We start from the raw sequence: 115,343 nt of genomic DNA, 5'->3' as shown, positions 1-115,343 counted from the left end.
GAGTATAGAAAACGCAAAACTGAATCTGCAAACTGAGATCGGGAACAGATCATTTAAAGAGATTTGCAACGAGGGAAACAACACCTGGGAAAAACTTCTTTCGACCGTCAAACTAAAAGGAGGAACAGCTAAAGAAAAACAACTGTTCTATACATCTATATACCGTTCTTTTCTTTGGCCCGCGTTGAGAAGCGATGTGAATGGCGACTACAGGGATGCAAAGGACCGGACAGGTCGGATCGACTATCGCTATTATACGGTTCCTTCGCTGTGGGATACATACCGTAACCGTGAAGTTCTTTCCATGATCATACTGCCGGACGTCACGAGAGACATCATTCGTTCCCTGAAAGACATGGGAGATAAAACAGGGTTCATTCCTACTTTTTTTCATGGGGATCATGCCGCTGCCCTGATCGCTGGCGCATATCTCCGCGGAATTGATGGCTTTGACATCAACGGCGCTTATCAGTTGCTCCTGCGAAACGCTACTATTGAGGGTGGAACCCGTCCCCATATTGCCGAATACATAGAGAAGGGATATATCAGCGACCCTGACGTTGAAAAACCCTGGGTTGAAACCAAAGGCAAAGCCGGTGTATCAAAAACACTCGAGTATGCCTATGACGATCATTCGCTCGCACTGCTTGCAAAAAAGCTGGGAGACACAGCTAACTATGCAATGCTGATGAAACGATCAAAAAACTATCAGCACGTATTTGACGCCTCTTCCAGGTTCATGCGTGGCAGATTACCTAACGGCGATTGGATAAAGAATTTTGATCCGCAATATCCGTACTATGAATACATGTTCCGGGAAGCCAATGCCTGGCAGGTATCATTCTATGTGCCCCATGATATGGATGGGCTGATAAAGCTATATGGAGGAAAAGACAGGTTTGAACAGAAACTTGACTCATTCTATACACTCCCCTGGAACCCCACGCATATCGCGCGTAACGTAGAAAGCATGATCGGACAGTATTGCCACGGTAATCAACCCGATCATGAAGCGCCATTTGCTTACCATTTTATCGGTAAGCCGGAGAAATCACAGAAGATCCTCGACACGATCATGCGCTCGCTCTACGGCATCGGGAAAGATGGGCTCGCACTCTGCGGTATGGATGACGCCGGTGAAATGTCTTCCTGGTATGTATTCTCCTCCCTGGGAATTTATCCTTTCTCTCCTGCAGACGACAAATATATCATCTCGGTACCGCTGTTCGACGAAGTGAACTGGAAAACTTCAACGGGAAAAATGCTGACGATCAGGAAGCTGGGAAATGGAAGAAATATGACCGGGATCTCCCTGAATGGGAAAAAACTGGAAGGGTATTTTGTCGGGCATGATGTATTCACGAATGGCGGTCTCATCGAGGTGTCTGTGAAATAATTGAAAGCTTCTTCAGTTGGAGACTGGCGCAGGAGCATCGCAGCTTACACGAAGATCACACGTCGGGTGATGCAACGAAAGGTTCCGCCTTTGAACGTCGACAATAACCTGATCCCATGCTAAACGCATACAGATGAAATCAGCTTCTCATGATTGCAAAGGCCTCAACAGATCTTATCGATCCGCTGAGGCCTTTGCAATCGCGGTGATCAGTCCTTTCGGGTCTATTTATTTAAACGCAATATACTTTGACTCCACCTTTATGATCTTGTTGAAAAACTCTTTGAAGCCGGCATAGTCCCCCACTCCGATATCCTGCCTGTTCATCCGTGCTTTCCGTTTTACCTGGAGCTTCGTATCTCCATCCGCAATAAACTCGATCGAGTAGGTGCTTGAGCCAAACTGGAATGATTCTGACCTGGGGATCTCGATCAGCTTTTTACCTGCCGGAGCATTGATCGTAATACTCGTTTCATACGTATCAGCATCTTCATAGCGCCAGTACTCAAGCGGGAACACCCGTTTTTCTTTAGAGAAGTTATCAAGCGTTGCAACCACATCTCCGAAAGGAATACGGACCATGCTCATATCCCCTACTTCGATCAGTTCATTCTTCACTACAAATGAGTAGGAATAGGAAACCGAGTCAACCGCAGATTCCAATCCGTTAAAATTGACCTTAGAAATGCTTAATGGGTTTTTAAAGCTGCCGCTGATCGCTCCCTGAAGTTTTTCCTTTTGCTTTTCTTCACTTAGGTTTTTATAATTAGCACGAAGATCACTGCTCAATGCTGCCGTTTTTACGATATCAACATCCATCTTAAGATCAGATCCGTCAAACCCGATCGTGCCTTTCCGGAGTACCCTGTCAGAAGTACGGCCAACTGCCGCAACAGGCTGTAATGCACCTTTGGCCGGTTCAACATTGTAGGTTGGAATGATCAGCGACATTGCCCCGGGGACATTATATGGCAGGCTTGCAAATGGCAGCTCATTGTCGGTCAGTTCAAGATACAGCTGCTGCCCGTCCACCTGCAGCAATACGATACAATGATTGAATTCCAGGCTCGGCAGGGTCATTTCTTTCAATCCATTATCCTTTGTATCTACCAGCACCATATTTGCTTTCAGGCCAGCCATCGTTGCAAGAGAGACAAACAGCGAGGAAAGATCCTTACAATCTCCCAGGCGCGTGTTTAACGTTACGGAAGGCCTTTGAGGGATATAAGCTCCCTGGCGGAATGAAATGTGACTGTACCGGATATTCTGCTGGATATAATTATAGATCTTCTCCGCTTTCTTCAATGGCGCCAGGTTCTTCGTATTTGCAAAAATAGAGTCGTACACTTCCCTGAGCTCATATTCATCCTCGATCCTGTAATGGCTGAGGTCACTATACCATTCCACGATCTTATCCCATGAGTTCACGGTGGATATATGCAGTGCAGGAGAGACATCGGTCAGGTTCGGCATATAAGGCTCTGACTCAACCGGGGAAAGATCATTCACCTGCCATGTATACATTTTAAACTCATCAACATCCCTGATCACCGGCTTAAGATCAGTATTCGTCATTTCATATTTCAGCGGCAGTGACTGGTCTATCAGCAGGCTGTAGCGGACGATGCCTGATGGTTGAAACGAGCTCAGTACAAACCTGTCCCAGAAATCAGCAGACAATCTTCCGGAAGAATAATTCTGCAGGCGGTATTTGATCACGATCGCATCTCCCGCTTCCAGCGAGGTAAATACAATATCGCTCCCGTCTTTCTCTGCCTGATGTTTGCCTCCGTTCTTTTTAACCACTTCTGCCTTTTCAATCAGCAATGTCTGGGAATACGAATTATAAGGAATGTAGCTTTCTTTCCACTTATCAATTCCCGCTTCGGTGTTTATTTTGATCACAAGCGTAACGTACTCTTCGACGCCCCCTTCACCATAAGCGATCACCTGCTTTTCATCCAGCAGGTAAGAGAACCCGTAGTCTTTCGACACTTCCCTGCCGGCAGATTTTTTGATCAGTTCATACACATCCGTCTCCGGAAATTGCTTGTACAGGTCCTTCTTCTTTCCCAGCTCCCGTAATTTCTTCCGCGTTTCATATTTGTTCGGATCGAAGACAAGCGTCTTTCTATAGGAGGTGAGCGCGGCATCCATTTGCGCATCCTGTTCTGAGATCACGGCGTGATTGTTCCAGTAGTTCGCTACAAACGGTGCGATAGTCAGAACAGTATCGCAATATTTCGAAGCTGTTTTATAGTCCTGCTGCTGATAATAGTAGCGGGCCATATCTGTCAGCAGTTCTGTATCATAGGGAAACATTGCCAACAGACGCTTCCAGCACTCCAGCCCTTTCTCCCTCTTCCCCTGCTCCATATATTCCTGCCCTAATTGCTTCAAAAGTGCATAAGAGAAATTTTCGTTCAGGTATTTCTCATACACTCCGAGCGCTTTATCAATGTCTTTATAGGAGTTCTTCTGAACGTTGAACATCATCTGCACAAATGAATAATTTTGCGGATATTTTTCATAGCCATCAAGAACAAGTTTCACTGCTTCGTCATATTTCTTTCTTGCATTCAGGATCTCGATCCTCGTTTTGACGGTTTCACCCGTTTCCCTGTAAAGCTGGATCATTTTCATATAAAGATCTTCTGCCTCTTCGTACTTTTCTTCCTCCAGCATTTGCTGAATGTTAAGCTTGTAGGTCAGCAGGCATTCCGGGTCTTTTTCTTTAAGCCTTTCTATTTCCTGTGAAAGCAATGTTTTATTCTGATCTTTTAACAGGCACTGAATAAATTCAAAACGCAGCAGGGAATTATCAGGGAACTTCTTAACTATCGTTTCGATCGTTTTGCGGGCTTCAAATGCTTTATCATTCCGCAGAAGCGCTTGAGTCAGCAAAATATAGTTGACAGGATTGGCAGGCTGTGCTTTTATTTTTTGCCTGAAATAGGTCTCCGCAAAATGGCTTATTTCTACAGGGTTGCTGTTAGCGGAAGCCTTTACATACGGCTGATAGGAGCTCACTTCTTTCAGCCCGTTGATAACATTACCATTTGCATCGGTTCCCCTGATGATAAAATTTGCTGTCGTGCTATTGGAATATCCCAGCTGCACAAGCACCCGGTTATAGCCTTTATTCAATTTGCAGCTTGCCCTGTAATAGTCGAGTTCCGTTACCTGTTCTTTTGACTCGGACAGGACGAGGGCATCGTTCAACCAGACTTTAAGCGATCCGCTTGCGCCGGCATTCAAAATGATCTCCTTATCATCCGGAGAGTAGATGAACGACTGGGCGAAAATGATCGCGGTATTGTTAGGCACATGATAGTTGACAAACTTCCAGGCATCCCTGTTGCTCGAAGCGGGATTGAACCAGTTGATCGGGGCTTTGTTAACCCCCGAGAAAACCGCCGTTTTTTCCGGATGGGCCAGCGGTCCATGATCTTTATAAAAACCGGTTCCGGACAGATTCTCAAATGGCCCTGCAAACTGCCAGTCGATAAAACTGCCAACCTGGCCCCATTCCGCCATCGCTTTTTCAAATTCATTGGAAGAAAGGTGATGAGATCCTTTCACATAGTGCGCCGCTGCTTTAACCGACCCATTAATACCGGGGTTCTGGAAAATAGTATTCAGCAGTTCGACCTGGCTGGCGGCCTCTTTTTTTCCATAGGCACCAAGAACCGGCTGACGGAACCACATTGCATAGAGATAAGGGTTTGCATCTTTGAGCGGCCGGATGATCTTTTCAGTAAAATCATTTCCCGTCTTCTCATTTCCCTCAAAAGTATGGAGATACACAAGCGTTACATAAGCATCCGTAGCGCAGGCCGGATCTTTCAGCGCTTTCTGGAGATATTCGGCAGCCTTCTTTCGGTCATTCCGGTGGAGCGCTTCCCAGGCTTTATCATAATCATTTGCAAAAACAGAATAGATACAAAGTACAAGAGTACAGACAAAGAATAAGGTTTTCTTCATGATTCAGTGGTGGTTTGGGGCATAAATATAATATACGCTCCCACTAAATCAAAACACCCAAAAAAACCTCGAACATATTAGAATAAAATTAAAATCCGGCGCTCAAGCTTTCCGGCAAACCTTCCTTTCCATTACTCCGGTCAAACTATCACCGGCCGATCAGCGGCCATTAGCGTTCATTCGTGTGATGATATGGGCGGCTACTTTCGCCGTCTTGCCCAATGTATTTTTCATCCAGTCTATATGATCTTTCTGATAAGTGGATAGTTCAGACAGAAGAGCCGTTATACTCTCCGTCGCCTGCAATCCTGTTGCGATCAGCCCTCCCGGTTGCCCCATCGCTTTTTTAAAACCTTCGCTGAATTCAGTGGCCCCCTGCTTCACCGAATTGAGGATAAATGAAGCATTCAGCGCTTTATAGGATGGATAGGTTCCTTCGAAAATGCCTGCGATGGTGTCTGCATACTTCGGATCCTGTTTTGCTCTTGCGATCATTACTTCCAGTATGGTCATCCATAATTTGCTTAAAGATCTATTCCGGGGAAACTGTACCAGCAGATTGGATAATGCGAAATCATAACCAAGCTCTGCATTCACCCGCCGCTGGTAGCTTTGAAGCCCATTTACAGAGAGGTCATTTGCCTGCAGACAATGGCTGATCGTTTCAGCAGCCCACCTTGCGCTTAGCAATGCATACTGGATCCCATCACCACTTAAAGGATTGATCAAACCAGCTGCATCACCCGCAAGCAACACACGATCTCCTATGATGCGGGTTTTACTGTTATAGAAAGTAATTGGCCAGCCCATGATCTTACCCTCCATCTGTCCATTGCCGATCCGCTCACGTATATCTTTATTCCTGGCAATATGATTGATCAGCAATTGCTTTACATCAGCGGTTTTAGTGGGCAGCGTCTTGGAGACCATTGCCATTCCGATGTTGGCACCTGCGGGGCCTTTGGGAAACATCCAGAAGATCCCGGGAAAACTTTCTTCACTGAAATAAATATCCACTCTGTCAGTTGGGCCATTCACCTTTTCATAATAAGCACGAAGACCCACCAGCTGGAACTCGCTGTCTGGTGGTTTGCCATTGAGTTGACGGGCCACTACAGACCGGCTTCCATCTGCACCAACGATCATCTTTGCATTGAGTGTAAAATTTTTTCTCCCTTGTTTCAATTGCGCGATCGCCACTCCCGATCTTATTTCAAAACCCGTCACCCTTGTATTCTCCAGGTATGTGGCACCAGCTTTTTGCGCGGCGGAAACGATCCATTGATCCAGCTCCACCCGCGGAATGATATGTGCGTGAAAGGGAAGATGATCAGGCTTCGAGAGATTGATGATCACTTTATCATTCTTAATGAATAATCCGACCTGCTTTATCTCATTCGTTGACGCAAACTTCTCTGTTTGTGTAATGCCCATGGCCTGCAGTTCTGCCAAAGCGATCGGGCTCACCCCATCACCACAGACCTTATCGCGGGGAAACGACTCAGCATCCACAACGATCACCTTATACCCCTGGCTGGCCAGATGAAATGCGAGACCGCTACCCGCCGGGCCACCTCCCGCGATCAGCACATCGCAGTCATATTTATTCAACGTTCGTACGATCAGCATATAGTATGGCAATTATTAATGAACGACCTGCCCGACCCTGGCAAAGAATGCTAGTAGTCTCGATTGATCATATAAAGAATTATACTTTCAATGAATGATTTATCTTTTGACGATGGAAATCTCGAGAAGATGCTGTAAAATTCTTTCAATGCTCCTCCTGCCATATACTTCGCATTGCGCTTCGCGTATTCAATGCTTTCATACCGGTGCATAAGCGACAGGATCTGCGTGGCCATTTGCTGGTCGCGCTCCCTGATAGGCCGTGATAAAAAATGCATGATCTCTTTGCGCTCGGCGGCTGAACATGCTCCAAGAAGATGGATCAGTATCAGGGTCCGTTTACCTTCTACAATATCCCCACCGATCTCTTTTCCGTATTTCTTTTCTTCCGCAACAAGGTTCAATACATCATCCTGGATCTGGAAGGCTACTCCCATAAAATAGCCGAGTCGATTGAACAGATCAGGATCAACCTTCCCATGCGAACCGATCATCGCACCGATGCGAATGGGATGGATACAGGTATACCAGCAGGTCTTCTTCAGGATCATCCTGTAGTAATCTTCATCAGCAAGATCCTCCCGGTTATCCTGCCGCCAGCCGAGCTCCATTGCCTGTCCTTCCGCCGACTCTATCACCATATGCTGTATCTCCATAAAGATAGCCAGCGTCAGTTTCGGACCAAGCAATTCCCGGTTCTTAAGCAGTGGATACATGGCCAGCGCATTCATCGCATCGCCAACATTAATAGCGATCGATCTGCTGCTGTACTCATGCATTGTAGGGCGATTCCGCCGTGAAAGGCTCTCATCCTCCACATCATCGTGGATCAGGAACGCATTGTGCAGCAACTCCAGTGTCACCGCACTGTTGAGCGTAAGCGCCGGCGATCCTCCATATACGTTACCGGTTGCAATCGCCAGGCCTGGTCTGAAATACTTTCCACCCCGCCCGGGATAATCCGGCACCAGATCATACAAATACTTTCTAGGCTCCTTGTCCGGAATATAGTGAGCCATAGCCTGCGAAGTAAGCCGGCCATACTCTTCGAGAACGGAGCGCATGAGGTGTTCAGACATGGGGGGAGGGGGGTGAAGGGGTGAAGAGTTAAGAGATTAAGAGTTTAAGAGTTTAAAAGTTTAATAGTTTAAGGGTTTAATAGTTTAAAAGTTTAACAGTTATGGTTAGGGCGTTTTGGACGGTGTTGCGATAATTGAGTTTTATGCGATTTAAGGATCTCGATCGTTACAATTATCCTTAGATAGAATTACGAATCCGCCTAAACCGTACGAACCTCACCAAATGCGCTCCTAAACTTTTAAACCCTTAAACCCTTAAACCCTTAAACTATTAAACTATTAAACTCTTAAACTATTAAACTCTTAAACTTTTAAACTCCTTCCCTCTTCCCCTCCCTCTTGTACTTCAAAACTGAGCACCACCTTCACGTCCGGCATCTGTTTTACCGTCAGGATCGAGTTGTATTGTCCCGGTGCACATATGCGTGGCAGTCTGACCTGGATGGTCACCTCTTTTTCTTCACCAGGATTCAATAGAAAGGAAGATGGATCAACGGTCAAATTTTTTACCGGAACCTTTTGGTTATCCGGTCCGGAGAAGTCTGTTTTTTGCAGATCGAGCTGAACAGGTACTTTTATGGTGTCGTCACTCAGCACAAATGACAAGGTGATGGTACTGCCGGCGCTCACAGGGCCATCATGATCAACCATCTGAACAGAACTATTTGCGCCCGGTCTGAAAGCGTCCGCCTTTGCACCCCCATTATTTTCCTTTGACACGGAATCCGTTAAAATCCCAACCTGTTTCGACAATGCAGCTAATGCATCCAGGAAGATATCCAGCGCCTCATGCGTGTCTTTACGGATCCTGTTCATGAGATTCTGACTGTCATCACGCACTTCTTCCACATTGATCATCTTCTTCTCGATGCGCTTCGCGGCAAGTATGCCTGCGGCGATCTCCTCTTCCAGTACATTCACCGCGGAATTGATCACTTTCTGCGCATTATTGAGCATGTTGTTGGGATGCAGACTGTCAAACAACTTGTCTGCTCCTGTTTTGCTCTCCTGCTGTTTACTTCCGCTTTGATTTTTTTTCTTTACCGCCATCAGTACCAGGTTGCGTTGGTGATTCAATAACAGTAAGCTGAACCGAAAAGTGCGCAGGTTCAAATCCTTTTACCTGTACACGCGTGGTATAAAGACCCGGAGCTGCATCAGCGGGAATATCTACAACGATATCGATCGAATGAGATTCACCGGCATTCAGTGTAAAAACGGGTGGAGTAAAATCCATCCTGAAACGCTGCAGAACTTCATCCCGTGCCGGGCCTGTAAAACCTGTGTGTACTAGTTGACACGCCACTGCTTCCTGCTTTATATTATCCAATAGGAACTGAAATCTGACCTGCTGACCGGCCGGCGTTTCTTTTTCCAAAACAAAACTTGGCTGATCAGCTGGAGTCTCTTCAGAAGGATGGTTGTCACTATCCGTTGCAGCGGAATTATTTACCGTCCGCATAAAGCTTACACCAAGATCAACCAGGTTATTGAAATGTTCCAGATTAAGTTTCATGTATTCACCGAACGTATTGGACAGCGTTTCACCCTTCAGGAAGTTGAACCGCTTTGTTCCATCCTGTTTACCTATTTGCTGAAAGAATTTCGAGCTTTCGTTCAGGAACACTTTGTTTGCCTCAACGGATTTATTCAGCGCTTCTTCCAGCGCCTTTGAAAAAGCTTGCTTTTCATTGCTCATTACACAGGAATTTTGTTTGCGGAATAGTTACTGGTTCGCACGCACATCCTTCTTCGGTTCGCAGTAAAAATGACTTTGCCAGCTTTGCCAGCGTAACTGGTATTGTTTTTCATCCTGTGGCTGAGCGGTAACGAGATGATGATCGTTATCGATCTTAAGTGTGAAGCAGATATTCTGATTGATCTCTTTTTCGCGCAGCACAATTTCGGTTGTATAAGTAGCGCCATTGGCAAATTGCCCAAGCTCGATCATCATGACAACTCTTTCAGACCTTCCCGGTTCAACAGTAACCGTTTGCTTGCTCAACTGCGGCTGAAATGGCGCCATATTCCCATCCTGGTCTTTCAGTTCACGCACACCGACCCGGTATGTTTTTATTTTGCTGCAGGAGTTCTTCACCATAAAGGGAATGAGGATCCGTTCATCCTGTGCGGCAATGCGTGTGATCTGTGCGATGCAATGCGGCGGGCATTTTGGTTCAGGCGGACAACAGTTGCAATTATCACTAGTAAGTTTCGGAAGCTTAATGGACGCAGGATTTATATTCTTCACAGACTGGCTGATAGAAGACATATTATTGAGCATTCCATCCATTACCGGCCTGAACGATTGAAGTGAACTATCTGCGATCTTCGACAGCGTATCACTGATCATTGCCTGCAAGCTGTCTGGCTTTGTGGTGTTTTGCATATCGGAAAGGTTTGAGTTTTACTGTGCTTTCACCATATAGGTCAGCTCCTGGTCCCAGAACCTGACATTGCCGCCATAGTCTTTCTTTCCATCACTATTCTTCGGCATGGTGATCTGAAGATGTATCATTTGTTTTGCACCAGGTTCAAGCACCTGGCCATTCTCTTCTATTTCTGCATTGGCCCAATCGGGCAGGTTGGCATGCATGTTTTTTGCCACCTCATCCAAAGCCGACATTGCGCCGCCGGCGCCACCAATGCGCATACCCATGCCAAACGCACGACAGATCAGATCCATATCAAGAGCGGCTATATGTTTGACATCGGGGACCTGAAAAGGAATATTGCCAAGATTGGAAAGCATGAAGACAGCAGTATGCCTGGTACCGGCATTGGTTCCGGTGAACACAAAATGACGCGGGTGAATATCGATCTCGATCACGCCCTGCACAATGATCTTTACCTTTCGTTGCTCGCCACCCACCATGATCGTGTTTTCATATTCACCTGGAGCAGTAAAGGAATCTACCTGGTGCCATACTTCTACCATCTTTGCTTCACCCGGATGGAGCCTGCATGACAAATTCAGTGAGGCATCCATGCCGGCAGTCCCGCGCAGTTGCTGATCCTGCGATAGCGGCAATGATTTTACTTTCAGCGTATCATTATTATGATTGCTGACAAGGATATGTCCTCTCAGGTCACCGGGAGGGCCGTTAAGGATTATCTCTTCGTTGCCGGCAGACAGTTTCTCATGGAAAGCGCCTGATGTTACTCTTACCATTTTGAAATGTTTAGATTTTACAAAGATCACTTTACCCGTTGTTGCCGGTGTTTTGACCGGCAGTATTACCTGTTACATTACCACGGTCCGGGAAAGGCCTTGTGTCCGGTTCGCAACAGTCTGTTGTTTCGCAACGCTCGGCTGCATTGGGAATGTATGGCTCTGTGATCACCTGACCTTCGCCACTTACACAAACGCTGAGCATTTCAACGCCGAAGAGCTTAACACATACATTGGAATAATTAGGAATGCGCATGCGCACTTTCATCATGTCTTTTATATCCTGGAGAGTAAAACGCGGAAGATTGAGTATCTCAACTTTGCTGTCAGTGGCCACCGGCTGATTTGCATCACCGGTAAGCTTCAACACATTGTCTGTCTTTAATTCGCCACTTACTTTTGTTTCAAGACTGCCTGAGTGAATGGCCCCAAATGACCCGGAGAGATTAGTATCGAGACCGCCATCCAGTGTAGTGTCCACATCAAAAGTTGTTTCAGGCCTCAACTTATGGGTAAAACTTGTAGGAATGCTTGGCATGCTCATAGTTGGAGGTTTAGGTTTAACGTATCGTAATTTACACAAATTGATAGTCTGACAACAATATATTTTGATCAAGAAAGCAATATGACATATATGGAGTATCAATAACAGTCATTAAGTAAACAATCGATCAATTGCCTCGCTCAAATGAGGGATGCAACTAACAGATCTGCCGGAGATCATGTGTATGACAATGAATAATTCAAAGAAGAAGTAGCGTGCAGGGATATTCAAAAACGCTTGTTTATAGTGTGAACGATCAACAACGGGTAATACTTTCCGGGAAAGCATCATGCAGGGTTGAGTGGCGTTACTTTTGCACGGATCATCATCTTAGGCATCAGCAGGGATGCTGATTTTCTGGCTCGTGAAGATCATGTTGGCTCATCGATCAAAGAATATGTCCACAACAAAAATATTTATTGCATTAACCTGTTAAACTACCAAGCCACTTCTTCCCCTTTATGCACAAATTTCCCGGTTGCCCCGTTTTCATCGAGCAAAGCCATTTCCAGTATTGATCTCACGCCGTCTTCTATCTCTAATGGCGCGTATGGCCCGCCCATATCCGTTTTCACCCATCCGGGATGAACGGAGTTCACTTTCACCAGCGTGCCCTGCAATAAAGAAGACAAATGAATAGTATAAGTATTGAGGGCTGCTTTGCTGGCATTATAAGCAAAAGTCTTTGGCAGTTCGGGGATCATCGCCTGCATTTGCTGCGAGCCCATATTGGTGGAAACATTTACGATCCGCGGAGCCTTACTTTTCAGCAGCAGTGGTAACAGCCTGTTCGTGAGTAATACAGGCCCAAAGAAATTCACCTCAAAGGTTGCTTTTAATTGCTGCGCGGTAATTGACGCTGCGGAATTCTTCATCAGATCTTCTTCCAGCATCACGCCTGCATTATTGATCAGAATATCCAGATGACCATCTGCACTCAGAATAGTGTCATGTACTTTATTGAACGAATCACTATCCTGCATATTTAAAATGATGATCGCGGCCTGCGAAGGATCAGCTAATGTAGCTTTCACTGTTTTCGCCGCTTCCTCATTACGTACACCCATCCATACAAAATAGCCCAGTTTATTCAATTGCCTTGAAAGTTCGAGGCCCAGGCCACGGTTGGCGCCGGTAATAAGTACATTCTTTCGCATCTGTTAGTTTTTCGTGATTGAAAATTTATACAGCGCGTGTGGAAGAGGATACAAATCTAATCATCCCGTGCCGTGATCCGGATCCGTTCATACAGAAAGATGAGCATTTCAGTAATACGAAACAACCCTTCAGGTTGTTGCAAGATCAAAGCACCTGCACTAACAGGAACAGGCACCTGTTTTAGTCTTTACCTATCATTAAAAGAAAACAGGGATGTTTGACACCCCTGTTTAACTTTATGGATTGGGAACCTGTGGCTCTCCTACTCCGGGGCAATACTTGTGATTGGCATAGCCGTTGTCATTGCAGGTGCACCGGACATTTGCAATACACTCGCAAGGCCCCGAACAAGCAAGACCAATGTTGCTACCGTCTGTGCAGATGGTAGAACATGAACCGTCGGTGAACCCACCAGTGATCTGCCGCTGAGCTGCTTTGCTCAACGGACTTCCCAGTTGTTTCAGTTTTTTCATTCATTTGAATTTAAGATGAAGAATTGCCTGTTTGTGTCAGGCCATACACCCGTTTTCATGCTGGAAACGGACAGCTTTGATCAAAGATCATTACAGACCTGATAGAGGTCCGGTATGTTAGATTGAGGCATCTTCAGGCAAGAGCCGGTCAGGGATATCAGCCGCTTGTGCAACTTCATTAGGCTTTATCAGCGCCAGCAGATCGGTAAATGCATATTCCTCCGGCATCTCACGTCCATTGATAAAGATGGTAGGTGTATGGACGATTGCTGCGTCCCTGTTCCAGTTTCCATGCATCGTCAGGATGCTTCCTACATCGACAGGATCTTCAAGTGGATATTGCTGCCTGAACTTATCAGCATCCATATGCTTATACCAGTCATGCAGCGCTTTTCTTTTGTACTCAATTGATCGGCCATTCAGTACCTGTAACAAGTAGGTTACGGCGACAGTACGCCTGTCTTCTTTCATCTCCGGGTTGATAGAAAAACGTACCGTCACGCCGATCCCTTTAGCTATTGCCAGTTCATGTAAAACATCATGTGCATTTGCGCAGGGGCCGCAATACAGACTACAGGCCACAACGATCTGAGTGGCTGCATGCGAATCTCCCAACTGAAGATCATGTTCCCAGGGCTGAGTGTCTACCCTTCGCTGAAGCCCCAGCATCGAGCGGAATATATTAGTGTTATTCCGGAACCGCTGCAATACATAATTATCTTCTTCCAGCTTTTTCTTATCCTGTATCAGCGGGCGTAAAAATGCCAGCCATAAAGAAGAAACCAGCAGCAATACAAAGGCTGCTTCCGCAAAGGCTGCTAAAGGAGGAATAGTATTAGACAACTCACCGATGGCAGGAATTTGTAAAACAAATTGCACCGACAGGACAAATAGTGTCAGAAGACACAGCCTGCACCATTTCCTGATCACTCTCCATTGATAATACAAAGAAAAAAAGACGAACGGTACTGCCGCGACAGAAAAAGCAGGCACTAAAACGTTCTGCCTCGTGATGAGCAGAAGAAAGACAGTAAAAAAAATAACACCTGCGTCCGTCCAGCTAAACCAATCCAGCAATTTACTACCATGGGACAGGAGCACATTATCACAGGAATATTCCTTGTTGCTTCCGCATAGCTTTTGGACCAATTTACCGGGAACACCCAATTCCTTCTGGAGTATCATCAAGGATAATCCAACGCCCAGGAATGTGGCAACAAGCAGCAATACCTGTTTCACCGGCGAGGTATTATCCACCGTTAAAAGAGACAGGACCAATAACATAACAAAAATAGAAATGGTGGTATTTTTCCTTACCCTTTGCCCCCTGTTGATCTTATCTATTTCCTTATTGGTCCAGCCTTCGGGACGCTCAGCAAAAAGACCAATACCCTCCCAATGTTCAAGCGCACCACCTTTTTGCATCAAAGCAGGATCATTCTTTTGAACAAGGATGAACTGGCCTCCATTTTTGGGAGTGTGAGCCAGAAACGGGAATGGCAGGTCATTCCATGCTGACCTGTCTACCACATACACTGCATTATCAATGGACAGATCATCCAGGATATCAGTAAATGCCAGCATAGACGGGTAATCAGGATGACTAAGTAATTTCTTATGAATATAACTGAATGATACCGGGATCTTCAATTGAGATAACCAGTGATAAAAAGTCTGACTCAACTCATTCTGCATACGTGAAGGTTTGTAAACTTAAAGAAGTGTGCGGCACATGATAACGTCCAGGCAAATACGGACTGCTACCAGCGTGATAAAATTCTTATTTGTTTTTTTACAAACCTGAAGATGCCGGTTGTACTATACAACCAAACGGTAAGTGTTTTTTCTTAATCCAAAACACTGATTTCACGACACGATAAAAAAATCTCGTTATATCATAAAATAATCAACACAAGAGCTACTGCTGGTATTGTTTCATTATCTTAATGCAACCAAGCCCTTTATCTTTTAAACCTTTTAAACTACTCTAACTATGTATGCCGGTGATATTCTAAAACGTCTCCGTTTATTAAAAGGATTCAGTCAAAAAGGAATGGCGAACATGCTGGGTATCTCCCAGCAGGCTTATTCGAAGATTGAAAAAATGGATGTAGTTCACCACCATCGCTTCTTACAGATCACAAAGTTATTATCCTGTTCAGAAAAGGAATTGCAGATCGCGAGAGCCTATTTTGAGTTTGGATCCTGTTGACGCAGCAAAAGATAGCAATCTGTCCGGGGTTGCTATCTTTTGCTTGCAACGAACAAATTTGCCTATAAGAAATAAACAGATCCCCTAAAATCAAAGAATTAAGCGAACATAATGATCAGCTGGCATAAAACCCTAAGCTGCTATTATAAAATGGGACAACTATTACATTGTTATCTTCTTATAACCGGATATTTTTGGAAAAAGAAACGAATGGTTTTCGAAAACGATTCTAAAGAAAGCCTGGGGATATATGATCTCGATAAAGGCAATAGCGATATCGTATTCAATGTGCGGCCGACTGATATGACGTTCATCTGGAATACAGGGGATCGTATGCTTATTACGATCGACAAGATCCCTTACGAGCTCAAAAGAAATCAGGTCATTTTCCTGACCGAATTCCATAAAATTGATCAGCTCGAAATAGAGACGGCCAGAATGGTCAGATTCAACCAGCCATTTTATTGCATCGTTAATCATGACAATGAAGTTGGAAGCAAGGGCTTTTTGTTTTTTGGAGCTTCGGGAATTCCGGTAATCACAATAGAAGAGAGCCTGATCAGGGAATACGAAATGTCCTGGGAGAATTTCATCTCAGAAATGAAAGAGTCGGACATACTCAAGAAGGAGATGCTTCAATCTGTGTTAAAAAGAATGCTGATCCTTTCTGCAAGGATCCTGCGCAAATCGACAAACTTTCACAAGCTGGAGAAAGGCCAGAGTGATATCGTCAGAGAATTCAATTATCTCGTCGAACGGCATTTTGCAGAGCATCATGATGTGGCATTTTATGCATCCAGGCTTAATAAGTCGCCAAAAACATTATCCAACCTGTTTTCGATCATATCAGACAGGGCTCCATTGAATATCATTCATGACCGCATACTGATCCATGCCCGGAGACAGATCAGCTATACGAACCGGTCGATCAAAGAGATCGCCTACGAATTAGGATATGAGGATCTGCAGGCATTCAGCCGCTTTTTCAAGAACAAAGAAGGTCTTTCACCCATTCAATACCGCGAAAGATCCGGCCAGGCTGAGGCCTGAAAAGGAATAATTGACAACAATCCGGGAATTATTCCCTACCCATCCCTGCGTTTTATGAGACAACTTCGCATAACAGATCATACAAACCGCTGAAAATAAACAGTTTTATCATGAACTATTCGAATCTTGCTTTCTCCGACGTAATAAAATCCATCCAGGATAAACTGGGTAGCAGGGACACATATGAACGCGTCGAGAAAATGAGCTATGTTGACGGACTCACTGCCATCGAATCATCATTCATCAGCCAGATGGATAGTTTCTATATGGCGTCGTTTGGAGAAAATGGATTTCCTTATATCCAGCATCGCGGCGGGCCACAGGGCTTTGTAAAAGTGATCGATAAAGAAACGGTCGGTATCGTGGATTTCCAGGGAAACCGGCAATACATTTCTGTCGGCAATATCCAGACAAACCCGAAGGTATCGCTAATCATGGTCTCCTATCCGCTACGGGCAAGGTTAAAGATCTATGCAGAGGCTGAGATCGTGGAACTCGCCGACAATCCCGCATTGTTCGACCTCCTCAAACCGCATGATTATAAATTCCGTCCGGAGCGAATGATGCTGTTTCATATCAAAGCGTACGACTGGAATTGCCCGCAGCATATAACGCCAAGGTATACGATGGAAGAGATCGGGTCTATGTTTGGTAAGGTTGAACCGGGCGTTTAAACATTTTAATCTTTCAACCACTCCCATCTTTTTGCCCAATCGTTGAGGTACGCAGCACGATGCTTCGAAACAGTTTTAGCTCCTTGCTGGGAGCCGATGAACAAAGAAGATTCTTTCCTGTCTGTATACCAGTTCCGGCCAACCTTGTAATCTTCCAAATTTTCTTTTCCTGGCCAGGGTATTACCGCCACATACTGTCCCTTCAGTCCGTTTAACGCTGGAATAGAGCTGATCGTTGAATAACTGGCGGTTTCTGCCTGCTTGGGACTATAGCGTACGGCATAGCGTCCTTGCCCAAGGTAATAGCCCGGCCATTTTTGTCCCGATATCTCCATCTCGAAACAAACTGAGTCAGCAGCTATCTGCAGTGATGGCCCGGTGAAGTGCCATTCAATGATCGCATAGGTAGCCACGGTATCGGTGATCAATGATCGATCTCTGAATATCTTTCTCGGGCTTCTTGCGATCCGGGTAAAGCTTCCACCCCAGCTATCGCCGCCTGGATTGTCGGGGTCTCCATGCTGTAGATACGCGAAAGAAGGAGTGTCGCCCATTTTCAGGTTGCCGCCATAATAGTTGATAAAATCTGTGCCCATGGCGCCACTTCCGTTGATATACTTATTGAAATACGTTTTTGCCTTTAGTTCTTCCGGCGCATCTGCATCCATGAACCAACCGCGGTATGTTGCATTTGCTTCGATCATCCAAAGATCAGGATGGTTGGCTGCGATGTAATGATAAGCATTCGGGCCCCACTTTTTATTCGGGCCTCCGATCCAGTATACCCGGATATTTTTCTTTATCGCGGGTGAATCGTGAAGAGCCTGCGCTACATCTTCCAATCCGCCCCAAACCAGCACCCATAGCGGAGAAGAAGATCTTTTACTTGCGCATTCAACCAGCCATTTCGAACCTTCTGTGGCTGTTGCATAGCCTTTGAACGGCGCGCCGGCGACAGCTCCCTGTTTTGTCAGCCCGCGTAATGACCCGGGTGCCGGATACCCTTTCGCATGCCTGCTAAGCGAGGGAAGATCTTTTTCATAAAGGTTGATCATGTCCACAATGTGCTGCTTCCGGCCCTGAACAAACGAGGTCGAAACGAGTCCTTCGATCGAAAAATCATTTGCATACATCAGCAGGTGGATCATGGATTGATTATCATCCGGATCGGTACCTCCGATATCTGTACTGATAAAGAGACGTGGCTTATGTTGAGCCATACTTTCACTGCTCATTTGCAGAAACACAAGCGCCGCTAATACAGAACCCCGTAAAGTCCTTTTTATAGCCTGAGTGCACAAAATGTATTTCATAAACGCGATACTCTTTTTCATTGATCATTTTTTCCGTTTGCAGAAACAGGCCTGACCCAGTTTGCCTCTTTCCATCCAGTCGGTTTTAAGGGAGAGCAATTTTTGAACTTAATAGCCGCTGACGCTGGCCCGGACACATCAACATAGAGCAATGCTCCTCCCGTATTGAATCTGACATTTTCAAAAAGCATGTTCCTGGCGTCAAGCAGGCTGATCAGGGAATCACTGGTTTCAATGGTGGCGTTCTTCAATACGAATCCATTTACATCCGCAGCTCTGATCAGTTTCGCAGAACGGATGGATATATTCTCAATAAGCACATTTTCAAGCGGCGTTTCTGGTATCGCTGTTGCTTTTATGAACTGACTTGCCTGCTCTGCAATAATATCCCGCGCTGTAATATTTTTGAATTGCGGTGTCAATGGAGTAACGGGCAGTACGGGCAGGCGTTTTGCGAGGTTGCCAACATAAGCAGGGCTACCAAGCATATCCCATTCGAACACCGGTCCAGATAAATTCATCCTGATCCTTTCATAGAAAAGATTTTCTCCTCCGCCACCGCGCGGGCGTCGCGTTTTAAACCTAAGACCTGTACGTGTATGTTCAAACACACAATCATGTACATACAGATTGCGGATCATTGCGGCAGTTTCACTGCCAACCGTCACTCCCCCATGGCCTTCTCACGCGAGGCAGTGCCTGATCACAATATTTTCGCTCGGAATATTTACCCGTTTACCATCTTCCGCCCTTCCTGCTTTAATAGTAAAACAATCGTCACCGCAATTAAGTGTACAATATTCTATCAGGACATTACGGGACGACTCAATGTCTATCCCATCTCCCCGGGGAATTCCGACAGAGTTCACCGTCACACCGCGAATGATCACGCCATCGCAATAGGCCGGCACAATGTTCCAGAATGCTGTTTTTTCCAGCGTAATACCCTCGATATACACATCTTTACAATTGATGGGAGAAATGAACATCGGGCGAAATACAAAATCGTTACCATATCCTTCGAACACTCTGTCTGCAACAGGCTTAGTGTGTGGGACGAGGTCTTCGGTCACGATCGTGTCCCTCGCCTGCCTGCTTATCGATCCTCCTTTTGCAGGTCCGACGAGTTTTCCCTTACCGGTAATGGCGATATGCTGCTGCCCGTTCGCATAAATACACGCACCAAGAGACATCACTTCTACACCTTCAAATCGTGTAAATACCGCCGGGCGATAATCCTCCACTTCGCCGCTGAAATAGATCACGGCACCGTCCTCCAGATGTAAGTTGACGTTGCTCTTTAAGTGGATCCGTCCCGAATACCATTCACCTTTCGGGATGATAACAGTCCCGCCGTTCCGTTGGCTTACTTCATCTATTGCTGATTGAATGGCTGTGGTGTGTTTTCCATTTGATGATGATGCTGCACGGACGGTGATCGTCAATGCAGGGAATAAAGGCTTCTTAAAATCTTTAACAGGAAAGGGCGCTTTCACCGGTGCAATATCAGCAGGAAGTGCATGGGCTCCGACCTGGTTACGATCTGGCGCAGAAGGCGCATATCCCTGCTTCGATGACTGCTGGATAGACCCGCAAGACAGTTGAAGCAGTACGATGGAAAAGAATACAGACCGGATCATCGGAGATATCATCACTCGAGCTATTTTGAATAAAAATAAAGAGAACGCGCCGAAGTTCACCGATTACCTGTGCTGAGAATTGCGAGCTTGCGTCCAGACACTGATCCGCAGCCTGTGGCTACCCTTTATACCAGGCATATAAAAAGTGCACGGTAGCATTTGGACGGAATAAAGGGCTTAATAAGCCTTGCTATACCGCCAGAAGTCTTAACCCAAGGAGATTAGTCCTGGCCAAATGAAAGAAAATGTGAAAAAACCCCTAACTTCTTCCCATTCCCCAACTTCTTGGATACCTTTATTGCCAAATTCGTATGATGAAAAAAATAGCATTGTTCGCCCTCCTGCTTGCATCGCTCAGTCTTCATGCTCAGAAACAGCAATGGAAGCCATTTCATGAGTTCCGCAACCTGATAGATCAGACATACGAAACCGCGGCAAAAGGTCAATTACAACCAGCAAAGGATAGCGCCATCGTTCTGACAGCAAAAGCAAAAGAATTGCAGGCATCCGCTATCCCTCCCGGTTACGACGCCCGCACACTCAAGTCTCTCCTGAAGAAATTGGTCAAAGACACCGAAGCCCTTCAAAGCGGTGTAAGGAAAAGCAAGGACGATACAGACATCAAAACGCTGATCACGCAGGTAAATGCGACCTTCCAGCAAATACAGGCTAAATGTAACGACCAACTTTGGTAACAGTCAACCTGATGGTATTAAAAAGCAGATATTATTCATACTTCCTCTCTGTTACTTTTATCAGTGCACTGATATCGCTGATCCCACAACCAGGCCTGGCACAAAAAAATAACAGACCGGTGGCCACTGCTACCGTTTCTCTCGAATTCGTTCATACAGTTGGAACACGGGAATTCTCCCCGGACAGCATTTATAAAAATGACTTTGGCGAATCCTTCACTGTAAGCAGGTTCAGGTATTATATCAGCAATATTCAATGGCACAACCGGAAAACAGGCAAGCTATACAAAACGCCGGCCAGCTACTTTTTGATCGATGAAGCGGAACCATTATCAAAACAGATCGATCTGAAAGTACCAGCGGGACAATACACGTCCTTATCGTTTCTGATCGGCGTTGATAGCCTGAAAAATATAAGCGGAGCACAGGATGGCGCTCTGGACCCGATCAATGGAATGTTCTGGACATGGCAAACCGGCTACATCATGGCCAAACTGGAAGGCTCCTCTCCCGTTTCCAAACTACCCCGCAACATGTTTGAATTTCATATCGGCGGGTTCAAAGGCCCCTACAATGTGTTGCAGCGCGTCGAAATCCCAGTAACAGAACGAATGCCCATCATTACAGGAAGCAAACAGTCAACTATCCGGATCTCCGTTGATATCAATAAATGGTTCAATGGAAAACATCCATTGCCACTATCAAAACATACGGCATGCATGACGCCCGGCGAGCTTTCCTTGCAATATGCGGAAAATTATATCACCATGTTCAACGCAGCGGAAGCACAATAATGCGCGCTACGATCATCATATTATCGCTGGCCGTTCTGGTGATGCTTGGTGCTTTTAGCATACAGGCCTTCGTTACAAAAGAAAATCTCATTGGAACTCCCGTAAAACAGATCATTCCTGATGGATTCCCCTCCCCGGTATATAAATTCCAGGATAATCCACTTACAAAGGAAGGCATCGCCCTCGGAAGAAAACTTTTCTATGAGGGGCAGCTCTCCAGAGATGGTATAACATCCTGCGCGTCCTGCCACCAGCAATTTGCCGCCTTCTCAGATTTTGAGCATCCGCTTAGCCACGGATTCAATAATGCCTTTACGATCCGTAATGCGCCGCCTTTATTCAATCTCGCCTGGCACAAAGAACTGCATCTCGATGGCGCCATCAACCATATCGAAGTGCAGCCACTGGCGCCATTGCTGGATACAAACGAAATGGCCACAACGATCGACAGCATCCTGTATAAACTGAATGCTGATCCGCAATACCGTTCAATGTTCAAAGCTGCTTTTGGTGACACGAAGATCAATTCACAACGAATCCTGCGGGCACTGGCCCAGTTCACCGGTACCATCGTTTCAGCCAGTTCGCGATACGATCGCGTTAAAAAAGGGAAAGACAGGTTCAACGACTTCGAGCAACGCGGCTATGAATTATTCCAGTTGCATTGCAACAGTTGCCATGCGGAACCATTCTTTACAGATTTCAGTTATAGAAATATCGGATTGCCACTGGATCCCACCATCAACGATTATGGCCGTATGCGCATCACCGGTCTACCGGCAGATTCACTGAAATTCAAAGTACCGTCTCTGCGGAACATTGCACGTACCGCACCATACTTTCACGATGGACGCACCTGGGGATTAAGTATTGCCACCAATCATTTCAGCATGGCGACACCTGACCCGAATACGGACACGCTGATCATAAACAGCAAACCGCTCGATAAGGCACAGATCCAGTACATCACGTATTTTCTCCGAACGTTGACCGATTCTGTACTGATCAAAAACCCGTCACTATCAGACCCCGCCTTCAAACCATATGAACATATTCGTTAAAACTCATGCCACAGATTAACCAGGATGATACAGCTATATTATGAACAGGTCGATAACAGCAAAAACATCCCTTATGATCTCTTATTACTGGCAGATGAAACCATTGAAGCTATCAACAAATATGTTTTCGGATCAGAGTTCTATCTCGTCAAAAATGACCATCAATTAATTGGAGCATTCTGCCTGTCTCCGATCAGTAGGCAAACAATTGAATTAAAGAACATCGCCGTCCTTCCGGAATTCCAGCGAAAAGGGATCGGCAGTATCATCATCGGTTATATAAAGGAGATCTGCCTGACCCGGTACCCGCAAATTATCGTTGGCACACCCGATTCTGCGGCTGCGCAAATCCAGTTCTATGAAAAGAACGGATTCAAAAGATCTGGTGTCAGAAAAGATTTTTTTATTCAGCAGTACGACGAACCCATATATGAGGACGGCATTCAATTAAGAGACATGCTTTTATTAACATACAAGTTCTGAGGTAAAAATACTGGTCACATTCCGGTCTTATGATCTTAACAGGCAGTAAGGTATCAGGTGCAAACTCGGAGGATGAGGTGTTCAGTTTATGTTACAGTTCGTCAATTCAACATAGTACTTCCGTTATTTTCCCGGGAGATCCTGTGTTTTTCCCATGGATTCCCTTTTACATACAATGATATTTACAGCAGAGAAATTTCTTAGTCACCGTCATTTTCAGGACTGGTGGAGGAGGGCAGTCCTGAAAAGGGCGGTGCGTTTTTTTTCATTTATTAGTATGATCAAAAAAGGAATAGTGAGATAGGAATTGTGGAATTATACAAATGAAAAGTGGGCGACGACAGTCAAACGCAGCAATGCGGTTGCTGTCGTATGCCCATTTCTGGCCTGCGCGCGCGCGGCAAATGGATCGTAATGCGCGGCCGTGAACGCATCGTCGCGCGGCGGGAATATTAGCCCGCCCCCGGGGAAGCGTAGCCCCCGAGACTTACCAAACCTTTTGCGAGACATCAACCTATGGAACCTTTGAAACCCATTAAACCTTCGAAACCTGTGCAACTTTCCGCCCTTCAAACCTCCCATTACACCAACTGCTTGTCTCCTCAGCCTGATAGCATCGAACCGGGGCTGCCATTGGTCACGGAAAACACAAAAACGCCTCCCGATCAGGAGGCGTTGATATAAATTGATATGGAACTTCCTTATTTGATCAAGCTTCACAGCTCTTGCAGCTCACCAAACTTGTAACCATTTCTTTTGACACGCTCTGGCTGCGCTGGTAATACAGGGTTTTGATACCCAGCTTCCATGCTTCGATCAGGAGACGGTTCACATCCTTAACAGGAACATCCGAAGGAATGTTTAGGTTCAGGCTTTGAGACTGATCCACATATTGCTGACGGATGGATGCCTGTTGAATGATCTCCAGCTGGCTGATCTCTTTGAATGTCTTGAATACTTCTTTCTCTTCCACCGTCAGCTCTTTCAGGTGCTGCACACTTCCATGATTCAGCATGATCGTGCGCCAGGTATCTTCATTATCGATACCTTTTTTGATCAGCAATTCTTTCAGGTACTTATTCTTCCGCATGAAATTACCTTTCGACAACCCCGCTTTAAAATAGTTGCTGCTGAATGGCTCAATACCGGGCGATGTCTGACCAAGGATTGCGGAAGAAGAGGTAGTTGGCGCAATCGCAAGGACGGTAGTATTTCTCCGGCCATATCCCTTTAACAGATCGGGCTCACCATAGATCCATGCCAGGTCTTTACTTGCTTTTAATGCTTTTTCCTGGATATCTTTAAAGATTGAAGCCGTTAACTGTTTTGCTTTCAGGCCTTCGAAGGGGATCATATTCTTTTGAAGATAGGAATGCCAGCCTAATACACCCAGGCCGAGCGCACGATGTCTCTTCGCAAAAGTGTTCGCAGCTTTCAGGTAGAAATTATCTTCTGTCTTTGCAATGAACTCCTGTAACACGGCATCAAGGAAGAACACAGCCAGTCTTACCGCGTTGGTATCTTTCCATTCATCGTACAACTCGAGGTTCATGGAAGACAGGCAGCAGATGAATGACTCATCTTCTGTAGATGGCAGCATGATCTCGGAGCATAGATTGCTGGCGTTGATCGAAAGATTGGCGTCTTTATAAACCTGCGGCTTATTACGATTCACATTGTCTGTAAAGAAAATGTAAGGAAGACCTTTCTGCTGACGGCTTTCAAGCACTTTCGCCCACACTTCTCTTTTCTTCATATCGCCATCGATCATATCCTGCATCCAGTAGTCCGGAACACAAACTCCGTTGAACAGGTTTTGGATCGGATGACCAATATCTTTAATAGACAGGAACTCCTCGATATCACCATGATCGATATCCATATAGGCAGCGAATGCACCACGGCGAACGCCACCCTGGGAGATCGTATCCATCGCCGTATCGAACAAACGCATAAAGCTGACTGCACCACTGCTCTTTCCGTTATCAGTTACAGCGCTTCCTCTTTCACGCAATGAACCAAAGTAAGCAGACGTACCGCCACCAAGTTTCGTTTGCATGATCACCTCACCAAGCTTATGCGTAATGCCTTCAATATTATCAGGAACATGAACATTAAAGCAGGAGATCGGAAGACCTCTTTCTGTCCCCATATTCGCCCAGATAGGTGAGCTGAGGCTCATCCATCCTCTCTCGATCATTTCCTTGAACGCATCTTTCAATTCAGGTTTATATAAACGCTGAGCTGCAGCAGAACAGATCCGGTCTATTGCACCCTCTACCGTCTCTCCTTTCAAAAGGTATCCGCGGTTGAGTATCTGCTCACTCTCTTCATTCTTCCACCACAGTTTTTCGTGTTCATATTTACCAGCTATATCTGGCAGCTGATCAACTGCGGGCTCTGCTGACTCAAACAATGTTGTCATACTAGTAGATTTAATGGGTTTTGACTATATAATGGAGAAAGTATATTAAAAAAGATCGTGTGCCGAAATGCTCTTATCAAATTTCGTGTATTCAACCGGGCGTTTCGCAAAGAAATCGTCCAGGCTATTGGAGAATACTTCTTCTTCAAACCAGATCATCGGCCGGATATCATCCGCACTTAAATTAAATATCGGAGCAACCCCGATCTGCTCCAGGCTGTCATCTGCACGCTTCTTCATGAAATTGACAAGATTCTTCTTACTGATCACATCAATATCCCCGGCACTGAAGATCCAATCAAGCATGCGCGTTTCCGTAATAATCGATTGCTGAACGATCGTGCGGACATGTTCGATCATCGCCGGTGAAAAGACCTCAGGATATTCTTCCTTCAGTTTATTCACCAGGAATATACCCGCATTTGCATGAATTTGCTCATCCACTGAAGTCCAGGCAATGATATTGCTCACATTTTTCATTAAGCCTTTAAAGCGCGTGAACGCAAGAATGATCGCAAACTGACTGAACAGGCTTACATTCTCAATCAGTAAACTGAACAATATGAGAGACGAAATATATTCTTTCTTATCATCGGATTTTGCATGCTGTAAAGCGGATGACAGGTATCCGATCCGCTCACGCACTACGGGCACTTCAAGCAGACCTTCAAACTGGTTATTATAACCCAACACTTCCAGCAAACGCGAATAAGCTTCTGAGTGACGGAACTCGCACTCTGCAAAAGTGGAACCAAGCCCATTCATCTCGGGTTTTGGAAAATGTTGATAGAGGTTTCCCCAGAAAGATTTTACCGCAACTTCAATCTGCGCGATCGAAAGAAGACTGTTCTTGATAGCCGACTGTTCTTCGGGAGACAGATGAGCATGAAAGTCCTGTATATCGGCTGTAAAATCTACTTCCGAATGAACCCAGAAAGATTTGTTGATCGCCGCAGTGAACTGAAGAACCTCAGGATATTCGAACGGTTTATATTGAATTCTTTTATCAAATAAGCCCATAGCACAATAATTTTAGCTGTCACGTCCGTACAGCGCAGAAACCTGTGCTGGCAGATCATGACCTATTAACAAAGGGGAATAAAACGCCGTGTAGCTTGATAAAGTTCACGATAAATTAAATCCCGGGAGGTTAAAGAAATTCACAGAATGTGTATAATGAAATGTGTGTGTTACACAAATATGACGGGTGTACTCCCGGAGGCCGGAATGGGATTGGGCAGACAGATGTTATGAAAGATCATCTGCTAATGTACTGGCTTTAAACTCAGTATGTTTTAGCAAGAAACCGCTTAAAAAACATTTTTATTCCTCATATATAACTCCCGAGCCTGGAGTCTCCTTCAGTTCGATCCGCTTCAGCTGCGGCAAAGCCGGTTTTAACCGCTGCCAGATCCAGAAAATGACCTTTTCTGCGGTCGGATTTTCGAGCCCTTTGATATCATTCAGGTATTTGTGATCCAGCTCATCCACGACGGGTTTTACAACGGCTTTCAGATCGCCATAGTCCATCACCCATTGTTCATGCGCCTTCGCCTCCCCTGCCACACACACTTTCAGCAAATACGTATGTCCGTGCAGCCGCCTGCATTTATGTCCCTCAGGAACATTTGGCAGAAAATGGGCTGCATCAAAACTAAATTCTTTATATATGATCATCATGGGCGACAAACTTCGGATACCCCCTGCGGGGAAATTATGATCGGGGTCAGTAATTGTATTGATTGTGATATGGCCGGCGAAAATGAGCGGAAAGGGGAACCGAGACTGCCCCGGGGGCAATAATCCGTGCAACAGGAGGAGATCGAATATAATTATACCCCGGCGGCACGTGTCACCACCGGGATATCGTAACGGATATTATTCAGCAACAGGAATTGCTTTCCTTTTGCGGATGCCTTGCTGTTCAAGCATTTCGCCAATCCTGTTCACCATATGAATAGATGCTTCGATCTCGTCTTTTCTGATCGCTACACTCTCGATATTAAAACCGAATGGGATGGAACGTTCACTGCAATAAGTGATCATTTCTGCCGCGATATCGAGGCAAATGCCCACAGACCTGTCCAGCATATTCTCTGCATTCTTCAATTCTTCTTTCATCTCATCAGGAATATGGATACCAAGCCAGTCCATGAATTCAAGCGTTTTCAACGAACCACATGCAGTAAGTGTGAAGATGATCGTCGGTACGGCAGTGGATTGCTCCCTGCACGTACAGCCCAGATCATCGATCATTTTCCTGGCATAGTCAAGATTAAAAACACATTGAGAAATAAAGTATGATACCCCCCAGCTGGCTTTCTCCAGGATACGCTTATCCTCATCATTCAATACAGCATGTCTTTCCGGGATCGTAACGGCGCCCACAACAGACGAACTGCTGTTCTTACTCCAGATCTGATACGCTTCGGTCAATGTGGTCTTCACCGCAAAATCCGGCGCAGGGATGCCGACAAATACAGGATAAAACTGATGCTGATGGAGGTCGTCTACCCAGGCAGACAATTCTTCCTGTGAAAATTTACCCGCCGGGCGATAAATGATCTTTGGCAATTGCAGCCCCTGCAGGTATCCGCTTGCAAACTCAAATGGATCCCATGCGGTGATATAGGGAAAAGGCCTTTCAACCGAAGTTCGGGCCGACTCGTCCTGCACATCATAAACTATCAGCGCATCGATGTCCAAAGGCATGATCCTCGCTATTGTTTTCTCAGCGATCTCAGCAATACGCTGGTGATTTGTTTCAGACTTCTTTGGCGGGGTGATCCCGTAGGTTAAAATGCCGGACTCTCCGGATCTGATCTTGTTCAGGAACATAAGCAGTGGTATCTATATATTTTTTGCCTTGTTAACCGGGCAATTCCGCTAAAATACTGCGCAGTTGATTGCTTACCAAATCGGGAACACGAATTATGCGTTCCATGCAAAAGGGTTCAATAATTACCTGACACGGGTTGTACTTTTTTTATTTACGTTATCTAACCGCCGAGGCTGGTCTTCGTGCGGGCCTGCCTGGCAGCGGCAACCATGTTCTCCAGCGCTGCTTTGGTTTCCGGCCATTTACGTGTCTTCAAACCGCAGTCGGGGTTCACCCAAAGATGTTGAGCCGGCAAGAGATCCGCTGCCTTTGCCAGTAGCGAAGCCATTTCATCTATGCCCGGCACCCTCGGCGAGTGAATATCATACACACCCGGTCCGATCTCATTCGGATATTCGAAATGCGCGAATGCCTGAAGCAACTCCATTTGTGACCGCGAAGTCTCAATCGTGATCACATCTGCATCCATAGCGGCAATATGTTCGATGATGTCATTGAACTCACTATAGCACATATGCGTGTGGATCTGCGTCCTGTCTTCTACACCACTGGCGGTGATACGGAACGCATTGACCGCCCAGCCCAGATAAAATGATCGGTTTGCTTTCCGCAATGGCAAACCTTCCCTGATGGCCGCTTCATCGATCTGGATAATTCCAATGCCCGCACGCTCCAGCGCGACCACTTCATCACGGATCGCAAGCGCGATCTGGTTAGCGGTAATATCACGCGGCTGATCATCCCGCACAAAAGACCACTGGAGTATCGTGACCGGGCCGGTCAGCATACCTTTCATCGGTTTGTTCGTCTGCGAAGCCGCAAACCTGGTCCATCTTACCGTCATATTCTTAGGCCGGCTGATATCTCCATAGATCACGGGAGGCTTTACGCATCGGCTGCCATAACTCTGTACCCAGCCATTTTTGGTAAAGAGGAATCCATCCAGCTGCTCACCAAAATACTCTACCATATCATTACGTTCGAATTCACCATGCACCAGCACATCCAGCCCGAGGTCTTCCTGCCAACGGATCGCCTCGACAGTTGCCTGTTCGATGGCCGCATCATATTGCTCAACCGTCAGTTCGCCTTTTTTGAGCTTTGCCCTTAACTCACGGATATCATCTGTCTGAGGAAAAGAACCGATCGTTGTAGTAGGAAATAAAGGCAGCTCAAAACGTTCACGGTGCAATTGCTGACGAACCGCGAAAGCGCTTTTTCTTTGTCCATCTGCTTCCGTGATCGCAGCAACACGGCCCTTTACTGACTGTTTGTGAACCCTCTGCGAAGAATGCCTGCTTTCGATCGCTTTCTTATTTGCCTGTAGTAATACATCATTTCCTTCAGCCACCTGTTTAAGCTCAGCAACTTCATTTAGTTTTTGTTTCGCAAAAGCCATCCAGCTCCTGACCTCCGGATCCAGCGCAGTCTCCAGTTCCAGGTCAATAGGGCTGTGCAGCAGGGAACAGGACGGCGCGATGATCACACGATCTGTTCCTAATTTGTGTATCGATTGATTGATCAGGCCAAGCGCCTTTTCATAGTCATTTTTCCAAACGTTACGACCATCCACCACGCCGATCGAAAGCTGAAGATCAGGCGGGATCAGCGCCAGCACCTCATCCAATTGTTCCGGAGCGCGCACAAGGTCAATATGCAAAGCCGCTACAGGTAAATTGACGGCCAGCTGTGTATTATCGAGTAAAGCTTCAAAATAAGTAGCCACTAAAACCTTGATCCCGCCTGCATTTGCCGCTATGGCGCGATAAGCCAGTTCAAACGCTTCCTTTTCTTTTTTGGAGAGATCCAGCGCAAGACAGGGTTCATCCAGCTGGATCCATTCAGCTCCCAGCTCCTTCAACCGGCCAATGATCTCTATGTAAACAGGAACAAGTTTTTTGATCAGATCGATTCGCTCGAATCCCTGTTCTTTTTCTTTGCCAAGCAAAAGATAACTTACCGGGCCGATTAATACAGGCTTGGCTTTCTTTCCCAGTATGCTTTTTGCGCTCTTATATTCGTTGAAAATATTTTCATTGGAGATGTTGAACTCCTGACCCGCGGTAAATTCTGGAACGATATAATGATAGTTCGTATCAAGCCACTTGGTCATCTCCATTGCCGTAATATCAAGCCCGTTCTTCTGATAACCACGGGCCATGGCAAAATACAGATCGGTCTCGCTATCCGTTCCTCCCGCTGCCAGCACGGGCGAATACCGTCCGGGTATTGCACCAAGCAATACGCTTGCATCAAGTGTCTGATCATAGAAACTAAAATCGTTACACGGGATCAGATCTATGCCTGCATCCAATTGTGTTTTCCAGTTATCTTCCCGGATCCTGGCTGCAACCTCTTTCAGCTGGTTCAGATCGATCTTGCCTGCCCAATATTGCTCAGATGCTTTTTTGAGTTCTCTGTGACCACCAATCCGTGGATAGCCGAGATTTTGCGTTAGCATGTTGCGTAAAGTTTAATGAGTTGTTACTTTAAATGATATCAAAACAATGTTCTTAGTTAAGCATTTCGCCGAAGGCTCTTCCGATGGTCCATGATCATTGAAATACTGAAGAATAGTCGCGCGACAGTCCACGATTTACACATGGTTCCCTTTTAATTCAGGTGAAGCCGGAAACCTTTACCAATTGGGTTCAGGACGGAAAAACAAATGCCGGCATCTATCTAACAGAACTAAATCCCGGACAAATGTATTTTATAAGACTAATAAACTTATTATCGGCCAAATATTCAGTTGAATGAACTGCAATTACCTAATTTTGCCATCGATTTAACGGCAACGTTTGCCGATTGAACTGATCACCAGAAAATTATTCTATGACAGAAGAGCTGGATAACATTGACCGGCAATTATTGAAGATGCTTGGCGAAAATTCCAATCACACGATGAAAGAACTTGCCGCCAAAGTAAACCTCTCCGCATCTCCGGTATTCGAGCGGGTAAAGCGGCTTGAAGCAAATGGGTTTATCAAGAAGTATATTGCACTGATCGACGCAGAGAAGCTGAACTACGGGTTGATCGTATTCTGCAATATCAGACTCAAGCAACATGATAAAAGTATCGGTCACGAATTTGTGACGGATATCCTGCGGCTGGATGAAGTGGTTGAATGCTACAACATCTCCGGCGACTTTGACTTTCTCCTGAAGGTTCATGCCAAAGACATGAAGCATTACCAGGAATTCGTATTCAATAAACTCGGCTCGGTGAAAAGCATTGGAAGTACTCACAGCACATTTGTCATGTGTGAGAATAAGCATTCTTATAACATCAATCTTTAACCGAGAGCCGTTCCGCATGCTTTCTCATGTCCTTTATGCTTTTCATTGAACAAACCGGAGGTGATAAGAAGGTCACGAACTGCTAGATAGTTTGTCTCACTGTAGGTTTGAGCTGGTGCATTTTAGAACATTGATCGTATCAAAAACGGACACATTGATCTATGCCTTTCTCTTCCCAACTTGAAAATCAATTAATTAAAAATTGGTACCGACTTTGGATAAGTTTGTCACCGATCAAATTCCAATGTTGTTTAGTTAAGAGATCTTTCTACACTAGCTCAATGGCCGACAGCCGGGTGCCGCATTTGGATGGAAGCTATCGCGGCTAATTGGTATAGGGTATTGACACTAGCAGGTATATGTATTTTCGGCCAACGGCCATCGGTCATCGGACATCGAATGAACTTTCGGGAAAATCCTTCACTAAACGACATTGGATTAAATTCACTGTTACAAAAGAAACCAGCTGCAGCTATGTCAACCAACTTCTTTACAACAACGTTCCGTTTTCTCTGGAAGCGTAAGGGATTTTCGTTTCTGAATATTTTTGGACTCGCCATTGGCATTGCAGCAAGTCTGATGTTATTTCTAATAATCAGGCATGAATTATCGTACGAAGATTTTCAAGAGAATAAAGATCGTCTTTACAGGGTAACAGCGAGTCAGTATTCCAAAAGCAATAATGAAGTAAGTTTACGAACCGCCGGTATTGCAATGGCTCTGCCGGAGGCGCTGCGGTTGGATTTCCCGCAACTGGAAAATATCGGTGCCCTTTGGCAGATCGGGAGCGCTCAGGTATATATACCGTCTGAAGGCATCGGCGAAGAAAAAAAATTCAAAGAACCTGGTGGCATGTTCTGGGCTGAAGCCGGGATCTTTGATATGCTCAGCGTTAAGTTCATCGCCGGAAACGCTAAAGCACTGACAGAGCCGAACAAGGCCGTGATCACAGAAAGCCTTGCCCGGAAATATTTTGATAACGCGTCGAATGCCATAGGAAAAACCGTCCAACTCTGGTCGTTCAGAATCCCGCTGCAGGTAGTTGGCGTGTACCAGGACCTACCTTCCAATACCGATATTCCCATTCATTTTGCCGGGTCCTTTCCTACCTTAAAAAATGCCGCTCCTGGCCTGTATTCTCCTGAAAACCTCTGGAGCTCGCTGCGCCGGCCAGCTGAGTGCTTTGTGATGGCCCGCGAAGGACATCAGATCGTGGCATTGCAATCCCAACTGAACACGTTTACCAAAAAATATTTGAAAGACACCAAAGACCTGAGGACTGAGCTGAACTTTCAGCCACTGGCATCCATGCACCTGGACAAGAGTTTTGAAACCTATGGAGAAAACGGGCTATCAAAAAGGGAGCTATGGTCGCTCAGCCTGATCGGAGTTTTTCTTTTACTGGTAGCCTGTATCAATTTCATTAACCTGACCACTGCGCAATCTGTTAATCGCGCAAAGGAGATCGGGGTCCGGAAGGTATTAGGCGGGAACAGGAAGCAACTGATGCAGCAATTCCTGCAGGAAACGGCCTTGATCACATTCATAGCAGTTGTGCTGGGATGTATTCTCACCTGGATCTTCCTGCCAATGATGAATACACTGATGAACAAAGACCTTTCATTGAATTTTGCGCAGTATCCAGAGATCCTCGTTTACCTGTTCATCACGGCAACCGTGGTGACGCTGCTTGCAGGCATTTACCCTGCGCTGGTACTGTCCGGTTTCAAACCGATGATGGCATTCCGGAGCAAGACCGCGGCCACCTTATCGAAAGGAATTTCGCTCAGACGAGGACTGGTCGTATTCCAGTTCGTGATCGCGCAGCTATTGATCATCGGAACATTTGTAGTGGTAAAACAAATGAACTATTTCAGAAATCAGCCAATGGGTTTTGATAAAGAAGGGATCGTCCTGATCAATCTTCCCAGTGATAGCACCCTGAAAGCGAGATACCCTGCGTTGAAAGCGCAGATGCTCCAGGTTAGCGGAGTAACCAATGCCAGCCTTTGCATGGATGCACCTACCAGCGAATGGCCCTATACCAGCGGGTTTGTATTTGACAACGATGTGGAAGAAAAAGGATACGATATAGGGTGCCAGCTTGCAGACACGAGCTACCTCTCGACATTTGGCATCCAGCTGATCGCAGGCCGCACTTTGTTCCAAAGCGACACCCTGAAAGAAGCGCTCGTAAATGAGCTGTTCGTCAAAAAACTGGGATTCAAATCACCACAGGACGTGATCGGCAAAATGATTGCGCTGAGTAACTGGAACAGAAAGATCCCGATCGTCGGGGTGATCAAAGACTATAATAACAAACCTTTCCGCGACGAGCTGACTCCACTCATGATCACGACGGAATACAATACCTACGAGTGGATCGCTGTCCGCATGAGAACTGATGGAATGAATGCGACAATGGAAGGCGTCAGCAAACTCTTCACCAGCTTCTATCCTACCTATTTATATGATCCCGTATTTTTAGATGAACGCGTGGAAAGATTCTATCATAATGAAGCGCTCACCGCTCAACTGTTCAAGATCTTTTCCTTTTTAGCCATCCTGATCTCCTGCTTTGGGCTGTATGGACTCGTATCATTTATGGCAGTTCAAAAAACAAAAGAGGTCGGCATCAGGAAAGTCCTGGGAGCCTCGCTGACGAACATCGTGTACATGTTCTCCAAAGAATTCACCTTCCTCGTGATCATTGCCTTTATAGTTGCAGCGCCGATTGCCTACTATTTCATGAATAACTGGCTTGCCGGGTTTCATTATCACATTAGTATCGGCGCTGGCGTTTTCATACTGACAATACTATCAAGCATAGTCATCGCATGGCTGACGGTCAGCTATAAAGCACTGAAGGGTGCACTGGTGAACCCGGTAAAAAGCCTGAAAACAGAATAAACTGTTAAGGCAAACACTCAAACGGAAGGAAGATCGCACACATCATTCAATAATAACGCCCGCAGGCTATGCGGGCGTTATTATTATTTACCAGGTAAAAGGATTATCCACGATACCATTGCAGCACCAACCGGTCATGCAAACAATTTCCTGTCCATGATCTTTCTTGTATTCGTATAATCTTCCTCCCACCACGCTTTTTCCGCTGCTGTCCGCGGAGGTTTTGACAACACGATCTCCATTCTTGCTTTCGCTGCCTGTTCCTGTATTACACGAAAGTGATAATGATCGAACATGGCCAGTGATGCAATGGCATAAGAAGTGGCTATACGTCGATCTTCTATGAGCCAAAGGTTTTCACCATTCTTCCCGTCAGCAGCTTTTGAAAAATTATACGAGCCTGTGTAAACCCGGGCTGAAGGCTTGTTAAAGTCAAGCACAAGGAACTTATGATGCATACGCACCCCACTGCCGCCGTCTACCTCCCGCTTAAACGCGGTGGGAAGATTTTTCTTCAAAGCAGTTGGACTCACAACCGATGTTTTCCCATCCGGCCTGGTCAACTCCAGCCCGCCGACCTTTTTATCCGCCAGGCCGTAACAAAAGATCTGATCGTCGTCCTTTATCTGTTTGATCGCCTCTTTGATCGTTCCTGGCGTTTGATTAAGAAATGCAAGCGAAAAGAAAAGACTGGAGTTTACAGCATTGATGTCCTGTGCTATTTTATCCAGTACAGAATTAGCAGTATTGTGCGGTGAGAAACAAACCTTCGCTTTTATTCCGGTCAATCCCAGATCAGACCACTCCGCAGAGCTGGATTTTGCAAAAACAGACACCCCGTCTCCCTGAAGCCAGTAGTTCTCAAATGCAACAGCAAATGGTTTGATCGCTTTCTCCCCATGAACCACCACGGCATTATTACTTTGAACAAATAACCCGCGCCATGAGTAATTGGTAGAGCCGCCGAGCGCCGCCCTGATCTTTTTACCGTCAACAATGATCATCTTATTATGCTGCAGCCCACCTGCATGCTGACGGATCACATTTTCATTTCCGGCAGACAGCTTCAGGATCTTCTCAGCCTGATTTTCGCCGGAGCCGGTTTCGCCATGATCGCCATCATTGTCAATAATGATCTTAAGCCTGTTGCCAAGCTTTTCTAGCTTACGCACAATGCTCCCCTCGCTCAGATCATATGCAATCACCTTTACCTGTGCTGTCTGATCTGCAATTGCCTGATCAAGCAGATCATTGATCACCTGGCGGGCTTCGAACCCCATCCAGGCTAACGCTTCCCCGGATTTAGGATGCGTTGGCTGAAACCTTATTCCCTCTTTGGAACTACCCGGAATAAGCGTATTGACCTCCTCATTGGTTGAGCAATATCTTTCTGCAAAAGCCTGAGATGAAACAAACCCACGCGTATATGCGATATTGAGTTGCTTAGGATACGTTTCCCTTCGAAGCTGTAGCTTAGCCTGCTGTGACTTTCCATAAGTGAGTTGATCATCTTTATCCATAAACACTGGTGTAACTTTATACGTATACAGGCCTTTCTTTTCCGGATTCATAGGAAAATGAACCCACCGGAATTTCTGAAACGGAGATAAGAGTGACGATTTCCGGGAAGCAGACACCACTCCACTATCTTTGAAGGAGATCCTGTTAGATAACGCAAAATATTTATCACCGCCCGGTTCTTTGTACTCTATTGCAAAACCTACAAAGTCTTTTGGTGGCTTTTTGCTATTCTTCCAGTTCATGGCAATTAATGCCATTCCGTCCCCGCGATGGATCTTTAATGTAAATAAGGCTTGTGAATTTGTACCCACAACCTGAAAGTCTTTTTGGCTCATAAAAAGTGATTAAGGTTTAATAAATATGGTAGAATACAAGAGGGAAAAGGATGATCACAGCTACCTGGGATTTGTCAACAGACAAACGGTCTCAGGATACTTGATACGCACCGGCCCCACACATTTGTTAAGGAATAAATACTTTGAGACAATGACCATTAACGCACAGAGAAGACCGGGACAATAGAACGTTCAACCGGATCCGAATTAGCGGGTTATAATAGGGCGAGAAGATAAAGCGAATGTATATAGATTTCCGCGACTGACATCATCGTAAAAACACCTGATTTATACAGCGTGTATATAGCCGTTTATGATCACATCTTAGACATAATCTGATCAAACATTCAGGTAAGATCGCAAATCCTATTGTTTGATTTCTTTCAGCCACATGACGATCACGATGGTAATAGGCAGCGCTGACATGGCCAGCGCGCCGACCATTGGTCCGGTTTTCTTTGTAAGCAACAGAAAAATTGCGATCGCTATATAAGAAGCGAACCCGATCAAAAGGGTAAAAGCGGTGCCTTGCCCTGCCGGATCCGTGCCATTAGTCGAGCCGAACATACTGTATGCCCAAACCAATAGCAAAATGACCTGGATACCAATGGCGATCTGTCCGGCTATAAAGAGGATCATGTGTTGAAATTATTACAGCGCAAAGAAAGCACGCTCTCCATTTGCCACCGCCCGCTATTGAGTAGAAGGAAGGAACTGATTTGTAAATAACAATCAATATCAGCGTGGCCTTACCAGCAGTACATCCTTTTTCGAAAGCTTTGACCGCATATCAGGAGTCAGGGTTGGATCATTATCTTCTTTAATGAAGTGATATGACTTTTTGAAGTACTGAAGCGATTGCCTGATTTTCGCCGTATCTCTGACAATCGTAAGCGTTTGCACAGAATCCGTACCTACCGTGCTTTCTGCTGGTTTTTCTGTCAGACTCGAGCTCAGCTTATCAAGCTCGCCCGTTTTCTGCGCCATCAATGCCAGGAATTCAAAGTAATGACGGCTCACCGCGCTATCGCAGGGACGCGTATTATACGCATAAAAATTACTTTTCATCAGGATCTCCATGCGGATGCTCTCCTGCGAGAGATCCTGCCGGAGCGTGACCACATCACTCTCCAACCCGAGCGCCCCGCCTACTGTCGGAGAGGTCATTCGCTGAATAGAATCCATGACCGTGAGGTTCGCCTCCACCCGCGACGTATAATCCTGCGCAAATACCGGATAAGCCTGAGACGGATTAATAAACACCTTAACCGGCAAGGTCTTGTCCGGCCCGCAATACATCGTCTCCGTTTCTTCCTGCTTCCTGAATGTATCCCGCAACAACCAGAATGCGAGACCTGCGCAGATAACAACCGTTACCGCTATGATAATGGCTTTGTTCATTGAGATTATTTATGCTTGAAAATACGACATCTTCAGCTCGGGGCAATACCACATACGGAGTAATCAAAACATGACCCTGCGTGATTACCCAACTCTAACCCTAATAAGAAAGGGGCCGCGCTGTTGATGCGGGATATTCTTCAGCTTTTGCCGGCGTAGGTTACGCAGATCTTCTTCTGAAAGCCGAAAATTTCATTTCACCCGGCTTCAATCTTATTAAACACAAAACATGGATCAGATCACTGTAACACTACTACGCCACAACTACCGCTGAAATTGTATACCAGGAAGCGATCAATACTATAAACAAGATCAAAATGAACTCCTGATCTTATCAGCCGCCATCCCATTAATTCAAAAAATCCCCTCCATCCCGGTCCGGATTGTCAATACACTGTAAAATGAATACATTTTCCCGGATCATACTCCTCTTTTTCCTGATCGCGAAAACAAGAAACATGTTGCATGCGGAAATTTGAGCATTGTAGCGAATGTTCCAACAAAAGTTCCCGGGATGATCCCTTAATAACTGCCCTGCCTTCCGGCATACGGATAACAGACGGTCGCGGCACCCAGGTTACTTCACTGCACTTCGTTTCATTTCTGGATCATGATCTGTTTGTTCAGCGCCGCTTTTCTAAAGCCGCCACATCCGGATACGATCGTACTAACGATGCCAGCCTTATTATTTAAAACAGACCATTATATAAATTGAGTATGAGAAAAACTATCCTGGTAATTCTTGCAGGTTTTCCGGCATTATTATACGCTCAATCCGGCAGCCTGACAGAATCTGCCTTCTGGCGGGAGAAACCCGGTATCGAAAAAGTAAAGGCAGAGATCGCAAAAGGGATCAATCCCACTACCGTCTCCGCGAATGGCCTCGACGCCGCAGCACTCGCCATCAACGCCTCTGCCGATAACGAAGTGATCAAATTCCTCTTATCACAACAGGGTATCGACGTAAACAAACCTTTTTCAGCTGGAAGGACCTATATGTTCTGGGCTGCCAACCGCGGCAATACGGACATCATGGAATACCTGATTTCCAAAGGCGCCAAAGTAACAGTTTATGATGAATTCGGATACTCCCCCTTTACTCTGGCCGCTGCTACCGGCCAGGCCAATACCAAAGTATATGATCTCTGCATCAGCGGCGGCATCGTCCCCAAAAAAGAGATCGCACGCGGCGGCACTAATGCACTGCTGCTGATCGCTCCATATGATAAAGACTTCAAACTGATCGAATACTTCATCTCAAAAGGCATCGACATCAAAAGCAAAGACTCCGTGGGAAGCACTGCCTTTGATTATGCCGTAAGATCCGGAAGCATCGACGTGCTGAAAAAACTCGTGGAAAAAGGCGTTACGTTCAGTCCGAATATCATGTATACGGCAAGCGTGGGCGGGCGCGGCACTACCACTCCAACACTGGAACTGTTCCAGTATCTCGAATCATTGAAAGCAGACCCCAGGGGTGTGTCCGCCAACGGGGACAATGCTCTTCATATCGTTGTGCGCAGAGCAAAACAGGAAGAGATCATCAAATACTTTATCTCAAAAGGCGTGGATATCAACCAGGCAAATGCTGACGGCACCACTCCCTTTATGAACGCCGCTTACCTCAACGCAGACACCGCAACGCTTGCTTTCCTCATGCCTTATGTAACAGATATCAACCAGGTGAACAAAAAAGGAAATTCGGCCTTATCAATGGCCGTACGGAGAAACTCTCCTGATATAGTGACCATGCTGTTAAACAAAGGCGCAGATACCAAAGTGGTGGATGCAGAAGGATATAACCTGACCTTCTACCTTGTCCATTCATACAACGTACAACGCCCGGAAGCCTTTGAAGGAAAACTTAAACTACTTCAGGCAAAAGGGCTTGATGTAACTGTTCCGCAAAAGAACGGAAACACGCTTTACCATATGGTGCTTTACAGGAACGGCCTTCCCCTGCTGAAAAGGATCGAAGCATTTAAAGTAGACGTAAACTTAAAAAATGCCGAAGGACTGACAGCTCTGCACAAAGCTGCTTTAACCGCCAAAGACGATAATATCCTGAAATATCTTTTATCAATTGGTGCAAAAAAAGAAGTTCAGACTGATTTCAGCGAAACAGCGTTTGACCTGGCAAAAGAAAATGAATTCCTCACCAAAAACAAAGTCTCCATTGATTTCTTAAAATAAGTTATGAGAAAGATAAACATCACCAGAACCGTTCTATTCCTTTTCGCATTTGCGGCTTTTTCAACAGCTGTTATCGCGCAGAAACCCGGCTTTACAAAATACAAATGCATGGTGCAGATGACCAATTATGTTGGCGAAGCTGCCTACATTGTAGTGTCATTGATCAACCCTCAGGACGAGTATGAGAAAACCCTGTACGTAATGGGCCCTGATAAAAAATGGTATGACCATATCAAAGCATGGCACAAGTTTAATACGAAGAAGCCGTCCAACATCAGTGCGATCACCGGCGCCTCCGTTGCAGGTGGTGACCGCAGTATGACCATGTTTGAAATTGAAGATGTTAAGGTAGATGCCGGGTATAAACTCCGGTTCGAAACTGCCGTTGAAGACCAGAAATACCATGAAAAAGACATTGAAATCCCCTTAACCAAAGAAAATTTATCTAAAAAAACAGAAGGCCCGAATTACATTCGCTATGTGCGTTTCAGTCTGAACTAATTATTTCTATCACACAATGACCATATCTGTTTGGAGATACAGCCACCTGGCATTGGCTGTATCTTCTTTTTTGCTTTTAGTGCTGGCCTCAGTAACCGGGATCATTCTCGCATTTGAACCGGTTGCCGCCAAAACCCAGCCATATAATGTCGAAGATCTCGACAAGCTTACTATTGCCCAAACCATTCCGGTCCTTAAGAAGAAATTTGCGGAAGTAACAACCGTTACAATAGATGCAAACGACTTTGTTACCGTCAATGGAATAGACGATAACGGCGAAAGTGTTACCGTATACGTAAATGCGCGTACCGGTGAAACCCTTGGCACGCCACAGAAAAAAAGTGAATTCTTTCAATGGGTTACATCTTTTCACCGCTCTTTGTTCTTAAATGAACTCGGTAGGTTCTTTATCGGGCTGACAGCCTTCCTGCTTTTACTGATCACGATCTCAGGCATCGCACTCATTATCCAGCGGCAAAGAGGGATCAAAAGATTCTTCACGAAGATCGTCAGGGAGAATTTCTTCCAGTATTACCACGTTCAGCTTGGACGTTTATTGCTGATCCCGGTCTTGCTGATCGCACTGACCGGTACATATCTTTCCCTTGTAAGATTCAAGATCATCCCGGATCATAAAGTAACCCAGAACATAGACTTTGACAAGATCGAATCTGACCCGCAAAAAGACCTTTCGCAATTCGCGATCTTTGCAAATACACCTCTTTCACAGGTAAGAGAGATCGAATTCCCTTTCTCGGAAGATGTGGAAGATTACTTCACGCTTAAACTGAAAGACAGGGAAGTGACGGTGAACCAGATCACGGGGGACCTGCTGAGTGAATCTGTGTACCCCGTCTCTGTATTAATGACCGAACTAAGTCTTAACCTGCATACGGGACGGACAAGCGCCATCTGGGCGATCGTGCTGGCCCTTGCTTCCGCCAATATCCTGTTCTTTATCTATTCAGGATTTGCGATCACCTTCAAACGTCTCGGCGGGCGCACGAAAAACAAATACAAGAAAGATGATTGCGAGTATATCATTCTTGTCGGCTCAGAGAATGGGACTACCTATAAATTCGCAAAAGCACTTTACCAGGCTTTACTGAAGAATGGCCAGAAGTGCTTTGTTACAGAACTGAATAATTACACCACGTTTGCAAAAGCAAAACAGATTCTTGTGTTGACGGCAACCTATGGTCTGGGAGATCCACCCGCCAACTCAAAAAAGTTTCTGCAGATCCTGGAGAAAACTCCACAACCTCATCCTGTTCATTTTTCTGTGCTGGGCTTCGGTTCAAAATCATATCCTGATTTCTGCAAGTTCGCTTTCGATGTACACCAGTCGCTTTCGATGCAACCCTGGGCTACGCCTTTGCTGGAGATCCATACGATCAATGATAAATCTCCGGTTGCATTTGGCGAATGGATGGAATTGCTTTCCGCAAAAATTGAGCTTCCGCTGAATTTCTCCGTCGATTCGCTCGCGGGTAAACCCAAACGCCTGCACGATCTGACCGTAGTAAAGAAAACGCTTGTCAAAACGGAAGATGGCTCATTCCTTATTTCTATGAAACCGGATAAAAGGCTACGGTTCACTTCCGGTGACCTGCTGGCAATCTATCCCGCAAATGATTATCGGGAAAGATTATATTCTATTGCAAAGGTCAACAATCATATCCAGCTGAGCATAAAACTTCATCAGCATGGCTTGGGTTCCGGGTTCCTGTATAACCTTCAGGAAGGCCAGGCATTAAAAGCTGCCGTCGACAGAAATCCTCATTTCCATTTCCCGTCAAAAGTCCCTGCGGTCTTCATGATCTGTAATGGCACGGGCATCGCACCATTCCTGGGAATGATCCATAACAATCAGAAGAAAACGGAAACCCATCTTTATTGCGGCTTCCGCGCCAGCGCTTCTTTTGAACTCTACCAGGATCCGATCGGTAAGGAACTTCAGGCAGGCAATCTGAAAACACTTCACCTGGCTTATTCCCGCGAAGCGGATAAGCAGTATGTAAATGACCTGATCCGCCGCGACCAGGAAACTATTGCACAAAAAATGCAGGAAGGCGCCGTGATCATGATCTGCGGATCACTGGCCATGCAGAAAGATGTTCTGGAGATCCTCGATGAAGCATTTAAACGGATCAACCATAAAGAAGTAAGCTACTATCAGTCGCATAATAAGATCCTGATGGATTGTTATTGAGGAAGGGAGGAAGGTTTAAAAGTTTAAGAGTTTAATAGTTTAATAGTTTAATAGTTAAAGATTTTTACAACTGACAGACTCCACTGAGTTTACCAAAAGGGTTCAACATTCGCCTGATAAAGCATCCCAGGCTTTTAAACTATTAAACTATTAAACTATTAAACTTTTAAACTCTTTCCCCCTTGCGCCTTCCTTCTTCGACGAACACCTCTCTATCAGCGTTGTCTTCAGAACGGTTGTCGGAGGTATGGCGAACCGATCGTCTTTGATCTTGTTCAGCAGTAAATGGATACATGTCTCTGCCATTTGTTCAATAGGCTGCTGAAGCGTGGTAAGCGATGGTTCGATCACTTCGGAGCGCGAATCATTACTGAAGCCAACGATCCCAAGATCCGGCCCGACATGAAGACCACGTTTTTTCGCTTCAATGATGAGATAGATCGCTGCGGGATCATTTACGGCGAATACAGCATCCGGCCTGGATGATTTATCGAGCAGGGTCTTTGCACACTTACAGGCATCTGCCTGGCTAAGATCATGATAGATCGTCCAGTTGGGATTGTATTCCAATCCGTGTTTTGTAAGCGCATCCCTGTAACCACGAAAGCGGTTCTTGCTGATCTGCAGATTGCCGGGCCCGCCTATATGACCGATATTTCTATACCCATTCTTCACCAGGTGTTCGGTACCGATAAAAGCGCCGTGGTAGTCATCTGCCAGGACAGTTGGAAATCCCGGCTTATTCTTCACCCGGTTAAACAATACCACCGGCACACCGGCATCACTATAAACCTGTAAATGGTCGAGCGATTTGGTTTCACTGCTTAACGATAGCAATACCCCATCCACCTGGTAGGCAAAGAGCCGTTTCAGCACATCCACTTCATTACTGAAGCTTTCGTTCGAGTGACAGATCACCACTTCATAACCAGCCAGTGAGGCGGCTTTCTGCGCAATGATGATGAACTGTGAAAAGAAATTAGTGATCAGCTCGGGCACAACGATCCCTATTGAATAACTTTTTCTTCTGACCAGGCTCGATGCAAAGTAATTGGGAACATAATTCAGCTCCTGCGCCATTTTCAACACAGCATCACGTGTTTCCTGGTTGATATCGGCGCTGTTCCGTAACGCGCGGGAAACGGTAGACTTGGAGATCTTAAGCTTATGCGCGATATCGAGAATGGTGGCATGATGCGCCGGAGAGCTCTTTTTACCTGGTGGAGGAGATTGAAAAGTGAAATAATAATTGCAGTGTTTGCAATGATATCGCTGCTTCCCTCTGACCTGTCCAGCCCTGGCGATCCCACTTACCTCATTACATTTCGTGCATTTTATCACTGGCAATACGTTTTATCGGATCCGGAGTTGCATAATCCACGCGGAAAATAATGAAAATTTCTGAGCGACTGGCGTAGGAGTATCGCAAAGAACGCAAAGCACTGCCACGGACGCGAGGGACTGAAATTCTTTGCGCCTTTCCCGCCTCCTTGCGTTCTTTGCGATCCTCCCTCTCTATCGGGAACGGTCCCGAAATCGTTCCCGATACTTCCTCTTTCCGAGGCACGTACCCGGAATGATTATCCACTGTAAATTACACCTGCTTGCATAAAAGTTCACCGCAGCCAAACTCTATTAGTTTAACGATTGATGCTTATGAAAAAGAGAAATCTATTCCCACCGGGCTTACTCCGCCCGGCTCTGACTTCCCTGATCGCCCTGCTCCTTATGATAACGGTGCAGGCACAAACCCAGACAGTAAAAGGAACAGTTGTTGACGATGCCGGTTCACCCGTCGCCGGGGCAACCATCCGCGTCAAAGGCGAAAAACTGGCTACCACCTCCGGCGAAGATGGGTCTTACACTCTTGCCGGTGTTAAATCCAACGCAGTTATTATTATCAGTTACACAGGCTTCGAAGAGCAAGAGCTTTCCCTAAGTGCCGGTGGCCCCGGCCGTGTACAAATGAAAAGGAAAGACATCAGCCTCGATGATGTAATTGTTGTAGGGTATGGTTCAAGAAAGAAATCTGAAGTGACCGGAGCCATCACTTCTGTAAAGGCCGCAGACCTCCTTCAAACCCCTGTTGCCAACCTCGCACAGGGGTTACAGGGAAGGGTTGCCGGTCTCCAGATCACCCAGAACAATGCCGCTCCCGGTGGAAGCATCAGTGTTCGTTTGCGCGGAACCAACTCGATCAATGGCTCTTCCGAACCACTATATATTATAGATGGAGTACAACTTCAGAACTCCACCGCTAGTGGCGTTTCCGGCCCGTCTACACTGGGAAACATCAGTGGCGTTGGCGGCTTTGCCAACCAGGTAAGCTCTCTTTCTTTCCTTAACCCAAACGATATCGAGTCGATCGAAGTGCTGAAAGACGCATCTGCCGCTGCCATCTACGGTTCACAGGCAGCAAATGGCGTGATCATCATCACTACGAAAAGAGGTAAAGCAGGTTTCTCCAATATTACCTATGATGGTTACTACGGCATGCAGGAGATCACTAAAACGATCCCTGTACTGAACGCATCTCAGTTCGCCCGAATAGAAAATGAGATCTATAACAATAACCGCTTCCCGCAGCCTGACTCCTTTGGGGTGGGTACAGACTGGCAGGATGTGCTATTTCGCAGAGCTCCTATCCAGAATCACCAGGTTGGGTTTTCCGGTGGTAATGATAAAACACAAGTGCTGATGTCGCTGAACTATTTCGGACAGGAAGGTATCGTGCTGAAATCAAAGTTCGACCGTTATGCAGTTCGCTTTAACCTGGATCATGCTGTAAAAAGCTGGCTGAAAGTTGGCACCACTACCACCTTCACCCGTTCTGTCAATAACAGGATCCAAACAGGATCTGTAAATAATGATGGCGGCGGTCTGACGCAATCGCTCATTGGCGCTGCACTCAGTGCTCCGCCACATCTGAAACCGTATGACGCGAACGGGAATGTACTCGCCTGGCGGGATCAGCCTTATGGCTCGTTCTATACCGAATTGCGGAATCCGGTACAGGGTGGACAAACAATGGATATCACCCGCACCAATACGGTACTAAGTAATGTGTACCTCGATTTCAGCATTCTCAAAGGACTGAAATACCGCGCCAACCTCAGCGCCTATACCAACAACGCGCTGACGGATTATTACTTCCCCGCTTCCGCTTTTACTGCAGGGGAGATCACCATCGCTGGCGGATTAGGCGGTTACGGCATGAAGATGAATAACAACTTCATTCGCCTGATGCACGAGAGTATTCTGACTTACGACAAGTCAATCGGAACTGACCATAATTTCAAAGTAACCGGAGTATTCAGCACGCTGGAAAATAACAGTAACTATAACTACATGATCGGTTATGGTTTTGTGAATGACGCCACCACCAACGAAGCCTTGCAGCTTGCCAGGAACTTCTCAGTCAATACAGGCAGAACAAAAGACAACCTCGTATCTTACCTCGGAAGGATCAACTACAACTTCCAGGGAAAATATTTCGTTGACGTCACTGCCCGGGCAGACGGAAGCAGCAAGTTCGGCGACAATAACAAATGGGGCTTCTTCCCCGCGGTATCGGCTGCATGGAATATGAAACGCGAGAACTTCCTGTCTGACATCCGCGCGATCACTAATTTAAAATTACGGGCAAGCATCGGGAAAACCGGTAACCAGGCCGCTGTGGATCCTTATCAGTCACTCGCGATCGTTTCCGCTGGTAATGATTATATCTTCAACAACGCGCTTACAAAAGCAGTATTGCCAACCGGAGTACCTAACCCGGATCTTAAATGGGAAACATCCGTTCAATCAGATATCGGCATCGAAGCAGATTTCTTTGACAACCGCCTGAACTTTGTTGCAGACGTTTACCTGAAAAGGACAAACGACCTGATCTTCAAAAAGAATCTTCCCCTGTCCTCCGGATACGAAACAGTTGCAGGCAACTTTGCTTCACTGGAGAATAAAGGCATCGAGCTTTCGCTTGGTGGCGATATCATCCGCAATAGCGACTGGAGATGGAGTATGAGTGCAAACGTTACGATCAACCGCAACAAACTGCTGCAGCTGGCAGATGATTCAACAAGAGAAACGGCTATTAACAACTATAACGTACTGGTCGTCGGTCAGCCATTAGGTCTGTTCAAAACCTATGTGTACGATGGTTTATTCCAGACCGGCGATCCGATCATTCCAGGGCAGCCGGTAACCAATCCCCGCCCCGGAACACAACGCGTAAAAGATATTGCAGGTGGTCCTGACGGAAAACCTGATGGCCGCATCACCGATGCTGACAGGATCATTACCGGCAATGCAAATCCGAAATTCGTATACGGATTCTCCACGAACCTTAAATACAAACAATTCGACTTCTCCGCATTCTTCTCAGGAGTACAGGGCAACCAGATCTTTAACCTTGCGCGCTGGACACTGGAAAATCCACTGGGTGGACGTAACGTTCTGGCAGGCCTGGCAGATCGCTGGTCAGCAACAAATACCGGAGGCCAGTACCAGACATCGATCGGAAGCCAGGGCGGACGACTGCCTTTATCTGACCGTTACCTGGAAGACGGATCTTTCCTCCGTTGCAAGAACATTTCGTTTGGGTACTCTTTTACAGCAAAACGCATCGGCTCAGCAAGAGCTTATGTAAGCGCAAACAACCTGTTCACCATTACAGACTACACAGGGTTTGATCCTGAAGTCGGCTCATTTGGTAATTCAAACACGCAGTTTGGTGTTGATAACATCGTTTACCCACTCTCCCGTTCATTCCTTGTCGGTTTGCAAATCACTTTTTAAAATGCATTTTATGAAAAGGCTTATATATATCAGCATATTCCTGGTCGCTTTCACCAGCTGTAAAAAGGCATTGAAAGAAACGGCCTATTCGTCCATCTATACGCAGGACTTTTATTCAAGCGCAGCAGAAGCTGAAGCAGCGATCACTGCGGTCTATGGTAACCTGTATGTAATGTACAGCAGTGCTGCGCCACTCTTCGCGTCAGACTGGGCAGCCGATCAGATCTTTCCAAGGAACGTGGTAGGAAGAAACTCGATCACCACTTATACTTATGATCCTCCCTATTCCGTACAAACAAGTTTCAGCCGCGCAAATGAATCCCCCCTGGAGATCTGGAAGCGCGCTTACCAGGGAATCGAAAGCGCAAACTGGGTGATCCAAAAGGTTCCAGGTGTGAACATGGATACTGAAAGACGTAACGCGATCGTTGGCGAAGCACTCTTTCTCCGGGCATTCTTTCACTGGATGCTCGCCAAGAACTTTGGAAGCATCGTTGTTAAAACAACGGCGACCAATTCCATCGACGCCGCATTCGTTGGCAAAAAACCGATCAATGAAGTATATGATCAGATCCTGACCGATCTCCGTGAAGCAGAAAAAATGCTTCCCGACTATTCATCATCGCTGGTCAAGGGCCGTGTATGCAAGCAAAGCGCACAAATCCTGCATGCAAAGGCAGCACTGTATAATGAAAGATGGGACGAAGCATTAGCCACAGCGCAGGCGGTGATCAGTTCCGGAAAATGTACACTTGTTCCTTCGGCGATAGACCTGTTTACCGTGGCAAAAAAAGACCTCGCGCGTACGGAAGTAATGTTTGCCGTTGAACTGAACAATACCTCTAACCCGATCCGTCAGTCACAGGTTCACTATTTCTACGCACCACTCGGCATTTCCGATCTGAATAAGGGCGGCGCTGGCGGGATGTATGTTTTCAGCAAATTCTATAACTCGTTCTTCAACCAGGATAAAAGAAAAGCATTGATGCAAACAAGCTATATCAATGGGTCTGGTGCAACAGTGACACAGGCGAACATTGATACACGTTTGGCTACAAAAGACCTCGTGATCATGGCTAAACTAAAAGACCCCAATTCTGTTGGTGCGTATGCAAGCAACAATCTTTACCTGCTCCGCTACGCAGATGCATACCTGATTGCCGCAGAAGCCGAAGCTCGTAAAAGTGGTGCCACGACTGCCGCATACGGTTATATCAATGCTGTAAGAAGACGTGCAGAGATCCCTGACCTCACTGCCGGTCTCTCCCAACCAGCTTTTATCGATTCAGTATTAAGGGAACGCTCTTGGGAATTCTATGGAGAAGGCGACCGCTGGTATGATCTGACGAGGACAAACACATTCATGACGGTGATCCCTACTGCGATAAACGCAGATTATCCTGTCAGAACACCACAACCCAAACATAAATATTACCCTATTCCACAGATCGAGATCATTGCAAACCCGATGATCGAACAGAACCCTGACTGGAAATAATTTAATCCTATTGACAAATAGCATCGTTTAGTAAAATAGGCTGCGTCGGCGTAACTATGACTGTCTGGTTATAAGATAAACCAGTTATAAAGATCTGTATTAGCCGACCAAATATCTGGCATCGACCATCGATCTTACTAAACGAGCGCAACCCAGGAAGACATGATAGTGAATGAAGGCGGAAATGCCAGGAGTCTTTTCAGTGAAAAAGTAAATGCAGACCTTGTTATTGTTGGAGGAGGCGTTAGTGGCGTATGCAGCGCCATCACAGCCGCAAGAGAAGGTCTGAACGTGGTATTGGTGCAGGACAGGCCCGTGCTCGGCGGCAATGCATCAAGCGAAGTACGCCTTTGGATACTCGGCGCCACTTCTCATATGGGCAATAATAATCGTTGGTCACGCGAGGGCGGACTGATCGATGAATTGCTTGTGGAAAATACCTACCGCAATCCAGAAGGAAACCCGGTGATCTTTGACACCATTATGCTGGAAAAAGTAATAAAGGAAGAAAACATCCGGCTGTTCCTGAATACAGCAGTGTATGAAGTATCAAAAAAAGACGACGATACAATATCTGCTGCCACCGGCTTTTGCAGTCAGAATCAGACAACATACATTTTTGAAGCTCCTTATTTCTGCGATGCGTCCGGCGATGGAGTGGTCGCATTTCTGGCCGGCGCTGCATTCAGAATGGGCGCTGAATCAAGGGATGAATTCGGCGAAAAATTCGCTCCTTCAAAAGAATACGGTGAATTGCTTGGACACAGTATTTATTTTTATTCGAAAGATACGGGTAAGCCGGTGCGGTTCATTCCTCCCGCTTACGCGCTGGATGATATCAGGAAAGTTCCCCGCTACAAAACCTTCAGCCTGAAAGACCAGGGTTGTAAGCTTTGGTGGATCGAGTATGGAGGCCGGCTGGACACAATTAAAGCAACGGAGCAGATCAAATGGGAACTGTGGAAAGTGGTATATGGCGTTTGGAATTATATCAAGAACTCCGGCAATTTTCCCGAAGCAGAAACTTACACGCTTGAATGGGTTGGCACCATTCCCGGCAAACGCGAAAGCCGCCGCTTTGAAGGTGATTACATGCTCAGGCAACAGGACATCGTAGAACAGGTACAATATGATGATGCAGTTTCCTTCGGAGGCTGGTCTATAGACCTTCACCCTGCCGACGGCGTATTCAGCGAACTACCGGGCTGCAATCAATGGCACAGCAAAGGGATTTACCATATACCTTATCGTAGTTTATATAGCAGGAATATTTCCAACCTTTTCCTTGCAGGGCGAACGATCAGCGCCACGCACGTTGCCTACGGTTCCACCCGGGTCATGGGCACTTCTGCCAATAGCGCGCAGGCGGTTGCGATGGCAGCGGTGATCGCCCATGAACGGAAGATCCTTCCCGCCAACGTGCTTGATCATATCCGGGAACTGCAGCAACGCCTGCTGAAAAGCGGGCAGTTCATTCCAGGTATTACCAATGGCGATGAAGCTGATCTCGCCCGCAACGGAAAAGCAAAAGCAACAAGCGAATTCTCCTTACTGTCGCTTCCCGAAAACGGAGAAATCTACCCGATGGAAACCGGTATCGCTCAGCTCCTGCCCGCAGATGCCGGGAAATTACCCGCGATCCGCTTCCATTTGCAGGCGGAAGAAGAAACAACCGTCACTATCCATCTCGCAATTTCAAGCCGTACCTCCAGCTTCACTCCGGACCAGATCCTTGAAGAAAAAAAGATCAAACTGGAAAAAGGGAGGAACTGCGTCGAATTACATTTTGACACAGAGATCCCCGAACAGCAGTATGTATTTGTGGTATTAAGAAAGAACCCGGCAGTAGCAGCCTATCTCTCCAACGCCAGGTTGACAGGCCTGCTTTCCTTATTCCAGGCGGAAAACAAAGCTGTTTCCAATACAGGTGTACAAACACCGCCGGAAGATATCGGCATTGATACCTTCGAATTCTGGACGCCAAAGCGTCGCCCTGAAGGACAAAATCTCGCAATGAGTTTTTCCAGGCCTTTGCATATCTATTCCGCCTCAAATGTCAACAATGGATATGCACGCCCTTACCTGTCACCCAACGCGTGGGCGGGCAGTCTTGCTGACCCGCACCCTTCACTTATTATTAAGTGGGATCAGGCGATCACTATTCGATCCATTCAACTCAGTTTTGATACGGACTTTGATCATCCGATGGAATCGGTGCTAATGCATCATCCTGAAAGTGTAATGCCCTTTTGCATCAGGAATTATTACATTTATGATGGTCAGGGAAACCTTGTGGAAAGTGTTACGGGTAACTACCAATCCCGGAACACCATTACACTGCGAACACCGTTGGTTACGGACACACTATTGATAAAATGTGAGCACCCGGCAGATAACATTCCTGCCGCTGTTTTTGAAGTCAGATGTTACTGAAGGGAAGATTTCCTGCAATTGCGGTGACATAACCGACCATGCTGGAAAACTTAACGTTAAACTATTAAACTTTAAAACTTACTCCGCTAACCAACCGGCGTGCCTGTTAAAACTATGAGCAACCTCGATTTTGTCGTAATGAGTGTATTTGCCATCCTGATGGTCGTCATCGGGCTGGTGTTTACTGTACAAAGCAGTAAAAGCTCCAAGTCGTTCTTTGAAGCAGGCGGCGCCACTCCCTGGTGGATCAATGGTCTTTCACTTTTCATTTCCTATTTCTCCGCAGCCACCTTTGTCGTCTGGGGATCGATCGCTTACAGATATGGACTGGTAGCAAACGCGATACAGTTCACGATGTGCCTGAGCGGACTCGTCACCGCACTCTTCATCGCCGCAAGATGGAAGAAAACCGGAGCCACTACAGCCGCAGAATACCTGGGCAAACGATTCGGCAGGACCGCGAAACAATACTATAGCTACATGATCCTGCTGTACAGCCTTGTCAGCACCGCCGCCGTATTATACGCCGTCGGGAAGATCGTCTATGTCGCCACGCCATTTTCACTGGAAGCATGCATCATCGTCATAGGTATCACCATCATCATTTACACAACCGGCGGTGGCCTCTGGGGCGTGCTGGCAACAGACGTGGTACAGTTCGTGATCCTGTCTGCAGCCGTGATCATCATTATCCCACTTTCACTGGCAGAAGTTGGCGGCATGTCAAGCTTTCTTGAAAAAGCACCTCCACGTTTCTTTGAGCCTGTGAACAGTGAATACAGCATCGGTTTTATGATCTCTTTCTTTGTGTACCAGGTGGTATACATCGCGGGGAACTGGAGCTATGTGCAGCGTTATACATCCGTTTCTTCTACACGGAACGCAAAGAAGGTCGCCTATCTTTTTGCCGGACTTTATCTGATTGCACCCATCATCTGGATGCTGCCTCCGATGATCTACCGCGTGATCAATCCCGGTTTGGACGGAGCGAGTGCAGAAGGTGCTTACATGATGCTTTGCCAGAAAGTATTACCTGCAGGATTGATCGGCATTGTACTTTCCGGTATGATCGCAGCTACCGCAAGCAAAGCAAATACTACCATCAATACAGCAGCGATCATTTTTGCACAGGATATCTATAAAGACGTATTTTTCAAAAACACATCTGACAAACGGATGATCCTGGTAGCAAGATTGTTCACCGTGCTCTTTGGCGCCGGTACGGTCTACCTGGCGATTCTTGTTCCTGCCGCAGGCGGAATTGTAGAAGTAGTATTAAGCACGGCCGCAATTGCCGGCGGAAGCTTATTCGCCCCGGTGATCTATTCCTTATTTTCCCGAAGGCAAACAGCTACCTCGCTTATTACGATCTCCGCTGTCTCTTTGATCGTTAGCCTGTTCTTTAAAGTATTTGGAAAAGCAGCATTAGGCATTACCTTATCGAGAACAATGGAAACGGTTGTTGGTGTCGGCTTTCCGTTATTGCTGCTGATAGCATACGAAGTGTATGCATTTTTCCAAAAGAAAGACATTCCGTTCATGCAGGCAAGTGGCGAACAATTGCTGGTGAGCCGCGATCCCGAAGCGATCAGGCAAAACCGCTTTGGCATCCAGGTGATCGCATGGAGCACACTTGCTGTCGGGTTAGGGATCTCCATCCTCGGCTTCATCGCGGATAACGGGGCAGTAGCGGTAACCATCGGCCTTCTGATCACACTGATCGCTGCCATTGTGCTGGTAAAAAAATATACCGAAGCATCGGTGAGCGTACAAACACTGCCGGAAAACAACCATCTTTAAGTGAATGATGAGCATGAGCAATCATAAGAACTGTTTCCTTTTATTCCGGTATATATCCGGCCTCCTTTTGCTTTTATTCACGATAGAAGGAGCAGCGCAGGGTCCAGCACCTGTCTACCTCCGCGGCGACCAGGAGATCACTTTCAAATGGCGTTTCGGTTATAGCGAATATCCCTTCCCGCAAGACTCTCCCACCGCTCAGGAAGATGCTGCACGCGGAACATTTGGCTGGTATGACGGAACCTTATGGTCGCATGGTTACAAAACCTGGGATAATACCACCATACACGGCGTTCAATTGCTTTTCAGAGGAGGTTCACCTTATGCCCGCGAGATCAAATGCACCAGTGAGCTCATTCCCTATTCTGCTGCCGGAACGCCGGTTTCGTTCATCATTCCATTTATGTATACGATCGGTTCGGAAGAAAGCCTCGCTTTCTCTTTGGGAGTAAAAGGAAAAGAAGAAGAAACGATCGTGTGCAAACTCCGGCCTCAACAACAAACTACCTTTACCGGTGGTTTATTCAAGGTCAATTTCATTGCACTGAAGATCACAAGTCCCGCAGGAAAAAAACCAATTGTATCTGTGTCAGGACTGATGCATATCCGCGTATACCCCCAAATGCTGTCCTATGGAGCCCGGCAATCGTTTGTATTCAGCTCCAATACCAAACACATGGATGTTGAGTCAGGCATGCTGATCGGTTCTGTATACAAAGACCTTTCAAAAGAAGACCCCTATCTACTGGCCGCACAATTCAATATACCCGCAGATTCTGCTTCCGCGATCATGGCGCAGCACGATGACCGGCTTCGCCAGTGGAATCTGAATACAGCACAGATCGCCAATAAATTAATGACGAAAGGAACGATAGAAGTATCGCTCTCCGGCAAACCAGAAAAGCGGGACAGAGGTGAACTTCGCGTGATGGCTTATTCCGGCAACCCCGTGAAAGACTTTCAATATGGAAAGCCCACATCACAGATCAAAGAGATGGCACAATCGGTAACGAATGCCCTGGGAAAGAAATTCTCCTTATTCCGCTATCAACACCACTACCTTCCCTGGAAAATAGACAACCCCGCAGAGCTCGACTCAACCCAACTTCCTTACCTGACACAATGGCTCGAAGCTGCCGGCATGTATGCAGACACTGTTGTGCTCGACCTGCAGATCACTCCCATTGTAAAGATGTATAAGCAATACAGCAGGATGGGCCAACTGGCATTACCTCCAACCGGCACACCGGGCGCGGAATGGGATCGCATCAGGCAGGGATACCTGACAACACTTCGATTTGCCAAAAAGATCTGCCCGTCGCTTAAGATCGTTCAAATGCCTTATGAGCTGGACAATATTACCAACACTTCCGTACATGCAGATGCGCACTACAGTTTCTTTAAATGTTTGTACGAAGCAGTGGGTGAGTTCAACAAAACGCAGCCTTCCACGGAAAAGCTCAAAGTAGCCGGTCTTGGCAGTAATAATCCTAACAGCCGCTGGGAATTTATCAATGGCTTTCTTTCAAGATACAGCAAAGATGCATCACCATTAAAACGCCTCGATTATATTGCGTGGCACACTTATCTTTTTCCAGGAAATTATCCATCTATGGTAAAAGGATTCACTGACAGCCTGCAAACTATCTTAAAAAAGAACGGACTTGATCCCGATATCCCCGTACTGGTTGATGAAATGGGTCTCGCGGAGCCTTCCACCATAGAAGACCTGAGCGACCTGCAGGGCGCCATGAAAAAGGAAGCCGCAATGGCTTCTTTCACGACCGCCCTTCATGAATACTACGAGCGCGAACATGGACAATATCTCCCGGTAAGCGGTGCCGGATGGCATTTTGCCTTGTTAACTTATGGGAAGCAGAATGTGTTGTCAACATATGCAAAAGGATTATTGCTCCGGAATAAACTGGGCGATCGGAAGATCCCGTCATCGGCAACACCAGTTGACAACCATGGCTACGGATTGCATTCCATCGTTACAAAAGAAGATAAAAAGATCAGCATACTGATCTACTGCACTTCTCCTTCGATCTTCTATAGCGCAGCAAGGCCATTGAACTACCGCGATATAGATATCATCCTGAAAGATCTTCCGTCATCATTCAGAAATACAAAACTGAAGATCACGCAATGGTACAGCACGCCGGAAGATTCCGCTGTCGCCAGGATCCTCTCGCAGGATAAATACCAGACCCTTCCGCTGACCCGTGGCGCTGACAGGTATGAAAAGAACTTTACAAAAGAAGAGATCAATATACTGAACACGATCGGCAGGCAAACAACCATCGCAGCTTCAGGGAAAAGCAGTTTCAACTTCAGGGCTGATCTTGACGCCTACGGAATGCGCCTGATAGAAATAGAACCCGTTGAATAATAGACTCAGCAAAATAAACAGATCAGCATCTACCCATTAAACCTTAACCTGCGAACAACTTGAAAACACATGAAGTATTCAGTACTCTCTAAGGGTAAAAGGGAAAATATTATAAAAGGAATATCCTGCTGGATAATACTGACCATTTTCAGTGTTAATGGTGGGGCGCAAATGATCCGGAACAGCTATTATACCGTATCCATCAGCGCCGGCGGGCAAAAAGACTTTTCCTTTAACATCACGCATAAAGCAAGTGGTATTAGCAGGAAAATAGTACCGCAATTGCAACTTGTTTTTACAACAGATCATCCGGCTTTGCGTGGAGTGGCCATGGACGGCCAGCCCGGCGTAGTTGCCTGGAACACCTCCAAAGGATTGATTCAGGACATCGGTGAACTGGGCAGTACCACATTAAAGGCGACTGCCGTTCAACAAAAGAACAACGAGCTTTTATTCAGCTTTGGCAAGCAACCGGAAGGAGAAGTATCCCTGACCGTAAAATTCGATCCATCGCAACAGGCACCATTATTTGAAATGGGTTTGACTGCCGCCCGGCAGGGACATTATTCCATTGGATTTACAGGTATGCCATCAGTAGACTCTTCAGCGCTTGACTTTGTATACCAGCCATTGACATGGAGCTGGAAAAGATTCCCCAGTCGCTTTGGTTTAACGGAAGAAGCGTATGCCAACACCGCTGCCGTATTTACCAACCATCATGGCTATAGCGAAGGGCTTGCTGTTTCAATTGATGATATACCCTACCGCTACGCACTCGCCGCACAATGGAATAATGCAGGCAAGGCTGATAATAAGTTCTGGTCCGTATTCCCCGCAGACGGCCCGAAAGGGAACAGCCTGTTCGGAATGGCGATCAGGAACCCGCAGGGCAAAGCACAGGCAACCGTTTTCTCCCCTTTACCCGGTACGGAGAAATCGATGATGCGTCCCGGCGATCATTACAAGCTCTCTCTCGTTTATTTGCTGTATCCCGGCAATTGGGAACAAGGCACTTCCTTCCTGTTGTCTTCTATATTCAGATACAGAAATGAACGTGAGAATAATAAAGTTTCATTGAACGGAACGCTGGACAATATGCTGGACTTTGCAATGAATGACGTTTACAGTGGCTGGAATAAAGAGCTGAAAGCATCCGATTATCAGTTTGATGTTCCGGGCACGGTAAAAAACGTTTCCGCCTTGCATCCGCTTAGTATCGCAATGATCACCGGCAGTGATGAGATCATGCAGAGAAGAGCCTTGCCGATGATCGAATATGTGATGAGCAGGGAAAAGTTTCTTTATTCAACCAGCGACTCTGCGCACCAGGCACAGGTGCCTTCACACTTGCTGAACGGCCCCTGCGTGGATATAGGAGAACTGGTTGGCCTGAATGAACTGACCAAAGGACAGACTCCTGCATTTTCCATTGAAGCCGACAGGCTCTTCGGGAAAAGCAGGCAACTGAACATGAATACTGAAACCGGCGGAGGAAGCTGGCAGGACTATCTGGCGCGATACAGGATGTACAAAAGAAAAGACGATCTGCGGAAAGCGATAGATGGAGCTAACGACTATCTGAAGCAGGTTTACCAGCGTTATTCGTCCACATTTTTCGATTCTCCGGGATTAAGGGACAAAGGAGCTGGCTTCACTACGGATTACGGATATCGCATCTACGATCTGTATGAACTTTACCAGGAGACCAATAATGAAACATTTCTGAAGGCTGCCCTAACGGGAGCCAAACAATTGTTGCTTTGGACAAGAAGCAATCCGTCTCCCCCACCCGGCAACATCACCATCAACAAAGACGGTGAAGTAAAGGGGATCTTCCCGGGACGACGAGTGAGCGCTATTGAAGGTTCTCCATTCGCACCAATGAATGAAACAAGCTATGTACCCGAAATGACTGTCCCAGCCTGGCAGACCTCCCTGAACGGTCTCGTACCGGAAGCACCCAATACCTACGCATTCGGACCTGTCATGCTCGCACATCACGCAGCCTGGCTGCTGCGTCTTGCCTATCATTCCAATGATACATTATTGCGTAACGCTGCCTATAATGCGATCGTCGGCCGGTATGCAAATTTCCCTGGTTACTATTTCACCTCCCTTCATACAGACGTGTATCAACGCTTCGACTATCCATTGCACCCTTTCCATGACGTGAAATATAATGCCATCTTCTATAACCACCTGTGGCCACATCTTACGCTGCTGATGGACTTTCTTGTATCCGATTTCTTTTTCCGCTCGAAAGGAAAGATCAACTTCCCGGCCACCTATGCCCCCGGATATGCCTTTCTCACCAGCAATGTATACGGTGCAAAAAAAGGAAGCATGATGGGTAACGACAGCATTCAACTCTGGATGCCCACTCATGCATTGCAATCAGACGGAACAGCCTTCAATCACATAATGGGCCATAGTGACAAAGACATATTTATTGCCTTTACCAATACTGCAAAGAAGATTACCACAGAAAAAATCAGGCTGAACAGGGATGTCATTGGCTGGTCTGCAGGACGCCCCTACAGTATTATAGAGTACAAAGAAAACGGCACAAGCAGAAAGGCTATATTAAAAAACGGAGAACTATCCATAACATTACCTGCCGGAGGGTTTACCTGTATCAGGATCAAAGACATTTATCAGGAGCGAAAAGACGTAAAACAAACACAACGGATCACCGGATCAAACAGCAACCGTTTTGTGCGTATCAAAGCAAACGAAGACAGTACAGCAGCAACCACAGCGATGATCATTCAACCCACCGATCGACTGGCTAAGTTTTATGCTTATTGCAATAAAACGGAGAAGGAATGGACAAAATGCAACCTGAGATATAGGCTAAACGACAGCAAGGAATGGCTGACAATAGAAGACAATACCTACCCTTTTGAGTTTGACCTGATCTTACCGGCTGTTAAAGACAAAATTTCCTTTGAAATAAATGCCGTTAGAACAGATGGCAGCAGGATCAGTTTTCCAGTACAAACGATCAACGACTGATGCAAATGAACAGAACCATTTTGACTATATCAATAAGAACCTGCTGCATCGTTTTGATCGCACTCACCCTGCAGGCATGTTCCCCGGGAAAAAAGCTTTCCAAAGATAAAGAGCTCACCCTGCTGGGTCTTGGGGACTCCATCACAGAAGGAGGCCCGGAATTCTTTTCCTATCTGTTTCCGCTTGATTCAATGCTTTCCCGATCGGATCATAAAATCCGCTTCATTGGACCACGCAGGTCTGTACAACAAGGAGACACGCTGTATCACTCAGGCTTCAGTGGAAAAACAGCAGAGTATCTCGCAAAGATCATCGACAGTGTATACACTTCTTTCCCTGCCGATCTCATATTGCTTCATTCGGGGCATAATCATTTCATAGAAGAAGCACCGGTCAATGGAATCATCAATGCGCAGAAAAAGATCATTCAAACCATCAAAGAAAAAAAACCGGCCGCAGTCATTTTTGTTGCCGCAGTGATCACGGCCGGCAAACTACCCAAGTATGAATACATCCCGGCTCTGAACACCGCCATTCATTCCATGGTAAAAGAAATGAATGACCCTTCAGTAATATTCGTTGATCAGCAGGATCAATGGGATTGGAACACGTATACCATTCATGACAAAGTGCACCCAAATCGCGCCGGAGCAAATATGATCGCCGCAAAATGGTATGCCGCAATCAACAAATTCTTAAAGACTAAACCCTGAGCATGTTTTTAACAAGACCAATAAAAAAACTACTCCCACTATCACTCCTGTTGGTCATCCTTTTTACCGGTATGACCATCGTGGCAAACGCACAGGCAGATTCCCTGCTTGCAGCAAAAGAGCTGACCATAAGAAACGGGCTGCCTCATTTCTTTGCCCGGGTAAACACAGGCAAAGCAGTGAAGGTTGCATTCCTCGGAGGAAGCATTACAAGGGCAGGAAATGGTTACCGCGACCAGGTAATGACATGGCTGAAAAAACAATACCCATCCGCCGGCTTTGAAGAGATCATGGCGGCAGTTAGTGGTACCGGTTCGGACTTTGGTGCATGCCGCGTTCAGCAACACGTTATCGACCATAACCCCGATCTGGTATTTGTAGAGTTTGCTGTGAATGATAACCGCATGCTCATGCAGTTTGTCAGGGAAACAATGGAAGGAATCGTACGTAAGATCAGGAAGGCAAAACCCAAAACAGATATCTGTTTCATTTATACCTTCTCAAACGAAAATCTTCCAGCCTTACAAAAAGGCCTGTTCCCCTCCTCTGTGTCTGCCATGGAGGCAATAGCCGACCACTACTCCATTCCCAGCATACACATGGGACTGGCGGTGATCGACCAGATCAATAAAGGGAAAATGCTGATGCTTGGCAAAAGAGACTCCACCTATGCAGCCCCTCTGTTTTCGATCGACGGCGTTCATCCCTTGCCCGAAACCGGACATAAGATCTATACCGAAGTACTTGCAAAAAATCTTCCCGCATTGAACACCAACTCCACCCGGAAGAAGCACTCAATGCCCGCTGCAATGGAGGCAAACAACTGGAGCAATGCCGGAATGTATGACCTTTCAAAAAAGATAAAATTCAACGGTAACTGGCAATTCACAGATTCTGTGACCAAAGGAAAGGAATACTTTCCGCTGCTTCCAGAAGTTCAGTCGACAGCATCCCCGGACGCAAGCTTAACAGTCAGCTTTAAAGGGAGTCGCTTCGGAATGGCCGATATAATGGGGCCGGGAACCTCTGCCATTGAAATCACTATCGACGATCAGCCACCGCGCATCATCACCAGGTTCGATGCTTTCAGCACTTACTACAGGTTGAACTACTTCCTGATCTCCGGTCTGCATAAGGGCAAACATACGGCAACTGTAAAACTATCATCAACACCTGTGGACAAAGCTGCAATTCTGAAAACACGGAACACCGTGGTAAAAGACTGGAGCCTCTACGAAGGAAAAGCCATGTATATTGGCGCTATCTTATATTGAACAACAATTCACATATGAAACGTACTACAAATCCAGGAATAAGGTCCACCCTTATCATCTTCATCGTGCTTGCAATAAGCCATCTGAAAGCAACCGCACAGCAGAAATATTCGGCCGATTGGAAATCGCTGGATACAAGACCCATTCCGGCATGGTTCAATGATGCCAAATTCGGCATATTTATTCACTGGGGCGTTTATTCGGTTCCCGCATGGGCTCCTGTCGGAAAAGATTATGCTACCTATGCCAAGTATTCCGAATGGTACTGGAACCGCCTGGTAACGGACAGTTCAAAAGTGGGTAAGGCGTTTCGCCAGTATCACAATAATGCATACGGCCCCAATACAAAGTATCAGGATTTCGCACCGCAGTTCAAAGCGGAGTTATTTGATCCGCAGCAATGGGCTGAGATCTTTAAGAATTCAGGAGCAAGGTATGTGGTGCTGACCTCCAAACACCATGACGGGTTTTCGCTATGGCCAAGCGATCAATCATGGAACTGGAATTCGGTAGATGTAGGTCCGCATCGTGATCTTGCCGGCGATCTTACCACCGCAGTGAAAGAAAAAGGGTTGCACATGGGATTTTACTTTTCCCTGTATGAATGGTTTAATCCACTGTACAAAAGCGACGTGAACAAATACGTAGATGAACATATGATGCCACAGTTAAAAGATCTGGTAACGCGGTACAAACCTGATATAGTATGGCCTGATGGCGAATGGGAACATCCAAGCGCCACCTGGAAAAGCCCTGAATTCCTTGCATGGCTTTACAACGAAAGCCCGGTTAAAAATTCCGTAGTGGTAAATGACCGCTGGGGAAAGGAAACGCGCGGCAAACACGGCGACTACTATACTACAGAGTACGATATCGTTCACAACGAAGATGCTACCAAAAAGAAGTTTGACCATCCCTGGGAAGAATGCCGCGGCATTGGCGGATCATTTGGCTTCAATAGAAATGAAAACCTCGGGGATTATGAAACATCAGATGCGCTCATTCATATGCTGATCCAGAAAGTATCCCGGGGAGGAAATCTCCTGCTCGATATCGGACCAGCTGCCGACGGAACCATTCCCGTGATCATGCAGCAACGGCTTGCAGATATAGGCGCCTGGCTGAACATTAACGGAGAGGCTATTTTCAGCACAACAGCTGCTTCGTTGACCGCATCCAACGGAATCTCCTACACACAGAAAGGAAAAGACCTGTACGTGTTCCTGACCGCAGCACAAGCACAGGCTATTAAATTTGATCTTCCTAAGTCTCCTTCACGCGTAAGCCTGTTGGGCAGCAATAAGAAGATCAGTTACTCATACAAAGGCGGCAAGTGCACGATCGAAGGATTGAACCTGCACCCGAGCCTCCCTTCAGGAGGATATGCGTGGGTGCTGAAATTAGAAGGTGTTTACTGAAGACAACACATCGATACAATTCTGACCAGCTTACAGGTCTGTTCAGCGGGAAAGCTGCAGAAGATCACCGTATTATTTGTCGCCCCATTGAACAGATCTGTGCTCGGCCTGTAGAAAATAAAGGCACAGGAACTGCTGTGTGTTCCACTATCACCTGCCAGGAATATCATTTCATGGAGCGTCAATTGCGATATAGTTTACCTGAAGAACCCGTTTTACAGCAATCTTAAAATCAAAATACCAGAGTATACTCTTAGGTCAGCATTATTTATTGTTAAAACAGGCAGTGCCAATATTTTTTTTCGCAAACATTTGCGAGGTTTGTCTCAACCCAAACCTCACCTATGCTCAGAAATGTACTCTACCCCGTTCTATTGTCGCTTACGATCCTGCTATCATTCTCCGGTTGCAAAAAAGAAACCATTATAGTCTCACCTGCCGAACAAACCGCAAACGAGATCAGGTCTGTTGCGGAAAAGAATAATATTTCCGGAGTTTTCGCAACAAGAATTGGCCAGTTTCCGGGACAGTTCCCTGCAGAGGCCACAACAACCTGGACCATTTCAAACGGTTTTTTCAACCCAAATTACTCCTCCATGCCCAGCTATAATCTCGCGTACCTGGTTTCGTATAACATTTCCAATGTAACCCTGAGCAATGGTACATCCTCCAAAGCATTAATACTTTATTTCCAATAACGATCCGGTGTAGCACCTTAACACTGTTAAAAACAAAGTCCGGGTCAGGCCAATAAGCCTCCCTGCAAGAAGCGTATTCGCAAGACCCGGACAGATGCTTGTCGCAGAATACCGGACCGCTTTATTTCTTCGCCTGCTCCTGCATGGCAATAGCCTTGGGGAAGAGAATATTATTTTCAAGATGGATGTGATGATGCAGGTCTTCTTCAAATTCTTTCAGCATCCTTAAGATGACTCTATACGAATTACATGCATCCCCGGGCGGCGTATAATTATTGGTAAGTACAGAGATCCGGCGAAATCGCTCTCCTTCATGATCATGCTCATGCATCATAATACTCACCGGGTTCTCTACCCGGCCAAATGGCGCATGCACTTCCTCCGTTCCCGCTTCAACCATTCTACGTACAAACGGAAACAATACGCGCTCTTCTTTTTCAAGATGATCCACCAGATCAAATGCCGCTTCGCTCAACAAGCCCTCCACTTCCCATAATTCAGGATGCAGATCACCATGTACTTTCGCGACGTGGTTCAACAAAGGGGCGATCTCCTTCAGTTTCGCCCTGACATACCGATGATGCTTTTTCTCTATATAATCTGCCAGCAGGTCCGCCGGCCAGCTATTAAAATCTGCGACGGAGCTCAGCATGTCAGCCGGTATATTCTGCAGAGATCTGATCAACACATCTACATCAATGCCACCTTTCTCGCAAGCCTGTTCCAGGCTCCGGTTGCCGTTGCAACAATAATCAATATCATAACGCTTAAAGACAGAGGCTGTGCGATAATCATTCGCAACCAGTTCGCCTACGATCGTTTGGGGATGGATATACATATCTTCATGATTGGATTAAAAAACATAATTCCTGTAATAAAAAAATAAATAAGTTCAATAGCTTCCATACCTGCATTACAGAAGTGCAGATCTGAAGGTTTTGGTATACCACTATTCACATCTACGTCAGCACGGGCATGAGATTCCGGCAATAAGCAGGCTGTTTGAACGACCAGCAGCAGTACAGCTATTCCAAAAATGATCAGCAACTTCTTTTGAACATTTATCCTGGAAACAGAATGCTAAAGCATGATTAGTTAAAGATTTTCCCGAAAGGTCATTCGATGGCCGATGGCCGATGACCGTTGGCCGAAAATACATCTACCTACTAGTGTCAATACCCTATACCAATTAGCAGGAAATAGCTTCCATCCAAATGTGGCACTCGGCCATCGGTCATCGGTCATCGAGCTAGTGTAGGAAAATCTCTTAGACTAAACGACATTGATTTTCAGTCAGGCTTCCATAAAGTTGATCGCGGCTACAACGCCGATACTCGTAACGGCAGGCAACGGCAATTGGGGATCGGCGTTCCATTCATAGAATGTTCAGCGGACGGCTTTTGAAATATTCGATCTTTGAAAGAAACATGGCGGCCATTTTATCTCCACGCCATTTAGCCTCCTCCGCAATACGGCCGGCAAAGAACCGGTCAATAGTGCTGCGCCATATCGTTAGCCATGTATCAAAATGCTCGCGCGTCAAAGGCAGTTTAGCATGTGGGGGAAACGGACTGCCATAATACGTATGCTCCTCCAGTAAAACGGTTTGCCAGAACCGGTACATCTTTTCAAGATGCGCTGACCAGCGCTCCTGGATGATACGGTTGAAAACAGGTCCAAGTAATTCATGCTGCCTGATAGCCGAGTAAAAACTATCTACCAGTAACTTTATGTCTTCTATTTGCGAAATATCCTTTTTTACATGCATAATGATGGGCTTTAGCATCTGCTGATCAAACCTGTTCTTTCTGACAGCAATGTTACGAATGGCCCCGTGGTCAATTCCGGATAACGATCATCACCAGCTATGATTTTCGTCATACATGTATTTTCTTCCAACGAGGTACATAGCTACACTGACTCATTCAATCAGGAGAAAAAGTTGGAGGAGTGAGGTTTGAGGTTTTGAAAGTTTCACAGGTTCTATAGTTTGCAAAGGTTTCAAAGGTTGATATCTCACCATAGGCTTGGCAAGTCCCGGGGACCGGGCTTCTATTCCCGCCGCGCGCTACGATCCATTCGCGATCGCGCACGCTGATTCATGCACCGCCGCGCGCGCTGGGCAGAAATGGGCATACGACAGCAACCGCATTGCTGCGTTTGACTGTCGTCGCCCACTTTTCAATTGTATAATTCCACATTTCCTATCTCATTCTTCCTTTTTTTGATCATAGATGCAATAAAAAAACGCACCGCCCTTTTCAGGACTGCCCTCCTCCACCAGTCCTGAAAATGACGGTGACTAAGAAATTTCTCTGTGGTAAATATCGCTTTAGGCAAAAGAGAATCCATGGGAAAAACACAACATCTCCGGGGAAAATAACGGAACTATAGCGATGAATAGACGATCGCTAACATAAGCTGAAGAACTCATCGCCCACTTTTGCTCCTGCTCCATCAAGATCCAGGAAACAAATGAAGCGGTTCGCCAATAAAAGAGGCCGCATCGGTTGATGCGGCCTCTTTTATCAGGAAAATATCTGTAAATAACAAAATTCCATTTGCAGGATACCAGGGCATTTTCATTTAACTGATCTGCCTGACAGATCGATCATCGCAGATCCTTATGCACGGGCAACAATGGCGTCCTGACCGGGAGCGATTTCATAAGTAAGATCGCCACTGGCATCCGCCTTCAGATCAACGATCCATCCTTCGGAACAAAGATCTTCCAGGATCAACTCATAGCCGGGATCGAATGCCAGTAAGTATGGCTGTGAAGGAAGTGCTACCCTGAAGTGCCGGTTCAATGAACAACGTAACACTTCGCGGTACGGACCTGGCTGATGGACGGCCTGCGGATAAAGTTCCTCCTCAAACGCGGCCAGGTGACGAATAAAGATCCACTGAAAAAAACGACGCCAATTTTTCATACGGCAAATGTTGAACGGTGAAAAATGAATTACGGCAAATGCATATATCAAATTTAAGGGGATACGTCTGTATTGCCCGTAGTTTATCACCCTATTTTTTTTGTAGAAAAACTACTACACCAAATCCGCGACTCCACTCCCCGCAGCGACAGCAACAATATGCCGAAACAATACCTCCGATAAATCTTCTGAAATCGTATTTTAGGTCTATGAAGAATGGAATTTCCAAACTGTTGCTGATCATTGCATACCTCGTAAGATCAAGCGAAGTTCCGGCGCAGCAAACGGTTGAAGGCTCCTTTGTTCATGGCGGCATCAACCGGTCTTACGCTGTTTATGTTCCGGCCTCCTATATTCCAGGGCAGCCTGTGCCCTTACTTTTCAACCTGCATGGATATGGGAAAGATAAAGAATACCAGGAATCAAACCGCGATTTCAGACCCGTGGCAGATACCGCACGCTTCCTGGTTGTTCACCCCGATGGAACAAAAGAGCGACTCACCAAACAGCGTTTCTGGAACTTTGGAAGCGTAATGGGTTCGACTGTAGACGATCAGGGGTTCCTGGAAGCGCTGATCGACACCCTGGCCAAACGGTTCAGCATTGATCAGCAGCGGGTCTATTGTACGGGTATGTCGAACGGAACATTCATGGCTTATTATCTTGGATGCAAAAGCAAACGCTTTGCTGCGGTCGGTGGTGTAGCTGGTGGTATGTCTGTCAGTATGTATAAAGATTGCGAACCGGTTAACCCCATTCCCATCATTCACATCCATGGTACAAAAGATCCGATCAATAAATATAAAGGCAGCTCATCCGCTATCGGCATTGAAGCGATATTACAATTCTGGCGGGATAAGAACCATTGTAGTACCAAACCGGAGGTCACCGCTATTGAAGATGCAACGCCCCTCGATAAATGCACGGCCGAAAGAATTGTTTATTCAGGCGGCATCAATGGACACCGTGTAGAGCTTATCAAAATCACAGGCGGAGGGCATACCTGGCCCGGATCCGATAAACAGGGAGGTCTGCTGGGTAAAGTGTGTCAGGATTTTGATGCCCGGTTGGAGATATGGCGTTTCTTCAGGGAATTTAAACTGACAGGGAATTAATAGAACGATCTCACTTTTTACCGCCCGATCAGGCATCACCAGGCTACTGATCGCAAGCCTTCCACGCAGGATTTCAGCACTGGTAAAACCCAGGGCAGCCAGGTACCAGGCTGCGGCTTCACCAATTCCTTTACAAGACGATAATGTTTTCTCCAAAGGAAAACGTAGTTTAGATTCATGAACCATGTATCTCTTTTCAGGTCCACGATCAACACTGCAGCCATTGCGATCCTGCTGTCAACATCAACCATCGTTTCCGCTCAATCTCCTGTCCTGTATCCAAAAAAATACCTGCAGAAGAAGGTGTCTGCCGGCCAGCAGCGTTCTGCCGCGGAGGTCCGCCGGTTTACTGATCTCGGTAGGCTATGGGGAGTTCTCCATTATTTCAACCCGAAAGTAAATAGTGGAACCGTTGTTACAGACAGCATTGCCCTTCAGGCATTGCGGCTCATGCTGACTGATGCATCTGCAAAAGGGTTCAGGAATGCGGTTGCGCAGATGCTTACAACAGCTGGAGACCCTGACTCACGACTTGTTGAACATACAACCTCACCCTCGCTGTTGTTCTCTCCCGAAAACGCCGCTCCAAAAGTGTTTACTCCCGCAAGCGATATTCTTTTTATCTCCTTCCCTCCTTTGTCCGCAAATCAGCTGGAAGACCCCTCCTCCATCCACGGCCTGATGCCTGCACAGTGGACGAACGCCAAAGGGATCGTGATCGATATCCGCAGCTCAAAAACGGCTGAACCTTATTCGGAAGCTGGTTTTATCTATGATGTAATGCCACAGCTCCTCGGCGCACTCGCGGGCAACAAACAACTTCCCGCTGTTTTTGAAAAACGGATCATTCACAACGGATTTGTATCGCAATCGTCCAACGCTCCCAACATTTATAACAGCGGCTTTCAAACCACCGCCGCCGGGAACTATTCCGGGAAAGGTAATAACGCGCCAATCGGCAAACCTGTCGCGATCATTTATAATCGATATACAGACATCGAAATATTGAAACAACTTTGGGTGCTCAGGTCTGCCGGACTTTGCAAGCTCATCTTCGAAGGAGCCGCGGGATCAGAGCCCCGCGGCAGTACCGAGCGACTGATGCTGACAGATGACCTTGCCGTTCAGGTTCGGATCAATGAATTTCAATTATCCGGAAATCAAGCCCTGCCCTCACCCGATCTGTTCATCGATCGCATTACCGATACATCGATGAAAGGAAGTTTTGTACAACAGGCCATCACACTGCTCACTGACAAAAAGGAACAAACGCTGAAAGCACCGGCAGCAGCAGCTGATTTTATAGCTCCAAAACCGGCCCGCTATGCTGACACGCTGGTGCCCTCAGCCGAACTACGCTTATTCGGTTTATATAACTTCTGGAATGCCATCCAGTATTTCTCTCCCTATAAACACGAACTGGATCATTCATGGGATTCTGTACTCCACAGGTACATTCCCGTCTTCCTGAACGCTAACGACTCGCTTTCCTATATGCTTGCCATCCGCGCGCTTGCCAGCGAAACACAGGACTGCCATGGCTTTATTGGAACGATACGCGCTGCAACGCCCGCACGTAAATTTTATGGCGCCTGGCCACCCATCCAGATGGGATATGTTCGTGGCAAAGTGTATATCACTGAAATGGTGAAAGACAGTTCGCAGGACCTCAGCCAGATCCAACCAGGTGACGAAGTGATCAGCATAGACGGACTGTCGATCAAAGAACAGGAAGCTCAATGGCGCGCGTATATTCCCACCAGCAATGAAAATACCTATCAGCGCGATGTTGCCAATTACCTGACCGTCGGTCCGCTGAACTCTGCCACGACCATCTCCCTTCGTCGCGGACAACGGAACTTCACCGTAAAACTGAACAGGAACGGCCGCTGGCCATTGGGACGGGGATTTGCCGACTTCAATAAAAAGCACAGCACAACAGAACTCCTTCCCGGTAATATCGGATACATTAATATGGGTAATCTGCGCCCGGCAACTGTAGACAGCGCAATGCGCGCATTCGCCGGTACCCGCGCTATGATCATGGATATCCGCAACTACCCGCAGGGAACAGCCTGGTCAATAGCGCCTGGATTAACGGACTCCGTCAGGACTGCCGTAATATTCGACAAGCCATTTGTTGACTATAACTATTTACGTGGCGGGGAGGATAAGTCAACACTCAAGTCAGCCTTCACTGTAATGCCTTCCGGCAAAACGCCATACAAAGGAAAACTGATCATCCTCTGTGACCGCACCACGCAGAGCCAGGCGGAATATTCTATCATGATGTTCCAGGGAGCCATAAAATCCACCGTGATCGGTAATCAAACAGCCGGCGCCGATGGCAACGTAACGGAGGTCACCCTGCCCGGCGGTTATTCCATCTCATTCAGCGGATTGGGCATTTACTACCCTGACGGAACGCCCACACAGCGAAGAGGTATTAAAATCGACATACAGGCGCAACCAACAATTGGTGGTTTGATGGCAGGGAAAGATGAACTTCTCGATAGAGCCGTATTGTTTATTAACACAGGAAAATAGCAGAATTGCCCGGATCACTCCGGGCAATTCTGTACAACCACAAGCATGGCTAACAATTAACCTGTATAGCTATTTTGGACGAGTCACTTTGAAAAATAGTGTACCGATACGCTACAATTTCCCCGGTAAAACGGCCGGTAAGTGTACCAATACTGTACAAACCTTTTACCCGGCACCTACAGTCCAACCATCTTCTCTGCATACTCTCTACCATGTCTCTTCGTTGTCAAAGCTGTCTTGCGGCTTCCTTTAAGCGATCTTAAACGCGGGAAGATTCCTTCTCCGCCGCGGCATAAGGCGAGAATGGCAGCGGCCACTGTTGCCTTCAGCACAGAAAATGCAGGTCACCTCCCAGTAATTACATTGATTATCAATCTTCAAAAAACTGTTCACCAATTTTTGAAGGTATTCAACCAGAAATCGGAGACCATCTCCCGTGCAGCAGGGTAAGTTTATATATAACGATGCCGGCGGCTCCTCACTTAATTTCTGCCGCCCAGATTATTCACTTAATACTGCTGCGTATGAAAAAATCAATGCCTTCCCTTATTCGCGATCTGTCCGTTCTATCCAAAATGGATCCCGACTAACACAGATCAATTTCCATTAATGGCGGTTCAATACCGCAAATACTTAAAGACTGCTGATCCGATTATTGCAGGATCAGGTTACACATTGCCTTAAATATTTAAACCCCCAATCTATGCGACTGATTGCTTGTCAGCCACTCGCGCATCCTTTGCGCCCATCCTCCCGGCGATCCATCACCGAAGCTGCGTCGAGGATCCTTGGCTTTTCCTTTTTACTCATCTTTTCTGCTGAAGCGATGGCGAATGCAGATCCTCATTCCGGTAATACAGGTCACCCGGCCGGCACTCCTGCGTGGTTGCCTGCTGGTAGTATCAAAGCCGAAACGATTACCGGTACCGTCAAAAACGCGGTTGGTGAGCCTTTATCCGGGGCAACCATTACCGAAAAAGGTACTTCAAACAGTACTTTAACAAAAGACGACGGTAGTTTTAGTATCAATGTATCCGGCAAGAATGCAACGCTGGTAGTTTCCTATGTCGGCTACCAGAATCTCGAGGTAAGTGTCGCCGGCAAATCGACCATACCAGTTATACTTCAGCCAGGCACAGGCAGCCTGGACGAGGTAGTCGTGATCGGCTACGGTGCCGTGAAAAAGCGGGACCTCACGGGTTCCGTTGTCTCCCTTAAAGGTGAGGAACTCCGGGAAGTCCCTTCTACCAACGTACTTGAAGCTGCCCAGGGTAAGATCGCGGGAGCAGATATTACACGCAGCAGCGGCCAGGCCGGCGCCGGCGTATCCATCACCATCCGCGGCGTCCGCTCGGTTGCAGGCAGCAGCTCGCCCCTGATCGTTGTAGACGGTATCCAGTACCAGAGCATCCAGGATATCAACCCCAACGATATCCAATCGATGGAGATCCTCAAAGATGCCTCTTCCACCGCGATATATGGTTCACGCGCCGCAAATGGCGTGATCCTGATCACCACCAAAAAAGGCGGCAGCGGAAAGACGGAAGTCAGCTTTAATACATACGCCGGCCTTTCCGACGTGACCATGTACGCACGCCCAATGGGCTTCGACGAATATGTTGCATTCCGCCGTGAATCATTTCGCGCAGCCGGACAATGGAACACTCCCGCCGATGATCCCGTCGCATTCGCAGGGAATGGTGAATTGAACGCTGTGCAGAACCGCATATTCACAGACTACCTGAAAGAACTCTTCCATAAAGGCCTTCAGCAGGATTACCAGCTCGGCTTCAGAGCCGGCACTGATAAACTGAAAGCGTATATGTCACTCGACTACTTCAATGAAAAAGGCCTGCTGAAACTTGATGGCGTTAAACGCTACACCGGCCGCATGAACCTTGATTATATCGTAAACAAAAAAGTGACCGTAGGCATGCAAAGCCAGCTTACATATTATGATCAAAGCGTGAGACGAGACCCCTTGAACCAGGCTAATAAAGTAAGCGGCCTGGGATCGATGTACGACTCTGCGGGCAACTTCAATTTCCTGTTGATCGACGGACAGACAGGAAACCCGCTCGCCGATGAGCAACCCAATGTATACATGAATGATGTTTCCAACACACGCCTGCTCACCAACGTATATGTAGATGTTAAACCTTTCGCAGGATTTTCTTTTCGCAGCACCTTCGGCGCATCGCTTGGCTCCAGCAGGAACGGGATCTATGCCTCCCCGAAATCCCTGGATCGCGGCCTGCAGGGCAAATCACAGTCACAATACAACACCAGCAAAAGCCAGAACCTGAACTGGGAGAACGTAGCAACGTACCAGAAAACACTGGGAGACCACTCGGTGACCGTAACAGGTATCGCCAGCTATGTTGGCTTTAAATACGAAGAACTGAATGCATCTGCCGTGAACCAGCTTCTCCCTTCCCAGTTGTTCTACGCAATGGAGAATAATACGGAAGAAGTAAAAGTGAGTTCCGATTATCTTCAATCAGATCTCGTGTCTTTTGCAGGGCGGATCAACTACGGATACAGGGGGAAATATTTACTGACACTGACAGCACGTTCAGATGGCTCGTCAAAACTTGCACAAGGTCATAAATGGACCTTCTTCCCTTCTGCAGCATTCGCATGGCGGATACTGGATGAAAAATTCATGCGTAACGTAAATGCATTCAGTGATCTTAAAGTAAGAGTGAGCTACGGTATTGCGGGTAATGATCCTGGCAACTCATTTATCTATTCAACACAAAGCCAGCTACAGCGTCTTGCCTTCGGATGGGATAATGTGAACGCACCAGCTTACACATATTCAAGAAATGTCGGTAACCAGGAACTTGGATGGGAATTGACATCCACCGCAAACATCGGGCTTGATTTCGGCATCCTTAAAAACCGCATTACAGGTACATTCGATTACTATGACGCCAGGACATCAGACCTGTTATTATCACGCGGGCTTCCGCCAACAACAGGCGTAACAACGGTGGTACAGAACATCGGCAAAACCAGAAACCATGGTTTTGAAGTGACGCTTCAGACACTGAACGTTAAAACAAACAATTTCTCCTGGTCATCCAACTTCACATTCACCAAAAACAAAGAAGAATTTGTTGAACTGGTAACAGGCGGCAATGATATCGGCAATGGCTGGTTCATCGGCTATCCGACAAGTGTTTATTATGATTATGAAAAAGTAGGGATCTGGCAAACGAAAGACCTTGCAGAAGCAGCAACTTACGGACAGAAACCAGGGGAGATCCGTGTAAAAGATCAGAATGGAGATGGCAAGATCGATTCACAGAATGACCGGATCATCCTCGGTACTCCAAGACCAAAATGGAGCGGAGGTTTTGATAACACCGTTCGTTTTAAAAACTTCGATTTCAGCATATTCCTTTTTGCAAGATTCGGACAAATGATCAGAGCTGATCGTTATGGATTCAATCCGCAGGGCATCGCTCCGGCCACATCCGGACTAAGCTACTGGACCCCGGAAAACCCAACGAATGATTATCCCAGGCCCAACAGGAACGGCGGCGCACTCTATCTTTCAACGCTTCCATACCAGGATGGCTCTTACTTCAGGATCCGCAACGTGTCATTGGGCTACAATGTTCCTGATAAAGTTTTACAAGGCACATTCATCAGCAGCCTCAGAGTGTATGCGACAGCAAAGAACCTGTACACCTACACCAAAAACGGATTGGAATATGATCCGGAAAGAGGCGGGTCTGAGAATTTCCCGATGACCAAATTATTCGTATTCGGATTAAACGTGAATTTCTAACAACAAACCTGAAAAGATGAAACGTATTATATATGCACTTGCAGGCCTGCTGATGCTTCTTGCCTCGCTGACCTCCTGCAAAAAAAGACTGGAAGAATTTAACCCGGGTGGCCTGACTGCCGAATCTGTATTCACCACCCCGGAAGGCTTCGAAACACTCGTCAATGCCGCATATACCTACCAGCGCTGGTGGTATGGAAAAGAAGAAGGATACAACCTGGCGGAAACGGGTACAGATATCTGGACAAGCGGAAGTGGTGATGTATTTCCTGACCTCACACGCTATCTCAATCTCCAGGCAGGTAATAGCGCGCTGGCTGCTGAATGGAGAGAGTTCTATGCCGCCATCAACCTCATCAATGGTGGAGTGAACAACATCAGCAAAGCTGGCCTTGCGCCAACCATAAGGAATGTACGGGAAGGTGAACTGCGATTTTTGCGCGCATTCTATTACTGGCATATCGTTGAGACCTGGGGTGGCGTTCACTTTACCCTGGAGCAAACAAGCGGGATCGTGTCCACAGCGAACCGTACACCGGTTGACACTTTCTATGCGCAGATCTTCCGTGACCTTGACTTCGCCGTAGCCAACCTCCCAAACACACAACCGCAGTGGGGCCGGGCAACAAAACCTGCCGCACAGGCTTTTCTTGCCCGCATGTATCTCACGCGCGGTCGTAATCAGGACGCTTTGAATATGGCAAATGCCGTGATCGCCAACACCGCTTTTCAATTGCAACCTGTTTATGCAGACCTCTGGAAAATGAATAATCTGAAGAACAAAGAAGTCATCTACGCAGTGAACTATAACGAAGATCTCGCGCTGAATGATCTCTCTAATTCGAATACCAACCCTTACGGACATGGAAGGGGTAGCAACAGCGGACACATGCTGTTCCTGATGAAATATGACAACCTGCCGGGTCTGATCCGCGACATCTACAACGGCCGTCCATTCGTACGTTATATGCCGACACGTTACCTGCTGGATCTTTACAGCGACGCAGACGCAAGACATGAAGGCTCTTTCTGGCAGTACTGGTTTGCCAACACCAGGACAGCTACACTCAATGTAGGAGATACTGCTGTTCTGTGCACTAACAAAGAGATCCCTGACGCATTCCAGGCAACAAGAAAATATCAGATCTACGACAGAAGTATTACCTATAATGCGAATGGCAGCGTAAAAGATAATAACCGGTACGAGCAGCTGTCGAAATTCATGGACGGCACCCGTCCAAGCGTAGGCGAAGCTCAAAGCGCGAGAGATGTATTCGTTATCCGCCTTGCGGAAATGTACCTGATCGCCGCTGAAGCACAGATGAACCTCGGCGCGCTGGACAAAGCCGCCGAATTAATCAACGTTCTTCGTACCCGCGCAGCAAAACCGGGCCGCGCAGCTGAAATGCAGATCGATCCTGCAGCAATTACACTCGACTTCATTCTTGATGAAAGAGCAAGAGAACTTGCCGGCGAACAGATCCGCTGGTTTGACCTGAAAAGGACCGGTAAACTCCTCGATCGTGTAAAAGCATACAGCCCTGATAATGCTGTTAACATCCTGCCGCACCACGTACTTCGTCCGATCCCGCAACAGCAGATCGATGCCGTACTGAATAAAGATGAGTTCAAACAAAATGCAGGCTATCAATAAGCGTCTTGAAACTCGCTAGTTCGGGCAGAGGAAATGCCTTAACCAAGCAGTCTTTTAGTATACAAGCAATCCGAGTTCCCCCTGTTCCCAGGGGGAACTCCCTATTATGCGAATGATCATTGAACATCATGTATTTTTATTATTGGATCGTATAAACAGATAAAATGAATTTGAAACGATTATTGTTTTTTTCTTCCCTGATCATATCAATAAGTATGCAGGCGTGGACACAGCAGGCACAGCCGTTGAAGTTGTGGTACGATCGACCCGCTGCGAATTGGAATGAAGCATTGCCAATAGGAAATGGAAGACTTGCGGCAATGATCTTCGGCGGAACTGACAGGGAAAGAATTCAGTTAAATGAAGAAACTGTCTGGTCTGGTGAACCCGGCAATAATATCATAGAGCACGTGTATGACAGCATTCAACAGATCCGCCAGTTACTTTTCAAGGGGAAATATAAAGAAGCACAAGACCTATCCAACAGCACGTTCCCGCGACAATCGCCAAAAGGGGTCAACTATGGAATGCAGTATCAGCCCGTCGGAAATCTTACGATCTCTTTTCCGGGACATGACAACGTTTCCGCATACACACGGGATCTGAATATTGCAGACGCTATCTCGACTGTATCTTATAAACTGAACAATGTTTCTTATAAGCGGGAAATGTTCGCATCGTTGAACAGTGGTGTGATCATCGTACGGATCACCGCCAGCAAACCCGGCAGCGTTTCATTTGAATTGGGCATCAATACACCACAACGCATTCACCACGTAGCCGCAAAAGACAAAAAACTTACACTGACCGGCACTTCAGGAAGTTCGGATAACAAGACAGGCAGGGTTCGCTTTGAAGCCATTGTTCACCCGATCCTCGAAGGCGGTAAACTGGAAACAAAAGACTCTGCACTGATCATCAGCGGAGCGAACACGGCTACTCTTTATATCAGCATTGGGACCAACTACAAAAACTACGAGGATATCAGCGGCAATCCATCTGCGGTTGCAGCCAGATATCTTTCAGCTGCATTGCAAAAAAAATACGAAGCCGATAAAGCAGCGCATATTAAACTATACAGGAAGTATTTCGACAGAGTTTCGCTCAACCTCGGATCAACAGCGCAGGCAGAGAAACCAACGAATACACGGGTGGCTGAATTCAGTTCGGCTCCGGATCCGCAACTTGTTTCCCTCTATTTCCAATTCGGGAGATACCTCATGATCTCCGGCTCACAACCCGGCGGACAACCCACCAATCTGCAGGGTAAATGGAATGAAAAACTGAGCCCGCCCTGGGACAGTAAGTATACCATCAATATAAATACTGAAATGAATTACTGGCCCGCCGAGGTGACCAATCTCAGTGAGCTGCATGAACCGCTGTTCGATATGATCAGAGACCTTTCCGTTACCGGCCAGGAAAGCGCCTCAAAAATGTATCATGCCCGCGGATGGAATGTGCACCACAACACCGATCTCTGGCGGATCACCGGTCCGGTGGATGGTGGCTTCTATGGCATGTGGCCAATGGGTGGCGCATGGCTGACCCAACACTTGTGGTATCACTATCTGCATACTGGCGATAAACAATTTCTCCAAAAGGTTTATCCCATATTGAGATCCTGCGCCATGTTCTACGTGGATGTATTGCAGGAAGAACCCGCAAACAAATGGCTGGTTGTTGCACCGTCGATGTCGCCGGAAAATTCTTACCAGGCCGGTGTCGGCATCTCCGCAGGAACAACGATGGATAACCAGCTGGTGTTTGACGTATTCTCCAACTATATCAAAGCAGCTGCGGTACTGAGCCTCGATAAAACATTTGCAGATACGGTTAAAATAAAATTGCAGCGCCTACCCCCAATGCAGGTTGGTCAGTATGGGCAATTGCAGGAGTGGCTGCAGGATTGGGACAAACAGAATGACCGCCACAGGCATATCTCTCATTTGTACGGCCTGTTCCCGGGAAACCAGGTTTCACCTTATCGCAGTCCGGCATTATTTGATGCGGCCAGAACCTCATTGATCAATCGCGGCGATAAATCAACAGGCTGGTCAATGGGATGGAAAGTGAACTGGTGGGCAAGATTGCAGGATGGTAACCGCGCGTATAAACTGATCGCCGACCAATTGACGCCCGCGCCAATGGAAGAAAAAGGCCAGAACGGTGGCACTTATCCCAACCTTTTTGATGCGCACCCACCTTTCCAGATCGATGGAAATTTTGGTTGCGCCTCCGGCATTGCAGAAATGCTGGTGCAATCTCATGACGGAGCCCTTCATTTTTTACCTGCCCTGCCGGATGCATGGCCGAACGGTACAGTAACAGGATTGGTAACAAGAGGCGGATTCACCATTGACATTACCTGGAAGGATCACAAACCGGCCGCCGTTAAGATCGTCTCCGGATTGGGTGGTAATTGCAGGATCAGAAGTTTTGATGAGTTGATGTTGAAAGATGGGAAACTGAAGATCGCGACAGGTATCAATCCAAACAAGCTGATGGAGATTGCAGACATAAAGGAACCGCTTGTTTCACCAAAAGCAAAATCAGGAAATATAGCAGTGAAGAAAGTGATTGAATACGACCTGCCGACAAAACCGGGCGGTGTTTATATTCTTGCGCTGGCTCCATTACAAAAATAAGAGATGGCGTTTCACATTATTTAACTGGCGTAGGAGCAACGCAAAGGGTGCAAAGAACCGCGGAGTGCGCAAAGCTCCGGCCATGAGATCTTCGCGTGCTTTGCCTTCCTTTGCAGCCTTTGCGTTGCTCCTACGCCAGTTAATCAAGTAAAATCTCAAGCTCTATCGTACCGTTACCATCAACATCTTCAGATCCTTCCTGTCCGACGAACTCCCATACAACACTTCATATTTTCCAGGCACCACTTCCAGCTTCTCTGTTTTCGGATTAAAGAATTCAAAGGCTTTATTATTCAAAGGGATCGCCACATTAACGGTCTCACCTGCCTTTACACTCACGCGTCTGTATGCCCTCAACGATCTCGCCGGCCCATCAGGATCCTGCTTATTGACAATATAAACCTGCACCACTTCATCGCCCGCCATCTTTCCCGTATTCTTCAATGACAAACGCAAAGTCGTTGAGTCATCTGCCGAAAGCACTGTTTTCGTTATTGTCGCTTTCCCATATTGAAAACTTGTATAGCTCAATCCGAATCCAAACGGATATACAGGTTCACCTTTGAAGTAACGATAGGTTCGTCCTTTCATTTCGTAATTCTCATAATCAGGAAGGTCATCCGTCGAACGGTAAAATGTCATTGGTAATCTTCCTGCGGGATTATAAGCACCGAATAACACGTCTGCAACAGCCGTTCCTCCCTCCTGCCCCGGATACCAGGCTTGAATAATCCCGTCAAGGTTTTCACTCTCCCAGGGAAATGCCATGGAGCTGCCGGAACAGTTGACCAGTATCACCGGCTTACCTGTCGCCTTCAGCGCTTTCAGCACGTTCAATTGTACTGCCGGTAACTCGATCCGTGTTCTGTCGCCACCCCTGAAACCTTCCAGGTCAACAGACATCTGCTCTCCTTCAATTCTTGGAGATATTCCACCTACAAATACAAATGCGTCCACAGACCTGTATTTTTCAGCAAGACCTTTGTAATCGAGTTTGCGTGCATCACCCAGATCAAAGTTGAAAGCTGCATCACGCTCTAACTGGTAATACTCAACCATCACAGAAACAGGTTTACCTTTCTCTGCCTGTAATACATATTCCTGGTCCTTCAATGTACCTGTACGGAGATAAGAAAGAACTTCTTTTCCACCCAACACCAAACGGAATCCATCATCTGCTTTGATCCGAAAGGTAACCGGTCCCGAAGTAGCAGGCGTCAGCACAGACTCAAGCCTGACGGAAAAGTTCTTCAGGTTAACACCCGGCGCGAAAACAGTGTTCCCTCCCGAATCATAATTCAAACCTGTTGTCAGCTGACTTGTCGAAACCACCGGACCTGTAAAATCTTTCGTATTCCAGACCGTCACTTTAAAACCAGGCTTACCATCGATGCGGCATTCGTTCATCCTGCTTACGACCACATCGTCACCAACATAATCACTTGCTTTTTCATATAGAACTTTACCGGCGCCAAGTCTTGACTGAATGCCTTCAAGGATGGTCATTGTTTTTGTAGGAAATCCATTATAATTCCCCCAAAGCGTAACAGAATCCGCTGCATTGGGACCCAGCACGGCAATCGTGGATGTGGTGGAAAGCGGCAGCGTATTATTTTTATTTTTCAGTAACACCATACTCTCTCTTGCCATCTGCAATGTCTGTGCAATATGAGCCTTGCTTTCCACAACAGCGTAAGGTATAGCTGACCATGAAACCAGTGAATCATCATCAAACACGCCCAATTGAAAGCGTGCCCGAAGTGCACGGAATACAGCGGTATCAATAGCAGATTCCCTGATTAATCCTTTCTGAACAGCTTCTCCGAGCGACTTATAAGTGCTGCCGCAACAAATATCCGTACCGGAGTATACAGCATCCGCAGATGCAGCTGCCGCCGTTGGATGTGTTTCGTGCGCTTTCGCCCGATAGAAATCATCAATAGCTCCGCAGTCTGAAACGATCACATCGTCAAACTTCCAGTCGTTTCGAAGAATATTCATCAGCAACTCTTTGTTCGAACAACAGGGTTCTCCGTCATAACGATTGTAGGCACACATCACTTCCTTCACCTTTGCTTCAGTAACCAGTGCTTTAAATGCAGGCAGATAGGTTTCCCAAAGATTTCGCGGAGACATCTTTCCCGGATCAAAGCTATGCCGGTTCCATTCCGGGCCACTATGAACAGCGTAGTGCTTCGCACAGGCATGCAGTTTATCATACTTCTGTGTGCCGTCTCCCTGTAGCCCCCGGACAACCGCCATTCCCATTTGCGTGGTCAAATGCGGATCTTCCCCATAGGTTTCCTGCCCTCTTCCCCATCTGGGATCCCGGAAAATATTGATATTAGGCGTCCAGAAAGTCAAACCCTGGTAACGCTTGAATGAGTTCTGACTTTTGGCAAGATGATGCTTCGCCCTCGCTTCGTCGGAGATCATACTGAATGACCTTAACACGCCTTCCGTATTGAACGTCGCAGCCATGCCGATCGCCTGCGGAAATACCGTCGCCTGCCCTGAACGTGCAACGCCATGCAGCGCCTCATTCCACCAATCTGTAGCGGGAATACCCAGTCGCGGAATAGCCGGCGAACTGTTCAGCGTCAGGCTGATCTTTTCTTCCGTGGTCAACCGGCGCACCAGGTCCCAGGCCCGCTCATCCGCGGAAAGCGCCGGATTTTTGTACACCTCAATGACTGCTGAGGATGAATCTCCGGAAGGCTGTGCAAAACTGACGCCGGATTGAAATAATATTAGGCCCAGCAAAAGATGACGATTATACTTCATAAGCAACAATCTGTTTTCAGTAATAAACCGCTTCACAGGATAAAACGGCCGTGAATTCTTTTTCATTCGGGCAAATCTAAAAAAGCGGAATGCAGAACACCTTCATTTTTTGGTGGGATTTGTTTGATTTTGTTCCGTAACGAAGCAAGAACGCTGTGGACCCACAGAACGCTGGATCTCTTTGCGCACTTTACCGTCCACTGCATTCTCGATTGACTTAATATGCCGGCCGATCCGGAAGAGATCACGAAGATTTCGGCCTGATAAACTCCGACGGGGATCTGCCATATTTCTCCTTAAAGCAAGTGCTGAAATAATTCGGATTGCTGAATCCTGTCATATATGCCACTTCCGAAACATTGTTGTCCCCGGCCTCCAGGTATTGCTTTGCTTTTTCCAACCGGAAATCCCGCACAAACTCAACCGGTGTCATCGCAGTCAGGCTCTTGAATTTTTTATAGAAAGTCGTGCGGCTCATGCTCATCCCTTCCGCTACCAGCTCAATATTGAAATCAGGTTCCACCATCCGTTCTTCCACCAGCTGGATCACTGTTTTAAGGAACACTTCATCCTTCGGCGTCATCAGCAGCGGCTTCGGTTCCACAGAAATGGTCCCATGGTTTTTCACAAGCGATTCGAAAAGTCGTTTCCTGCGCGTGATCAGGTTGTCGATCGCCGTAAACAGCATCTCCGTATTGAACGGCTTGGTGATGTAAAAATCCGCTCCGAACCTGAGTCCTTCCACCTGGCTCTCTATCGATGATTTTGCAGAAAGCAATACAACCGGTATATGGCTCACCGTAATATCGTTCTTGATCTTATCCAACATCCGGATCCCATCCATTTCCGGCATCATAATATCTGACACAACGAGATCAGGCATTAATACTTTTATCTTTTCAAGACCTTCACGGCCGTTCTGCGCCGTTTCAACCCGGTATCGTTCTTTTAGCTGCGCTGAAATGAAAGACCGCAGATCGTTATTATCCTCCACCAGCAATACAAGTGGCGCATCTGAAGCAGGTGTTGCCCTTCCAAAAGCAGACTCCGGCGTCACTGACTGCCCGGCACTGGTAATTACTGGTTGTATATATGTTGTATCAGGATACACTGTGTTCGTTTCTGCCTGTTCCTGCTGTATTCTTTTAGTAAGACGGAACCATACAGTCAATCCTCCTGTGCTGTTATTCTCTGCCCAGATCTTTCCGCCGTGCAGTTCCACAAATTCGCGGCAAAGGGCCAGCCCGATCCCTGTGCCTTTCAGGTCGCTGGAGTTATGAGGCTCTTCATAGAATAACTCAAAGATCTTTTCCAGTTTGTCGGCCGGCACTCCCGGTCCTTCATCGCTAACACCGACAGAGAACGTTTCTTCTTCGCTTTTTATAAAGAGCTGTATAGTTCGTCCCTCAGGCGTGAATTTAAGTGCATTGGCAAGCAGGTTGTAGATCACCACTTCAAGCTTCTCCGCATCACCCCAAACCTGCACTTCTTCATCCGCTTCGATAGTGACTGCAATACCCTTTGCCTTCGCCGCCCCGGTGAAGTGGTCGCAGATCCGCTCAGCAAATGATACTATCCCGATCCGTGACAGATTCAATACAGCACTATTGCTTTGCGTCTTACGCAGATCCAGCAACTGATTGATGAACCGGACCATTCTGTCTGCATTCTTACGCGCCACATCAACATATTCCACCCCTTCCGGAGACAGCTTTTCCTTCCTGGCCAGCTGCTCAAGCGGGTTCACGATCAATGTAAGCGGCGTGCGCAATTCATGTGAAAGGCTGGTAAAGAAATTCAGCTTCAACGCAGCAAGCTTTCGTTCCACTACGATCTTATGCCGCAGACGGATCAATGTGAGAGCATATTTACGGATGATAAAGAACAAGGCACATAACACAACGGCATACAGCAGATAAGCCCACCAGGTCTTCCACGGTGGAGGAAGGATCGTGATCGTCAGACTTCTGAACGGCGGATCTGTGTATCCATCGGCGTCCTGAACACGCAATTGAAATTTATATTCTCCCGGCGAAAGATTGGTATACGTTGCCCGGCGCAGTTGCTTATCCTTATACCAGGTGGAATCAAAACCCATCAGCCGGTAATCCAGTGATTGATGATTGCCTGCACGATAATCCAGGAACGCGAAATCAAAGCTCAGAATATTCTGATCATAAGAAAGGGTCAGCTTTTCAATAAAATTGATATCTTTTTCAAGAACGCCGCCGGCAATACCCGGCTTGATATCCTTATTATTCACCTGCAGGTTTGTCAACGCGATCTCACCGCGCATTAATTTACTATCCATCTTTCCCGGATAGAAGGACAATAATCCGCGCGTATTCCCAAAGATGAGCTGTCCATCCGGTTTCTGGCATACAGATGCTTCAGAAAAACTAACTCTTGATAACCCGTCATTCGAATTATAGTTCCGGAAGGATCCGTTTGCCGGATTAAACCGTGCAATACCATTCGCGGTTGCCAGCCACAGATTCCCCTGAACATCTTCAGCAAAGCTCAGCACATAATCATTCGGCATTCCTTCCTGCCTTGTATAACCACGGAAAGAAAGACTTTTCAAAGGATCAGCACCTGACGCGTTATATAAACCTCCGCCGGAAGTGCCAAGCCACATCCTGTTCTGCGAATCATGAAGAATGAATTGAATATCGTTATTGCCGAGGCTGTTCGGTAAAGTTGTCTCACTCTTATACGTCCAGGAAGGATACGAAGCGATATCGTTACCCGTAATATTGATCACTACCAGGCCACTTGTCGTTCCGGCCCAGAGATTTCCATCATGGTCCGTCGCAAGATGCCTGATCTTTTGAAAACCATCCTTTGGAAAACTCCTGATCAGTTTGCCCGCAGGCGTGAACTTCAATCCGCTGGCCGTGTAGGTTGCAAGGAATAATCCTTCGTCAAAGGAACCGATCCAGATGCGGCCGGATCTGTCTTCTATTAACGAATAGATCTCTTTACAGAAAACAGATTGGTTATTGCGTTCGGGCGAAACTTCCTGCAACAAGTATTTTGTATGACCGCTATCAACAGGGGAAGCCATGAACAGCCCGGCACCTTTTGTGCCCAGCCAGATATTTCCGCGGCTATCCTGGAGGATCGAGTACACACCGCTCATCTCTTTGGGTGGAGGATTTACAAAAATATCGGTGAGCAACCGATCGCCGGAGTAAACACAAACACTTCCATGTTTTACACCAGTCCACAACCTGCCTTTATTATCAAAGTAGATCCCGCGCACTTCATTATCCCATCTCGATGCTTTTTGCGCAACAAGACCCCGCTGCACAAAATCATTTCCATGTGATACGATCTTGATCAATTCGCGTTCATACGTGGTCATCCACAATACACCGGAATTATCAAGGTAGGTATTCAGTACAAAGGGAGGCAAGCGGTACATGCTCGTATCAACTGTGCTTACCCGGTTTTCTATTGTACCGTTTTGTGTATTGTAATAGCCGAATCCTCCTCCTTTCAGGTTCACCCAGATCGTCCCGGAGTTATCTTCCAGGATACGATACCGGTTACCGATGTATTTGGTAACAGTTCTTTCTTTGGCAGGAAAAAAAACAAACTGTTTGTTGTGCGGGTTGAACCGGATCGCACCTGACTCTTCCGGTTCGATCCATAAACAGCCATTTGAATCTTCATAAAGGGAATGAGAGAACTTCGGCATGCTGCTGGCAATGACCAAAGGGCTTTGACTTGCTATATCCATACAAACCAAACGTCCATCGCTGATCGCTGCGTAAATCACCTCGGCATTCTTTGAACGCAGGAGCGCAGTGATCTGTCCATCCACCAAACGTCTTGTGGTAAAAGTTTTTGTTGCCTTCGTGTAAGTGATCAGGCGACCGTCTTTCGCGGCAAAATAAAGGCAGTATTCATCTTCCTGCACCGCGACAAAATCTGTCGCTCCCTCAAACGAAGCCGGCACTCTGCCATCCGTTCTGTATTCGCCGGAAGAATCCGGTGACAGGCATGCCAGTCCTGAATTACCACCGATCCAGATCCTGTTTTTCTTATCAGTATGAAAAAAACGGATGCTGTCCCCCGGCAAACGGAAACCATTTTTTGCCTTGTTGTAGTAGCGGTAGGAAACACCATCCATATTATTTTGCGGGACGCAGAATAAGCCATGCTCATCAGATTCCACCCATACCCATCCATTCGCCGCGGCATGGATCTTTTTGAAGCCGATCTTCCCGGCCTGTACTCCCGGTACAGGGGTCGACAAACGCGCAAACTTCCTGTTACGTTTATCGAACTCATAGATCTGCCTGTCGTAAGCCAGCAACCAGATATGGCCCGACTGATCTTCGATGATCTGATCGATCCGTCCATTGCCCAGTGGCAGCCTGTCTGCGGGAGAGGATTTAAATGGAAGGAATTTCTGGCCGTCAAATCGATCGATCCCATCCCAGGTACCAAACCACATGAAGCCATCCTTGTCTTTCAGCATGCACGTAACGGCCTGGTGGGACAGTCCATGTTCTGTTGAGTAATACTGAACACTGTATTTCTGTTGCCCCTGTATCAATCCGTTTGACAGGATGATAAAAAGGCTCACTAAAAATATATGGCGTTTTGCAAACATATCTCTCATTTTCCTTCTGAGCGGGCTGCCCGGTACAGGAGGAAAAGTTAAGGGAAAAATAGGGTTGGGAGAAATAAGATTGAAGAGTGTCTGCTTGTATACATTGCGGGCCTTGCAATACTGCTCCGCTGATCCATTGCTTAGACAATAAAAAGCAAGGAGAAGATCTGCCCCGCAATGCTGCGCTTATCTCATCTTCAATTCATTCAGCAAAGATGTACCCGCAGCAACACAGCCTTTGCAGCGATCCCGCAAATTTATAAGAGTGAATGGCGGGACGCGATCGTCGTAAAATTTTAATAGAGTTTTTGAAAGAAAGATCAAGGCAGTTGCCGATAAAATTAAAGGTTGGAATAAGCTGTCAGTTTAAAAATAAAAGCATGGCACCACGACCGAACCATTCAACTGCTCCAGGTAAACTATTCAGCGGCCATAATAAAAGCGATCATCAAAATAAATAAAACATCCCGATCATTACTGGCATAAAACAACTTTATTTTATTAAAATCAACTATTTTTGAACTGAAAATTCATCCCTAAATCTGGCTATTTTATTCAGCCTGTATCTGGCTCAACACACACTCAATTCAACATGCGCTATACCTTAATCCTGACCATCATTTCAGCATCCCTCCTTCTTTTTTCCTGCCAGCCCAAAGATCAGACCAGCGTCAAAGGAACCTGGAGATCGCTCTGGGACAAAGACATGGATCTTCAACTTCACCTGGGAGAAAATAACCAGTTCAAAGTTGTTCTTAACCGGACCGGCCAGGTTCATACAAATCTTGGTTGGTATGATGTAGAAGATGGTATTCTTATGATCAAGGATTCAATTGACTATCCATTGCCGGTATGCAACTTAGCTGATACAGGAAAGTATAAATTCCAGATCACAAAAGACACCATTCAGTTCACCGTAGTGGATGACAGATGCGAACGCCGGAGCTATGCTCTTCAACTCGAAAGATTCGTCAGGGTCAATTAGTACCACTCATTCGCGGGAGTCATTCTACCGGTTGAACCACTTCTTGAATGCGGGAGCCTTCTCCCGGCTCACATCGATCGTTGCCTTCAATGGAGGCTTCAATTTAAGGGTCAGTTTCTGATTCTCATGAAGTTCGATACTCGATATCGCATCGATATTGACAATATACTGCCGGTTAGCGCGATAGTATTGATTAGGATCGAGCAACTCTTCTATCTCCTCCAGTGATGTGAATTCGAGAATATGCTGATCGCCTGACAATGTATGCAGGTAATGAAGCGATTCTTTATAAAAAAAAGCGACATGGGTCGTATTTACCGGCACCATCTGACGTTTTACATTCACCAGGAACTTTTCTTTATACAAGGCGCTTTTATTACCGGCTCTTACAGACTCGATCAGGCGGAGAATATCGGCAGGTGCAAGATTCAATTTGTTATTAAGTGTAATACTCTTCTCGATCGCCCTGCGGAGTTCGTTTTCCTCAATAGGCTTTAACAGGTAATCGATCCCATTCGCCTTAAAAGCGTTAATGGCATACTCGTTATAAGCTGTTGTAAAAATGACCGGGCATTTAAGATCGAATTCATCAAACAGCTTGAAGCTGATCCCATCTCCGAGCTGAATATCCATAAACATAAGATCAGGTTCCGCATTTTCCATCAGCCAGCGCCGGGCCGTTTTAAGACTGGGAAGGATCGCCATTATCCTTATGGAAGGTTCTATTGCCGTGACCTTCGCCTGCAAGGCGCGCGCTACCAGTTGTTCATCTTCAATAATAATTGCTTTCATATCAGTATTTTTATAATAAGGGTACTTTCACAATGAAATGTCCGGCAGTTTCAACGATCTCGATCCGCTTTCCGGCAAGATGCTGATAAAGCGTATTTAAGCTCTCAAGCCCCTGTCCGTTACTTGTTTCGACAAACTCTTTTTTGTTCAGGTTATTCTGAACGATCAGTTGATTAAATTCATTCACAAATATCTCCATCACCAAAGGTTCCTCTTCCGTAACGATATTATGCTTGATGGCATTCTCCACGAGATTTTGCAACGTCACAGGCGCAATCCTGAGATCATGGAAATTTTCTTCAACACGCAGGTGCACCTGGAATGCATCACCAAACCTTGTTTGCTGCAGCTGTATATAGGTTTCGCAGAACCGTATCTCGTCGGACAATGCAACAAGCTCCTTATCGCGATGAAGGAGTATATACCGGTAAATGCGGCTCAATCCCTGCAGGAAATTTGCCGCAAGCTTTTGATCGATGTAGATAAGGCTACCAAGAGAAGTAAGGGAATTAAAGAGAAAGTGCGGATTCAGGTGTTGCTTCAGACTTTCGTACATCACCATGGCCTTTTCCTTTTCCAGCAATTCCGCACGGTTGTTCAAAGCATAGATCCGCTTTTGATTACGCAACCGGATCGCATATACAGCATACATTACTCCGAAGATTGATCCTGCGACGATAAGCCAGAACCAGGTTGTTTTATAAAAAAAACCTGACACAAGTATAGGGATCGAAATGATCTCTCCGTCCTGTTTATCCATACTACTCACTGCCCTTACTTTGAAAATATATTTTCCCGGCTTCAGGTTGCCATAACCTGCATACCGGTTGTATGTACGGATCCAACCGGTATCCATTCCTTCCATCATGTATGCATACTGCTGCTTTTCTGTTCGATTGAAATCGATATTTGTAAACTCAAATGAAAATTGATTATCGGAAGGTTTTAATTTAACGATCCCGTTTGCGGCAAGCTCATTCCAGTAGTAGCGCGGCACTCCATTAATATTAAAAGCCGAAACGAGCACCTGGGCTGTTTGCTTCAACAAAGCAAGATATACCGGATCAAACTGATAATATCCGCCGGCTGTTCCGACCACCATCCTGTTATCTGACAAAAGCACGATCCGGTTTCCTATACCTGAATTCACCAGCCCATCGGCGAACCCATAATTTGCTGCGATCTCTGTTGCCGGGTTGATCCTGCACAGGGAAGTTTCTGTCAGACACCAGATATTGTTGTCTTTCGATCTGGCGATACTTTTTACAATATCCGATCCTATACCGTTCTCTGAAGTATAGTTCTTTTTAAAAACAAGCTGATCTCCCCGAACCTCATAACGCATCAAACCTGCATCTGTGCCAACCCACAGGTCATGCGGGTCACTTCCGATGATATCATAAACAGTATTTGCATTTACATTGACATCAGGAAAATAAGTGGAATACACTTCAACAGAAGCGTTCTTTGCGTTGACCTTTCCGAGAAACCCTTTCGCGCCTCCTATCCATATATTATTCCCTTTGTCTATAAAAAGCGCATGTACATAGTTTGACGGAATATGTTGGCGGCCTTCGCTTTCGATGGAAAAATGATGAATGAATACATCGATACGGCTATCATAAACGAATACACCGCCCCGCAGGCTCGCGATCCAGAGCCGCCCAGATTTATCCTCACGGATCCTGAAAAAATAATTGCTTTCTTTATTCCAGTAGATCGGAGGTTGCGTTCTTTTTTTCAGCTGCCTGCGGTTTTTATCCAGGTAAAACAGGTGATCACGCGTCAGCACCCAGATCGTCCCCGCGGCATCCTGCAGTATATCTGTCACCTGCAATTTGCGTTCTTCCATAGGTAATTCATCAAATGACACATCCCATTTCCTTCCCGTCCTTTTATCCATCACCGCGAGGCCATGACCGTATGAGGAGCCGAATAACGCAACACTGTCGTTCTCAAAAGCAGCATGGATCGTATAGTTATTTTCATTCCCTTTCCCGGCTGAACGCAGCGGTGTAAAGTTGAATTTCGGAGAAACTTTAAACAGCTTGAACAGCGCCTTATTACTCGCCACCCATACATTTCCTGTTCTGTCGGTATAGATCGCTTTGTAATCACCAGCTTTCAGCCTGCTGCCATCTGATGGGAAGGAAAACTTCTTTGCACGTTTATCAAAATACCCCAGCCCCCGGTCATCTGAGATCAGATCGATAGTGTCACTTTGTGAAGGCAATAAACCGCTGATCACATTCGTGGTAGGCGAGTATCTGTCATATTTATAGCGATGCCATTCTTTTTTCCGCACATCATAACTGGCCAGTCCCCCAGACCAGGTACCCATCCAAAGCGTATTTCCCTCTCTGAAAATACTAAGCATCAGGTCGAGATACTCCCCCGGAGTATTTTGCGCCTTCTCCTTGATCAGTTGCAGCTCACCCAAAGACGGCTGAAAATAATACAGGCCGGCAGCCGTTGCCAGCCACATATTGTCTCCATCTTCATTTGCACCAAATACTGTGTTATAATCCTTATGCCCGCTGGAAGGAAGTGGCACTCCTTTCGAATTGACCAGATCATGATGCGTCCATGCACCGGATCCCTTATCCAGGCTGTAGAGTCCTCCTTCCACTACTCCCACCCATAGTGTATTTCTTTTATCGACATACAGCATGGTCACTTCAGGCGTTTTGTTATTCTTCTCTTCTTTAAGATCTTTCAGCGAATAATGCCGGAATACACCCGTTGCAATATTGTAACAGCTAACGCCGCCTGTCAGGTAGCCGATCCAAAGATCACCTACCTGGTCTTCCGCAAGTTTGGTGATGAAGTTGCCGCGGATCGTGTTGCTGTTGGAACCACTCTTTCTGAACGTCGTGAAACTGTAGCCGTCATAATGATTCAATCCGTCTGCGGTGCCGACCCATAGCATACCGCGACTGTCCTGCAATACGCATCTGATAATGTTGCTGCTCAAACCATCTGCTTCAGTATAGGCGGACTCGCTCCACTTGCCGGATTGGGCCCGCCCATGTGATGCTATTAATAACATCACGAAGACCAGACTCCAAAACCACCTGACAGTTATACCGCGCATAGAGACAGCTCGTAAATTGAAATATTGTAAAACTTCGGAAAAGGATGCGCCTTTGAAAGTTTTTCTGGGGGAAACGTGCTTAAAGGCTGCGGAAGCGTAGGAGCAATGGCGGCAGCGCAGGAGTATCGCAAGGGGTTAAATACCCACCAGGGGAATAAGTCTTTATCAAGGGATCTCATTGCGTGCCTTGCCCTTTGCGCTTCCTGCGATTTTCCCGCGCCACACCGATCTTCCAGCCATTAAAAAAACGCTTTATCCTCGTCCAACCAACGCTTCATCATTTCCTGGCCCCGGTTAGTTCACTATTTGTTGAAAACCGGGAAAAGCTGCTATAGTTTTGTGTCATCATTAACCATTAACCGATTCTATGAGCTTTATTCAACATCTCCAATCCTTCAGACAACGCACGGCTGTGGCGGTGGTGATCTTTACATCAGTCTCGTTTTATGGATGTACCACAAGCGGCAGATCCTGTACGATCCACGGATATGAATTAAAGACAAGTGCGGATAATTGTATTGCAGCATCCGCAGAAACCGATCCCCTGCACGGCAATCAGCCGGTGACTGGGACAACGGCGGAATATGACCTCATCGGAGGTCCGATGAACGAGTCTGCAAGCCTGCCGATGCACATGACCGAATGATCCCGTAATTCATTCCCCGGATGAAATTCAAACGGGAATATTATTTCCACATAGTTCCCGCATAAAAGCCCGCACCATGTATGATCAGGTTTGGCATAGTAATTAATGAAGTAGGGTGAGCAGAACCCTGCTCAAATTATTCCGTTAAAACCTGATGAAAATGAAACACGATTTTGACTTCAGCAATAAAACAGTTGTAATCACAGGTGCTTCGAGCGGCGTTGGCAAAGCTATAGCCCTCGAGTTGGCAAGATATGGTGCAAGGCTGGTCCTGGCTGCCAGAAGAAAAGAAGCACTGGAAGAACTTGCACTCGAATGCGAACAGCTTGGAACCGAAGCGCTCGCCGTTCCGACGGATATGAACGCCATTACAGAGATCCGGGCACTTGCCGCGAAAGCCGTAGAATTCGGCGGCTCCATTGATGCCTGGATCAACAATGCAGGCGTATTAGCTGCAGGACCTGTGGAAGATGTTCCCGCTGAGGTGAACGAACAGGTAATAAAGACCAACCTGACCGGCTATATTCACGCCGCCCATACCATCATCCCTTATTTTAAGAATCAGGAACACGGCATCCTGATCAACAATATCTCTGTCGGCGGATGGTTTCCTACCCCTTACAGCGCCGCATATACCGCCAGCAAATTCGGGCTCTGCGGTTTTTCACAGGCATTAAAGGGCGAACTCCATGGGTGGGACAATATTCATGTATGTGACCTCTACCCCGCCTTCCTTGACACACCCGGCATGCAGCACTCAGCAAATTATACCGGGAAAGAACTAAAACCTGTCCCGCCCGTCTATTCACCACAAAAAGTAGCGGAAGCTGTCGCCGAGTTGATCGACTGCCCACAGCCCCAGAAAACCGTAGGCCTGACCGCAAAACTTCTTCGCCTCGCCTTTCTTGTATTTCCCACGATCAGCCGCACCGCCACTGTATTCGTGATCAGGCGATACCTGAAGAGGGCAAAAGCAATTGAATATACTTCCGGAAATGTCCTGGAGCCGGTTCTTTATGGCACCAGCGCTGAAGGTGGATGGCAAAAGAAAACCGGCAGTTCTTCTTCATCAGTACGAAAAGGTATTGTAGTGGCTGCAGCAGCAGGTTTACTCATCGGACTGCTGTTATCCAGATCCCGGCAGCATTCATAAGCTGGTAACCGCTTCAAATAATCCCGGACAAATACCCTGAAACAGATCGGAGCAGTTATTGTGTTACGCTGGTTTCGCTTACAGCCCGCTGATTGAGCGTTTCCTGCGGTATAGTTATTGATGTCATATTTTTTTAATTTATCAGTATGAGTACAACCCATCAACATAAAAAAGAGAAAAACGATCCTCCTCAAAAGTCCGATCAGGATAAAATGGAAGAGATCAAGATCAATCCAAATCCGCGGGCAAATGCAAATGTTCCGGATAATGACAGTAAGGATAAAAAAGCAACCGAAGGCGTTGGGAGCGAAATAACGGATGGTGAAGGTGGCTGACGCTACTTACTGATCCAACCATTCTGAGGTCAGAAAACCTACATCCGGAAACAGACACCTTTACCAGGAATAACAGCATCCCGGGAAAAGTGATCCGTATATTAGTTATACGATGTTTTCGGTGAATACTTTTAATTTGTATTGCAGCAGACTATATGAGTATTGAACAGCAACAAGGCCGGTCCACTGATAAACTTACCCAAAGCGAAGAACGATTCCGTGCGTTGGTGAACGCGACCTCCGACGTAGTTTACCGGATGAGTCCCGACTGGGGTATAATGAGGCAATTAACAGGTGGAGAATTCCTTTCTGACACAGGTGAACCTATTGACAACTGGATGGAGAAATATATCCACCCGGAAGACCTGGACAAAGTGCATATAGCCATCAGCGAAGCGATCCGGACCAAAACCATTTTTTCGCTAGAGCACAGAGTACAACGGGCAGACGGAAGTATGGGCTGGACCTTCTCCCGGGCTGTCCCCATTCTGAATGAGGCCGGCGAGATCATAGAATGGTTTGGCGCAGCCAATGATGTGAGTGGAAGGAAACAGACCGAGCTTGCATTAAATGCGGCAAAAGAACTGGCTGAACAACAAAAACGTCTTTATGAGACCATCACCTCAGGTACTCCGGACCTGATCTACGTATTTGACCTCGACTATAAATTCACTTATGCCAATGAAGCCCTGCTCACGATGTGGGGAAAGAGCTGGGAGAACGCCATCGGCCGTAAGCTGCTGGAAAACGGGTACGAACCCTGGCATGCTGAAATGCATGAACGGGAAATCGATACCGTTGTTGAAACAAAAAAGCCTATCCGCGGCGAAGTATCGTTCCCCCACGCACAGTTCGGCAGAAGGATCTACGACTACATCTTTACTCCCGTGATCAACGAACAGGGTGTTGTGGAAGCAGTTGCCGGCACCACCCGCGATATCACCGAAATACGCCAGGCAGAAATCACCCTGGCAGAAAGTGAAGCCCGCTTCCGCAATATGGCGGAAGGCTCCAACATTTATATCGCCATGTCTGACGAAACGGGAAAGATCATTTACTTCAATCAGGCCTGGTTGAAGTTCACAGGTAAGTCGGAACAGGAACTGTTAAACTTTAACTGGACCGATCTCCTCCACCCGGACGATCACGAAAAGCATCTCAGTATCTACCGGGACGCGATCAGGGCGGAGCTACCATTCCACGACAGCTACAGGCTTCGTACCAGCGACGGCGAGTACCGCTGGCTGCTGGTTGACGGATCTGTCCGCCGCTACTCAGATGGCTCTTTCGCCGGACATATTGGGGCTGCTGTAGACATCACCGGTCTGAAGGAAGATGAGCAGCGAAAAAATGATTTTATCAGTATGGTAAGTCATGAACTGAAAACCCCGCTTACTTCTACTCTTGCCTATATACAGCTATCCAAAGAAAGGGTTTCAGCCAGTAATGACGATCTCACTCATACCATGCTGACGCGAACGGAAAAGCAGATCAGGAAAATGACTGGGATGATCAACAGCTTTCTCAATTTATCCCGCCTCGAATCCGGCAAGATCCAGGTAGAACCCGTGGAATTTGATCTGGGTGCGCTGATCAATGAGATCCGGCAGGAATTCATGGCCACGATCAGTTCCCACAAAGTTATCTTTCATCCGTTTGAGACAGCCTGCATACTCGGCGATCACGAAAAGATCGCACAGGTGATACAAAACCTGATCAGCAACGCCACCAAGTACTCGGCAAAAAACACACCGGTCGAGATCAGCGTCATTAACAGAGACGGTGAGGTCGAGATCAGTGTGGAGGACAAAGGCGTCGGTATCCGGCAGGAAGATCTCACCAGGGTCTTTGAACGATTTTACCGCGTCCACGACTTTGAAACCCGCAACATCTCTGGCTTCGGCATCGGCCTCTACCTCTGCGCCGAGATCATTAAACGCCATGGCGGAAAGATCTGGGTTGAAAGCGAACTTGGCAAAGGCAGCACCTTCCGGTTCACATTGCCGGTTTGCGGAAAAAAATCCTCATGAGTATATTATTCGTAGTCCGGATACTATAAAATCTCCTTTATTTAAAAGTTTGGTCGATTATTTGCTGCAAAAAGGCATCGTTAACGTACACATACAAGCCAAACACTCATCTTGAACGAAATTTACATGCACAAAAAGACCCTGTTGATCTGCGATGACGACCAGGATATCCTGGATGTTCTGGAGCTCGCATTTAAATCACACTTCCATACGATCTGCGAGGCTGACAGCCTCAAGGTGATGGATCTGCTGCGTACCAACAGGCCGGATATAGTACTCGTGGATCTCTGGATGCCTTTCCTTTCGGGAGACCAGCTGATCCGTTCCATCCGGCGCGATGAAGACTTGAAGGAATTACGCGTTATTGCAATTTCCGCCTCCCAGACGGGTAAGAAGGTCGCTCTCACAGCGGGCGCGGACAGCTTTATCGCAAAGCCGTTCGACCTGGATGAGCTGCTGATGGAGATCAGATCGCTTTCCGGAGAGACCGTCGCATGATCTGTATCTTTTAGGACTGATGGCGGATCGCCTTCTGCATTGATTTCAACTCCATCCAACAACGGGATTGACCATCCATTGCAGACCTGTTTCCGATCAACCGCTTGGCTTATATCAATCGAATAGTAATGGCTGTCCCGTCTCCCTATTCTGCCGAAATTCTAAAATTCTTTGTTAGTAAGCCTTTCATGGCATAAGCTTTGTGCTTCCGGAACTGTTACTGTTCAGAAGCGCAGCTGCCGCGAGCTGCGGGTTAGCTGATTAACCTATGAAAAGTAAAGCGACAAAGGACAGCATGGCTGTTCTTTTTTTGTTCCCTGCTTCTTCGCTTCCAATTTTGCCGTAACTTTTAGCATGAACCGTCTGACCTATCTTTTTGCAGGCTATCTCCGCCGTGATCTTACACAGGCCGAGGAAAGTGAGCTGAAAGTATTCCTGGGCGATGAACCCACCATGAGAGCCTTTGAAATGCTGCTTATACATGAAGACGAGATCTTCGATGATGCAGCACTCGCGATGGCAACCGCCACCCGTGTTTTAAACACAGCTCAACATCACTGAAACACAACCCATACACGGCCGGTGAATCCTTCCAATGCCATTTAGCGATCAACAAGTTTCATTCCTGTCCCGCGTGCCTCACACATCAGCAGCGCGCCGCAGGATCGGACTCATATTCTTCCTTCTGAAAAGCCATCGCTGATGGGATAACGAAAAGATGCAACGATCAGGAGCGAATACAATCATTTTATCCCCCCTTCTTCCAAACCTTCTCAAACATCGTTTGTGAGATAAGATCCCGCAATTCAATTTCCAGGTCATCCAGTAATTGATCGTAAAGCGTGCAGTCTTCCTGTTGTGGGTTATCGGCCGATAGGAAAATTTTACGGCCGGGAGTTACTTCGATCTGGCGGACAGCTTTGCCATCCTGAAAATGCAGGTAGAAAAGTATATTTTCTTCGGCCCAGTACTTTTTAATAAAGACTTCTTTCATGGTTAGGTGGCTGAGGGAAGTGAAGCAATTCGTTGGCCTTATTAAATTACAGGGAAAACTTCTCCCACAGCGGATTCCGGGCGAAGAAGACGCAGGAAAAACACGAATGTGCTAGTTCGTTATACTGTGAACTATAGCCCCGGCAAACGGTAGGGAACAGCGGCAAACATTTTGTTATGGTAGACCGGCAACCTTCACATGCAAACCTTATCAACCTATCATATGAGTCGTCTGACGAAAATTTTCTGCGGCGTTACGCTGCTTACCGTTCCCACGATCGCCTATGGCGGATATTTCCTTTTGTCGATGCTGGCGGACTGGTCACCTGCAACCTTCACTCCTTTCCAGCAATCAATGTTCCGTGCGGGTCATGCTCATGCCGGCGTATTGGTATTGCTTTGCCTGATCGCACAGATCCTGGCTGACCATGCAAGGCTTCCCCAGGTACTCAACCTGCTTGCACGGGTTTCGTTTGTAGCAGCAGCTTTGCTGATCAGCGGAGGTTTCTTCGCAGCTGCCGCCGGAGATGGAGTGACCGAACCAACCTACCTGATCTTTATACTCTACCTGGGAATCGCAGAGCTGGCATTTGCTGTAGTCACTTTGGGGATCGGGTTACTCAGAGCGAAGTAGAGCTTAACTGACCCGGCCGCGACTTAGATCTACCGCTTGAAATATCATCCGGCCTTTACTCCTTCGCTTTTGCGATATTCTTAAGTAGGATCGGCCAGACAGCTTATCATTCTTACTAATCCAATCCCGCTTTGATCGCAAACTTCACCAAACCTACCGTGCTCCTGCAATTCGCTTTCTCCAGGATATTGGCGCGATGATTATCAACTGTCTTCTTACTGATGCAAAGCTTATCAGCGATCTCTTCACTCGTAAACTCCTTTACGATCAGGCCAAGGATCTCCTTTTCCCTTGCGCTTAACTGTCTCAGCTGCTCGTCCTGCAGTTTCTGCTTATTGTACTGGCGATAGATGATCGGAACAATATCCTGCGCAAAATAAGTACCTCCCGCCATAAGTTTCTGCAATGCTTTCAGTAATTCACCGCGACCTGCATTCTTCAGTATATATCCGTCTGCTTCCGCAAATACCGCCTCTTTAACCGCCGCAGGATTATCATACATGGACAGGATCAGTACCTGTATATGCGGGAACTGCGCCTTTACCATTTTGCAAAGCTCCGTTCCACTTAACAGCGGCATACTGATATCCGTCAGCAGCAAATGATACTGATCAGGATTCTCCGCGATCCGTTCATACGCAGCCTGACCATTGTTCGCTTCTGCTTTAATTACATATGCCGGTTCTTTGTCCAGCATATCCCTGATGCCATCGATCATCATCTGATGATCATCCGCAATAAGAATATTGATTGTACTCATTGTAATGGTATGGCGATACTGATTTTTGTTCCGTTCATTTGCTGAGAAGATATATCCATTTTCCCTCGCAGCATATTCACACGCGCTGCAATATTTTTCCAGCCGATGCCGGATGATCTGGCTACAAGTGATGTATCCATTCCCTTCCCATCATCACTGGTATTGATAAAAAAACTATTATCGTTACCACTGATAGAAATATGGATATTCGAAGCTTCCGCATGTTTTACAGTGTTGCTGATGATCTCCTGGATGATCCTGTAAATGGACAATTCCTGCTGCTTACTGAATATATACTGTCTTGAATAATCATCAACCGACAATGTGATCTGCGGACCGCCTTTCACCGTCATCTTTTCACACATTTCTTCCAGTGCAGACACCCAGCCGAACTGCAGGGATTCCGGAAGAAGATTATGTGAGATATGCCGCACTTCTTTGATCGCTCCGTCAAGAAATCCTGAGGCATCATCCACGGCCTGGCCGGCAGGCATCGCATTCAGTTTCATCTTCACCGCAGACAACTGCTGTCCGATACTATCGTGAAGATCACGCGCAATCCTGATCCTTTCATTCTGCTCTCCTTCAAACAATGCTTCCGCGGCAAGCTCTTTTTGCCGGAAAATCTCTTCCTGTAACTTCCTGACCCTTCGATACTGAACGTTACGGTAAAGCAGATAGGCCACACCGCCAGCCAGCAGAAGAAAGATAGCTCCGCCGGTCAGCCAGTAATTCTTCCGTGCGATCTCAAACTCCTGCGCCTGGATCATCTGCTGCTTCTTATCCGTTTCATAGCGGATATTCAACTCTGCCAGCTGCCCGTTCTTCTCCTGGTTAACGACGCTATCCCGGTACACGACATACTTCACATGCATTGCAAGAGCCGAACTGAAGTCACCGATATCCCTGTAGTATTCAGAAAGAGAATAGTAATAGTCTTCCAGTTTTGTATAATCAGGAGAGGTTTTCACATATACACCTGCTTTATCAAAATACAAGCGGGCATTCTTAAGATCATGTATTCTTCCATATATCTGAGCGAGGCCAAGGTATGCGCTGAACCAAAGAGCGCTGTCTGACGGGTTTGAAATAAAGTTGATACTTTCTTCAAGGTATCTGATCCCTTCCAGTGTATCGCCCATTTCAAAATGAATGGCCCCCAGATTCTTATATCCTTTAAACAACCCTACTGTATCTTTTGCCAGCCGCCTTTGCGCCAGCGCTCTCTCAAAATAGCTAAGACTTAAAGAATCTTTTTCAAGCATGTAGTACACATTCGCAAGCGAATTATACGAATTTGCCAGACCTCTGTGATCAGTTGTCTTTTCATAAAGGCTGATCGATCTTAATGCATACTTCTCCGCATCAGCATAGTTCTCGGTTTCCATGAATGTGGCAGATAGATTATTGATATTGGTTGCAATGGTCGGCTGATCATTGAACTTCTCCGCGATCCTCAGTGAGCGGAAAAAACACTCCGAGGCCTTTACAAAATTACCCTGCTGAAACCAGGCATTCCCCATCCGGGAAATGATCTTTCCTGCCTGTGCGGAGTCTTTGACATTTTTCAACTCCAGTTCAAGGTCTTCCATGGACTGCGCTCCGGCCTTACAGTACAGCAGGATCAAAAGAGAGAACAGCGTTACTATTCGCATAAAGGTGGTGGTGATAAATGGCTTGTCTGACAAATATATTTTTTATTGATCATGATGCCTAATCTCATTGGGAATGCTGCCCGCGTGCGTTTAGTTAGTTTAAAGGTTTAATAGTTTAATAGTTTTCGGAGAAGCACCCGGAGCAATGCTCTTACGACCGCACGCTGGTTTTCTACTGCCATCTCAGATCAGTTTTTCGTATGTCCAAACATCCAGGAAAGGTTGAGGGAAAAATTCCGGTTCCTGATGGGCTTTAATGCGGGATTGGATTCAATGTTTTTAAAGCCGATCTCATAATGAATATGAATGCCGACAGACCGGAGCAACCTGAATCCCGTTACCGCGCGCAGTCCATAATCCAATCTCCGGAATGCATCCGAGCTGGCACTTCCGATGGAGTACTTGGTGGTTGTCCTACTGTCGTCAAATTCTACAATGGTCACCGCAGCCCTCACCAGTCCGGCTACATAGGGCCCTGCTCCGACCTCAAATTTTGGCTCTCCCTCATCATCTGTATCCGACAAAGAAAAGCTTGCCACGGCAGGGAGAGACAATTGCAGGTAGCTTAACCTGTTCACATACTTCAAAGGCCCGGTAAAGCCGATCGGATACGCCGGATATTTTACCGCTCCTTTTTGAGTGAAGCCCAATTCCGGTTGCAGGGAGACCTTTTCCGATAAGGGATTCCGGTACCTGAGCCCCACATTAAAAGCAGCAATTGTTTGGCGTGAGCTCAGGTCAGCCGGGTCTGCAGGATAACTATACTTTGAAAGGTTTAATCCCGTCGTCACACTAACCTGTGCGTGAGCCGTGGCAAAGAAGGTGCAGATCAGGCCTGCAAGAAAAAGATGTTTCATTTATCGATTTTTAAAAGCTCAGGGATTGATCTGTTTACCTGCTTTGTTAATCAATATATTTTTCCCGGCAAGTTTTACGCTGGCTTTGCCGTCTTTAAAATCTCCTGCATCTTCATACACCACAGGGATCACAAGCGTTCCTCTCTCATCTATATAGCCCCATTTTCCGCCTTTCATGTATGCGCCGAACTTACTTTCTCCCTCAGTCTTAACAGCACCGATATTTATCTTTGCCAACCCTTCGTGAAAAAATCCTGCGTCATCATATTTAACGGGCGCTACCACTTTTCCATTGATATCAAGAAAACCCCATTTACCTCCGTAAACGATCTCCCACACCTCATCAAACTGCCCACCGATATTTACCCTGACCAATCCCATCTCCAGGATGAACATATCATCGTAAGTTAACGCGGTCAAAGGCCTGCCTGCTTTATTCAGCATGCCGCATTTGCCGTTGTTCCGCACGATATAAACTCCCTTGAACTCATTTTCTACCTGATCGTATTGAAGAGGAATGATCTGCTTTCCAGTAATATCCACTACACCCCATTTGCCACCCGTAAATGCATCCACATAACCGTCATATGCGCCGCCTTTGTTTACTCTTACGGCGCCATCGATATAATCCCCCACCATATCATAAGCTGGCGGAATGACCTCTTTACCCCGGCGATCGATAAGCCCCCATTTACCACCCTCAAAGTCTCCGTATTCGTCAAAGTCACCTCCTTTGTTGATGCCTGCATAACCATTTACATATGCGCCAACCAGGCTGTATTTGATTTGCACCACGATCTTGCCAGCGGCATCAATAAATCCGTATTTATCCCCCACTCTTACGGCGGCAAGACCCTCGAAGAATTCGTCGATGAAATCAAACTGTGGTTTAACAACGATCTTACCATCGCTGTCTTTTATACCATACTTTTCGGAAGCGTCTTTAAAAGGAGTCGGTTGCTGTGCCTGAACCGACAGGGCAACTATGCATGCAACGAGTGCGGTGGTTATTTTTTTCATGGTACAAACTTGCGAAGGACCGGAGGAGTTATCAATAGGAATCGCTACTAATAATGATGGGTAATTATACCTATACGACGAACACAGATAACCGCAGAGCTCGATCCTGCTACCTTTTATTGACTATGATGCCGGAAGTTTTAAAAAGGCTGGCATCCCGCCCGGAGGTGCTGCCCCACCCCAAACCTTAAATTTTTCAAAAAAACCAACTTATATTTTGAACGTACGTTTTTTATCGTACCTTCACTTCATGACAGAAAAAAAGCCCAAACAAGGCATCGTTCCAACAAAAGCAGAAATGGATGTCCTCCAGATACTCTGGAAACATGGACCATCGACAGTCAGGTTTGTGCACGACCTGCTCAATACACAAAAAGACACCGTCCAATATACCTCTACGCTGAAGCTGATGCAGGTGATGGCGGAGAAAGGAATGCTGTCACGGGATGAATCGAGCATGAAACATATATACAGCCCGTTGCTGGATCAGGACAAGACGAAAGGCGCCATGCTGGGGAAATTCCTGGATACGATGTATGACGGGTCTGTAAGCAATCTTGTAATGGCGTTGCTTGAAAATGAAAAGACTTCCAATAAAGAACTCGCGCTATTGCAGGAGCTGGCGAAAAAACTTCCAAAAGATAGTAAGTAATATTAACCGATAAAACCTGTCTATGAGCTTTGCTGATCAATTGCTGCAGGCGTTAAGCCGGACCTTTCTCCACTCCTTCTGGCAGGGACTGGTATTGTCCATCATTGCAGGATGCATCATGCTGATCACCGCAAGAACGTCGTCAGCCTTGCGATACAGGTTGCTGACTGCATCATTCTTTACATTCGTTGCGATGGTTGCTTTTACCTTTTTCCAGGAATGGAATGCCGTGGCCGCCGGCCAGGATCTGGTTCGCAACGGTTCTGGTTCTTCAGCGGTGAACTCAATACTGCAGCAAGCCTGGTTCAGAGATCTGTCAGGCAATCTTTCTCAATTATTGCGCGACTATTCATCGTGGATCGTTCTTGCCTGGTCCGCGATAGTAATGATCAAGTCCGGAAAGATGATGCTCGACCTCTTATATATCTCGCGTCTCCGGTCACAACGGATCTACTCCCCTGTTGATGAATGGAAATCCAGGATGCGCGCGCTCGCGGCCCAGATCGGTGTTAAAAGAGCAGTATCATTGGTTGAATCAGGTATGATCAAAGTACCGATGGTGCTCGGTCACCTGAAGCCGGTGATCCTGATGCCCATCGGCATTTTAAACCATATGAGTGAAGCGGAAATTGAAGCCGTACTCTTGCATGAACTTGCTCACATACGCCGGCATGATTATCTGGTAAATTTTATCCAGCGTATTGCCGAATGCCTGTTGTTCTTTAATCCCGGATTGCTCTGGGTATCTGCCCTGATGAGGGTCGAGCGGGAGAATTGCTGTGATGATATTGCAATTGCTCATACCGAGAACAGGTTGCAATTTGCAGAAGCACTGATCAGCTTTAAAAAATATTCGATGAATCCCCAGTCGTACATGATCGGATTTGCCGGTAGAAAGAATGTTCTGCTTCAACGCATGACCCGCATCGTTTACAGAAAGAATACGACACTCACCGTGTTTGAACTTGTTTTTTTCGCTGTGAATATATCATTGCTAAGCCTGCTGCTTATCTCAAAAGGACAACAGGAAAACCGTGTACTGGCAGCAAGCCTGGAGCAGGCGAAAGTGCCTCAGCAGTTCGCGTTACCGAATAAGGAACAGTCTCAACAGGATGCAAAAACAGTAACAATAAAACGTCCGGCTTTTACAGTAAAAACAAAAAGCACAAAAGAAAGAGCACCACAGGAAAGAGTTGCGGCATTTGTCGCCGATGAAATAAAAGCCGTTCAGGAACAGCACAGGGAGGTCGCCGAAACGAAACCGGTTAAGGAAGAAGTGCAGGCGATCGATCATAGTATTACTGCCGCAGAACAGAGACGCCTTTCGGATATCGCCCGTCAGGACGCCGAACATCAGCGTGAAATGGCTGCCATCAACAGACAGATCGCGGAAAAGCATCGTGCAGAAGCTGCTGCGTTCCGTAAGCAGGCAGATGAGGAAAGAAAAATAGCAGAGATCGCCCGCAGGGAAGCTGAGATCAAACGTGCTGAAGCAGATATTCATCGAAGAGAAGCTGAACAAATGCGGAAACGCAGTGAAGAGAATCGTCACCGTGCAGAATCCAGATACTCATCCAATACCCAGCGTACACACTAGCATTTAATCACCTTAAATAATGACCTGACCGGAAGGATACGGGATGCGCACCCGCTACGCCTGCTGGAAAAGGTATGCCCGGCAGTATAGCAAAGGCAGAACACGCACGAAAGCGTACCGGGATCGTTTTGCCTATCATCTAACAAAAACAAAAAAAATGAAACATCAATTCCTGATCATTGCAACCCTTGCATTGGCTCTCACAGTGCACAATACAGACGTTCACGCTCAAAACAAACAGACTGAGGTGCAGAGTGTTTACAGCTACAATGGAAAAACAACGATCAATACCACAGAAGACGGCCAGAAGTTTGAGATCGAAATGGAGGGCAAGAAAATAATACAACTGCATGTGGACGGAAAAAAGATCCGTGAAGAAGACTTTTCGAAATACGAAGCAACCATCAAAAAGATCGAAGAGCGAATAGAGAAAGAACGCGCAAAGGCTGAGAAAGCAAGAGCCGAAGCTGCGATCCATCGTGAAGAAGCCGCAAAGCACCGCGCCGAAGCTGAAGTGCATCGCAAGGAGGCTTCAGCAGCGAGGGAGGCTGCAGAAAAGGACCGTAACCGCGCAGCCGTTCAACGGCAGGAGGCAGAGACACAGCGCAGACAGGCAGAACAACATCGTACACATGCCGAACGGCAACGCGAAGAAGCTCAGGCACAACGCGCCGTTGCGGACAGGCATCGCGCCGAAGCGGAAGTGCATCGGAATGAAGCAGAGAAACATCGTGCTGAAGCCGAAGTTCATCGCGCTGCCGCCGCAGAAGAACGAAGAAAATTTGATACAATGATCGATGAACTGGTGACTGACAAACTTATTCCCAGCCGCAAAGAACTGCGCTCGGTTATTTTCGACAACAATGAATTACTGATCAATGATGTGAAGCAACCCGACGCCGTTTACAAAAAATACAAAGAGAAGTATTTGAAGAACACCACTGGAAGGATAACCTTCCGCAATGACGATGGTAGCAGAACGATTTCGCTCGACTGATACCCATGCCTCAAATACCCTCAAAAAGAGCCCGGTCAACCGGGCTCTTTGCTTAGTGATCGGGAACAAATGTCGTTTGGGACAATCACTAACGGTCCAGGCCGGACAAGATTGATAAAGATCAATCTGCCAACTCATTAAATTTTCAGGATTTTCCCGGTCATCTCGGGAACACACAATTCCGTATTCAGTGGAATAACGGTAACATGAGTCCCGTTTCATCATTTCAAAATATGTACAGCCTGATTTCTGTTCACTCATTCTATCCAGGAACAGGTAATTGTTAAACAAAACCGCTGCTTTTCTTCTTGTAAACCACGTTGCTTCATGGCATATATTCTGCACTACACATAAAAAACAATGGATAGCATCAACAAACAACAAGAAGAGAAAAACAGGGAAGATCTTCAGGCAACCGAAGCCTGGCAAAAAGTAAAAGAGATGGTAGAGAATGCGGGCAGTTGTTTTTTCTGCACAAAGATCTCCTCAAAGGATATGATCACTACACGTCCAATGGCTGTACAAAAAGTAGATGATCATGGACACTGCTGGTTCCTGAGCGCAAGCGACAGTCATAAAAATGCTGACATCGATCAGGATCCTTCCGTACAATTATTCTTCCAGGGAAGCAAACACTCAGATTTCCTGACCCTCTATGGCGTAGCAACGATCAGTCAGGATAAAGGAAAGATCGACGAACTATGGAACCCGATCCTCAAAACCTGGTTCACAGGTGGCAAAGACGATCCACGCATAACCGTTATCGAATTCGTCCCCAGGGACGGTTACTACTGGGACACAAAACACGGTCAGTTAGTAGCATTCGCCAAACAACTGGCCGGAGCCGTTATGGGAAAAACGCTCGATGATTCTATTGAAGGAAAACTCAAACTGTGAGGGGAGAGAAGTTTAAAAGTTTAAGGGTTTAAAAGTTTAAAAGTTTAAGAACTTTAATGTTTTAAGAGATAGATCACCATTAAATCTTTAAACTCTTAAACCCTTAAACCCTTAAACCCTTAAACCCTTAAACTCTTAAACTTTTAAACTTTTAAACCTTAAACTCTTAAACTTTAAACCTTTTAAACTTTAAAACTCATACCCTCACCTTCCCCTCACCCCCAGTTCCGCTATTACCGCCTGTGATCCGGTGGTAACGCGAAGCGGCTCGAATCTGATAAAGCGTGTTCGCATGGGTGATGAAAAACGGATCACCTGCTCAATCGGGTTGGCAGCGATATTGGCAAATTCTCCCTGAGTAACCTCCTGCCATTTTTTCCCATCTGAACTTACGGACAATTTATATTGATCAATTATTCCTTCCTTCTTTCTATCCTGGCGGGGCAAATAAGTAACAGCGCTGATCGCTTGTTCTTTTTTTGTATCAATGATCACACTGGTTTCTGTCTGAGCATTCATCTCAATAGCAAACAATGTAGAAGGATCCTGATCAACCGCTTCAGAGGATTGCGGCTGGTTGGCTGTGTTCAGGATAGCCCAGTTGATTGATGGAAGCCCAAACTCTTTTACACCTGTTGAGCTCATCATCCCGTCTGTTGCAATACTCTTTGCTTTGACCATTCCGCCATCCGGTAAATAGAATGGCTTTTGATAAAGCGACGATTGTGATGTTGGCTCAGTTCCATCAGTTGTATAATAAATAGCCTTACCTGTCGCCGCAGTATTGATTGTAATGTATCCTTCCCTGTTACCCGATATCTCCGGTGCAGACAAATTCAATACCTCATTAAAAAGACCAAGATCGCTCAGTGTGATGGAAGCCATTGCACCTGTGATACGCAGGCGAAGTTTTTCTGGCCTGACAGGCTGGGACAAACGAAGAAGCCTGTTACCTCCAATTGTTGTACCACCAGCGATCTCTTTCCACTGGCCCTGGACCGACTGATCAATGGCGAAAGAAGTGATACGCTGACCAAGCTTTATATTTTCGCGCAACCGGATCACGTTGAATTGCGCCGTGTCTGGAAGATCGATGATTAATTCAGCTGTGGTGACACTATCATCAGTTGCCCAATAACTGTATCGGTCATTATCAACAAGCAAGGACGGGCCGAAGGCCTTACTGTTACCGCGCATATTGCTTGCGGAAAATTTTGCAGTTGCCGCAAGGTTAACGGCAAATGTTTCTTTCAGCAACGCGCCAAACTGTTGCAATACCTTCACATCATTTTCGTGGAGGATGCCGCGCTTATCCGGAGACAGACCGAGATCAAGCGCTGCATTTCGCCCGACGCTTTTGTAATACAGATCGAGCAGAACAGCGGGCGACTTGACCTGTTCGTCCTGAGAAGCATGATAGAACCAGCCTGGTCTTAATGGCACGTCGCATTCCGCAGGCATCCAGTATTTACCATTCCGCGTTCCTTCCGTAGCAAGCCAGTATTTTGAAAAGCCATTAGCCGGCTCTTTTCCTTCTTCCCGGGCCTCGGGTGTATAAGTAGACCAGGATGTTTCCCCGGCAAACCCTTCCTCATTGCCCACCCAGCGTACATCAGGACCAATATCTCCAAAAATAACGGCTGACGGCTGCATGGCACGGGTGATCCTGAAGGTTGAATCCCAGCCATAGTAAGAAGTACGATCGATATTTCTTGTTTCCCTGGCGCCGCCATAATAACCATCCCCACCATTTGCACCATCATGCCATGAGGTGAATATCGTACCGTAATTAGCATACAGCTCACGCAACTGTTCGCGGTAAAGCGCTACATACGCGGGCGTTCCATATTCCGGACTGTTCCTGTCCCACGGAGAACAATACAATCCGAGTTTCATATCCAGCTTTTCACAAGCCAGTTGAAACTCTTTGACCATATCACCTTTACCACCTTTCCAAGGAGCTGCTGAAATATTATGTTCAGTGGTCTTTGTGGGCCACAAGCACAAGCCGTCATGATGTTTCGCAACAACGATCACCCCTTTGAATCCGCCGGCTTTCGCCGCACCAACGATCTGCTCAGCACTGAACGCGGATGGATTTAATAGTTCCGGAGATTCATCACCATAACCCCACTCCTTATCTGTGTATGTATCCACACCAAAGTGAATGATGCAATACATTTCCATCTCCTGCCATTTCAACTGGGCATCGGTAGGCAGCGCACCAAATGCCGCAGGAGGAGGCGGAGTCGACGTTGAACAGGCGATACATGAAATAATTACAAACAGCAACAGGATAATGCGGGCCATACCGGGCATATTTAATGTTATTCGAAGAATTAAAAATTAGAGAACCATTCTGCAGGTATCTCTTTCGGCTCACTCCCGTCTTTGCTGTACAACAACCTGAGTGTATAACCACCACCGCCTTCAATAAAGTCAAGGGAGAACAACTGCCTTCCCTGTTGAAGTGCAACCTGACCGTTCTTTTCTTTCGGCGCATGCATGCCATCATTATTTGCCACTTCACGTCCTGCTACTTTTAACACGGCAGCATCATCGCTTGTCAGGTAGAAAGTATAGATCCCCGAAGTTGGCACATTGATATAACCACGGTAGCGCATTGTAAAGGCTGCAGTTTCCGCATCTTTGGGAACGATAACGCCAGCCGTTGTAAATTCACGATCAGGTTTGCCGGTGATCAGGACCGTACTGTCAAAGGACCGGTTATACCACTCAACCAGTAGTCCTTTGCCAGGTTTGGCAGGATCGGGGGCGGGTTGGGCAAGTGGTTGCTTATTATACGCAACATCAAAAATATCGCCGCGGCGGCCGTCTGGCTTGAATGCGGCCATACGTAACCTCTGCGATGTACGCAACACAAGCTTGTTCAATACAGGTGAAGATTGAGCAGGCGCGGAACCGTCCGTTGTATAACGGATCTGAGCATTGCTCATGGAAGACCGAACATCCACCAGCATCGAATCAATAAATGCGTAGTTATACAGCAATGGCAGATCAGGCATCCGGTAAGCAACCTTCATTGTGTCCAGGCGAACCAGATGAGCATCTAACCTTCTCATATATGATGAATAATTTTTTACAGAACCCCATAGATTTTCCGCCAACGCTGTCATCCTCGGCATGTACAGATAATCCGCACGCTGCTCGGTTGCCACGTATTCGGTCCAGACATTCGCCTGTCCACCGATGATCCTGTTCCGGTCTTTTGCCGCTATAGATGCCGGTATCAATGAATAGTTATAGGTCGCCGGCAAAGAATTCTTATCAGGCTGCTCACTGAAATAAAATGGATTGTCCGGTGACATGATCACTACGTTTCCGTTCTTTATCGCTTCATTTGGCGCATTGCCGGCCCAGGTTCTCCAGTACATGATCGCCGCGGAAGAACTGATCCCACCATCGAGGATCTCGTCCCAACCGATCAGCTTGCGTCCTTTTTCTTTGAAGAACTTTTCCATGGAATTGATGAACCACGCCTGCAGCTCCGCCGATGTTTTCATCCCTTCGCGCTTCATCATATCCTGGCAGGCAGCAGATCGTTCCCAATGAGAACGCTCCACTTCATCACCACCGATATGGATATAAGTTGAAGGAAAGATATCCATGATCTCGGTAAAAATATCTTTGGCAAAATCCAGCGTTGCGGGATTACAGGGACAAATTGGTGTGGAAAAAAATTTCCCGAATGAGCTCGTGCTGTCGCAACTCAGGAACATATAGGAGTTGATCGCGGCCATCATGTGCCCCGGCATATCGATCTCCGGAATGATCTCTATGTTCCGGGCTGCAGCATATGCTACCAGGTCTTTTAATTCCTGCTGTGTATAGAAACCTCCATATACCTCACGGCCGTTTTTTTGTCTAAAGAAACGAGGGTCAATAATAAAGTCAGGATTTTCTTTCGAGCGACTCATTACGATCGAGTCCTGGTTATTCAAGGTCCTCCACGCTCCTTCTTCTGTCAGCTTGGGATATTTTTTGATCTCTACACGCCAGCCCTGGTCATCTGTAAGATGTAAATGGAACTTGTTGAATTTATACAGGGCCATCAGGTCGATATGACGTTTGAGATAATCCAGCGTAAAAAAATGTCTTGACACATCCAGATGCGTCCCTCTCCACGAAAATGCAGGCTGATCCTCGATCGCAACGGCAGGGACGGAAATCTTGTTTTTCCCACCCTGTGCCGATTCGATATCTGCGGGCAATAACTGCCGCAAAGTTTGAATAGCGATCAGCATTCCCGCCCTGTCAGCCGCCTGCAGAGTGATCTGCTGCGTTGTAATAGTCAACTTATAGCCTTCGGGATCAGTGATCCGGCGATCAAGATTCATCTGAACAATTCCCGGATAATCTTTTTTCACCGGTAAAGGCTTTCCAAAGCTTTTTGAAAAAAGCTCGGCGAGCACCAGTTTTTCGTTTGAAAAGAAATCGTTTCCTGCAACAACCGTTTGAGGCGTAAACGTAAAGTTGCCTCTGCCGGGCACAACTTTATTGGGATACGGGATCAGTGGAAGTTGATTCTGCTGAGCATAAGAGCAAAGGCTGCAAAGCAATCCTACAATGGTAACTGCAAAAATTCGTTGCTGCCTGAAGTGCGATCGGATCATTTGGCGGGATTAAGTGGTTTCGTTAAAATTGGATTTGCTGAACTGGACAATACCTTGTGATCAGTTTTTAATTCATCGAGAACGATCACTTCATTCTTTCCTTTCTTCAACCATTCCGCCGGTACATAGATCGTTTGCTGTGGACCGATATGCCAGTACTTTCCGAGATGATACCCATTCAGGAATACGACACCTTTACCAAAACCACCGAGGTCAAAATAAGTATCGGCCACTTCATTCAGTGTAAACTCTCCTTTGAACAATGAAGGTGTGGCGGCACCAACCTGCGGCATTTTACCAAAGCGGATATTCTTCGTAGTGCTCATTGGAATCTTGTAATTCTTCCAGTCAGACAACACTTGCTGATCCAGCGTAACATTTCCCAGAATGCCTTTCCGGTTATCAGTAAGATAAGGCCCGTAGTTGATCCGGCCATTATTCTCCACGAAAATATCCAGCACCGCGTTCGCAGGAATATCTGACAGCGATAGTGAATCCTGGTTCAATCTTCTATCGAGCACACCAACCTGCTTCCCGTTTACATAGACGATCGCATAATCGCGAAGTCCGCCGATCTTCAGCATTGTCTTAGCGGTTGCTTTTAATGTTGTGCGATACAATACATAACCATAAGCCTGATCCAGATCTTCGAAAGACATCGGCTTTGCTGAAATAACCGGCTTACCGAGCTGATTGAACAGGCTTGCATAAGCGGTCAGTTTTATATCCTCTATCTGAATAGCTTTCTTATTTTCCGGAATGGCAGGCAATGCAGATCCTGCTGTAAGATGTTTACTGATCACATTGCGGAAGAGATGAAATTTCTTCGAAGGATTCCCCGCTTCATCCAGCGGAGCGTCATAGTCGTAACTGGTTGTTTGCGGTGCATAAGGATCGTTCACGTTCATGTTAGCACCATTCATAAAGCCGCGGGTAGTTCCGCCATGGAACATATACATGTTCACAGAAATTCCTGCTGCCAGAATATCATCCAGCATGGCAGCATTCTTCTCAGCTGAAGTCGTATTGTGATTCTTACCCCACTGGTCAAACCAGCCGGGGTACCATTCAGCGAGATAATACGGGCCTTTTCCCCCATGAAATTCGTTTACTACTTTCTTGATCCCTGTGGTATCTTCCAGCCCATTCACAGCTGGCAGATAGCCGGGAAGATACCCTTTGGCGATCATATCCGCACCATCACAGGTGAACAGGGTGCAGTCGAAACCCGCATTGCGGAATAGCTGCCTGTTCAGATCCATATAAGATTTATCATCGCTATAGGAACCATACTCATTTTCTATCTGGACCATCAATACATTCCCTCCGTGTGTTACCAGTAAAGGAGTAAGATGTTTAGCGAGTTCGTTGATGTAGTTTGTATAGGCGGAAATAAAACGTTCATCTTTACTGCGTACTTTAACCGAACTATCCTTCAGCAACCACCATGGATAGCCGCCAAATTCCCATTCAGCACATACATACGGGCTTGGCCGGAGAATTACATACAGACCTTCCTCTTTAGCAGCCGTAATAAAAGCCGCGATATCATTATTTCCGGAAAAATCATATTTACCTTTTACCGGTTCATGTGCATTCCAGAATACATAAGTACCGATGGTATTAAGGCCCATTGCTTTGGCCATTTTCATGCGGTGTTTCCATGCGTCACGTGGAATGCGCGTATAGTGCATTTCGCCGGAGATCATCTGGAAGGGCTTTCCGTCCAGTAAGAAAGCATTATCGCCTAAGGCAAATTGATGAGATTGTGCGTTGGAGAAGAGAGAGATCAGGCATAGTAAGCCTGTCATAATGCGGGTGGTAAAATTCATAATCGGAGTTTTCCTCTTGGCTGGAATCAATTTCCTGAAGCAGTCTTGTTTTCATTCAGGATCCGAAGCTCCAGCGGATCGGCTAATTTTTTATCATTTACATAAACATCCAGTAAAATAATTACATCATCCTGGCTAAAGTAAGGCATGTTATATGCAAAAGAAACAATTCCTTTTTGATTGGCAGCAATTTTTCCCGGGCTGGTGAAGTGAAGACCCGGATATTTAGTTCTGGGAACAAACTTTACCTGCATGTCCTTATTGTTATCATTGGCAAACTGCAGGTCCATTTTTTTTGCAGCACCCGGTTTCAGATAACCGAATGCCATTACCTTAAATCGGAGATAAAGACCGTTACCGAAGTTATAGGGATAATCGTCTTCCACGGGATGAGTGGTTGCATTGATCTTTCCTTCTACCCATACCCGGTTATATCGTTGGTTGTTTTCACTGAATACGAGGATCTCTTTCGAGAAAAATCCCGTTTTATACGATGGATCGAAAGTGATGGTCAGACCCGATCTTTCGCCTGGTTTTACAGGTCCTTTGCTGGCCGAGTTGACCAAACAGCCGCAACCCGTATTCACCTCTCCCATTTCCACCGGTTGAGTGCCGTTGTTCCTGAAGTAGAATGTATGCGTTACTTTCCCATCCTTTTCGTTGATCGTCCCAAAATTGAATACACGCTCCTCAAATACCAAAGACTGCGAAGGCTCCTGCGCCAGCGAAATTGCAGCGCTAAACAAAAGCAAAAAGGTGGCAGTGTATCTTATCATAGAAATAATGCTTTATAAAATATAAGAAGTAAAAGTCAAAAGTAAAAAGTGAAAATCAAACACCCCAGAGCAGGAGACCAGTCTTGTCCGGCGTACTTCAGTTTTTACCTTTTACTTTTGACTTTTAACTTTTTAATTAATTCGCATACACATCCAGCTCTGTCAACCTTGTATTCTGTGTGTTCGTTGAGGTCGAATAGCTGATGCGGAGGCGGATATATCTTGCCTGGATAGCTCTGTAGAACAAGACATAGTTATAGGGCGTTGCAAATGTCAGGTTTGCTCTCAGCGGGGATCCGATAAGATCGTAATTGATGCCATCCACGCTGGTATAGACTTCTACCTGCGTAGGAAGCTGTGCAGCGGTAGTTGTTGTATACAAACGCAACCCGGTCACTGCGCGGCTGCTTAGCATATCAATATCCACCTGGCCGGGCGTAGTACCCCATCTTGTAAAGGTGGTAGTAAGGCCGTCGGTCACGCTTCCGTTGGTTGCAGGTGCCGGAGTAAATCCAACGCTCCATCCGGTGCGGCTTTGCAAGGAGCCTGTTACATCTGCCGCGGTTGCAAGGAACCTGATCTGACGCAGCTCTGTGTTCAATACAACATATACTGCCTGGATCGCTGTGTTGGAAGTGATCTTTCCAACTGAGCCATTAGACACAGTGGTGAGTTTGATCGGCGCCATATAAGCTTTCTCGGTCAGTGTTTTCAGGTTCGCCGGATCAACCGCAATAGAAAGAGAATCCACCGAAGTAGTTGCTCCCTGTGCAATACGTGCAGTCAGCGACTGCGTATTTAAAATACCAGCAGGTAATTCTTTATACGCTGTGTTGTTTGCTGCATTGTAAGAAGCCACCAGGGTATTATCCAGCTGGGCTGAGATCGTTACATCCTGGCTTACTGGCTTTGTTGCAAAAACCGGCAGCTTGATGCTTGCTGGCAAAGTTGACGAAAGGTTGGCCCAACCAGCACCGTCAGGAATGTTGACCACGGTATAACTGGCAGAGTTGACCGGCATGTTTCCCAGGCTTTCGCTGTTGGTGAAAAAGACTGTATCGGGATCACCTTTCACATCAAAAGATTCATCTTTATTACAGGAAAGAAATGACGCCACAGCCACACATCCGATAAAATATTTTAACGTAGACATATTTGTGTTTTGATGGAGTTAAATGATTATTGGCTGCACTTGTTCAGGTTATCGTTGGTCCAGGTTACGAAAGCCGATTTATCTGCCAGGGTAAGATTGTCATTTCCCCTGTCATTCGGATCCCAGTAAACTTTAGACCAGTCCATATCATATTTCGCACCTTCTTTAGAAGAGTTGCGGAAGATATGACCGGAACCTTCGTTCATTTTCCAGTAAGCGAGCAATCCTTCTGCATTAGGGTCGGCACCACAGAGATTCAACTTGATCTCGCTTGCAGTAAGTGCACGGCTCCAAACACGGCATTCTGCAATACGACCATTAACATATTGTCTGGTATCATATCCGCCCCAAACCTGTCCAAACTGCATTCTGGAAAACTCCAGTACAGTAGAACCGGAAACTTCAGCAGCTTTATTGCCATCAATATATATGGTCAGTTTTGAGCCATCATAGGAAAGAGAGATAGTGTACCACTGATTAGCATTGAAATTATAAGCAAATGCGCTACCCAATGCACCGGTCAGTTGAAGTGAATTATTGGGATTACCCAACTCTCCGTAACGCAAGCCGAATGAGGTACGCTCCCATTGGTTCGTCCATGATACCAGTGACTGGATCGGCTGAGGATTAGAGTTACCATCACCACCGCGGAATGCATAGATGAGGTTTTTGATCTCCAGCGTAAAGTTCGCCAGACGCGCAGGGTTGGCTGGATCAAATAAAAACGCACCATTAAAGCGGCCTCTTGTACCGGGAGCACCGGTTGTTGGCCCTGCGTCATTGTTCATGGATACAGCGGAAAAGCTTACGATCCTTGCGATACGCAGGAAGATCGTACGGGAAGATTCCAGTACAGTTGCATCACCTCCTGTTGTTTGCGTGATCGTCAGTGGGATCAGGTAAGATCTGCCATCCACCAGCGGAGAAGTGGAGATCACTTTCACACTGACAGGTGTTGAAGTAGATGAACCGGCCCTGATCACCGCGTCAAGATTGGTGATCTCGATCGCCGCTGCAGGCGCCGCATAATACGTAGTGTTATGCTCCTGGTTGTAACGATCAACGGCTGCATCATCTACAGAGAATTTGACCTGCACATCCTCCACCGCACGGTGTGTTGCTGCTGCGGTTACTGTAAACTCCGAAGGAGTATTCTCTACAGAGAACTTTACGATCGGGCTTACTTCTGTGCCCGCGATCAGAATAACGGGATCACCGAATTCAGCCTTGTTACAACTCAGCGTAAATAAGGCGAGTGATAATCCGATATAGGTTAATATATTTTTTGTCATGACTTAGTTTTTTGATGGCATCAACGGGCAGCCGGGTTAGCAATCTGAATAGCGCGTCTCACATTGTAATACGGCACACCGGTCTTGGAATAATAATCACGGTCGAAATAGAACGCACCAAATCCTGCTTTTTTACCTTGCGTAGGATTCCAGCGGGCCATACCCTCCAGTGAATACATACGTGTTCCATCTGAAGACAACAGGTTGCCATTTGCTTCCGTGAACGGTGTTCCTCCATTTTCAGAGAAGTCGCCAAAGTTCTCGGTAACGATGAATTTGGAAGGAGGTACGTTGGCCTGAACCGCGTTGTAATAATTCTGCAGGTTGGTTGCTGTTTGAATACCGCCTGTACCCTGTGAATATGCCTGCCTGATAAAATAATCAGCGTATTCGCCTGTACCAGCCGGAGGTACGAGTGAATAGAAGTCGATAATGAACAACTTTCCTGTACTTCCTTTTGGTCCGAAGAATTTACCGATGTACTGCACAAGCTTAACAAAATTCGTGTTTGGGTTATTCAACCAGTCGCCACTTGGCGGTTCCCAGTCGATATCCAGTCCGTCAAGATCATTATCCAGCACCTGATCAACCAGGTATTGGCCGTACTTCTCAATACCGGCATCATTCCTGTTCTCAGGAAGGTTTGGATCGAAGATGGTTCCGTCTTTCAGGGTGATCACTGAACGGAAGTTCACGATCGTAGGCGCAACAAATCTTGTTCCTTTTACTTTTTGAACATACTTCATATCGGCGTATGCGATAGGCGCATAAGAAGGTGAAGCGGTATCATTGCTGGGGATGCCCATCCAAAGAGATACGATATCCATGCTGTCAGGGATACCAATTATTCTTTCACCCCATGAGGCAGGATCTTTATAACCGGTCGAACCTGCGATCGGTGCATAGGCAGCGAACCAGCCGAAGC

The 115,343-nt window shown here is 46.6% G+C and carries 83 protein-coding genes (2 of these 83 running past the window's edge); 40 read left to right on the top strand and 43 right to left on the bottom strand.

Going from position 1 to position 115,343, the window contains the following annotated elements; all coding sequences use genetic code 11:
• A protein-coding gene (locus LZZ85_RS03955; protein ID WP_237868644.1) for a GH92 family glycosyl hydrolase crosses the window boundary here: on the top strand, positions 1-1,396 show its 3' portion. The gene continues 758 nt to the left of window position 1, outside the view; only the last 1,396 of its 2,154 coding nucleotides appear in the window; the start codon falls outside the window, past its left edge; the stop codon is at positions 1,394-1,396.
• A 228-nt stretch (positions 1,397-1,624) separates the two neighbouring features.
• On the opposite strand, the gene LZZ85_RS03950 is transcribed toward LZZ85_RS03955, so the two are convergent.
• From LZZ85_RS03950 to LZZ85_RS03900, 11 genes are all read right to left on the bottom strand, one after another.
• Positions 1,625-5,380, bottom strand: coding sequence for a DUF3857 domain-containing protein (locus LZZ85_RS03950; RefSeq protein WP_237868643.1), 3,756 nt, complete (start codon positions 5,378-5,380; stop codon positions 1,625-1,627).
• Positions 5,381-5,539: 159 nt separating this feature from the next.
• Positions 5,540-7,009: a geranylgeranyl reductase family protein gene (locus LZZ85_RS03945; RefSeq protein WP_237868642.1), complete on the bottom strand. Its 1,470-nt coding sequence runs from the start codon at positions 7,007-7,009 to the stop codon at positions 5,540-5,542.
• A 50-nt stretch (positions 7,010-7,059) separates the two neighbouring features.
• Positions 7,060-8,088: a polyprenyl synthetase family protein gene (locus LZZ85_RS03940; RefSeq protein WP_237868641.1), complete on the bottom strand. Its 1,029-nt coding sequence runs from the start codon at positions 8,086-8,088 to the stop codon at positions 7,060-7,062.
• A 303-nt stretch (positions 8,089-8,391) separates the two neighbouring features.
• Entirely contained in the window at positions 8,392-9,138 is a 747-nt protein-coding gene (locus LZZ85_RS03935; RefSeq protein ID WP_237868640.1) for a COG1470 family protein, read from the bottom strand.
• Entirely contained in the window at positions 9,104-9,787 is a 684-nt protein-coding gene (locus LZZ85_RS03930; protein ID WP_237868639.1) for a COG1470 family protein, read from the bottom strand. The genes LZZ85_RS03935 and LZZ85_RS03930 overlap by 35 nt, the downstream gene beginning before the upstream one ends.
• 27 nt (positions 9,788-9,814) lie before the next feature.
• Positions 9,815-10,477, bottom strand: coding sequence for a hypothetical protein (locus LZZ85_RS03925; protein ID WP_237868638.1), 663 nt, complete (start codon positions 10,475-10,477; stop codon positions 9,815-9,817).
• 18 nt (positions 10,478-10,495) lie between these two features.
• A complete protein-coding gene (locus LZZ85_RS03920; protein WP_237868637.1) occupies positions 10,496-11,260 on the bottom strand; it encodes a hypothetical protein in 765 nt (254 codons plus the stop codon).
• A gap of 31 nt (positions 11,261-11,291) precedes the next feature.
• Positions 11,292-11,804: a hypothetical protein gene (locus tag LZZ85_RS03915; protein WP_237868636.1), complete on the bottom strand. Its 513-nt coding sequence runs from the start codon at positions 11,802-11,804 to the stop codon at positions 11,292-11,294.
• A gap of 437 nt (positions 11,805-12,241) precedes the next feature.
• Positions 12,242-12,961: an SDR family NAD(P)-dependent oxidoreductase gene (locus tag LZZ85_RS03910; protein ID WP_237868635.1), complete on the bottom strand. Its 720-nt coding sequence runs from the start codon at positions 12,959-12,961 to the stop codon at positions 12,242-12,244.
• A 237-nt stretch (positions 12,962-13,198) separates the two neighbouring features.
• Complete coding sequence (locus tag LZZ85_RS03905; RefSeq protein ID WP_237868634.1) at positions 13,199-13,435, bottom strand: hypothetical protein; 237 nt, start codon at positions 13,433-13,435, stop codon at positions 13,199-13,201.
• A 117-nt stretch (positions 13,436-13,552) separates the two neighbouring features.
• The gene (locus tag LZZ85_RS03900; RefSeq protein WP_237868633.1) at positions 13,553-15,130 is read right to left on the bottom strand and encodes a vitamin K epoxide reductase family protein; all 1,578 of its coding nucleotides are present in this window, start codon (positions 15,128-15,130) and stop codon (positions 13,553-13,555) included.
• A 298-nt stretch (positions 15,131-15,428) separates the two neighbouring features.
• On the opposite strand from LZZ85_RS03900, the gene LZZ85_RS03895 reads away from it, so the two are divergent.
• The 3 genes from LZZ85_RS03895 to LZZ85_RS03885 all read left to right on the top strand — a co-directional run bounded on the left by LZZ85_RS03895 (position 15,429) and on the right by LZZ85_RS03885 (position 17,371).
• Entirely contained in the window at positions 15,429-15,647 is a 219-nt protein-coding gene (locus LZZ85_RS03895) for a helix-turn-helix domain-containing protein (RefSeq protein WP_237868632.1), read from the top strand.
• 210 nt (positions 15,648-15,857) lie between these two features.
• Positions 15,858-16,697 (top strand): AraC family transcriptional regulator, encoded by an 840-nt coding sequence (locus LZZ85_RS03890; RefSeq protein WP_237868631.1) that lies wholly within the window; start codon positions 15,858-15,860, stop codon positions 16,695-16,697.
• Between the two features lie 110 nt (positions 16,698-16,807).
• Positions 16,808-17,371, top strand: coding sequence for a pyridoxamine 5'-phosphate oxidase family protein (locus tag LZZ85_RS03885; RefSeq protein WP_237868630.1), 564 nt, complete (start codon positions 16,808-16,810; stop codon positions 17,369-17,371).
• A 5-nt stretch (positions 17,372-17,376) separates the two neighbouring features.
• Here LZZ85_RS03885 and LZZ85_RS03880 read toward each other — a convergent pair whose 3' ends face one another.
• From LZZ85_RS03880 to LZZ85_RS03870, 3 genes are read right to left on the bottom strand one after another with little or no spacing between them, the layout of a single operon-like run.
• On the bottom strand, positions 17,377-18,705 hold the full coding sequence (locus LZZ85_RS03880; RefSeq protein WP_237868629.1) for a nucleoside hydrolase-like domain-containing protein: 1,329 nt from the start codon (positions 18,703-18,705) through the stop codon (positions 17,377-17,379).
• Positions 18,702-19,325: a glycoside hydrolase family protein gene (locus LZZ85_RS03875; protein WP_237868628.1), complete on the bottom strand. Its 624-nt coding sequence runs from the start codon at positions 19,323-19,325 to the stop codon at positions 18,702-18,704. The genes LZZ85_RS03880 and LZZ85_RS03875 overlap by 4 nt, the downstream gene beginning before the upstream one ends.
• Positions 19,326-19,367: 42 nt before the next feature.
• Positions 19,368-20,336 (bottom strand): glycoside hydrolase family 28 protein, encoded by a 969-nt coding sequence (locus LZZ85_RS03870; RefSeq protein WP_237869230.1) that lies wholly within the window; start codon positions 20,334-20,336, stop codon positions 19,368-19,370.
• A gap of 299 nt (positions 20,337-20,635) precedes the next feature.
• Between LZZ85_RS03870 and LZZ85_RS03865 the strand changes: the two genes are divergently transcribed.
• Genes LZZ85_RS03865 through LZZ85_RS03850 form a run of 4 tightly spaced genes read left to right on the top strand, consistent with a single transcriptional unit; the run spans position 20,636 to position 23,357 of the window.
• Complete coding sequence (locus tag LZZ85_RS03865; protein ID WP_237868627.1) at positions 20,636-21,019, top strand: hypothetical protein; 384 nt, start codon at positions 20,636-20,638, stop codon at positions 21,017-21,019.
• A complete protein-coding gene (locus LZZ85_RS03860) occupies positions 21,013-21,813 on the top strand; it encodes an MbnP family protein (RefSeq protein WP_237868626.1) in 801 nt (266 codons plus the stop codon). The genes LZZ85_RS03865 and LZZ85_RS03860 overlap by 7 nt, the downstream gene beginning before the upstream one ends.
• Complete coding sequence (locus LZZ85_RS03855; protein ID WP_237868625.1) at positions 21,813-22,874, top strand: cytochrome-c peroxidase; 1,062 nt, start codon at positions 21,813-21,815, stop codon at positions 22,872-22,874. The genes LZZ85_RS03860 and LZZ85_RS03855 overlap by 1 nt, the downstream gene beginning before the upstream one ends.
• Before the next feature lie 24 nt (positions 22,875-22,898).
• Positions 22,899-23,357, top strand: a complete 459-nt coding sequence (locus LZZ85_RS03850; protein ID WP_237868624.1) for a GNAT family N-acetyltransferase — start codon at positions 22,899-22,901, stop codon at positions 23,355-23,357.
• A 709-nt stretch (positions 23,358-24,066) separates the two neighbouring features.
• On the opposite strand, the gene LZZ85_RS03845 is transcribed toward LZZ85_RS03850, so the two are convergent.
• The 5 genes from LZZ85_RS03845 to metE form a co-directional block, all read right to left on the bottom strand.
• Positions 24,067-25,782: a ribonucleoside-diphosphate reductase subunit alpha gene (locus LZZ85_RS03845; protein WP_237868623.1), complete on the bottom strand. Its 1,716-nt coding sequence runs from the start codon at positions 25,780-25,782 to the stop codon at positions 24,067-24,069.
• Between the two features lie 45 nt (positions 25,783-25,827).
• The gene (locus LZZ85_RS03840; RefSeq protein ID WP_237868622.1) at positions 25,828-26,802 is read right to left on the bottom strand and encodes a ribonucleotide-diphosphate reductase subunit beta; all 975 of its coding nucleotides are present in this window, start codon (positions 26,800-26,802) and stop codon (positions 25,828-25,830) included.
• A gap of 303 nt (positions 26,803-27,105) precedes the next feature.
• Positions 27,106-27,462 carry a 6-carboxytetrahydropterin synthase QueD gene (queD, locus tag LZZ85_RS03835; RefSeq protein WP_237868621.1) on the bottom strand — a complete coding sequence of 119 codons (357 nt, stop codon included), beginning with the start codon at positions 27,460-27,462 and terminating at the stop codon, positions 27,106-27,108.
• 198 nt (positions 27,463-27,660) lie between these two features.
• Positions 27,661-28,620: a methylenetetrahydrofolate reductase gene (locus LZZ85_RS03830; protein ID WP_237868620.1), complete on the bottom strand. Its 960-nt coding sequence runs from the start codon at positions 28,618-28,620 to the stop codon at positions 27,661-27,663.
• A 161-nt stretch (positions 28,621-28,781) separates the two neighbouring features.
• A complete protein-coding gene (gene metE / locus LZZ85_RS03825) occupies positions 28,782-31,082 on the bottom strand; it encodes a 5-methyltetrahydropteroyltriglutamate--homocysteine S-methyltransferase (protein WP_237868619.1) in 2,301 nt (766 codons plus the stop codon).
• Positions 31,083-31,456: 374 nt separating this feature from the next.
• Here metE and LZZ85_RS03820 point away from each other — a divergent pair, with 374 nt between their 5' ends.
• Both LZZ85_RS03820 and LZZ85_RS03815 read left to right on the top strand, forming a co-directional pair.
• A complete protein-coding gene (locus LZZ85_RS03820; RefSeq protein ID WP_237868618.1) occupies positions 31,457-31,921 on the top strand; it encodes an Lrp/AsnC family transcriptional regulator in 465 nt (154 codons plus the stop codon).
• Positions 31,922-32,395: 474 nt separating this feature from the next.
• Positions 32,396-34,831, top strand: a complete 2,436-nt coding sequence (locus tag LZZ85_RS03815; protein WP_237868617.1) for an FtsX-like permease family protein — start codon at positions 32,396-32,398, stop codon at positions 34,829-34,831.
• A gap of 134 nt (positions 34,832-34,965) precedes the next feature.
• On the opposite strand, the gene LZZ85_RS03810 is transcribed toward LZZ85_RS03815, so the two are convergent.
• The 3 genes from LZZ85_RS03810 to LZZ85_RS03800 all read right to left on the bottom strand — a co-directional run bounded on the left by LZZ85_RS03810 (position 34,966) and on the right by LZZ85_RS03800 (position 38,088).
• Positions 34,966-36,687, bottom strand: coding sequence for a phospholipase D-like domain-containing protein (locus LZZ85_RS03810; RefSeq protein ID WP_237868616.1), 1,722 nt, complete (start codon positions 36,685-36,687; stop codon positions 34,966-34,968).
• A gap of 366 nt (positions 36,688-37,053) precedes the next feature.
• Positions 37,054-37,326, bottom strand: coding sequence for a hypothetical protein (locus LZZ85_RS03805; RefSeq protein ID WP_237868615.1), 273 nt, complete (start codon positions 37,324-37,326; stop codon positions 37,054-37,056).
• Positions 37,327-37,425: 99 nt separating this feature from the next.
• On the bottom strand, positions 37,426-38,088 hold the full coding sequence (locus tag LZZ85_RS03800; protein WP_237868614.1) for a hypothetical protein: 663 nt from the start codon (positions 38,086-38,088) through the stop codon (positions 37,426-37,428).
• A gap of 717 nt (positions 38,089-38,805) precedes the next feature.
• Here LZZ85_RS03800 and LZZ85_RS03795 point away from each other — a divergent pair.
• From LZZ85_RS03795 to LZZ85_RS03785, 3 genes are read left to right on the top strand one after another with little or no spacing between them, the layout of a single operon-like run.
• Positions 38,806-40,281, top strand: a complete 1,476-nt coding sequence (locus LZZ85_RS03795) for an ankyrin repeat domain-containing protein (protein WP_237868613.1) — start codon at positions 38,806-38,808, stop codon at positions 40,279-40,281.
• Positions 40,282-40,284: 3 nt separating this feature from the next.
• The gene (locus tag LZZ85_RS03790) at positions 40,285-40,782 is read left to right on the top strand and encodes a DUF2271 domain-containing protein (RefSeq protein WP_237868612.1); all 498 of its coding nucleotides are present in this window, start codon (positions 40,285-40,287) and stop codon (positions 40,780-40,782) included.
• A gap of 16 nt (positions 40,783-40,798) precedes the next feature.
• Positions 40,799-42,994, top strand: coding sequence for a PepSY domain-containing protein (locus LZZ85_RS03785; RefSeq protein ID WP_237868611.1), 2,196 nt, complete (start codon positions 40,799-40,801; stop codon positions 42,992-42,994).
• 150 nt (positions 42,995-43,144) lie between these two features.
• On the opposite strand, the gene LZZ85_RS03780 is transcribed toward LZZ85_RS03785, so the two are convergent.
• Positions 43,145-44,335 (bottom strand): substrate-binding domain-containing protein, encoded by a 1,191-nt coding sequence (locus LZZ85_RS03780; RefSeq protein ID WP_237868610.1) that lies wholly within the window; start codon positions 44,333-44,335, stop codon positions 43,145-43,147.
• 315 nt (positions 44,336-44,650) lie between these two features.
• On the opposite strand from LZZ85_RS03780, the gene LZZ85_RS03775 reads away from it, so the two are divergent.
• The 10 genes from LZZ85_RS03775 (at position 44,651) to LZZ85_RS03730 (ending at position 63,032) form a co-directional block, all read left to right on the top strand.
• Complete coding sequence (locus LZZ85_RS03775) at positions 44,651-47,791, top strand: SusC/RagA family TonB-linked outer membrane protein (protein ID WP_237868609.1); 3,141 nt, start codon at positions 44,651-44,653, stop codon at positions 47,789-47,791.
• A 10-nt stretch (positions 47,792-47,801) separates the two neighbouring features.
• Positions 47,802-49,289 carry a RagB/SusD family nutrient uptake outer membrane protein gene (locus LZZ85_RS03770; RefSeq protein WP_237868608.1) on the top strand — a complete coding sequence of 496 codons (1,488 nt, stop codon included), beginning with the start codon at positions 47,802-47,804 and terminating at the stop codon, positions 49,287-49,289.
• Positions 49,290-49,451: 162 nt separating this feature from the next.
• Entirely contained in the window at positions 49,452-51,722 is a 2,271-nt protein-coding gene (locus LZZ85_RS03765) for an FAD-dependent oxidoreductase (RefSeq protein ID WP_237868607.1), read from the top strand.
• A 114-nt stretch (positions 51,723-51,836) separates the two neighbouring features.
• A complete protein-coding gene (locus LZZ85_RS03760) occupies positions 51,837-53,522 on the top strand; it encodes a sodium:solute symporter family transporter (protein WP_237868606.1) in 1,686 nt (561 codons plus the stop codon).
• A 13-nt stretch (positions 53,523-53,535) separates the two neighbouring features.
• Positions 53,536-55,914 (top strand): hypothetical protein, encoded by a 2,379-nt coding sequence (locus LZZ85_RS03755; RefSeq protein ID WP_237868605.1) that lies wholly within the window; start codon positions 53,536-53,538, stop codon positions 55,912-55,914.
• Between the two features lie 69 nt (positions 55,915-55,983).
• Entirely contained in the window at positions 55,984-58,929 is a 2,946-nt protein-coding gene (locus tag LZZ85_RS03750) for a hypothetical protein (protein ID WP_237868604.1), read from the top strand.
• 5 nt (positions 58,930-58,934) lie between these two features.
• Entirely contained in the window at positions 58,935-59,642 is a 708-nt protein-coding gene (locus LZZ85_RS03745) for a GDSL-type esterase/lipase family protein (protein ID WP_237868603.1), read from the top strand.
• Positions 59,643-59,644: 2 nt separating this feature from the next.
• On the top strand, positions 59,645-60,916 hold the full coding sequence (locus LZZ85_RS03740) for an SGNH/GDSL hydrolase family protein (protein WP_237868602.1): 1,272 nt from the start codon (positions 59,645-59,647) through the stop codon (positions 60,914-60,916).
• Between the two features lie 14 nt (positions 60,917-60,930).
• Positions 60,931-62,334 carry an alpha-L-fucosidase gene (locus LZZ85_RS03735; RefSeq protein ID WP_237868601.1) on the top strand — a complete coding sequence of 468 codons (1,404 nt, stop codon included), beginning with the start codon at positions 60,931-60,933 and terminating at the stop codon, positions 62,332-62,334.
• Positions 62,335-62,678: 344 nt separating this feature from the next.
• Positions 62,679-63,032, top strand: coding sequence for a hypothetical protein (locus LZZ85_RS03730; RefSeq protein WP_237868600.1), 354 nt, complete (start codon positions 62,679-62,681; stop codon positions 63,030-63,032).
• A gap of 121 nt (positions 63,033-63,153) precedes the next feature.
• Here LZZ85_RS03730 and ric read toward each other — a convergent pair whose 3' ends face one another.
• The 3 genes from ric to LZZ85_RS03715 all read right to left on the bottom strand — a co-directional run bounded on the left by ric (position 63,154) and on the right by LZZ85_RS03715 (position 65,965).
• Positions 63,154-63,870 carry an iron-sulfur cluster repair di-iron protein gene (ric, locus tag LZZ85_RS03725; RefSeq protein WP_237868599.1) on the bottom strand — a complete coding sequence of 239 codons (717 nt, stop codon included), beginning with the start codon at positions 63,868-63,870 and terminating at the stop codon, positions 63,154-63,156.
• Between the two features lie 537 nt (positions 63,871-64,407).
• Complete coding sequence (locus tag LZZ85_RS03720) at positions 64,408-64,800, bottom strand: group III truncated hemoglobin (RefSeq protein ID WP_237868598.1); 393 nt, start codon at positions 64,798-64,800, stop codon at positions 64,408-64,410.
• Positions 64,801-65,656: 856 nt separating this feature from the next.
• Positions 65,657-65,965, bottom strand: a complete 309-nt coding sequence (locus LZZ85_RS03715) for a hypothetical protein (RefSeq protein ID WP_237868597.1) — start codon at positions 65,963-65,965, stop codon at positions 65,657-65,659.
• 209 nt (positions 65,966-66,174) lie between these two features.
• On the opposite strand from LZZ85_RS03715, the gene LZZ85_RS03710 reads away from it, so the two are divergent.
• Positions 66,175-67,080 (top strand): CE1 family esterase, encoded by a 906-nt coding sequence (locus LZZ85_RS03710; RefSeq protein ID WP_237868596.1) that lies wholly within the window; start codon positions 66,175-66,177, stop codon positions 67,078-67,080.
• Positions 67,081-67,115: 35 nt separating this feature from the next.
• Here LZZ85_RS03710 and LZZ85_RS03705 read toward each other — a convergent pair whose 3' ends face one another.
• Positions 67,116-67,259, bottom strand: a complete 144-nt coding sequence (locus LZZ85_RS03705) for a hypothetical protein (RefSeq protein ID WP_237868595.1) — start codon at positions 67,257-67,259, stop codon at positions 67,116-67,118.
• Here LZZ85_RS03705 and LZZ85_RS03700 point away from each other — a divergent pair.
• From LZZ85_RS03700 to LZZ85_RS03685, 4 genes are all read left to right on the top strand, one after another.
• Positions 67,258-69,627, top strand: a complete 2,370-nt coding sequence (locus tag LZZ85_RS03700; RefSeq protein ID WP_237868594.1) for a S41 family peptidase — start codon at positions 67,258-67,260, stop codon at positions 69,625-69,627. The two genes, LZZ85_RS03705 and LZZ85_RS03700, sit on opposite strands and share 2 nt — an antisense overlap.
• Before the next feature lie 703 nt (positions 69,628-70,330).
• Complete coding sequence (locus tag LZZ85_RS03695) at positions 70,331-73,426, top strand: SusC/RagA family TonB-linked outer membrane protein (protein ID WP_237868593.1); 3,096 nt, start codon at positions 70,331-70,333, stop codon at positions 73,424-73,426.
• 16 nt (positions 73,427-73,442) lie between these two features.
• Positions 73,443-75,080 (top strand): RagB/SusD family nutrient uptake outer membrane protein, encoded by a 1,638-nt coding sequence (locus tag LZZ85_RS03690; RefSeq protein ID WP_237868592.1) that lies wholly within the window; start codon positions 73,443-73,445, stop codon positions 75,078-75,080.
• A 164-nt stretch (positions 75,081-75,244) separates the two neighbouring features.
• Complete coding sequence (locus LZZ85_RS03685) at positions 75,245-77,728, top strand: glycoside hydrolase family 95 protein (protein ID WP_237868591.1); 2,484 nt, start codon at positions 75,245-75,247, stop codon at positions 77,726-77,728.
• A gap of 162 nt (positions 77,729-77,890) precedes the next feature.
• Here the strand turns inward: LZZ85_RS03685 and xyl3A are convergent, their stop codons facing one another.
• Together xyl3A and LZZ85_RS03675 are read right to left on the bottom strand one after the other, a co-directional pair.
• Entirely contained in the window at positions 77,891-80,512 is a 2,622-nt protein-coding gene (gene xyl3A / locus LZZ85_RS03680; RefSeq protein ID WP_237868590.1) for a xylan 1,4-beta-xylosidase, read from the bottom strand.
• A 244-nt stretch (positions 80,513-80,756) separates the two neighbouring features.
• Positions 80,757-85,136: a hybrid sensor histidine kinase/response regulator transcription factor gene (locus LZZ85_RS03675; RefSeq protein ID WP_237868589.1), complete on the bottom strand. Its 4,380-nt coding sequence runs from the start codon at positions 85,134-85,136 to the stop codon at positions 80,757-80,759.
• A 592-nt stretch (positions 85,137-85,728) separates the two neighbouring features.
• Between LZZ85_RS03675 and LZZ85_RS03670 the strand changes: the two genes are divergently transcribed.
• The gene (locus tag LZZ85_RS03670) at positions 85,729-86,121 is read left to right on the top strand and encodes a hypothetical protein (protein WP_237868588.1); all 393 of its coding nucleotides are present in this window, start codon (positions 85,729-85,731) and stop codon (positions 86,119-86,121) included.
• Positions 86,122-86,145: 24 nt separating this feature from the next.
• On the opposite strand, the gene LZZ85_RS03665 is transcribed toward LZZ85_RS03670, so the two are convergent.
• Both LZZ85_RS03665 and LZZ85_RS03660 read right to left on the bottom strand, forming a co-directional pair.
• Entirely contained in the window at positions 86,146-86,913 is a 768-nt protein-coding gene (locus LZZ85_RS03665; protein ID WP_237868587.1) for a LytR/AlgR family response regulator transcription factor, read from the bottom strand.
• Positions 86,914-86,923: 10 nt separating this feature from the next.
• Complete coding sequence (locus tag LZZ85_RS03660; RefSeq protein ID WP_237868586.1) at positions 86,924-89,887, bottom strand: ligand-binding sensor domain-containing protein; 2,964 nt, start codon at positions 89,885-89,887, stop codon at positions 86,924-86,926.
• A 487-nt stretch (positions 89,888-90,374) separates the two neighbouring features.
• On the opposite strand from LZZ85_RS03660, the gene LZZ85_RS03655 reads away from it, so the two are divergent.
• The 6 genes from LZZ85_RS03655 (at position 90,375) to LZZ85_RS03630 (ending at position 95,230) form a co-directional block, all read left to right on the top strand.
• Positions 90,375-90,653, top strand: a complete 279-nt coding sequence (locus LZZ85_RS03655; RefSeq protein WP_237868585.1) for a hypothetical protein — start codon at positions 90,375-90,377, stop codon at positions 90,651-90,653.
• A 160-nt stretch (positions 90,654-90,813) separates the two neighbouring features.
• Entirely contained in the window at positions 90,814-91,806 is a 993-nt protein-coding gene (locus tag LZZ85_RS03650) for an SDR family oxidoreductase (protein WP_237868584.1), read from the top strand.
• 146 nt (positions 91,807-91,952) lie between these two features.
• Positions 91,953-92,141, top strand: a complete 189-nt coding sequence (locus LZZ85_RS03645) for a hypothetical protein (RefSeq protein WP_237868583.1) — start codon at positions 91,953-91,955, stop codon at positions 92,139-92,141.
• 155 nt (positions 92,142-92,296) lie between these two features.
• Positions 92,297-94,171, top strand: coding sequence for a PAS domain-containing sensor histidine kinase (locus tag LZZ85_RS03640; protein WP_237868582.1), 1,875 nt, complete (start codon positions 92,297-92,299; stop codon positions 94,169-94,171).
• 111 nt (positions 94,172-94,282) lie between these two features.
• Positions 94,283-94,669, top strand: a complete 387-nt coding sequence (locus LZZ85_RS03635) for a response regulator (RefSeq protein WP_237868581.1) — start codon at positions 94,283-94,285, stop codon at positions 94,667-94,669.
• 354 nt (positions 94,670-95,023) lie between these two features.
• Positions 95,024-95,230 (top strand): hypothetical protein, encoded by a 207-nt coding sequence (locus tag LZZ85_RS03630; RefSeq protein ID WP_237868580.1) that lies wholly within the window; start codon positions 95,024-95,026, stop codon positions 95,228-95,230.
• 187 nt (positions 95,231-95,417) lie between these two features.
• On the opposite strand, the gene LZZ85_RS03625 is transcribed toward LZZ85_RS03630, so the two are convergent.
• Complete coding sequence (locus LZZ85_RS03625) at positions 95,418-95,663, bottom strand: hypothetical protein (RefSeq protein WP_237868579.1); 246 nt, start codon at positions 95,661-95,663, stop codon at positions 95,418-95,420.
• Between the two features lie 222 nt (positions 95,664-95,885).
• On the opposite strand from LZZ85_RS03625, the gene LZZ85_RS03620 reads away from it, so the two are divergent.
• Complete coding sequence (locus LZZ85_RS03620; protein ID WP_237868578.1) at positions 95,886-96,296, top strand: hypothetical protein; 411 nt, start codon at positions 95,886-95,888, stop codon at positions 96,294-96,296.
• A 115-nt stretch (positions 96,297-96,411) separates the two neighbouring features.
• Here the strand turns inward: LZZ85_RS03620 and LZZ85_RS03615 are convergent, their stop codons facing one another.
• The 4 genes from LZZ85_RS03615 to LZZ85_RS03600 form a co-directional block, all read right to left on the bottom strand.
• Entirely contained in the window at positions 96,412-97,056 is a 645-nt protein-coding gene (locus LZZ85_RS03615; protein ID WP_237868577.1) for a response regulator, read from the bottom strand.
• Positions 97,053-98,744, bottom strand: a complete 1,692-nt coding sequence (locus LZZ85_RS03610) for a tetratricopeptide repeat-containing sensor histidine kinase (RefSeq protein WP_237868576.1) — start codon at positions 98,742-98,744, stop codon at positions 97,053-97,055. Before LZZ85_RS03610 ends, LZZ85_RS03615 begins: the two co-directional genes overlap by 4 nt.
• A 155-nt stretch (positions 98,745-98,899) precedes the next feature.
• On the bottom strand, positions 98,900-99,568 hold the full coding sequence (locus tag LZZ85_RS03605) for a porin family protein (RefSeq protein ID WP_237868575.1): 669 nt from the start codon (positions 99,566-99,568) through the stop codon (positions 98,900-98,902).
• Positions 99,569-99,586: 18 nt separating this feature from the next.
• Positions 99,587-100,588 (bottom strand): WG repeat-containing protein, encoded by a 1,002-nt coding sequence (locus tag LZZ85_RS03600; protein ID WP_237868574.1) that lies wholly within the window; start codon positions 100,586-100,588, stop codon positions 99,587-99,589.
• A gap of 250 nt (positions 100,589-100,838) precedes the next feature.
• Here LZZ85_RS03600 and LZZ85_RS03595 point away from each other — a divergent pair, with 250 nt between their 5' ends.
• The 4 genes from LZZ85_RS03595 to LZZ85_RS03580 all read left to right on the top strand — a co-directional run bounded on the left by LZZ85_RS03595 (position 100,839) and on the right by LZZ85_RS03580 (position 104,731).
• A complete protein-coding gene (locus LZZ85_RS03595) occupies positions 100,839-101,240 on the top strand; it encodes a BlaI/MecI/CopY family transcriptional regulator (protein WP_237868573.1) in 402 nt (133 codons plus the stop codon).
• Between the two features lie 22 nt (positions 101,241-101,262).
• Positions 101,263-102,837 carry a M56 family metallopeptidase gene (locus LZZ85_RS03590; protein ID WP_237868572.1) on the top strand — a complete coding sequence of 525 codons (1,575 nt, stop codon included), beginning with the start codon at positions 101,263-101,265 and terminating at the stop codon, positions 102,835-102,837.
• A 157-nt stretch (positions 102,838-102,994) separates the two neighbouring features.
• Complete coding sequence (locus LZZ85_RS03585) at positions 102,995-103,834, top strand: hypothetical protein (protein WP_237868571.1); 840 nt, start codon at positions 102,995-102,997, stop codon at positions 103,832-103,834.
• Positions 103,835-104,194: 360 nt separating this feature from the next.
• Positions 104,195-104,731, top strand: a complete 537-nt coding sequence (locus tag LZZ85_RS03580) for a pyridoxamine 5'-phosphate oxidase family protein (RefSeq protein ID WP_237868570.1) — start codon at positions 104,195-104,197, stop codon at positions 104,729-104,731.
• Positions 104,732-104,935: 204 nt separating this feature from the next.
• Here LZZ85_RS03580 and LZZ85_RS03575 read toward each other — a convergent pair whose 3' ends face one another.
• The 7 genes from LZZ85_RS03575 to LZZ85_RS03545 all read right to left on the bottom strand — a co-directional run.
• Positions 104,936-107,041 carry a discoidin domain-containing protein gene (locus LZZ85_RS03575; RefSeq protein ID WP_237868569.1) on the bottom strand — a complete coding sequence of 702 codons (2,106 nt, stop codon included), beginning with the start codon at positions 107,039-107,041 and terminating at the stop codon, positions 104,936-104,938.
• Positions 107,042-107,070: 29 nt separating this feature from the next.
• Positions 107,071-109,365 carry a family 20 glycosylhydrolase gene (locus LZZ85_RS03570; protein ID WP_237868568.1) on the bottom strand — a complete coding sequence of 765 codons (2,295 nt, stop codon included), beginning with the start codon at positions 109,363-109,365 and terminating at the stop codon, positions 107,071-107,073.
• Positions 109,362-111,197, bottom strand: coding sequence for a glycoside hydrolase family 35 protein (locus LZZ85_RS03565; protein WP_237868567.1), 1,836 nt, complete (start codon positions 111,195-111,197; stop codon positions 109,362-109,364). The genes LZZ85_RS03570 and LZZ85_RS03565 overlap by 4 nt, the downstream gene beginning before the upstream one ends.
• A gap of 26 nt (positions 111,198-111,223) precedes the next feature.
• Positions 111,224-111,973 (bottom strand): DUF1573 domain-containing protein, encoded by a 750-nt coding sequence (locus tag LZZ85_RS03560; RefSeq protein WP_237868566.1) that lies wholly within the window; start codon positions 111,971-111,973, stop codon positions 111,224-111,226.
• A 136-nt stretch (positions 111,974-112,109) separates the two neighbouring features.
• On the bottom strand, positions 112,110-113,126 hold the full coding sequence (locus tag LZZ85_RS03555; RefSeq protein ID WP_237868565.1) for a BT_3987 domain-containing protein: 1,017 nt from the start codon (positions 113,124-113,126) through the stop codon (positions 112,110-112,112).
• A gap of 26 nt (positions 113,127-113,152) precedes the next feature.
• Entirely contained in the window at positions 113,153-114,418 is a 1,266-nt protein-coding gene (locus LZZ85_RS03550) for a BT_3987 domain-containing protein (RefSeq protein WP_237868564.1), read from the bottom strand.
• 20 nt (positions 114,419-114,438) lie between these two features.
• Positions 114,439-115,343 carry the 3' portion of a glycoside hydrolase family 18 gene (locus LZZ85_RS03545; protein WP_237868563.1) on the bottom strand. It continues 166 nt past the right edge of the window, so 905 of the gene's 1,071 nt are visible here — the last part of the coding sequence; the start codon falls outside the window, past its right edge; it ends in the stop codon at positions 114,439-114,441.

The sequence above is a fragment of the Terrimonas ginsenosidimutans genome (assembly GCF_022012415.1).
Classification (GTDB): Bacteria; Bacteroidota; Bacteroidia; order Chitinophagales; family Chitinophagaceae; genus Terrimonas_A; species Terrimonas_A ginsenosidimutans.
Note: the sequence above shows the minus strand (reverse complement) of the source record. Positions and strands in the feature narration are given on the sequence as shown.

Bases quoted from the DNA above. Each gene is read 5' to 3' on its own strand.
- LZZ85_RS03950 (WP_237868643.1), bottom strand. From the start codon at position 5,380: ATGAAGAAAACCTTATTCTTTGTCTGTACTCTTGTACTTTGTATCTAT.
- LZZ85_RS03945 (WP_237868642.1), bottom strand. From the start codon at position 7,009: ATGCTGATCGTACGAACGTTGAATAAATATGACTGCGATGTGCTGATC.
- LZZ85_RS03940 (WP_237868641.1), bottom strand. From the start codon at position 8,088: ATGTCTGAACACCTCATGCGCTCCGTTCTCGAAGAGTATGGCCGGCTT.
- LZZ85_RS03935 (WP_237868640.1), bottom strand. From the start codon at position 9,138: ATGGCGGTAAAGAAAAAAAATCAAAGCGGAAGTAAACAGCAGGAGAGC.
- LZZ85_RS03930 (WP_237868639.1), bottom strand. From the start codon at position 9,787: ATGAGCAATGAAAAGCAAGCTTTTTCAAAGGCGCTGGAAGAAGCGCTG.
- LZZ85_RS03925 (WP_237868638.1), bottom strand. From the start codon at position 10,477: ATGCAAAACACCACAAAGCCAGACAGCTTGCAGGCAATGATCAGTGAT.
- LZZ85_RS03920 (WP_237868637.1), bottom strand. From the start codon at position 11,260: ATGGTAAGAGTAACATCAGGCGCTTTCCATGAGAAACTGTCTGCCGGC.
- LZZ85_RS03915 (WP_237868636.1), bottom strand. From the start codon at position 11,804: ATGAGCATGCCAAGCATTCCTACAAGTTTTACCCATAAGTTGAGGCCT.
- LZZ85_RS03910 (WP_237868635.1), bottom strand. From the start codon at position 12,961: ATGCGAAAGAATGTACTTATTACCGGCGCCAACCGTGGCCTGGGCCTC.
- LZZ85_RS03905 (WP_237868634.1), bottom strand. From the start codon at position 13,435: ATGAAAAAACTGAAACAACTGGGAAGTCCGTTGAGCAAAGCAGCTCAG.
- LZZ85_RS03900 (WP_237868633.1), bottom strand. From the start codon at position 15,130: ATGCAGAATGAGTTGAGTCAGACTTTTTATCACTGGTTATCTCAATTG.
- LZZ85_RS03895 (WP_237868632.1), top strand. From the start codon at position 15,429: ATGTATGCCGGTGATATTCTAAAACGTCTCCGTTTATTAAAAGGATTC.
- LZZ85_RS03890 (WP_237868631.1), top strand. From the start codon at position 15,858: ATGGTTTTCGAAAACGATTCTAAAGAAAGCCTGGGGATATATGATCTC.
- LZZ85_RS03885 (WP_237868630.1), top strand. From the start codon at position 16,808: ATGAACTATTCGAATCTTGCTTTCTCCGACGTAATAAAATCCATCCAG.
- LZZ85_RS03880 (WP_237868629.1), bottom strand. From the start codon at position 18,705: ATGAAAAAGAGTATCGCGTTTATGAAATACATTTTGTGCACTCAGGCT.
- LZZ85_RS03875 (WP_237868628.1), bottom strand. From the start codon at position 19,325: ATGATCCGCAATCTGTATGTACATGATTGTGTGTTTGAACATACACGT.
- LZZ85_RS03870 (WP_237869230.1), bottom strand. From the start codon at position 20,336: ATGATATCTCCGATGATCCGGTCTGTATTCTTTTCCATCGTACTGCTT.
- LZZ85_RS03865 (WP_237868627.1), top strand. From the start codon at position 20,636: ATGATGAAAAAAATAGCATTGTTCGCCCTCCTGCTTGCATCGCTCAGT.
- LZZ85_RS03855 (WP_237868625.1), top strand. From the start codon at position 21,813: ATGCGCGCTACGATCATCATATTATCGCTGGCCGTTCTGGTGATGCTT.
- LZZ85_RS03850 (WP_237868624.1), top strand. From the start codon at position 22,899: ATGATACAGCTATATTATGAACAGGTCGATAACAGCAAAAACATCCCT.
- LZZ85_RS03845 (WP_237868623.1), bottom strand. From the start codon at position 25,782: ATGACAACATTGTTTGAGTCAGCAGAGCCCGCAGTTGATCAGCTGCCA.
- LZZ85_RS03840 (WP_237868622.1), bottom strand. From the start codon at position 26,802: ATGGGCTTATTTGATAAAAGAATTCAATATAAACCGTTCGAATATCCT.
- queD (WP_237868621.1), bottom strand. From the start codon at position 27,462: ATGATGATCATATATAAAGAATTTAGTTTTGATGCAGCCCATTTTCTG.
- LZZ85_RS03830 (WP_237868620.1), bottom strand. From the start codon at position 28,620: ATGTTCCTGAACAAGATCAGATCCGGAGAGTCCGGCATTTTAACCTAC.
- metE (WP_237868619.1), bottom strand. From the start codon at position 31,082: ATGCTAACGCAAAATCTCGGCTATCCACGGATTGGTGGTCACAGAGAA.
- LZZ85_RS03820 (WP_237868618.1), top strand. From the start codon at position 31,457: ATGACAGAAGAGCTGGATAACATTGACCGGCAATTATTGAAGATGCTT.
- LZZ85_RS03815 (WP_237868617.1), top strand. From the start codon at position 32,396: ATGTCAACCAACTTCTTTACAACAACGTTCCGTTTTCTCTGGAAGCGT.
- LZZ85_RS03810 (WP_237868616.1), bottom strand. From the start codon at position 36,687: ATGAGCCAAAAAGACTTTCAGGTTGTGGGTACAAATTCACAAGCCTTA.
- LZZ85_RS03805 (WP_237868615.1), bottom strand. From the start codon at position 37,326: ATGATCCTCTTTATAGCCGGACAGATCGCCATTGGTATCCAGGTCATT.
- LZZ85_RS03800 (WP_237868614.1), bottom strand. From the start codon at position 38,088: ATGAACAAAGCCATTATCATAGCGGTAACGGTTGTTATCTGCGCAGGT.
- LZZ85_RS03795 (WP_237868613.1), top strand. From the start codon at position 38,806: ATGAGAAAAACTATCCTGGTAATTCTTGCAGGTTTTCCGGCATTATTA.
- LZZ85_RS03790 (WP_237868612.1), top strand. From the start codon at position 40,285: ATGAGAAAGATAAACATCACCAGAACCGTTCTATTCCTTTTCGCATTT.
- LZZ85_RS03785 (WP_237868611.1), top strand. From the start codon at position 40,799: ATGACCATATCTGTTTGGAGATACAGCCACCTGGCATTGGCTGTATCT.
- LZZ85_RS03775 (WP_237868609.1), top strand. From the start codon at position 44,651: ATGAAAAAGAGAAATCTATTCCCACCGGGCTTACTCCGCCCGGCTCTG.
- LZZ85_RS03770 (WP_237868608.1), top strand. From the start codon at position 47,802: ATGAAAAGGCTTATATATATCAGCATATTCCTGGTCGCTTTCACCAGC.
- LZZ85_RS03765 (WP_237868607.1), top strand. From the start codon at position 49,452: ATGATAGTGAATGAAGGCGGAAATGCCAGGAGTCTTTTCAGTGAAAAA.
- LZZ85_RS03760 (WP_237868606.1), top strand. From the start codon at position 51,837: ATGAGCAACCTCGATTTTGTCGTAATGAGTGTATTTGCCATCCTGATG.
- LZZ85_RS03755 (WP_237868605.1), top strand. From the start codon at position 53,536: ATGAGCAATCATAAGAACTGTTTCCTTTTATTCCGGTATATATCCGGC.
- LZZ85_RS03750 (WP_237868604.1), top strand. From the start codon at position 55,984: ATGAAGTATTCAGTACTCTCTAAGGGTAAAAGGGAAAATATTATAAAA.
- LZZ85_RS03745 (WP_237868603.1), top strand. From the start codon at position 58,935: ATGAACAGAACCATTTTGACTATATCAATAAGAACCTGCTGCATCGTT.
- LZZ85_RS03740 (WP_237868602.1), top strand. From the start codon at position 59,645: ATGTTTTTAACAAGACCAATAAAAAAACTACTCCCACTATCACTCCTG.
- LZZ85_RS03735 (WP_237868601.1), top strand. From the start codon at position 60,931: ATGAAACGTACTACAAATCCAGGAATAAGGTCCACCCTTATCATCTTC.
- LZZ85_RS03730 (WP_237868600.1), top strand. From the start codon at position 62,679: ATGCTCAGAAATGTACTCTACCCCGTTCTATTGTCGCTTACGATCCTG.
- ric (WP_237868599.1), bottom strand. From the start codon at position 63,870: ATGTATATCCATCCCCAAACGATCGTAGGCGAACTGGTTGCGAATGAT.
- LZZ85_RS03720 (WP_237868598.1), bottom strand. From the start codon at position 64,800: ATGCATGTAAAAAAGGATATTTCGCAAATAGAAGACATAAAGTTACTG.
- LZZ85_RS03715 (WP_237868597.1), bottom strand. From the start codon at position 65,965: ATGAAAAATTGGCGTCGTTTTTTTCAGTGGATCTTTATTCGTCACCTG.
- LZZ85_RS03710 (WP_237868596.1), top strand. From the start codon at position 66,175: ATGAAGAATGGAATTTCCAAACTGTTGCTGATCATTGCATACCTCGTA.
- LZZ85_RS03700 (WP_237868594.1), top strand. From the start codon at position 67,258: ATGAACCATGTATCTCTTTTCAGGTCCACGATCAACACTGCAGCCATT.
- LZZ85_RS03705 (WP_237868595.1), bottom strand. From the start codon at position 67,259: ATGAATCTAAACTACGTTTTCCTTTGGAGAAAACATTATCGTCTTGTA.
- LZZ85_RS03695 (WP_237868593.1), top strand. From the start codon at position 70,331: ATGCGACTGATTGCTTGTCAGCCACTCGCGCATCCTTTGCGCCCATCC.
- LZZ85_RS03690 (WP_237868592.1), top strand. From the start codon at position 73,443: ATGAAACGTATTATATATGCACTTGCAGGCCTGCTGATGCTTCTTGCC.
- LZZ85_RS03685 (WP_237868591.1), top strand. From the start codon at position 75,245: ATGAATTTGAAACGATTATTGTTTTTTTCTTCCCTGATCATATCAATA.
- xyl3A (WP_237868590.1), bottom strand. From the start codon at position 80,512: ATGAAGTATAATCGTCATCTTTTGCTGGGCCTAATATTATTTCAATCC.
- LZZ85_RS03675 (WP_237868589.1), bottom strand. From the start codon at position 85,136: ATGTTTGCAAAACGCCATATATTTTTAGTGAGCCTTTTTATCATCCTG.
- LZZ85_RS03670 (WP_237868588.1), top strand. From the start codon at position 85,729: ATGCGCTATACCTTAATCCTGACCATCATTTCAGCATCCCTCCTTCTT.
- LZZ85_RS03665 (WP_237868587.1), bottom strand. From the start codon at position 86,913: ATGAAAGCAATTATTATTGAAGATGAACAACTGGTAGCGCGCGCCTTG.
- LZZ85_RS03655 (WP_237868585.1), top strand. From the start codon at position 90,375: ATGAGCTTTATTCAACATCTCCAATCCTTCAGACAACGCACGGCTGTG.
- LZZ85_RS03650 (WP_237868584.1), top strand. From the start codon at position 90,814: ATGAAACACGATTTTGACTTCAGCAATAAAACAGTTGTAATCACAGGT.
- LZZ85_RS03645 (WP_237868583.1), top strand. From the start codon at position 91,953: ATGAGTACAACCCATCAACATAAAAAAGAGAAAAACGATCCTCCTCAA.
- LZZ85_RS03640 (WP_237868582.1), top strand. From the start codon at position 92,297: ATGAGTATTGAACAGCAACAAGGCCGGTCCACTGATAAACTTACCCAA.
- LZZ85_RS03630 (WP_237868580.1), top strand. From the start codon at position 95,024: ATGAACCGTCTGACCTATCTTTTTGCAGGCTATCTCCGCCGTGATCTT.
- LZZ85_RS03625 (WP_237868579.1), bottom strand. From the start codon at position 95,663: ATGAAAGAAGTCTTTATTAAAAAGTACTGGGCCGAAGAAAATATACTT.
- LZZ85_RS03620 (WP_237868578.1), top strand. From the start codon at position 95,886: ATGAGTCGTCTGACGAAAATTTTCTGCGGCGTTACGCTGCTTACCGTT.
- LZZ85_RS03615 (WP_237868577.1), bottom strand. From the start codon at position 97,056: ATGAGTACAATCAATATTCTTATTGCGGATGATCATCAGATGATGATC.
- LZZ85_RS03605 (WP_237868575.1), bottom strand. From the start codon at position 99,568: ATGAAACATCTTTTTCTTGCAGGCCTGATCTGCACCTTCTTTGCCACG.
- LZZ85_RS03600 (WP_237868574.1), bottom strand. From the start codon at position 100,588: ATGAAAAAAATAACCACCGCACTCGTTGCATGCATAGTTGCCCTGTCG.
- LZZ85_RS03595 (WP_237868573.1), top strand. From the start codon at position 100,839: ATGACAGAAAAAAAGCCCAAACAAGGCATCGTTCCAACAAAAGCAGAA.
- LZZ85_RS03590 (WP_237868572.1), top strand. From the start codon at position 101,263: ATGAGCTTTGCTGATCAATTGCTGCAGGCGTTAAGCCGGACCTTTCTC.
- LZZ85_RS03585 (WP_237868571.1), top strand. From the start codon at position 102,995: ATGAAACATCAATTCCTGATCATTGCAACCCTTGCATTGGCTCTCACA.
- LZZ85_RS03580 (WP_237868570.1), top strand. From the start codon at position 104,195: ATGGATAGCATCAACAAACAACAAGAAGAGAAAAACAGGGAAGATCTT.
- LZZ85_RS03575 (WP_237868569.1), bottom strand. From the start codon at position 107,041: ATGGCCCGCATTATCCTGTTGCTGTTTGTAATTATTTCATGTATCGCC.
- LZZ85_RS03570 (WP_237868568.1), bottom strand. From the start codon at position 109,365: ATGATCCGATCGCACTTCAGGCAGCAACGAATTTTTGCAGTTACCATT.
- LZZ85_RS03565 (WP_237868567.1), bottom strand. From the start codon at position 111,197: ATGAATTTTACCACCCGCATTATGACAGGCTTACTATGCCTGATCTCT.
- LZZ85_RS03560 (WP_237868566.1), bottom strand. From the start codon at position 111,973: ATGATAAGATACACTGCCACCTTTTTGCTTTTGTTTAGCGCTGCAATT.
- LZZ85_RS03555 (WP_237868565.1), bottom strand. From the start codon at position 113,126: ATGTCTACGTTAAAATATTTTATCGGATGTGTGGCTGTGGCGTCATTT.
- LZZ85_RS03550 (WP_237868564.1), bottom strand. From the start codon at position 114,418: ATGACAAAAAATATATTAACCTATATCGGATTATCACTCGCCTTATTT.